The 114271-nt window shown below is 72.5% G+C and carries 102 protein-coding genes, 1 tRNA gene and 1 pseudogene (3 of these 104 only partly in view); 48 read left to right on the top strand and 56 right to left on the bottom strand.

Annotated features, from left to right (window positions below; all coding sequences use genetic code 11):
* Positions 1–382: the 3' portion of a cellulose binding domain-containing protein gene (locus ACGH52_RS14400; protein ID WP_399939562.1), read on the top strand. Its footprint begins 1094 nt before the window's first position; 382 of the gene's 1476 nt are visible here — the last part of the coding sequence; its start codon lies beyond the left edge, outside the window; the stop codon is at positions 380–382.
* Between the two features lie 114 nt (positions 383–496).
* On the opposite strand, the gene ACGH52_RS14395 is transcribed toward ACGH52_RS14400, so the two are convergent.
* The 4 genes from ACGH52_RS14395 to ACGH52_RS14380 form a co-directional block, all read right to left on the bottom strand.
* Positions 497–1936: a GH1 family beta-glucosidase gene (locus ACGH52_RS14395; RefSeq protein WP_076974465.1), complete on the bottom strand. Its 1440-nt coding sequence runs from the start codon at positions 1934–1936 to the stop codon at positions 497–499.
* Between the two features lie 114 nt (positions 1937–2050).
* The gene (locus tag ACGH52_RS14390) at positions 2051–2962 is read right to left on the bottom strand and encodes a carbohydrate ABC transporter permease (RefSeq protein ID WP_059300535.1); all 912 of its coding nucleotides are present in this window, start codon (positions 2960–2962) and stop codon (positions 2051–2053) included.
* A 12-nt stretch (positions 2963–2974) separates the two neighbouring features.
* Positions 2975–3988, bottom strand: a complete 1014-nt coding sequence (locus ACGH52_RS14385) for a carbohydrate ABC transporter permease (protein ID WP_121700924.1) — start codon at positions 3986–3988, stop codon at positions 2975–2977.
* A 5-nt stretch (positions 3989–3993) separates the two neighbouring features.
* Positions 3994–5319, bottom strand: a complete 1326-nt coding sequence (locus tag ACGH52_RS14380) for an ABC transporter substrate-binding protein (protein WP_059300533.1) — start codon at positions 5317–5319, stop codon at positions 3994–3996.
* Positions 5320–5683: 364 nt separating this feature from the next.
* Between ACGH52_RS14380 and ACGH52_RS14375 the strand changes: the two genes are divergently transcribed.
* Complete coding sequence (locus ACGH52_RS14375; protein WP_059300532.1) at positions 5684–6739, top strand: LacI family DNA-binding transcriptional regulator; 1056 nt, start codon at positions 5684–5686, stop codon at positions 6737–6739.
* Positions 6740–6860: 121 nt separating this feature from the next.
* Here the strand turns inward: ACGH52_RS14375 and ACGH52_RS14370 are convergent.
* The 4 genes from ACGH52_RS14370 to ACGH52_RS14355 all read right to left on the bottom strand — a co-directional run bounded on the left by ACGH52_RS14370 (position 6861) and on the right by ACGH52_RS14355 (position 9771).
* Positions 6861–6933, bottom strand: a tRNA-His gene (locus ACGH52_RS14370).
* 123 nt (positions 6934–7056) lie between these two features.
* Positions 7057–7659 (bottom strand): oligoribonuclease, encoded by a 603-nt coding sequence (gene orn, locus ACGH52_RS14365; RefSeq protein ID WP_059300531.1) that lies wholly within the window; start codon positions 7657–7659, stop codon positions 7057–7059.
* A gap of 256 nt (positions 7660–7915) precedes the next feature.
* Positions 7916–9106 (bottom strand): helix-turn-helix domain-containing protein, encoded by a 1191-nt coding sequence (locus tag ACGH52_RS14360; protein ID WP_059300530.1) that lies wholly within the window; start codon positions 9104–9106, stop codon positions 7916–7918.
* A gap of 386 nt (positions 9107–9492) precedes the next feature.
* A complete protein-coding gene (locus ACGH52_RS14355; RefSeq protein WP_193777645.1) occupies positions 9493–9771 on the bottom strand; it encodes a hypothetical protein in 279 nt (92 codons plus the stop codon).
* A gap of 293 nt (positions 9772–10064) precedes the next feature.
* On the opposite strand from ACGH52_RS14355, the gene ACGH52_RS14350 reads away from it, so the two are divergent.
* Positions 10065–10592, top strand: coding sequence for a universal stress protein (locus ACGH52_RS14350; RefSeq protein ID WP_059300528.1), 528 nt, complete (start codon positions 10065–10067; stop codon positions 10590–10592).
* A 36-nt stretch (positions 10593–10628) separates the two neighbouring features.
* Here ACGH52_RS14350 and glmS read toward each other — a convergent pair whose 3' ends face one another.
* The 3 genes from glmS to ACGH52_RS14335 form a co-directional block, all read right to left on the bottom strand.
* Positions 10629–12446, bottom strand: a complete 1818-nt coding sequence (glmS, locus tag ACGH52_RS14345) for a glutamine--fructose-6-phosphate transaminase (isomerizing) (protein ID WP_076974461.1) — start codon at positions 12444–12446, stop codon at positions 10629–10631.
* Between the two features lie 51 nt (positions 12447–12497).
* Positions 12498–12755 (bottom strand): hypothetical protein, encoded by a 258-nt coding sequence (locus ACGH52_RS14340; protein ID WP_121702382.1) that lies wholly within the window; start codon positions 12753–12755, stop codon positions 12498–12500.
* An 87-nt stretch (positions 12756–12842) separates the two neighbouring features.
* On the bottom strand, positions 12843–13724 hold the full coding sequence (locus ACGH52_RS14335) for a DUF4429 domain-containing protein (protein ID WP_399939554.1): 882 nt from the start codon (positions 13722–13724) through the stop codon (positions 12843–12845).
* A gap of 114 nt (positions 13725–13838) precedes the next feature.
* Here ACGH52_RS14335 and ACGH52_RS14330 point away from each other — a divergent pair, with 114 nt between their 5' ends.
* Positions 13839–15446, top strand: coding sequence for a beta-N-acetylhexosaminidase (locus tag ACGH52_RS14330; RefSeq protein WP_059300525.1), 1608 nt, complete (start codon positions 13839–13841; stop codon positions 15444–15446).
* A gap of 67 nt (positions 15447–15513) precedes the next feature.
* Here ACGH52_RS14330 and desD read toward each other — a convergent pair whose 3' ends face one another.
* The 10 genes from desD to ACGH52_RS14280 form a co-directional block, all read right to left on the bottom strand.
* Complete coding sequence (gene desD, locus ACGH52_RS14325) at positions 15514–17283, bottom strand: desferrioxamine E synthetase DesD (RefSeq protein ID WP_399939551.1); 1770 nt, start codon at positions 17281–17283, stop codon at positions 15514–15516.
* Positions 17280–17810 (bottom strand): GNAT family N-acetyltransferase, encoded by a 531-nt coding sequence (locus ACGH52_RS14320; protein ID WP_059300523.1) that lies wholly within the window; start codon positions 17808–17810, stop codon positions 17280–17282. Before ACGH52_RS14320 ends, desD begins: the two co-directional genes overlap by 4 nt.
* Positions 17807–19087: a lysine N(6)-hydroxylase/L-ornithine N(5)-oxygenase family protein gene (locus tag ACGH52_RS14315; protein WP_059300522.1), complete on the bottom strand. Its 1281-nt coding sequence runs from the start codon at positions 19085–19087 to the stop codon at positions 17807–17809. Before ACGH52_RS14315 ends, ACGH52_RS14320 begins: the two co-directional genes overlap by 4 nt.
* Entirely contained in the window at positions 19071–20513 is a 1443-nt protein-coding gene (gene desA, locus ACGH52_RS14310) for a lysine decarboxylase DesA (RefSeq protein WP_121702378.1), read from the bottom strand. Before desA ends, ACGH52_RS14315 begins: the two co-directional genes overlap by 17 nt.
* A 144-nt stretch (positions 20514–20657) precedes the next feature.
* A complete protein-coding gene (locus tag ACGH52_RS14305; protein ID WP_121702377.1) occupies positions 20658–21518 on the bottom strand; it encodes a siderophore-interacting protein in 861 nt (286 codons plus the stop codon).
* A gap of 26 nt (positions 21519–21544) precedes the next feature.
* Positions 21545–22585, bottom strand: a complete 1041-nt coding sequence (gene desE / locus ACGH52_RS14300) for a siderophore-binding protein DesE (RefSeq protein ID WP_121702376.1) — start codon at positions 22583–22585, stop codon at positions 21545–21547.
* Between the two features lie 129 nt (positions 22586–22714).
* Positions 22715–23875, bottom strand: a complete 1161-nt coding sequence (locus tag ACGH52_RS14295; protein WP_076974675.1) for an acyl-CoA dehydrogenase family protein — start codon at positions 23873–23875, stop codon at positions 22715–22717.
* Between the two features lie 5 nt (positions 23876–23880).
* Complete coding sequence (locus ACGH52_RS14290) at positions 23881–24828, bottom strand: hydroxymethylglutaryl-CoA lyase (protein ID WP_121702375.1); 948 nt, start codon at positions 24826–24828, stop codon at positions 23881–23883.
* Positions 24825–26774, bottom strand: coding sequence for an acetyl-CoA carboxylase biotin carboxylase subunit (locus ACGH52_RS14285; protein ID WP_399946757.1), 1950 nt, complete (start codon positions 26772–26774; stop codon positions 24825–24827). The genes ACGH52_RS14290 and ACGH52_RS14285 overlap by 4 nt, the downstream gene beginning before the upstream one ends.
* Before the next feature lie 38 nt (positions 26775–26812).
* Positions 26813–28429, bottom strand: a complete 1617-nt coding sequence (locus tag ACGH52_RS14280; protein WP_121702373.1) for a carboxyl transferase domain-containing protein — start codon at positions 28427–28429, stop codon at positions 26813–26815.
* Positions 28430–28534: 105 nt separating this feature from the next.
* Between ACGH52_RS14280 and ACGH52_RS14275 the strand changes: the two genes are divergently transcribed.
* The 4 genes from ACGH52_RS14275 to ACGH52_RS14260 all read left to right on the top strand — a co-directional run bounded on the left by ACGH52_RS14275 (position 28535) and on the right by ACGH52_RS14260 (position 32292).
* Positions 28535–29134, top strand: coding sequence for a TetR/AcrR family transcriptional regulator (locus ACGH52_RS14275; RefSeq protein WP_076974453.1), 600 nt, complete (start codon positions 28535–28537; stop codon positions 29132–29134).
* A gap of 128 nt (positions 29135–29262) precedes the next feature.
* Complete coding sequence (locus ACGH52_RS14270; RefSeq protein ID WP_059300515.1) at positions 29263–30420, top strand: acyl-CoA dehydrogenase family protein; 1158 nt, start codon at positions 29263–29265, stop codon at positions 30418–30420.
* Between the two features lie 10 nt (positions 30421–30430).
* Positions 30431–31303, top strand: a complete 873-nt coding sequence (locus ACGH52_RS14265; protein WP_399939543.1) for an acyl-CoA thioesterase — start codon at positions 30431–30433, stop codon at positions 31301–31303.
* Between the two features lie 5 nt (positions 31304–31308).
* The gene (locus ACGH52_RS14260) at positions 31309–32292 is read left to right on the top strand and encodes a cation diffusion facilitator family transporter (RefSeq protein WP_399939540.1); all 984 of its coding nucleotides are present in this window, start codon (positions 31309–31311) and stop codon (positions 32290–32292) included.
* A gap of 52 nt (positions 32293–32344) precedes the next feature.
* Here the strand turns inward: ACGH52_RS14260 and ACGH52_RS14255 are convergent, their stop codons facing one another.
* Complete coding sequence (locus ACGH52_RS14255) at positions 32345–33133, bottom strand: phosphatase (RefSeq protein ID WP_059300512.1); 789 nt, start codon at positions 33131–33133, stop codon at positions 32345–32347.
* Between the two features lie 209 nt (positions 33134–33342).
* Here ACGH52_RS14255 and speB point away from each other — a divergent pair, with 209 nt between their 5' ends.
* From speB to ACGH52_RS14235, 4 genes are read left to right on the top strand one after another with little or no spacing between them, the layout of a single operon-like run.
* Positions 33343–34311 carry an agmatinase gene (gene speB / locus ACGH52_RS14250; RefSeq protein WP_121702806.1) on the top strand — a complete coding sequence of 323 codons (969 nt, stop codon included), beginning with the start codon at positions 33343–33345 and terminating at the stop codon, positions 34309–34311.
* A complete protein-coding gene (locus ACGH52_RS14245) occupies positions 34308–35999 on the top strand; it encodes a thiamine pyrophosphate-binding protein (protein WP_399939536.1) in 1692 nt (563 codons plus the stop codon). The genes speB and ACGH52_RS14245 overlap by 4 nt, the downstream gene beginning before the upstream one ends.
* A 59-nt stretch (positions 36000–36058) precedes the next feature.
* The gene (locus ACGH52_RS14240) at positions 36059–36478 is read left to right on the top strand and encodes a hypothetical protein (RefSeq protein ID WP_121702808.1); all 420 of its coding nucleotides are present in this window, start codon (positions 36059–36061) and stop codon (positions 36476–36478) included.
* The gene (locus tag ACGH52_RS14235) at positions 36475–38706 is read left to right on the top strand and encodes a tetratricopeptide repeat protein (protein WP_399939533.1); all 2232 of its coding nucleotides are present in this window, start codon (positions 36475–36477) and stop codon (positions 38704–38706) included. The genes ACGH52_RS14240 and ACGH52_RS14235 overlap by 4 nt, the downstream gene beginning before the upstream one ends.
* Before the next feature lie 4 nt (positions 38707–38710).
* Here ACGH52_RS14235 and ACGH52_RS14230 read toward each other — a convergent pair whose 3' ends face one another.
* The 4 genes from ACGH52_RS14230 to ACGH52_RS14215 all read right to left on the bottom strand — a co-directional run bounded on the left by ACGH52_RS14230 (position 38711) and on the right by ACGH52_RS14215 (position 42072).
* Positions 38711–39523 carry an endonuclease I family protein gene (locus tag ACGH52_RS14230; RefSeq protein WP_399939530.1) on the bottom strand — a complete coding sequence of 271 codons (813 nt, stop codon included), beginning with the start codon at positions 39521–39523 and terminating at the stop codon, positions 38711–38713.
* Between the two features lie 313 nt (positions 39524–39836).
* Positions 39837–40724: a helix-turn-helix transcriptional regulator gene (locus ACGH52_RS14225; RefSeq protein WP_399939527.1), complete on the bottom strand. Its 888-nt coding sequence runs from the start codon at positions 40722–40724 to the stop codon at positions 39837–39839.
* Between the two features lie 26 nt (positions 40725–40750).
* Entirely contained in the window at positions 40751–41557 is an 807-nt protein-coding gene (locus tag ACGH52_RS14220) for an SDR family oxidoreductase (protein ID WP_121702811.1), read from the bottom strand.
* A gap of 140 nt (positions 41558–41697) precedes the next feature.
* Positions 41698–42072, bottom strand: coding sequence for a hypothetical protein (locus ACGH52_RS14215; protein WP_121702812.1), 375 nt, complete (start codon positions 42070–42072; stop codon positions 41698–41700).
* 90 nt (positions 42073–42162) lie between these two features.
* On the opposite strand from ACGH52_RS14215, the gene ACGH52_RS14210 reads away from it, so the two are divergent.
* The 4 genes from ACGH52_RS14210 (at position 42163) to ACGH52_RS14195 (ending at position 48996) form a co-directional block, all read left to right on the top strand.
* Positions 42163–43179, top strand: a complete 1017-nt coding sequence (locus tag ACGH52_RS14210; RefSeq protein WP_399939524.1) for an esterase-like activity of phytase family protein — start codon at positions 42163–42165, stop codon at positions 43177–43179.
* A 100-nt stretch (positions 43180–43279) separates the two neighbouring features.
* On the top strand, positions 43280–47020 hold the full coding sequence (locus tag ACGH52_RS14205) for an ABC transporter ATP-binding protein (RefSeq protein WP_121702814.1): 3741 nt from the start codon (positions 43280–43282) through the stop codon (positions 47018–47020).
* Positions 47021–47115: 95 nt separating this feature from the next.
* The gene (locus ACGH52_RS14200) at positions 47116–47508 is read left to right on the top strand and encodes a hypothetical protein (RefSeq protein WP_121702815.1); all 393 of its coding nucleotides are present in this window, start codon (positions 47116–47118) and stop codon (positions 47506–47508) included.
* A gap of 63 nt (positions 47509–47571) precedes the next feature.
* Positions 47572–48996 (top strand): S28 family serine protease, encoded by a 1425-nt coding sequence (locus ACGH52_RS14195; RefSeq protein ID WP_399939520.1) that lies wholly within the window; start codon positions 47572–47574, stop codon positions 48994–48996.
* 37 nt (positions 48997–49033) lie between these two features.
* Here ACGH52_RS14195 and ACGH52_RS14190 read toward each other — a convergent pair whose 3' ends face one another.
* The 3 genes from ACGH52_RS14190 to ACGH52_RS14180 all read right to left on the bottom strand — a co-directional run bounded on the left by ACGH52_RS14190 (position 49034) and on the right by ACGH52_RS14180 (position 52758).
* On the bottom strand, positions 49034–49651 hold the full coding sequence (locus ACGH52_RS14190; RefSeq protein ID WP_121702817.1) for a hypothetical protein: 618 nt from the start codon (positions 49649–49651) through the stop codon (positions 49034–49036).
* Between the two features lie 155 nt (positions 49652–49806).
* The gene (locus ACGH52_RS14185; RefSeq protein WP_399939515.1) at positions 49807–51654 is read right to left on the bottom strand and encodes a glycoside hydrolase family 3 protein; all 1848 of its coding nucleotides are present in this window, start codon (positions 51652–51654) and stop codon (positions 49807–49809) included.
* Positions 51655–51831: 177 nt separating this feature from the next.
* Positions 51832–52758 (bottom strand): LysR family transcriptional regulator, encoded by a 927-nt coding sequence (locus ACGH52_RS14180; RefSeq protein ID WP_399939513.1) that lies wholly within the window; start codon positions 52756–52758, stop codon positions 51832–51834.
* A gap of 109 nt (positions 52759–52867) precedes the next feature.
* On the opposite strand from ACGH52_RS14180, the gene ACGH52_RS14175 reads away from it, so the two are divergent.
* Both ACGH52_RS14175 and ACGH52_RS14170 read left to right on the top strand, forming a co-directional pair.
* Entirely contained in the window at positions 52868–53806 is a 939-nt protein-coding gene (locus ACGH52_RS14175) for an EamA family transporter (RefSeq protein ID WP_399939510.1), read from the top strand.
* The gene (locus ACGH52_RS14170; protein ID WP_076974435.1) at positions 53803–54450 is read left to right on the top strand and encodes a GNAT family N-acetyltransferase; all 648 of its coding nucleotides are present in this window, start codon (positions 53803–53805) and stop codon (positions 54448–54450) included. Before ACGH52_RS14175 ends, ACGH52_RS14170 begins: the two co-directional genes overlap by 4 nt.
* Here ACGH52_RS14170 and ACGH52_RS14165 read toward each other — a convergent pair.
* Together ACGH52_RS14165 and ACGH52_RS14160 are read right to left on the bottom strand one after the other, a co-directional pair.
* The gene (locus ACGH52_RS14165; RefSeq protein WP_399939507.1) at positions 54434–55234 is read right to left on the bottom strand and encodes a sugar phosphate isomerase/epimerase family protein; all 801 of its coding nucleotides are present in this window, start codon (positions 55232–55234) and stop codon (positions 54434–54436) included. The genes ACGH52_RS14170 and ACGH52_RS14165 overlap by 17 nt on opposite strands.
* A gap of 170 nt (positions 55235–55404) precedes the next feature.
* Entirely contained in the window at positions 55405–56451 is a 1047-nt protein-coding gene (locus tag ACGH52_RS14160) for a LacI family DNA-binding transcriptional regulator (protein ID WP_059300494.1), read from the bottom strand.
* Positions 56452–56667: 216 nt separating this feature from the next.
* Here ACGH52_RS14160 and ACGH52_RS14155 point away from each other — a divergent pair, with 216 nt between their 5' ends.
* The 5 genes from ACGH52_RS14155 (at position 56668) to ACGH52_RS14135 (ending at position 61602) form a co-directional block, all read left to right on the top strand.
* Positions 56668–57819 (top strand): Gfo/Idh/MocA family protein, encoded by a 1152-nt coding sequence (locus ACGH52_RS14155; protein ID WP_399939503.1) that lies wholly within the window; start codon positions 56668–56670, stop codon positions 57817–57819.
* On the top strand, positions 57816–58985 hold the full coding sequence (locus ACGH52_RS14150) for a dihydrodipicolinate synthase family protein (RefSeq protein ID WP_399939500.1): 1170 nt from the start codon (positions 57816–57818) through the stop codon (positions 58983–58985). Before ACGH52_RS14155 ends, ACGH52_RS14150 begins: the two co-directional genes overlap by 4 nt.
* Positions 58982–59836, top strand: a complete 855-nt coding sequence (locus ACGH52_RS14145) for a sugar phosphate isomerase/epimerase family protein (RefSeq protein WP_399939497.1) — start codon at positions 58982–58984, stop codon at positions 59834–59836. Before ACGH52_RS14150 ends, ACGH52_RS14145 begins: the two co-directional genes overlap by 4 nt.
* Positions 59837–60088: 252 nt before the next feature.
* On the top strand, positions 60089–61072 hold the full coding sequence (locus tag ACGH52_RS14140; RefSeq protein ID WP_361463346.1) for a helix-turn-helix domain-containing protein: 984 nt from the start codon (positions 60089–60091) through the stop codon (positions 61070–61072).
* Between the two features lie 158 nt (positions 61073–61230).
* Positions 61231–61602: a hypothetical protein gene (locus ACGH52_RS14135; protein ID WP_059300489.1), complete on the top strand. Its 372-nt coding sequence runs from the start codon at positions 61231–61233 to the stop codon at positions 61600–61602.
* 67 nt (positions 61603–61669) lie between these two features.
* On the opposite strand, the gene rbsD is transcribed toward ACGH52_RS14135, so the two are convergent.
* The 5 genes from rbsD to ACGH52_RS14110 are packed head-to-tail and all read right to left on the bottom strand — an operon-like array spanning position 61670 to position 67639.
* A complete protein-coding gene (gene rbsD / locus ACGH52_RS14130) occupies positions 61670–62059 on the bottom strand; it encodes a D-ribose pyranase (protein ID WP_121701395.1) in 390 nt (129 codons plus the stop codon).
* Positions 62056–63063, bottom strand: coding sequence for a ribokinase (locus tag ACGH52_RS14125; RefSeq protein ID WP_121701394.1), 1008 nt, complete (start codon positions 63061–63063; stop codon positions 62056–62058). The genes rbsD and ACGH52_RS14125 overlap by 4 nt, the downstream gene beginning before the upstream one ends.
* Positions 63064–63112: 49 nt before the next feature.
* On the bottom strand, positions 63113–65065 hold the full coding sequence (locus tag ACGH52_RS14120; protein WP_210975363.1) for a substrate-binding domain-containing protein: 1953 nt from the start codon (positions 65063–65065) through the stop codon (positions 63113–63115).
* Complete coding sequence (locus ACGH52_RS14115; protein ID WP_210975364.1) at positions 65055–66599, bottom strand: sugar ABC transporter ATP-binding protein; 1545 nt, start codon at positions 66597–66599, stop codon at positions 65055–65057. The genes ACGH52_RS14120 and ACGH52_RS14115 overlap by 11 nt, the downstream gene beginning before the upstream one ends.
* A complete protein-coding gene (locus ACGH52_RS14110; protein WP_210975365.1) occupies positions 66596–67639 on the bottom strand; it encodes a LacI family DNA-binding transcriptional regulator in 1044 nt (347 codons plus the stop codon). Before ACGH52_RS14110 ends, ACGH52_RS14115 begins: the two co-directional genes overlap by 4 nt.
* Positions 67640–67912: 273 nt before the next feature.
* On the opposite strand from ACGH52_RS14110, the gene ACGH52_RS14105 reads away from it, so the two are divergent.
* The gene (locus ACGH52_RS14105) at positions 67913–68263 is read left to right on the top strand and encodes a hypothetical protein (protein ID WP_399939490.1); all 351 of its coding nucleotides are present in this window, start codon (positions 67913–67915) and stop codon (positions 68261–68263) included.
* 37 nt (positions 68264–68300) lie between these two features.
* On the opposite strand, the gene ACGH52_RS14100 is transcribed toward ACGH52_RS14105, so the two are convergent.
* On the bottom strand, positions 68301–68786 hold the full coding sequence (locus ACGH52_RS14100; RefSeq protein ID WP_076974424.1) for a carboxymuconolactone decarboxylase family protein: 486 nt from the start codon (positions 68784–68786) through the stop codon (positions 68301–68303).
* A gap of 130 nt (positions 68787–68916) precedes the next feature.
* Between ACGH52_RS14100 and ACGH52_RS14095 the strand changes: the two genes are divergently transcribed.
* Positions 68917–69864, top strand: coding sequence for an RNA polymerase sigma-70 factor (locus tag ACGH52_RS14095; RefSeq protein WP_210975366.1), 948 nt, complete (start codon positions 68917–68919; stop codon positions 69862–69864).
* Between the two features lie 10 nt (positions 69865–69874).
* On the opposite strand, the gene ACGH52_RS14090 is transcribed toward ACGH52_RS14095, so the two are convergent.
* Together ACGH52_RS14090 and ACGH52_RS14085 are read right to left on the bottom strand one after the other, a co-directional pair.
* Positions 69875–70669, bottom strand: coding sequence for a metalloregulator ArsR/SmtB family transcription factor (locus tag ACGH52_RS14090; RefSeq protein ID WP_210975367.1), 795 nt, complete (start codon positions 70667–70669; stop codon positions 69875–69877).
* Between the two features lie 41 nt (positions 70670–70710).
* A complete protein-coding gene (locus ACGH52_RS14085; RefSeq protein WP_399939485.1) occupies positions 70711–71139 on the bottom strand; it encodes an ATP-binding protein in 429 nt (142 codons plus the stop codon).
* A gap of 206 nt (positions 71140–71345) precedes the next feature.
* Between ACGH52_RS14085 and ACGH52_RS14080 the strand changes: the two genes are divergently transcribed.
* Entirely contained in the window at positions 71346–72182 is an 837-nt protein-coding gene (locus ACGH52_RS14080; RefSeq protein WP_210975371.1) for a helix-turn-helix transcriptional regulator, read from the top strand.
* A 7-nt stretch (positions 72183–72189) separates the two neighbouring features.
* The gene (locus ACGH52_RS14075) at positions 72190–72396 is read left to right on the top strand and encodes a DUF397 domain-containing protein (RefSeq protein ID WP_121703108.1); all 207 of its coding nucleotides are present in this window, start codon (positions 72190–72192) and stop codon (positions 72394–72396) included.
* Here ACGH52_RS14075 and ACGH52_RS14070 read toward each other — a convergent pair.
* Entirely contained in the window at positions 72353–72904 is a 552-nt protein-coding gene (locus ACGH52_RS14070; protein WP_210975372.1) for a hypothetical protein, read from the bottom strand. The genes ACGH52_RS14075 and ACGH52_RS14070 overlap by 44 nt on opposite strands.
* A 59-nt stretch (positions 72905–72963) precedes the next feature.
* On the opposite strand from ACGH52_RS14070, the gene ACGH52_RS14065 reads away from it, so the two are divergent.
* Both ACGH52_RS14065 and ACGH52_RS14060 read left to right on the top strand, forming a co-directional pair.
* Complete coding sequence (locus ACGH52_RS14065; protein WP_399939480.1) at positions 72964–75225, top strand: ATP-dependent RecD-like DNA helicase; 2262 nt, start codon at positions 72964–72966, stop codon at positions 75223–75225.
* A 237-nt stretch (positions 75226–75462) separates the two neighbouring features.
* Complete coding sequence (locus ACGH52_RS14060; RefSeq protein WP_059300474.1) at positions 75463–76761, top strand: citrate synthase; 1299 nt, start codon at positions 75463–75465, stop codon at positions 76759–76761.
* Between the two features lie 653 nt (positions 76762–77414).
* Here the strand turns inward: ACGH52_RS14060 and ACGH52_RS14055 are convergent.
* Entirely contained in the window at positions 77415–78461 is a 1047-nt protein-coding gene (locus tag ACGH52_RS14055) for a LysR family transcriptional regulator (protein WP_399939477.1), read from the bottom strand.
* A gap of 137 nt (positions 78462–78598) precedes the next feature.
* Here ACGH52_RS14055 and ACGH52_RS14050 point away from each other — a divergent pair, with 137 nt between their 5' ends.
* Positions 78599–79438 (top strand): NAD(P)H-binding protein, encoded by an 840-nt coding sequence (locus ACGH52_RS14050; protein ID WP_121703111.1) that lies wholly within the window; start codon positions 78599–78601, stop codon positions 79436–79438.
* The gene (locus tag ACGH52_RS14045; RefSeq protein ID WP_076974413.1) at positions 79435–80034 is read left to right on the top strand and encodes a DUF1772 domain-containing protein; all 600 of its coding nucleotides are present in this window, start codon (positions 79435–79437) and stop codon (positions 80032–80034) included. Before ACGH52_RS14050 ends, ACGH52_RS14045 begins: the two co-directional genes overlap by 4 nt.
* A gap of 12 nt (positions 80035–80046) precedes the next feature.
* Here ACGH52_RS14045 and ACGH52_RS14040 read toward each other — a convergent pair whose 3' ends face one another.
* The 4 genes from ACGH52_RS14040 to ACGH52_RS14025 all read right to left on the bottom strand — a co-directional run bounded on the left by ACGH52_RS14040 (position 80047) and on the right by ACGH52_RS14025 (position 83514).
* Positions 80047–82308 (bottom strand): heavy metal translocating P-type ATPase, encoded by a 2262-nt coding sequence (locus ACGH52_RS14040; protein WP_399939473.1) that lies wholly within the window; start codon positions 82306–82308, stop codon positions 80047–80049.
* Positions 82309–82342: 34 nt separating this feature from the next.
* Positions 82343–82585 carry a heavy-metal-associated domain-containing protein gene (locus ACGH52_RS14035; RefSeq protein ID WP_059300470.1) on the bottom strand — a complete coding sequence of 81 codons (243 nt, stop codon included), beginning with the start codon at positions 82583–82585 and terminating at the stop codon, positions 82343–82345.
* A 105-nt stretch (positions 82586–82690) separates the two neighbouring features.
* Complete coding sequence (locus tag ACGH52_RS14030) at positions 82691–83263, bottom strand: GNAT family N-acetyltransferase (RefSeq protein WP_399939470.1); 573 nt, start codon at positions 83261–83263, stop codon at positions 82691–82693.
* 59 nt (positions 83264–83322) lie between these two features.
* Positions 83323–83514 (bottom strand): AlpA family transcriptional regulator, encoded by a 192-nt coding sequence (locus ACGH52_RS14025; protein ID WP_052838066.1) that lies wholly within the window; start codon positions 83512–83514, stop codon positions 83323–83325.
* Positions 83515–84103: 589 nt separating this feature from the next.
* Between ACGH52_RS14025 and ACGH52_RS14020 the strand changes: the two are divergent.
* Both ACGH52_RS14020 and mmsA read left to right on the top strand, forming a co-directional pair.
* A pseudogene (locus ACGH52_RS14020) lies at positions 84104–84307 on the top strand (hypothetical protein); the annotation flags it as partial.
* A 14-nt stretch (positions 84308–84321) separates the two neighbouring features.
* A complete protein-coding gene (gene mmsA, locus ACGH52_RS14015; protein WP_059300469.1) occupies positions 84322–85824 on the top strand; it encodes a CoA-acylating methylmalonate-semialdehyde dehydrogenase in 1503 nt (500 codons plus the stop codon).
* A 55-nt stretch (positions 85825–85879) separates the two neighbouring features.
* Here mmsA and ACGH52_RS14010 read toward each other — a convergent pair whose 3' ends face one another.
* Positions 85880–86731, bottom strand: a complete 852-nt coding sequence (locus ACGH52_RS14010; RefSeq protein WP_399939466.1) for a hypothetical protein — start codon at positions 86729–86731, stop codon at positions 85880–85882.
* A gap of 344 nt (positions 86732–87075) precedes the next feature.
* On the opposite strand from ACGH52_RS14010, the gene ACGH52_RS14005 reads away from it, so the two are divergent.
* The 5 genes from ACGH52_RS14005 (at position 87076) to ACGH52_RS13985 (ending at position 96002) form a co-directional block, all read left to right on the top strand.
* Positions 87076–88497, top strand: coding sequence for an APC family permease (locus ACGH52_RS14005; RefSeq protein WP_399939463.1), 1422 nt, complete (start codon positions 87076–87078; stop codon positions 88495–88497).
* Positions 88498–88665: 168 nt separating this feature from the next.
* On the top strand, positions 88666–91317 hold the full coding sequence (locus ACGH52_RS14000) for a CocE/NonD family hydrolase (protein ID WP_399939460.1): 2652 nt from the start codon (positions 88666–88668) through the stop codon (positions 91315–91317).
* Between the two features lie 17 nt (positions 91318–91334).
* Positions 91335–92213 carry an ABC transporter permease gene (locus ACGH52_RS13995; protein ID WP_399946754.1) on the top strand — a complete coding sequence of 293 codons (879 nt, stop codon included), beginning with the start codon at positions 91335–91337 and terminating at the stop codon, positions 92211–92213.
* A gap of 147 nt (positions 92214–92360) precedes the next feature.
* Positions 92361–93926 (top strand): von Willebrand factor type A domain-containing protein, encoded by a 1566-nt coding sequence (locus tag ACGH52_RS13990; protein WP_399939457.1) that lies wholly within the window; start codon positions 92361–92363, stop codon positions 93924–93926.
* Positions 93927–94070: 144 nt separating this feature from the next.
* Positions 94071–96002 carry an AMP-dependent synthetase/ligase gene (locus ACGH52_RS13985; protein WP_399939454.1) on the top strand — a complete coding sequence of 644 codons (1932 nt, stop codon included), beginning with the start codon at positions 94071–94073 and terminating at the stop codon, positions 96000–96002.
* A 91-nt stretch (positions 96003–96093) separates the two neighbouring features.
* Here the strand turns inward: ACGH52_RS13985 and rdlB are convergent, their stop codons facing one another.
* Positions 96094–96486 carry a rodlin RdlB gene (gene rdlB / locus ACGH52_RS13980; protein ID WP_059300462.1) on the bottom strand — a complete coding sequence of 131 codons (393 nt, stop codon included), beginning with the start codon at positions 96484–96486 and terminating at the stop codon, positions 96094–96096.
* 262 nt (positions 96487–96748) lie between these two features.
* Here rdlB and rdlA point away from each other — a divergent pair, with 262 nt between their 5' ends.
* The 3 genes from rdlA to chpA all read left to right on the top strand — a co-directional run bounded on the left by rdlA (position 96749) and on the right by chpA (position 98600).
* The gene (gene rdlA / locus ACGH52_RS13975) at positions 96749–97144 is read left to right on the top strand and encodes a rodlin RdlA (RefSeq protein WP_059300461.1); all 396 of its coding nucleotides are present in this window, start codon (positions 96749–96751) and stop codon (positions 97142–97144) included.
* A gap of 287 nt (positions 97145–97431) precedes the next feature.
* Positions 97432–97659, top strand: a complete 228-nt coding sequence (gene chpD / locus ACGH52_RS13970) for a chaplin ChpD (protein ID WP_059300460.1) — start codon at positions 97432–97434, stop codon at positions 97657–97659.
* Between the two features lie 152 nt (positions 97660–97811).
* Entirely contained in the window at positions 97812–98600 is a 789-nt protein-coding gene (gene chpA, locus ACGH52_RS13965; protein WP_308293492.1) for an LAXTG-anchored chaplin ChpA, read from the top strand.
* Between the two features lie 83 nt (positions 98601–98683).
* On the opposite strand, the gene ACGH52_RS13960 is transcribed toward chpA, so the two are convergent.
* Complete coding sequence (locus ACGH52_RS13960; protein WP_210975379.1) at positions 98684–99994, bottom strand: ATP-grasp domain-containing protein; 1311 nt, start codon at positions 99992–99994, stop codon at positions 98684–98686.
* Positions 99995–100138: 144 nt separating this feature from the next.
* Here ACGH52_RS13960 and ACGH52_RS13955 point away from each other — a divergent pair, with 144 nt between their 5' ends.
* Positions 100139–101326: a glycoside hydrolase family 26 protein gene (locus ACGH52_RS13955; protein WP_399939449.1), complete on the top strand. Its 1188-nt coding sequence runs from the start codon at positions 100139–100141 to the stop codon at positions 101324–101326.
* A 37-nt stretch (positions 101327–101363) separates the two neighbouring features.
* On the opposite strand, the gene ACGH52_RS13950 is transcribed toward ACGH52_RS13955, so the two are convergent.
* From ACGH52_RS13950 to ACGH52_RS13915, 8 genes are read right to left on the bottom strand one after another with little or no spacing between them, the layout of a single operon-like run.
* Positions 101364–102506 (bottom strand): GNAT family N-acetyltransferase, encoded by a 1143-nt coding sequence (locus ACGH52_RS13950; protein ID WP_121701081.1) that lies wholly within the window; start codon positions 102504–102506, stop codon positions 101364–101366.
* Complete coding sequence (locus ACGH52_RS13945) at positions 102503–103219, bottom strand: lipopolysaccharide biosynthesis protein (protein WP_399939446.1); 717 nt, start codon at positions 103217–103219, stop codon at positions 102503–102505. Before ACGH52_RS13945 ends, ACGH52_RS13950 begins: the two co-directional genes overlap by 4 nt.
* Complete coding sequence (locus ACGH52_RS13940) at positions 103216–104382, bottom strand: glycosyltransferase (RefSeq protein WP_059300613.1); 1167 nt, start codon at positions 104380–104382, stop codon at positions 103216–103218. Before ACGH52_RS13940 ends, ACGH52_RS13945 begins: the two co-directional genes overlap by 4 nt.
* A 10-nt stretch (positions 104383–104392) precedes the next feature.
* Positions 104393–105082, bottom strand: coding sequence for a polysaccharide deacetylase family protein (locus ACGH52_RS13935; protein ID WP_399939443.1), 690 nt, complete (start codon positions 105080–105082; stop codon positions 104393–104395).
* 31 nt (positions 105083–105113) lie between these two features.
* The gene (gene murJ / locus ACGH52_RS13930; RefSeq protein WP_399939440.1) at positions 105114–106910 is read right to left on the bottom strand and encodes a murein biosynthesis integral membrane protein MurJ; all 1797 of its coding nucleotides are present in this window, start codon (positions 106908–106910) and stop codon (positions 105114–105116) included.
* Entirely contained in the window at positions 106907–108226 is a 1320-nt protein-coding gene (locus ACGH52_RS13925; RefSeq protein WP_399939437.1) for an O-antigen ligase family protein, read from the bottom strand. Before ACGH52_RS13925 ends, murJ begins: the two co-directional genes overlap by 4 nt.
* Positions 108227–108231: 5 nt before the next feature.
* Positions 108232–109677, bottom strand: a complete 1446-nt coding sequence (locus ACGH52_RS13920) for a sugar transferase (protein ID WP_399939435.1) — start codon at positions 109675–109677, stop codon at positions 108232–108234.
* Positions 109674–110942, bottom strand: coding sequence for a glycosyltransferase (locus ACGH52_RS13915; protein ID WP_399939432.1), 1269 nt, complete (start codon positions 110940–110942; stop codon positions 109674–109676). The genes ACGH52_RS13920 and ACGH52_RS13915 overlap by 4 nt, the downstream gene beginning before the upstream one ends.
* A gap of 276 nt (positions 110943–111218) precedes the next feature.
* Between ACGH52_RS13915 and chpG the strand changes: the two genes are divergently transcribed.
* Positions 111219–111458 (top strand): chaplin ChpG, encoded by a 240-nt coding sequence (chpG, locus tag ACGH52_RS13910; protein WP_007449696.1) that lies wholly within the window; start codon positions 111219–111221, stop codon positions 111456–111458.
* A 275-nt stretch (positions 111459–111733) separates the two neighbouring features.
* Positions 111734–112483 (top strand): hypothetical protein, encoded by a 750-nt coding sequence (locus tag ACGH52_RS13905; RefSeq protein ID WP_399939429.1) that lies wholly within the window; start codon positions 111734–111736, stop codon positions 112481–112483.
* Positions 112484–112667: 184 nt separating this feature from the next.
* Complete coding sequence (locus ACGH52_RS13900; protein WP_059302413.1) at positions 112668–112970, top strand: hypothetical protein; 303 nt, start codon at positions 112668–112670, stop codon at positions 112968–112970.
* A gap of 97 nt (positions 112971–113067) precedes the next feature.
* Positions 113068–113583: a hypothetical protein gene (locus ACGH52_RS13895; RefSeq protein WP_121702010.1), complete on the top strand. Its 516-nt coding sequence runs from the start codon at positions 113068–113070 to the stop codon at positions 113581–113583.
* Between the two features lie 118 nt (positions 113584–113701).
* On the top strand, positions 113702–114271 hold the 5' portion of the coding sequence (locus ACGH52_RS13890; protein WP_399939424.1) for a tyrosinase family oxidase copper chaperone. The gene runs 6 nt beyond the window's last position; 570 of the gene's 576 nt are visible here — the first part of the coding sequence; its start codon is at positions 113702–113704; the stop codon falls past the right edge of the window.
* Positions 114261–114271 carry the 5' end (the start) of a tyrosinase family protein gene (locus ACGH52_RS13885; protein WP_210975388.1) on the top strand. Its footprint extends 856 nt past the window's final position, so the window shows 11 of its 867 coding nt (coding positions 1–11); it begins with the start codon at positions 114261–114263; the stop codon falls past the right edge of the window. Before ACGH52_RS13890 ends, ACGH52_RS13885 begins: the two co-directional genes overlap by 17 nt.

Here is a 114271-nt window from a genome sequence, read left to right as displayed (position 1 = left end):
CATCGGCGCCGTCAACATCATGGCGATGGACTACGGCCCCGCGTACAGCGGCGACATGGGCACCTACGCCGAGCAGGCCGCCACCGCCACCCAGGCCCAGGTCAAGGGCGTCCTCGGCCTGTCCGACGCGGACGCCTGGAAGACGGTCGCCGTCACCCCGATGATCGGCGTCAACGACGTCGTCAGTGAGGTCTTCCAGGTCGACGACGCCACCCAGCTGGTGGAGTTCGCCCGGTCCAAGGGCCTGGGCGCCCTGTCCATGTGGTCCGCGACCCGCGACAAGGCCTGCCCCGGCGGCCCGAAGCCCTCGGCCGACGCCACCTGCAGTTCAGTGGACCAGGAGCCGAACGCCTTCGCCAAGGCGTTCGCGGCCTACGAGTAGGCCGGGCTCCTCCCCGTAGGGCCGGGCCCCACACCGGCCCTACGAGCGGGGCGCGGCATCCCCCCGTAGGATGCCGCGCCCCGCTTCCGTCCCCCGTTTCGCTCCCCGGAGGGGCTACTCGACCGCGTCCAGCGGCGGCAGCGTCCCCGTGCGGGCCGCCCGGCCGTACCACAGGGCGCTCGACTTCGGGGTGCGCTGCTGGGAGGCGTAGTCGACGTACACCGCGCCGAAGCGCTTCTCGTAGCCGTACGCCCACTCGAAGTTGTCCAGCAGGGACCACAGGTAGTAGCCCCGGACGTCGGCGCCGTCGGCGATGGCCTGCCGGACCGCGGTGAGGTGGCCGTTCAGGTAGGCGACCCGGTCGGGGTCGTGCACCGAGCCGTCCGCGCCGGGCTTGTCGTCGTAGGCCGCGCCGTTCTCGCTGATGTACAGCGGCATGCCGGGAGCCTCCCGGCTGTACCGCATGATCAGCTCGTGCAGGCCGGACGGGTCGACGGTCCAGCCCATCTCCGTGCGCTCGCCCGGCGGCTGGTGGAACGCCACGTCGTCCGCGGCGGGCCACGGCGAGTGGTCGCTGGCGCCGTGGCCGTCGGCGCGCGGCGCACGCGAGTCGGCGTCGGCCGCCGACACCACCGTGGGCGTGTAGTAGTTGAGGCAGATCGCGTCGATCGGCTGGCGGATCTGGCCCAGGTCGCCGTCCTGGACGTAGGACCAGTCCGTCACCGGCGCGGTGGCCTCCAGGAGCGAGGCCGGGTAGGCGCCGTGCAGGATCGGGCCGTGGAAGATCCCGCCGGACAGGTCGTCGATCTTCCGGGCCGCCGCCAGGTCCGCCGGGGTCTGCGACAGCGGCCGTACGACGGACGTGTTGAGGCTGATCGCCACCGAGTTGCGGGCCGGCATCACCGAGCGCAGCGCGACCGTGCTGAGCCCGTGCGCCAGGTTCAGGTGGTGCGCGGCGCGCAGCGAGGCCGCCGGGTCGGTGCGGCCGGGGGCGTGCACACCGGAGGCGTAGCCCAGGAAGGCGGCGCACCACGGCTCGTTCAGCGTGATCCACTGCTCCACCCGGTCGCCGAGCGCCTCGCCGACGATCTGCGCGTACTCGGCGAACCGGTACGCCGTGTCCCGCTCGGGCCAGCCGCCCGCGTCCTCCAGCTCCTGCGGCAGGTCCCAGTGGTAGAGGGTGACGGCCGGCTTGATCCCGGCGGCCAGCAGCTCGTCCACCAGGCGGCGGTAGAAGTCCAGGCCGCGCTGGACGGCGGGGCCGCGGCCGGTCGGCTGCACCCGGGTCCAGGACACCGAGAAGCGGTAGCCGCCGAGGCCCAGGTCCTTCATCAGCGCCACGTCGTCGCGGTAGCGGTGGTAGTGGTCGACAGCCACGTCCCCGGTGTCCCCGCCGGCCGTCTTCCCGGGCGTGTGGCTGAAGGTGTCCCAGATCGAGGGGGTACGGCCGTCCTCCCGCACCGCGCCCTCGATCTGGTACGCCGAGGTGGCGGCGCCCCAGAGGAAGGAGGGGGGGAAGGTCACCGGGGTCACCGGTGTTGCGGACTCAGGCATGGAAGCGCTCCCATTGCGGGTCGTGGCGGGTCGGTTCGTGGACGACCGACACGTGGAGGTACGAGGGGGGAAGGCGGGGCCGGGACGGCGCTGGCCCGGCCCCCGGGACGGAGGTCATCCCTTGACGGCGCCCTGCATGATGCCGCCCACGATCTGCTTGCCGAAGATCGCGAACACCAGGAGCAGCGGCAGCGTGCCGAGCAGCGCGCCGGCCATGATCAGGGACTGGTCCGGGGTGTAGCCGCGGCCCAGGCCGGCGAGGGCGACCTGCACGGTCGGACTGCCGTTCTGCGTCAGCACCAGGAACGGCCACAGGAAGTCGTTCCAGGACTGCACGAACATCAGCATGCCGAGCACGGCCATCGCGGGCCGCGCCGCCGGGAACACCACGTGCCAGATCACGCGCCAGCTGCTGGCACCGTCCACGCGCGCGGCCTCGATGATCTCGTCGGGCAGCGCCTGGAGCAGGTACTGCCGCATGAAGAAGACGCCGAACGCGTTCACCAGGGACGGCAGGATCACCGCCTGGAGCTGGTCGGACCAGTCCAGCTTCGCGACCATCATGTACAGCGGGATGATGCTCAGCTGCGGCGGCACCATCATCGTGCCGATGACGATCAGCATCAGCGCGTTGCGGCCGCGGAAGCGCAGCTTGGCGAAGGCGAACCCGGCGATCGTCGACAGGAAGACGATGGTGAACGCCGAGATCCCGGCCACGATGGTGGTGTTCAGGAACGCCTCGCCGAGGTTGGCGTCGTTCCAGGCGATCTCGAGCTTGTCGAACAGGTTGCCGCCGAACCAGAACGGCGGCGGCGTCTGGGCGAGCCGCTGGTTGTCGCGCGAGGCGGCGATCGCCGTCCACACCAGGGGGAAGAGCGAGCCGATGGTGAACAGGGCGAGGATGATGTAGGCGATCGGCCCGGCGTGCAGCGTGCCGCCCGCCCGTGCCGCCTTGGGACGTCGTCGGCCCCGCCGGGACGGCTCGGGTGCCGCGTCGGCCGGGGGTTTCGTCATGGTCGTCGTCACGGCCGGTTCTCCTTAACTACTGGCGCGCAGCCGGCGCGAGATGACGGCGTTGAGAATCCCGATCACGATGAGGATCAGGAACATCGCCCAGGCGATCGCGGAGGCGCGGCCCAGGTGCTGGTTGACCCAGCCCTGCTCGTACAGGTACAGGCCGAGCGTCTGGAACTGGTGCTGGGAGCCGCCCGAGGCTCCCTTGTTGGCGTCGAACAGCAGCGGCTCGCCGAAGACCTGCGAGGCGCCGATGGTCGACACGACGACCGTGAACAGGATCGTCGGACGCAGCGAGGGGAGCGTGACGTGGATGAACTGCCGCCAGCGGCTGGCGCCGTCCAGCGCAGCCGACTCGTACAGGTCCTGCGGGATCGCCTGCATCGCGGCCAGGTAGATCAGCGCGTTGTAGCCGGTCCAGCGCCAGATGACGATCGTGGACACGGCGAACTTGGACGCCCACGAGCCGTTCTGCCAGTCGATCTTGTCCAGGCCCACCAGGTCGAGGACCCAGTTGATCATGCCGTAGTCACGGCCGAAGAGCAGGACGAAGACCAGCGAGGCCGCGGCGATCGACGTCGCGTACGGGGCCAGCATGACGACCCGGTAGAAGGTCGAGGCACGCAGCTTGTAGTTGAGGATGTGCGCCAGGCCCATCGCCATCAGCAGCTGCGGCACCGTGGAGATGATGCCGATCCACAGCGTGTTCTTCGCGGCGTTCCAGAAGAACTCGTCGTCGAAGATGCGGGTGTAGTTGTCCAGCCCCGTCCACTTCATGTCGGTGGGCGCGGTCAGCTCCACCGTGTGCAGCGAGGCCCAGCCGGTGTAGATCAGCGGGAACAGGCCGAAGGCGAGGAAGAGCAGGAAGAACGGCGAGACGAACGCGTAGGGGCTCCAGCGCATGTCCCGCTGCCAGCGGCGGGAGAGTTTCGCCCGCCTCTTGCGGTCCGCCTCGGCGGACGCCCTGGTGCCGGGCGGGCGGCCCGGGGCCGCGCCCCCCTTGACGGGGGACGCGGCGGTGTCGTGCCGGGTGGTCATTCCGGTCACTTCTCCAGGTTGTTGTCGATGGTCTTCACGGCGTTGTCCCAGGCTTCCTTGGCGGACTTGCCCTGGGTGACGAGGATGACGCCGTTGTCCGTCAGACCCTGCTGGACGATCTGGTCCTTCGGGCCGATCACCTGGGTCGGGATCTGCTCGGCGGCCTTGGCGAACAGCTCGCCGATCGGCGCGTCACCGGTCATGTCGTTCTTGCCGCCGGTCACCTGGGGGAGCTTGTACGCGGCGGGCGCGCTCGGGAAGCTGCCCATCTTGGAGAAGAGCTTGGCCTGCTGCTCGGGCGCGGTCAGCCAGGTCACCAGCTTCTGCGCCTCCTTCACGTGCTTGCCGCCCTTGGGCACACCCAGGAAGGTGCCGCCCCAGTTGCCGGCCTTCGGGGCCTGGGCGACGTCCCACTTGCCGGCGGAGTCCGGCTGGGACTTGGCCTTGATGGTGCCGAGCATCCACGGCGGGCAGGCGACGGTGGCGAACAGGCTGTTGGAGATGGTCTGGTCCCAGGCCGGCTGGAACTGCGTCTGCGACTGGACCAGCCCCTTCTCGGCCGCCTCGGCGGTCAGGTCGAAGGCGTCCTTGACGGCCGGGTTGGTCTTGTAGATGACCTTGCCGGAGGCGTCGTAGAACTTCTCGTCCTCACTGCTGAGGACGGCGTTGATCAGGCCGCCGGGGGAGTCCATGAAGTAGGTGTCCTTGCCGGCACCCTTCTTGTACTTCTCGCCGGCCTCGATGAACTTGTTCCAGTCCCCGGCCCACAGCTTGGAGACCTCTTCGCGGTCGGTCGGCAGGCCGGCCTTCTCGAACAGGTCCTTGCGGTAGCAGATGGCCATCGGACCGATGTCGGTGCCCAGGCCGATCGTGGCGCCGTCCTTGGTGGTGGCCTGCTGCCACTTCCAGTCGAGCCAATTGCTCTTCTGGACGCCCGCGGCCTTGGACATGTCCTCGAACTTGTCCGCCTGGGTGGCGACTACCTCGGCGATGTTGCCGACCTCTATCGCCTGCACGTCCTGGAGGCCGCTGTTGGTGGTGAGGTGGTTGACCAGAGCGGGGTAGTAGTTCTCGTTCCGCTCGGTGACGTTCTCCTCGATGTTGATGTCCGGGTTGAGCTTCTCGTACTCGTCGTAGAGACCGGCTTCCTTGAAGCCCATCGTCCCGAACAGACCGAGGGTGATGGTGGTCTTGCCGCTGCTGTCGCCCGACGACGAGCTGTCCTCGTCGTTCCCGTCGTCGGCACAGCCGGCCAGCAGCCCGGCGCCCAGCGACGCGATGGCCGCCATGACCACCACCCTGCGGGCCGATCCTCTGCGTGCTGCTCGCATTGCGTCCTCCTGTTGCCCTGACGTGCCGACCCCCCGGCCAACTACATGGTTGGACCCGCTGCTTCATGTGTTTCGTTCGTCGCTGCGGCTCGGGCGGGGAACGTGCGGGATGTGTATGTGCCAGGTAGTGTGGGAGCGCTCCCACAAGTGATGTGTTGAAGAGTCGTCGGTCCGGGCGGGGGTGTCAAGGGAGCGGACGCGACGAAATGCGTTCAGTTATCGGCCTGTTAACTGGACGTTGCGAGCGGCGCGGAGACGCCCCCGCGCGACGGGGGAGGGACCGGAGTCGGTCATTACACCCGACCGGCCTGTTAAATTCCAGGCCAGCCGCAGAGTGCGGGGGTGACGACGGGAGGCGGAGCCGATGGCAAGCCACGGAGTGCGTGGTCGGAGCGGTGGCCGGCCCACCCTCGAAGAGGTCGCGGCCCGCGCGGGCGTCGGCCGCGGCACGGTCTCCCGCGTGATCAACGGCTCCCCGCGGGTCAGCGACGCGACCCGGGCGGCCGTCGAGGCGGCGGTCGCGGAGCTGGGTTACGTCCCGAACACGGCGGCCCGTGCGCTGGCGGCCAACCGCACGGACGCGATCGCCCTGGTGGTGCCGGAACCGGAGACCCGGTTCTTCGCGGAGCCCTACTTCTCGGACATGCTGAAGGGCGTCGGCGCCGAGCTGTCCGACACCGAGATGCAGCTGCTGCTGATATTCGCGGGCAGCGACCGGGAGCGGGAGCGGCTCGCCCAGTACCTCGCGGCGCACCGGGTGGACGGCGTCCTGCTGGTGTCGGTGCACGCCGACGACCCGCTGCCCGACCTGCTGACCCAGCTGGAGATCCCCGCGGTGATCAGCGGCCCGCGCTCGGCCGCGGAACCGCTGGCGTCGGTGGACTCGGACAACTACGGCGGCGCCCGGTCGGCCGTCGAGCACCTGCTCTCCCGCGGCCGCGGCCGCATCGCCCACATCACCGGTCACCTCGCCGTCTACGGCGCCCAGCGACGCGTCGACGGCTACCGCGACGCCCTGCGGGGGGCGGGCCACGAGGTGGACGAGGGGCTGATCGAACCGGGCGACTTCACCGAGGAGGGCGGACGCCGCGCGATGGCTCAGCTGCTGCGCCGCCACCCCGACGTGGACGCGGTCTTCGCCGCCTCGGACGTCACCGCGGCGGGCGCGAGCCAGGTCCTGCGCGAGGCGGGCCGGAGCATCCCGGACGACGTGGCGCTGGTCGGCTACGACGACTCGGCCATCGCCCGCCACATGGAGCCGCCGCTGACCAGCGTGCGCCAGCCCATAGAGGAGATGGGCCGCGCGATGATCGACCTGCTGCTGACCGAGATCGCCGACCGCCGCCCGGCCGTCTCACGGGGACTGGAACGGCACCAGGTGGTGCTGGCGACGGAGCTGGTGGAGCGCAGGTCTTCCTGACGCCGTACGGGGGCCGCGCGCCGGGGTGTGCGGCCCCCGTACGGCGCCCCGTGCGCGTGTGGTGAGTGCTCTCACGCAATCAGCCGGTGGCTCTCGCGAGAGCCACCGGCTGATTACTCAGGGTGAGTGACGGGACTTGAACCCGCGGCATCCTGGACCACAACCAGGTGCTCTACCAGCTGAGCTACACCCACCAAGGCCGGTGCTCGAAATCCCGCGTGGCGGGGTTTCCCGACCGGCTGAGAAAAAGTGTACAGGGTCCGAAGGGGTGCTCGCGCCCGGCTTTCCGGAGGCCGCCGCCCGGCGGACCCGCGCCCCTAACCGGCGGACACGACGTGCTTCGCGGCGATCGCCCTGGCCGTGTCGGAGTCGGGGCCGGGCTGCGGGACGAAGACCGCCTCCCGGTAGTAGCGCAGTTCGGCGATGGACTCGCGGATGTCGGCGAGCGCCCGGTGGTTGCCGTTCTTCTCGGGGCTGTTGAAGTACGCCCGCGGGTACCAGCGGCGGGCCAGCTCCTTGATCGAGGAGACGTCGACGATCCGGTAGTGGAGGTAGCCCTCCAGCGTCGCCATGTCCCGCAGCAGGAAGCCGCGGTCGGTGCCGACGGAGTTGCCGCACAGCGGGGCCTTGCCGGGCTCCTTCACGTGCTCCCGCACGTACGCCAGGACCTGGGCCTCGGCGTCCGCCAGGGTCGTGCCGCCGTCCAGCTCGGCGAGGAGTCCGGACGCGGTGTGCATCTCACGCACCACCTCCGGCATCGTCTCCAGGGCCCGGTCCGGCGGGCGGATGACGATGTCGACGCCCTCGCCGAGGATGTTCAGCTCGGAGTCGGTGACGAGGGCGGCAACCTCGATGAGCGCGTCGTCGGACAGCGAGAGGCCGGTCATCTCGCAGTCGATCCACACCATGCGATCGTTCATGCGGCCACTGTACGGGGGGCGCCTGTTCATGTGGTCCCCGGCGTCCGTGCCGGGCCTGCTGGGGGCTGCCGCCCCCAGGCCCCCGCTTCGGCCCTGAACGGGCCTCGTCCTCAAACGCCGGACGGGCTGAGTTGCCCCTGCCCGGCGTCGGACGTGAACGCCGGACGGGCTGAGTTGCCCCTGCCCGGCGTCGGACGTGAACGCCGGACGGGCTGGGAGCTCCCGTCCGGCGTTTCGGGTGTTGCGGCACCTCACCTCACGGCGCGCTGCGCTGGCCCGGGACTCCGGCCGCGCCCGCCGGCATGGGGGTGGCGGTGCGGCGGGTCTGGAACGGGACCGCGTTCTCCGGGGGGAGGGCAGCCGGTGGGTCGGACGGGGGCAGGGGCCGGGAGGCGCCCGCGGTGTCCGGGTCGGGCTGGCGCTCGCTCTGGGGGCGGCGGGCCCGGTAGGCCGCCCGGTAGGCGGCCGGGGACGAGCCCAGCTGGCGGCGGAAGTGGCCGCGCAGGGCGACCGGCGAGCGGAAGCCGCAGCGGCCCGCGACCTCGTCCACCGAGTAGTCCGACGTCTCCAGCAGGCGCTGCGCCTGGAGGACCCGCTGGGTGATCAGCCACTGGAGCGGGGCGCTGCCGGTCAGCGAGCGGAACCGGCGGTCGAAGGTGCGGCGGCTCATGTAGGCGCGCGCGGCCAGCGTCTCCACGTCGAACTGCTCGTGGAGGTGCTCCAGTGCCCAGGCGACGACCTCGGCGAGCGGGTCGGCGCCGATCTCCTCCGGTAAAGACCGGTCGAGGTAGCGCTCCTGGCCGCCGCTGCGGCGCGGGGGGACCACCAGCCGGCGGGCCAGCGCGCCGGCCGCCTCGTTGCCGTGGTCCGTGCGCACGATGTGCAGGCACAGGTCGATCCCGGCCGCGGTGCCCGCGGACGTCAGCACGTCGCCGTCGTCCACGAACAGTTCGCGCGGATCGACGTGCACCGACGGATAGCGCTTGGCCAGCGTCGGCGCGTACATCCAGTGTGTGGTGGCGGGGCGGCCGTCCAGCAGGCCGGCCGCCGCGAGGACGAAGGCGCCCGTGCACAGTCCGACTATGCGTGCCCCCTCCTCGTGCGCCCGGCGCAGCGCGTCGAGCGCCTCCTCCGGCGGTGGCGAGGTGATCGAACGCCAGGCGGGTACGACGACCGTGCCCGCGCGCGAGATCGCCTCCAGCCCCTGCGGCGCGGTGAGTTCCAGGCCCCCCGTGGTCCGCAGCGGGCCCTCCTCACCGGCGCACACCAGCAACCGGTAGCGCGGCACGCCGGCGTCCTGGCGGTCGATCCCGAACACCGACAGCGGTATGGAACTCTCGAAGATGGGGCCGCCGCTGAACAGCAGCACCGCGACGATCTCCTTGCGGCGTCGCCCGGAAAGCTTCCGGGCCGCGGCTTCCGGCGCGGCAGCGGAGTCGTGGCTCATACTGCTAAGCCCCCCTCGGTGGTCGCGGCGCCCTTCACCCTTCGGGTCTGTCGCTCCAACACGTTTCCCCTCGGTCCTGCACGAGTCCCCCGCCGTAGACGGTCAAGATCGAATCTACTGTGTCCCGCCGCGCCGAGGTGGCTGGTTCGGCACTTGGGACATTGTCGACATGGCAACTTGGCGTGAAGCAGTCGATCACGAAGCGTTGCACTCCGGGGAGCCCCTGGGAAGTGCGCCTTGTGTCAGTGGCCAATCCACGTAGGGTGCGGAGGGGTCCCGAGACCCTTTCCGTGCAGGTGGAACGGGGGTTTGGGGGTGGTGAGGGGTGCAGATGCGCCACCTGCGGAAGTTGGCTGAAAAGAAGCGGAACGGTGCGCGGAAACCGGTCAGTCGACCGGTGTGTTTTCCCCCGCGTGGCGCCCGCCCCTGCGGACCCGCGGCCGGGCCGCGACGCGCTCGGAACGCCGCAGCAGCAGACGGCAGACGCCGGTCACGGCGGCCAGGCCGAAGGCCGTGCCGACGGCACCCGCGAACGAGGCCCCGTACCAGAGGAGCGCGACGGGGACGAGAAAGCAACTGAACGCCGCCCAGCGGACGAGATCGGTGACGCCGTCCCGGCCGGAGGGGCCGGACGTCGGTTCGGCGCGGCGGTGCGGTCCTGGCACGGGTGCTCCCTGGGATGGCGGCATGGAGATCAACGCCCGCGCGGCCCGTCGGTCACGACCGGTCACGGACAGTTGAATCCTGAGCAAACCGCCTGTACAGAGCAGCAACCATTGCGTTACGGGCACCCTCTCGGGCATGCTCCGGTGAATCCTGCGGGGGACCCTCCGCGGGATCTGGGCGAAGGAGGCGTGCCGCCGTACCCTTGGGGGTATGGGGTTGGGAAGACCATTCCCGGACACAGCTCCGCCGCACACTGTTGTCCCCCATAGAGGATAAAAACGCCGAGACAGCCATGGCCGGTCACGAATTCTTCGAACCCGCGGACCGCAAGCGGCCCGTCGCCGAACCTACGGCGGCCGAGCCCCTGGCGGCCGACGAGCCACGCCAGTCGTGCGATCCAGCCTTCAAGCACGGCGTCGTCGTCGGCTTCGACGGCTCCACCTCCAGCGAGCGCGCCCTCGCCTACGCCATCGGCATGGCCTCCAGGCTGGCCTCCGGCCTGGTCATCGTGCATGTCGCCAACCGGCTGCCCACCACGGTGTGGGCCGGCTGCGAACCCCCGGTCTTCGTCGACGTGCCCGACCACCGCACCGAGGTGCTCGGTCTGGAGCTGGCGTGCGCGGACTACCTCGCCGACGTGCCCTGGATCCTCGTCGAGCGCGGCGGCGACATCTGCCACGAACTCGAAGAGGTGGGGCGGGAGTACGAGGCGGACGCCATCGTCGTCGGCTCCAGCCACGGCCTGGTCGGCCGGATCTTCGGCTCCGTCGCCGGCCGGCTCGCCAAGCGGGCGAAGCGGCCCGTGGTGGTCATCCCCTGACAACCCCCCGACGGGCCGCGGACGCGGACGGCCCGGCTACTCCACCGTCACCGACTTGGCGAGGTTGCGGGGCTTGTCGATGTCCCGGCCCAGCGCCAGGGCCGTGTGGTACGCGAGGAGCTGGAGCGGGATGCCCATGAGGATCGGGTCCAGCTCGTCCTCGTTCTTCGGGACGACGATGGTGTGGTCGGCCTTCTCCTGCTCCTGGTGGGCGACGGCGAGGATCTGGCCGCTGCGGGCCTTGATCTCCTCCATGGCCGCGCGGTTCTTCTCCAGCAGGTCGTCGTCCGGCACGATCGCGACCGTCGGCAGGGCCGGCTCGATCAGGGCGAGCGGGCCGTGCTTCAGCTCGGAGGCCGGGTACGCCTCGGCGTGGATGTAGGAGACCTCCTTGAGCTTGAGGGAGGCCTCGCGGGCGACCGGGTAGCCCCGGACGCGGCCGATGAAGAGCATCGAGCGGGCGTCGGCGTACTGCGCGGCCAGCTTCTTGACGTCCTCCTCCTGCTTCAGCATCTCCTCGATCTGCGCCGGCAGCTTGCGCAGGCCCTCGATGATCCGCTTGCCGTCGCGCACCGACAGGTCGCGGGTGCGGCCCAGGTGCAGGGCGAGCAGCGCGAAGGCGACGCAGGTGTTGGTGAAGCACTTGGTGGAGACGACGCACACCTCGGGCCCGGCGTGCACGTACATGCCGCCGTCGGCCTCGCGGGCGATCGCCGAACCGACCACGTTGACGACGCCGAGGACCCGGGCGCCCTTGCGCTTCAGCTCCTGCACGGCGGCCAGCACGTCGTAGGTCTCACCGGACTGGGAGACGGCGATGTACAGGGTGTCGGGGTCGACGACCGCGTTGCGGTAGCGGAACTCGGAGGCGGGCTCGGCGTCCGCGGGGATGCGTGCCAGCTCCTCGATCATCTGGGCGCCGATCTGGCCCGCGTGGTACGAGGTGCCGCAGCCGAGGATCTTCACGCGGCGCACGGCGCGCGCGTCGCGGGCGTCCAGGTTGAGGCCGCCGAGGTGCACGGTGGAGAAGCGGTCGTCGATCCGGCCGCGCAGCACGCGGTCCACGGCCTCGGCCTGCTCGTGGATCTCCTTGTGCATGTAGGTGTCGTGGCCACCCATGTCGTAGGAGGCGGCCTCCCACTCCACGGTGGTGGGCTCGGACGTGGTGCGGGTGCCCTCGGTGGTGTACGTGCGGAAGTCGTCGGCCTTGAGGGTGGCCATCTCGCCGTCGTCGAGGGTGACTATCTGGCGGGTGTGGGCGACCAGCGCGGCGATGTCGGAGGCGACGAACATCTCCTTCTCGCCGATGCCGAGCACGACCGGCGAGCCGTTGCGGGCCACGACGATGCGCTCGGGGAAGTCGGCGTGCATCACGGCGATGCCGTACGTGCCCTCGATGACCCGCAGGGTCTCGCGGACCTTGTCCTCCAGCTTCTCGGCCTCGGAGCGGGCGATGAGGTGGACGAGGACCTCGGTGTCGGTCTCGGAGAGGAACTCGACGCCGTCCGCCTCCAGCTTGCGGCGCAGGTCGGCGGCGTTGTCGATGATGCCGTTGTGGACGACGGCGACCTTGTTGTCGGCCGACATGTGCGGGTGGGCGTTCACGTCGGAGGGGGCGCCGTGGGTGGCCCAGCGGGTGTGGGCGATGCCGGTGGTGCCCTTGAAGCGCGCCGGGACCTTGGCCTCCAGGTCGCGCACCCGGCCCTTGGCCTTGACCATCCTGAGGCCGGCCGCCTTCGGGGAGGTCACCACGATGCCCGCCGAGTCGTACCCGCGGTACTCCAGGCGCTGGAGGCCTTCGAGGAGCAGGGGCGCGACGTCACGCTTGCCGATGTATCCGACGATTCCGCACATGTATCCGTAAACCTCGTGTCTCTCTTCGGCCTCTCGGCCGTAGCCGGCTTCTCAGCCGTAGACGATGCGGCGCAGCTGACGGAGCGACAGCTCCGGGGGTGCGACCGCCCGGTATTTCAGTTCCGCCTCGATCCGCTCGAAGATCGCCGCGTTCACCAGGCCCTGGGCCTGGAGCTCGCGGTGGCGGCGACGGACGTACTCCTCGGTCGTCTCGTCGAAATAGGCGAGCACGTCCTGGACCACGCGCAGTGCCTCGCCCCGGCTCAGGGGGGTGGACCGCGTCAGATGATCAACGAGTTCGTCGTGCACCCGGTAGATCCTGGGGTAAGAGAGACGCTTGCGCAAGAATCCTGCCCGATATCGGGCAGGCGTGCGGAAAACTGTGCGGTGCCTTGACTACATGCGCTTCAGTACCGCCTGCTTCGCCAGGGTGAACTCCCCGTCCGTCAGTACCCCGGAGCGGTGCAGCTCGCCCAGCTCCCGCAGTCTGCGCAGCAGCGCGTCGTGGTCGTCCTCGGCGGCCGGTGCGGGTGCGGGGGGCTCGTCGGCCGCGCGGGCGTCCGCCAGGGCCGCGCGGGCGGCCGGGTGCGGGAGGCGGGCCTGTACGGCCGCGGCCACCAGGGCCATCAGCGGGTCCTTCTTGAAGCCCCACAGCTCCACGGCGTTGGGGTCGTACTTCGGCGGCACCTTGCTCGGCGCCGCCCGCACGGTGAAGCGGAGGTGGCCGTTCTCCAGACCGACCGTCGGCTGCCACTCCACGGCGGTGATGTCGGCGAGCGGGAGGGTGCGCGGCCCGGCGGCCGACTTGGCGTCCTCCGCCTGCCACTTCCACTCCAGCCGCACCCGCTCGCCGTCGAAGCTCGCGACCGCGTCCCCGGCCGACACCGACAGCGGCACCGAGGGGCCCGGCAGCAGATAGGCGTCCACCGGGCCGGACGGGACCTGGTCGAGGAGCAGCGCGTTGCGCACCTCGTCCACGAAGTACTCGGCCACCCCGTACCGGTCGGACTCCACCAGGAGCTGGTACGGGTCGTGCGGCTCCGTCAGCCGGCCGCCCGTCGCGTGCAGCAGGGGGTCGGCGCCGTCCCGCAGCCGCAGCCTGAGCCGCCCCGACTTCTTCCCCTGCTCGAACGATATGCCCGCCAACGCCGCCAGCGGCACGAGCAGTTCACCCAGTTCCCTGCGGAGCAGACTGACGTTCTTGTCCCGGCCGGGTGTCAGCCGCAGGGCGTCGCCGTCGAAGACCCACGTTCCGTCCTTCTGGATGATTTCCGCCATGCGGGGATTGTTTCATCGCCGCCGCGGGCGGTGATGGTGCGGGAGAGTGGTCCGCACCCGTCCCCAACCCCCGTCCTCGGACCCCTGATTGCACGCCTCGCGAAGGGAGCGCACGTGAGACCTCATCGACGGCACCACAGAACGACTCCCCGCATCACCCGGCTGCTGGGAGCGCTGCTGCTGGTGGCGGCGGTCGGCGCCATGACCACCGGCGCCGCCCCGGACCGGAAGACGGCCGCGGAACCGACCCCCCTGGACCGGGTGATCCCGGCCCCCGCCTCGGTCGACCCCGGCGGCGCCCCGTACCGCATCACCCGCGGCACCCACATCCGCGTCGACGACTCGCGCGAGGCCCGCCGCGTCGGCGACTACCTCGCGGACCTCCTGCGGCCCGCCACCGGATACCGGCTCCCCGTCACCTCCCACGGCCACGGCGGCATCCGGCTGCGCCTGGCCGAGGGCCCGTACGGCGACGAGGGCTACCGCCTCGACAGCGGACGCTCCGGCGTCACCATCACCGCCCGCGAGGCCGCCGGGCTCTTCCACGGCGTCCAGACCCTGCGTCAGCTGCTGCCCGCCGCCGTCGAGAAGGACACCGCGCAGCCCGGCCCCTGGCTGGTCGCGGGCGGCACCATCGAGGACACCCCGCGCTACGCCTGGCGCAGCGCCATGCTCGACGTCTCCCGGCACTTCTTCAGCGTCGACGAGGTCAAGCGCTACATCGACCGCGTCGCCCTCTACAAGTACAACAAGCTCCACCTGCACCTCAGCGACGACCAGGGCTGGCGCCTCGCCATCGACTCCTGGCCGCGCCTGGCGACCTACGGCGGCTCCACCGAGGTCGGCGGCGGACCCGGCGGTTACTACACCAAGGCGGACTACAAGGAGATCGTCCGCTACGCGGCCTCCCGGCACCTGGAGGTCGTGCCCGAGATCGACATGCCCGGTCACACCAACGCCGCCCTCGCCTCATACGCCGAGCTGAACTGCGACGGCGTGGCACCCCCGCTCTACACCGGCACCAAGGTCGGCTTCAGCACGCTGTGCGTGGACAAGGACGTCACCTACGACTTCGTGGACGACGTCCTCGGCGAACTCGCCGCGCTCACCCCCGGCCGCTACCTGCACATCGGCGGCGACGAGGCGCACTCCACGCCGAAGGCCGACTTCGTGACGTTCATGAAGCGGGTGCAGCCGATCGTCGCCAAGTACGGCAAGACGGTCGTCGGCTGGCACCAGCTGGCCGGCGCCGAACCGGTCGAGGGGGCGCTCGTCCAGTACTGGGGCCTGGACCGCACCAGCGACGCGGAGAAGGCCGAGGTCGCCGAGGCCGCCAGGAACGGCACCGGGCTGATCCTCTCCCCGGCCGACCGGACGTACCTGGACATGAAGTACACCAAGGACACCCCGCTCGGCCTGTCCTGGGCGGGCTACGTCGAGGTGCAGCGCTCCTACGACTGGGACCCGGCCGCCTATCTGCCGGGCGCCCCGGCCGAGGCGGTCCGCGGGGTCGAGGCCCCGCTGTGGACGGAGACCCTGTCCGACCCGGACCAGCTGGACTTCATGGCCTTCCCGAGGCTGCCGGGCGTCGCCGAGCTGGGCTGGTCCCCGGCGTCGACGCACGACTGGGACACCTACAAGGTGCGGCTCGCCGAGCAGGCGCCGCGCTGGGAGGCGATGGGGATCGACTACTACCGCTCGCCGCAGGTGCCCTGGACCTGACCCGGACGGCACGACGGGCACCCCGGAGGACCGTCTCCGGGGTGCCCGCCCGTCCGTGGGCCGGTGGCTACCGGCCCGCCAGGGGGTTCCTCAGATTCCCGACGAGCTGGAGCGCGCCGGACGGGTCGGCCAGGTCCACCATCTGCCGGTTGTCGCGCAGCTGGAGCCGGTTGAGGCAGGACAGCGCGAACTCGGGCGCGAACATGTCGTACCGCTCGAACTTGTCGGCCAGCTCCGGCACCGACTCCTGGTACTCCCGGGTGACCTCCGCGACCGTCCGCCAGAAGGCGTCCTCCTCCAGGTACCCCTCACTCGCGAGGTTCGCGGAGAGGAAGCGGAAGAAGCAGTCGAAGACGTCCGTGAAGATGGACAGGAGCTTCTTGTCGTCCGGCACGTCCACCGCGATGCGGGAGACCTCCGGCGGCAGTACGGCGTCGGGGTCCATCACCGCGATCTCCTCGGCGATGTCCTTGTAGACCGCCCGCCGCACCACCCCGTCCTCCAGCACCAGGATCACGTTCTCGCCGTGCGGCATGTACACCAGGTCGTAGGCGTAGAAGCTGTGCAGCAGCGGGACGTAGTAGGCGCGCAGGTAGTGCCGCAGCCACTCGGTGGGCGTGAGCCCGGACCGCTCGATCAGCGCGCCCGCGAAGGAGGCGCCCTCGTGGTCCACGTGGACCAGGGAGGCCATGGTGGCGAGCGTCTCGCCCTCCCGGAGGGACGGCACCGGGCTCTCCCGCCACAGTGCCGCCAGCATCTTGCGGTAGGGCGAGTAGCGGTCGGTGGCCTGCTCGTACTCCAGGTGCCGGTAGCCCACGGCCGCCCGCTCCCGGATGATGCTCAGCCCCGTCGCCTTCAGCACCGGGTCGCCCTCGATCAGCCGGGCGAGCCAGTCGTTGATGGCCGGGGTGGCCTCCATGTACGCCGCCGACAGACCGCGCATGAAGCCCATGTTGAGGACGGACAGGGCCGTCTTCACGTAGTGCTTCTCGGGGTGCGAGGCGTTGAAGAAGGTGCGGATCGACTGCTGGGCCAGGTACTCGTCGTCGCCCTCGCCGAGGCACACCAGGAGCCCGCGGGCGACCTCGGCGGCGAAGGTGACGGTGAGCTTGTTCCACCACTGCCAGGGGTGGACCGGGATGAGCAGGTAGTCGGCCGGGTCCAGGCCGCGCTCGCGCAGCACGCCGTGGAAGCGGTCGACGGTGGCCGCGCCCAGCTCGTCGCGGACGAAGGACTCGTACTCGATGCCCACGCCCGCCGTGAACGCCGCCCGCGAGCGGTGCGCGGCCAGCCACACCAGCCGGACCGGGCTCGCGGTCTCGGGGGCGTACGACAGGTACTCGTGGATGCCGAAGCCGAGGCGCCCGTTGTTGGCGACGAAGCAGGGGTGGCCCTCGGTCATGCCGGTCTCGACGGCCTGGAAGTCGCTGCGCGCCAGCTCGGCGGAGGTGAGCTGCGGCTTGGTCAGCTTGTAGCAGGTCCCGGAGAGGGTGGAGGAGATCTCCTCCAGGTAGACCGGGAGGATCTCGTCGCTCAGGCCCAGGGTCTGCTTCAGCTCGATGAAGAAGTCCAGCGCGGCGATCGGCAGTTCGGCGCCCTCGCGGTGGCGGGTGATCGAGTCGGCGTCCACCTGCCAGTGGTCCAGGGCGCGGACGGTGGCGGTGAAGCGGTACGCGGTCTGGCCGTCGTCGCTGCGGACGACGTACTCGTCACCGTCCCGTTCCGGTGTGATCAGCCGCTCGTGCGCGAACTCGGCGAGGCCCTTGCGGACCAGCAGGCGGTTGGCCGTCTCCCAGCGTTCGGGGGTCAGGTGGGCCACGGCGTCGGCGAGGCTCATGCGGACACCGCCGTCGCGGCGAAGAACTGCTCCCGGGTGCAGAAGCTCAGCAGCGCCTTCTTCTCCGGCTTCTGGATCTCGCGCTCCGCCACGAAGCCGACGGCCTCGTTCAGGGCGTGGACGGCCTTGTTGTGGACGTCTGGTTCGACGACCACCCGCCGGGTGGCCGGGTCCTCGAAGAGGTGCGCCATGACGGCGGTGATCACGGAGCGGGTGAAGCCGTGCACCGGCCTGTCCGTCGGCGGCGTGAGGAAGTGCATGCCGACGTCCCCGGGCTGCGGCTCGTACAGGCCCACCAGTTCGCGGTGGGCGGGGTCGTACTTCTCCATCAGAAAGGCGGGCTCGCCGTCCCGCAGGCCCAGCAGGGCGTGGTGGTGCTCGTCGGCGGCCATCTCCATGTACGCGCGCTCGACGTCCTCCAGTTTCGCGTCCTGCATCATCCAGAAGGCGGCCTTGGGGTGGGTGACCCAGGTGTGCAGGAGCTCGGCGTCCTTCAGCGGGTCGAGGGGGCGGAACGTGAAGGTCATACGGAGAACTCCTGAAACGCGATGGTCTTCTCGACCGGGTAGTACTCGCGGCCGAGCAGCTCCCGGACGATGCAGCTGTTGCGGTAGGCGCCCATGCCCAGGTCGGGGCTGGTGACGCTGTGTGCGTGGACTCCCGCGTTCTGCAGGAACACGCCGCCTCCCGTGACGTCGACCGCGTAGTTGCGGCCTATGTCGAAGTTGCCCCGGGAGTCGTAGCGCAGCCGGTCACGGACGGGCTTGAGGAACTCCGGCTCGGCGTACCGGTAGCCGGTGGCGAGGACCAGGCCCTCGGTCTCGATCTCGAAGTCCTTGCCCTGCTCCTCCTGGCGGAAGCCGAGCGTGTAGGTGCCGTCCGCGTAACGGGCCTCGGTCAGCGCCGAGTTGGTGAGCAGGCGGGTGGGGACCGGACCGGCGAGCTTCTTCTGGTAGAGCAGGTCGAAGATCTCGTTGATCAGGTCGCCGTCGATGCCCTTGAAGAGGCCCTTCTGCTCGGCCGTGAGGCGGTAGCGGGTGTCCTCGGGCAGCGCGTGGTAGTAGTCCACGTACTCCGGGGAGGTCATCTCCAGCGTCAGCTTGGTGTATTCGAGGGGGAAGAAGCGCGGGGAGCGGGTCACCCAGTTCAGCCGGTAGCCGTGGACGTCGATCTCGCCCAGCAGGTCCAGGTAGATCTCGGCGGCGGACTGGCCGCTGCCGACCAGCGTGATCGACTTCTTCTTCACCAGCTCCGCCCGGTGCCGCACGTACCGGGAGTTGTGGAGGAAGTCGCCCGCCAGGCCCCGGCAGGCGTCCGGGATGTGCGGCGGGGTGCCGGTGCCGAGGACGAGGCGGCGGGCGCGGTAGGTGTCGCCGGAGGTGGTGGCGACGGTGTACAGCTCCTCGCGCTCGTCGTAGGTGACCTCGGTGACCGTGGTCGAGAAGCGGACGCTGCGCAACTGGTGCGCGGCCCAGCGGCAGTAGTCGTCGTACTCGACGCGCAGGGGGTAGAAGTTCTCCCGGATGTAGAACGAGTACAGCCGGCCCTTCTCCTTCAGGTAGTTGAGGAAGGAGTACGGCGAGGTCGGGTCGGCGAGCGTGACCAGGTCCGACATGAACGGGGTCTGGAGGTGGGCGCCGTCCAGGAACATGCCGGCGTGCCACTCGAAGTCCGGCTTGGACTCCAGGAAGACGCCGTTCAGCTCGGCGATGGGCTCGGTGAGGCAGGCGAGGCCGAGGTTGAAGGGGCCGAGGCCGATGCCCACGAAGTCGTACGGGGCGCTGGCTTCAGGAAGCGCGGTCAAGGGAGTCTCCCAGGTACTGCTCGGCGTGGCCGGCGATCAGGTCGAGGACGGCGGCGATGTCGGCCGTGGTCGTCTCGGGGTTGAGCAGGGTGAACTTCAGGTAGTGGCGACCGGCCACCTTGGTGCCCGCGACCACGGCGTCGCCGGAGGCGAACAGGGCCTTGCGGGCGTACAGGTTGGCGCGGTCGATCTCGGCGGGGTCGGTGACGGCCGCCGGGATGTGGCGGAAGACCAGGGTGGAGAGCGACGGCTCGACGACCACGTCGAAGCGCGGGTCGGCGGCGAGCAGTTTCCAGCCCTCGGCGGCCAGGTCGCAGACCTCGTCGAAGAGCTGCCCGATGCCGTCGGCGCCCATCACGCGCAGCGTCATCCACAGCTTGAGCGCGTCGAAGCGGCGGGTGGTCTGCAGGGACTTGTCCACCTGGTTGGGGATACGTTCCTGCACCATGCGGCGCGGGTTGAGGTACTCCGCGTGGTAGGTGGCGTGGCGCAGCGTGGCCGCGTCCCGGACCAGCACCGCGGAGGAACTCACGGGCTGGAAGAAGGACTTGTGGTAGTCCACGGTGACCGAGTCGGCGCGCTCGATGCCGTCGATGCGGTGCCGGTACTTCAGGGAGGCGAGCAGTCCGCAGCCGTAGGCCGCGTCGACGTGCATCCACACGCCGTACTGCTCGCACAGCCCGGCGATCTCCGGCAGCGGGTCGATCGAGCCGAAGTCGGTGGTGCCGCCGGTGGCGACGACGGCCATGGGGACCAGGCCGTCCTGCGCACAGCGCTCCAGCTCACGGGCGAGGGCGACGGTCTGCATGCGCTTGTCGTGGTCGACGGGGATCGACACGACGGCGTCGGGGCCGAGGCCGAGCAGTTTCGCGGACTTCTTCACGCTGAAGTGGCTGACCTCGGAGGCGAAGATGCGCAGGTCGGCGAGGGACTCGGCCTTCGCCTCCTCGCGGGCGAGCAGCAGCGCCTGGAGGTTGGACTGGGTGCCGCCGGAGGTGAACACGCCGTCGGCCGCCGGGCCGAGGCCGATGCGGGCGCAGGTCCAGTCGATCAGCTTGCGCTCGATGAGCGTGCCGCCCGCGGACTGGTCCCAGGTGTCCAGGGAGGAGTTGACGGCGGACAGGACCGCCTCGCCGAGCACCGCCGGTATGACGACCGGGCAGTTGAGGTGGGCGAGGTAGCGGGGGTGGTGGAAGTAGACGGCGTCGCGCAGGTAGACGTCCTCCAGCTCGTCGAGGACCGCGGCCGTGTCGTGCAGCGGCTTGTCGAGGTCGATCCCGTCGATACGGGGGGAGAGGGCGTCGACCGTGACACCGGTGAACGGGCGGTCGGTGGTGGCGATTCTGGCGGCCACCCGCTCGACTCCTTCGGTCACGGAGCGGCGGTACTGCTCCGCGGTGGCGTCGTTGAGCAGGTGCGAGCGCATGTGGGGGTCCTCCGGTGGGGACGGTCCGAGAGGGGCGGAGAGGGCGGAACCCTCGCTTCGACTTAGGTTAGCCTAACCTAAGTTGATTCGATCAAACGCGTGCCTTTGGGTGACTGCCGTCACGGTGGCCCCAGGGGTCGGACGTCAGCCCTGCTCGCGGAGTTGTTCCTCCGTCAGGCCGCGGCGCCAGTAGCCGACGAAGGTGACGCGTCGGCGGTCGATGCCGCGCTCGCCCACGAAGTGCCGCCGCAGCTCCTTGACGCACCCGGACTCGCCCGCGATCCAGACGTAGGGGTGCGCGGCGGGCGGGAGTTGTGCGTCGCGGAGGGTGGCGAGGGCCGCCCCGGGGCCGCCGCCGGCGTCCCTGACCAGCCAGGTGACCTCGGCGTCCGCGGCCGTCCGGAGGTCCTGCACATCGTCGGCGTGCGGCACCTCCAGCCAGACCCGGGCGCGGGTGCCGGCCGGCAGTGCCTCCACGATCGCGCAGGCGGCCGGTACGGCGGTCTCGTCGCCCCAGATCACCACCAGGTCGGTGTCCTCGGGCGGCCGGAAGCGGATCGCCCGGTTGTCGGCGACCGCCGGGCCGAGCAGCAGCACCCGGTCGCCGGGGGTGGCGCCGGCGGCCCAGCGGGCGGCGGGACCGGCGTCGATCCCCGCCCCCGGTTCGACGCCGTGCAGGACGAAGTCGACGTCGACCTCGGCGGTGTGCCCGTCGGCGTCCCGGCGCAGTGCCCGCAGCGTGTACGAGCGCATCACCGCCCGCACGTCGTCCGGCAGTTCCCGCCAGCCCTGCCACCAGCCGTCGCCCAGCTCCACCGGCACGGCGGGCTCCGTCTGCCCCGGGTGCGGCAGGAACAGCGACAGCGACTGGTCGAGGCCGTCGGAGTGGAAGGCGCGCAGGTCGGGCCCGGCGAAGGTGACCCGGGCCAGGGACGGGCCGAGCCGCCTCGTCCGTACGACTTGGAGGGAGAAGAAACGGAACGGGGCGGCTACGGCCGTCGTCATGGGGGGCTCCGGAGAAGGGGGGAGGGTCAGCCGACCTTCTTGGCGTTCTCGATCGCCTCGGCCAGGTTGTCCAGCAGGGGGGTGCACTTGTCGTAGGACAGGATCGGCTCGGGGGAGCGGGCGATGACCTGGCCGGCCTTGACCGCGGGGAGCTGCTTCCAGGTGCCCTCGGTGATGTCGGCGGGCTGGATGGTCGAGGCGCGGTCGTCCATGATGATGACGTCGGCCGGGTACTTGTCGACGTTCTCCCAGCTCAGGGACTCGAACCAGCCGCCGGTCGCCTTCTTGGCCGCCTCGGAGGGCTCGACGAAGTTCACGCCGAGGGCCTTGAAGTACTCCAGGTCCACCGAGAGGTTGGTGCCGGAGACGTAGAACAGGTCGGGGCTCGCGGAGCCGGCCAGCACCCGGATCTCGGGCCTGGCCTTGGCGGCGGCGCGCAGCCGGGCGGCGGCCTTGTCGAAGGCGGCCTTGGCGTCGGTGACCTTCTTGGCCTTCATGTCCGCGCCGAGCGACTCGGCCAGCTCCCACATGCGCTGGAGCGGCTGGGTGAGCTGGCGGTCGAAGACGGAGACGGCCACGCTCGGGGCGAGCTTGGCGATCTTGTCCTTCGACTCCTCCGGGACGGACCACAGGGTGCCCGCGGTGTCGAAGGTCGTGGTGATGAGCACCTCGGGGGCGAGGGAGGCGTACTTCTCGACGTTGAGCTTGCCCCACTCGTTGCCGAGGACGGTGACCTTGTCCACGTCCAGGTCGCCGGCCTGCACGTCGGGCTTGCCGTCCTTGGTGGTGGTCGGGCCGAAGACGCCCTTGACCTGGACGCCGTAGTCGAAGAGGGCGGCGGCGACGCCGGTGAAGGCGACGATGTTCGTCGGCACCTTGTCCAGCTTCACGGTCGTGCCGCGGTCGTCCTTGAAGGACCAGGGGCCGGACTTGGCGGCGCCCTCGCTCGTCCCGCCGCTGTCCTTGTCGCCGTCGCCGCAGGCCGCGAGCACGGCGCCGAGGCCGAGGGCGCCGCCTGCGGCGAGGATTCCGCGGCGGGTCGGGTGGGTAGCGCTGGCGTTGGACATGGTGGTGGCTGCCTTCGAACGGTGCGGAGCGTCGTGCCCTGCGGGACAATTCGAAGGTAGGTTAGCCTAACCTCAGATCTTGTCCAGGGGCGGGGCCCGCGCACGGCCCCGCCCCCGGCCGCCCGAGCCTCAGCTCACCAGCCCCAACTCCCGTGCGATCAGCATCCGCTGGACCTCGCTGGTGCCCTCGCCGATCTCCAGGATCTTCGCGTCCCGCCACATGCGGGCCACCGGGTACTCGTTCATGAAGCCGTAGCCGCCGTGGATCTGGGTGGCGTCCCGGGCGTTGTCCACCGCGACCGTCGACGAGTACAGCTTCGCCAGCGCCGCCTCCTTCTTGAACGGCTCCCCCGCCACCAGCCGCGAGGCCGCGTCCCGCCAGGCGAGCCGGGCCGTGTGGGCCTTCATCTCCATGTCGGCGATCTTGAACTGGATGGCCTGGTTGGCGCCGATGGGCTTGCCGAAGGCGTGACGTTCCTTCGCGTAGGCGACCGACTCGTCCACACAGCCCTGCGCGAGCCCCGTGCCCAGCGCGGCGATGGCGATGCGGCCCTCGTCCAGGATGCGCAGGAACTGCGCGTAGCCGCGCCCCAGTTCGCCCAGCAGGTTCGCCGCCGGGACCCGGACGTCGGCGAAGGACAGCTCACGGGTGTCCGAGGCGTTCCAGCCGACCTTCGAGTACGGGGCGGCCACCGTGAAGCCCGGGGTGCCCGACGGGACGATGATCGACGAGATCAGCGGGCGGCCGTCCGGCTTGCGGCCGGTGACCGCCGTGACCGTCACCAGGCCCGTGATGTCCGTGCCGGAGTTGGTGATGAAGCACTTGGTGCCGTTGATCACCCACTCGTTCGTGGCCTCGTCCAGGCGGGCCGTCGTACGGGTCGCGCCCGCGTCGCTGCCGCCGTCCGGCTCGGTGAGGCCGAAGGCGCCCAGGATCTCGCCCGAGCACAGGCGGGGCAGCCACTGGCGCTTCTGCTCCTCGGTGCCGAAGAGATGGAGCGGCATCGCGCCCAGCGAGACACCCGCCTCCAGCGTGATCGCCACCGACGAGTCGACCCGGGCCAGCTCCTCCAGGGCCACGCCGAGGGCGAAGTAGTCGCCGCCCATGCCGCCGTACTCCTCAGGGAACGGCAGCCCGAACAGGCCCATGCGGCCCATCTCGCGGACGATCTCGTACGGGAACTCGTGCCGCTCGTAGAAGTCGCCGATCTTCGGCGCCACCACGTCGTGCGCGAACGCCTCGACCGTGCGGCGCAGTTCTTCCAGTTCGGGGGAGAGCTTGTGGTCCATGGTGTTCACGACTCCTGGTGGGAGAGGGCTCGAACGGTGCGGGACGGGCTCGGTCGGCCCAGGTGCGCGGCCATCCAGACGCTTGTGGCGACCAGACGGCCGAGGTCGACTCCGGTGTCGATGCCGAGGCCCCGCAGCATCCACACGAGGTCTTCGGTGGCGAGGTTGCCGGTGGCGGACTTCGCGTACGGGCAGCCGCCGAGACCGCCGGCGGAGGCGTCGACCGTGGTGACGCCCTGCTGGAGCGCGGCCAGCGTGTTGGCCAGGGCCTGGCCGTAGGTGTCGTGGAAGTGCACGCCCAGCGCGGAGACCGGCACGCCCGCCCCGGCCAGCGCGGTGAGCAGCGCCGTCACATGGCCCGGGGTGGCCACCCCGATGGTGTCGCCCAGGCTCAGCTCGTCGCAGCCCAGGTCCAGCAGGGCCCGGCAGACCCGCACCACCTGGGGGACCGGGACCGGACCCTCCCACGGGTCGCCGAAGCACATGGAGAGATAGCCGCGGACGTGCACGCCGCTCGCCTTCGCCCGGGACACCACCGGTTCGAACATGGCCAGCGCCTCGTCCACCGTGCGGTTGAGGTTGGCCTTGGCGAAGGACTCCGTGGCGCTGGCGAAGACCGCGACGCGGCGCGCGCCGAGCGCCAGGGCCCGGTCCAGGCCCCTCTCGTTCGGCACCAGCACCGGCAGCTCGACGGGCAGGTCCGCGACCGCCGGGAACAGCTCCTCCGCGTCCGCCAGCTGGGGGACCCACTTGGGGTGGACGAAGCTCGTCGCCTCGATGGTGGTCAGACCCGTGCCGGCCAGGCGCCGGACGAACTCCGCCTTGACGGCCGTGGGCACGGTCGCCTTCTCGTTCTGCAGTCCGTCGCGCGCGCCGACCTCGTGGATGCGGACGCGGGCGGGCAGCCCTTCGGCCGGTACGGCCATCGGGAGGCCCAGTTCGGGGGCGTTCATGCCGTCTCCTCCTCCGCCGCTTCGTCGACGGGCGCGATGACCGCGAGCACCTGGTCCATGGCGACGGTCGTGCCCGGCGCCACGTCCAGCTCGGCGACGGTGCCCGCGTGCGGGGCGGAGACGACGTGCTCCATCTTCATCGCCTCCACCACCAGCAGGCTCTGCCCGGCGCTCACCTCGTCGCCGACGGCGACCTTCACCACCGTCACCGTGCCCGGCATCGGCGCGGTCAGCGAGTCGGCGCCCGCGTGGGCGGCCCGGTCGAGGGAGGCGGCGACCGGGTCGTGGTCGCGCACCTGCCAGGCGTCGCCGTCGCGGCCCAGCCAGTCGGCGGCGCGGTGGAAGGTGTGCCGGACGCCGTCCAGGGTGACGGCGACCCGGTCCTCGGTGACGGTGTGGGAGCCGCGCGGGGTGTGCGTGACGGGTTCGAGTCCCGTCGCGCGCAGGGGGAAGGCGACCGGCTTGGGTTCGCCGCCGGTACGCCAGCCGTTCGGCACCGAGAACGGGTCCGTCCAGCCGTCGCCGCGCGGGCGCAGCGCCTCCAGCCGCACGGCCGCCGCCGCCTCGTACACCTCCTCCGGTACGCCGGTGGCGACCAGGCCGTCGACCTCGCGCTCCACCAGCCCCGTGTCCAGCTCGCCCGCCACCACCGCCGGGTGCGCCAGCAGCCGCCGCAGGAACCCGGCGTTGGTCTGCACGCCCAGGGTGACCGTCCCGGCGAGCGCCGCCCGGAGCCTGCGCAGCGCGGTCTCCCGGTCGGGGCCGTAGGCGATCACCTTGGACAGCATCGGGTCGTACAGGCTGCCCACCTCGGTGCCTTCGCTGAGCCCGGAGTCGGTGCGTACGCCGTCGCCCTCGGGCTCGCGCAGCCGCAGCACCGTGCCGCCGGACGGGAGGAAGCCCCGCGCAGGGTCCTCCGCGCACAGGCGGGCCTCGATCGCGTGGCCGGTCAGCCGTACGTCCTGCTGGGCGAACCCGAGCCGCTCACCGGCCGCCACCCGCAGCTGGCACTCCACCAGGTCCAGGCCGGTCACCAGCTCGGTCACCGGGTGCTCGACCTGGAGCCGGGTGTTCATCTCCATGAAGTAGTACTGGGAGGGGTCGCTGCCGGGGACGATGAACTCCACCGTGCCCGCGCCCCGGTAGCCGCAGGAGCGGGCCGCCTGCACGGCCGCCTCGCCCATCGCGGCGCGGGTCGCCTCGTCCAGCAGGACGCTCGGCGCCTCCTCGATCACCTTCTGGTGGCGGCGCTGGAGCGAGCACTCGCGCTCGCCCAGGTGCACCACGTTCCCGTGGCCGTCGGCCAGCACCTGGATCTCGATGTGCCGGGGCCGGTCGATCCACCGCTCCACCAGCAGCGTGTCGTCGCCGAAGGAGGCGCGGGCCTCGCGGCGCGCGGCGGCGATCTCGTCGGCCAGCACGGCCGCGTCCCGCACCAGCCGCATGCCCTTGCCGCCACCGCCCGCCGACGGCTTGAGCAGCACCGGGGTGCCGATCTCGCGGGCGGCGTCGGCCAGTTGCGCGTCGGTGAGCCCGCTGCCGCTGGAGCCGGGGACGACCGGCACCCCGGCCGCCCGCACCGTCTCCTTGGCGCGGATCTTGTCGCCCATCAGGGCGATGGCGTCGGCGGACGGCCCGATGAAGACCAGCCCCGCCTCCTCGCAGGCCCGCGCGAAGGCGGCGTTCTCCGCGAGGAAGCCGTATCCCGGGTGCACGGCCTGCGCCCCCGTCCGTGCCGCCGCCTCCAGCAGCCGCTCGGCGGACAGATAGCTCTCCGTCGCCGGGGCCGGGCCGATCCGTACCGCGTCGTCGGCCTCGCGCACGTGCCGCGCGTCCGCGTCGGCGTCGGAGAAGACCGCCACCGAGCGCACGCCCATCGCGCGCAGGGTCCGGATGACGCGGACGGCGATCTCACCCCGGTTGGCGACGAGCACGGTGTCGAACATGCGTGGCGTTCCGTTCGTGTTCTGCATGGGTCCCCTCCTCACATCCGGAAGACGCCGAACCGGGGCTCGCCCAGTGGCGCGTTGGCACACGCGGTCAGGGCCAGGCCCAGCACCTGCCGGGTGTCGGCGGGCTCGATCACGCCGTCGTCCCACAGGCGGGCGGTCGCGTAGTAGGCGTTGCCCTGGCGCTCGTACTGGGCGCGGACCGGCGCCTTGAAGGACTCCTCCTCCTCGGACGGCCACTCCTCCCCGCGCGCCTCCAGCTGGTCCCGCTTGACGGTGGCCAGCACGGAGGCGGCCTGCTCGCCGCCCATCACGGAGATCTTGGCGTTGGGCCACATCCACAGGAAGCGCGGCGAATACGCCCGCCCGCACATCGAGTAGTTCCCCGCGCCGTACGAACCGCCGACGACCACCGTCAGCTTCGGCACGCGGGTGCACGCCACCGCCGTCACCATCTTGGCGCCGTGCTTGGCGATGCCCCCGGCCTCGTAGTCCCGGCCCACCATGAACCCGGAGATGTTCTGGAGGAACACCAGCGGGATGCCGCGCTGGTCGCACAGCTCGATGAAGTGGGCGCCCTTCTGGGCCGACTCGGAGAACAGGATGCCGTTGTTGGCGACGATCCCCACCGGGTGGCCGTGGATGCGGGCGAAGCCGGTGACCAGGGTCTGCCCGTACTCGGACTTGAACTCGGCGAACCGGGAGCCGTCCACCACGCGCGCGATGACCTCGCGGACGTCGTAAGGGGTGCGGGAGTCGACCGGCACCGCGCCGTACAGCCCCTGCGGGTCCACCTTCGGCTCCACCGCGGGCTCCACGCCCCAGGGGAGGGTGCCGCGCTCCGGCAGGGTGGCGACGATCTGCCGCACGATGCGCAGGGCGTGCGGGTCGTCCTCCGCGAGGTGGTCGGTCACGCCCGACACCCGCGCGTGGACCTCGCCGCCGCCCAGCTCCTCCGCCGTGACCACCTCGCCGGTGGCCGCCTTCACCAGCGGTGGGCCGCCCAGGAAGATCGTGCCCTGATTGCGGACGATCACCGCCTCGTCGCTCATCGCCGGGACGTACGCGCCGCCCGCCGTGCAGGAGCCGAGGACGGCCGCGATCTGCGGGATGCCCGCGCCGGACATCCGGGCCTGGTTGTAGAAGATCCGCCCGAAGTGCTCGCGGTCGGGGAAGACCTCGTCCTGCATCGGCAGGAAGGCGCCCCCCGAGTCGACGAGGTACAGGCACGGCAGCCGGTTCTCCAGCGCCACCTCCTGCGCCCGCAGGTGCTTCTTCACGGTCATCGGGTAGTACGTGCCGCCCTTGACGGTGGCGTCGTTGGCGACGATCACGCACTCCCGGCCGCTGACCCGGCCGATGCCGGCGATGACGCCCGCTGCTGGGGCCGCTCCGTCGTAGAGCCCGTCGGCGGCGAGCGGCGCCAGCTCCAGGAACGGCGAGCCCGGGTCGAGCAGTGTGTCCACGCGGTCGCGCGGCAGCAGCTTGCCCCGCGCGGTGTGCCGGGCCCGCGCCCGCTCGCCGCCGCCCAGCCGGGCCGCCGCGAGCTTGGCGCGCAGTTCCTGAACGAGGACGGCGTGCGCCTCCTCGTTGGCCCGAAAGGCCTCCGACGCGGGATCAGCCGCCGTCGTCAGCTCCGGTGCCTCGTGCATCCTGCGGTCCCCTCACCCGATGGTCGATCGGTCGATCGGTTAATGAGCGTTAACGCATTTCCCTCAGGTTAACGACCGCTAACCGCTCTGTCTAGAATTGATCCCATGGCCACCAGAACCGACGCCCCCACCCGCCGCGAACAGATCCTCAAGGAGGCCGCCCGGCTCTTCGCCGAGCGCGGCTTCCACGGGGTGGGCGTCGACGAGATAGGTGCCGCGGTCGGGATCAGCGGCCCCGGCCTGTACCGGCACTTCCCCGGCAAGGACGCGATGCTCGCCGAGCTGCTGGTGGGGATCAGCGACTCGCTGCTGACCGGGGCGAAGCGGCGGCTGGCGGAGGCGGACGGGGCGGCCGGCTCCGAGGCGGTCCTCGACTCGCTCATCGAGGGGCACATCGACTTCGCGCTCGACGACCGCCCGCTCATCACCCTGCACGACCGCGAGCTGGACCGCCTCCGGGACGCCGACCGCAAGATGGTGCGGCAGTTGCAGCGGCAGTACGTCGAGCTGTGGGTCGGGGTGCTCCGGGAGGTCTACCCGGCCCTCGACGAGCCCGCCGCCCGCTCCGCCGTCCACTCCGTCTTCGGCCTGCTGAACTCCACCCCGCACCTGGGCCGCCCCGGCTCCCTCCCCGGCCGCGCGGTGACGGCGTCCCTGCTGCACCGGATGGCGCGGGGGGCGTTCGCGGCGGTGGGGCAGGGGTAGCGGGCGCCCCTCGGGCGGCGGGGGAGTGACGAGGGTTACCCGCGTCCCGGTCTGGACGCTCCTCCCTACTCACCGGTACCGTTGACTCTGAGCAAGCGCTTAGATATTCGTACCCTGGAGGTGGCGCGGTGCGCCGTACGGTGTTCAACGAGGACCACGAGGCGTTCCGGGAGACCCTCCGCGCCTTCATCGAGGCCGAGGTCGTCCCCGTCTACGACGACTGGTTCGCCGCGGGCCAGGCGCCGCGCGAGTTCTACTACAAGCTCGGCGAGCTGGGCATCTTCGGCATCAACGTGCCCGAGGAGTTCGGCGGCGCCGGCATGGACAGCCACAAGTTCGAGGCCGTCCTCTACGAGGAGACCGCCCGCGCGGGCGTCCAGTTCGGCGGCTCCGGCGTGCACGTGCTGCTCGCCCTGCCCTACATCAACATGCTGGCCACCGACGAGCAGAAGAAGCGCTACCTGCCGAAGTTCGTCACCGGCGAGGAGATGTGGGCCATCGCGATGACGGAGCCCGGCACCGGCTCCGACCTCGCGGGCATGAAGTCCACCGCCAAGCTCTCCGAGGACGGCACGCACTACGTCCTCAACGGCGCCAAGACCTTCATCACCGGCGGCGTGCACGCCGACAAGGTGATCGTCTGCGCCCGCACCGCCGCCCCCACGGCCGAGGACCGCCGCCACGGCATCTCCCTGTTCGCCGTGGACACCAAGTCCGAGGGCTACTCGGTGGGCCGCAAGCTGGACAAGCTGGGCCTGCGCACCTCCGACACCGCCGAGCTGGCCTTCGTCGACGTCAAGGTCCCCGTCGAGGACCTGCTCGGCGAGGAGAACAAGGGCTTCTCCTACCTCGGCCACAACCTGGCCTCCGAGCGCTGGGGCATCGCCTACGGCGCCTACGCGCAGGCCAAGGCCGCCGTCCGCTTCGCCACGCAGTACGTCCAGGAGCGCACCGTCTTCGGCAAGCCGGTCGCGCACTTCCAGAACACCAAGTTCGAGCTGGCCGCCTGCCAGGCCGAGGTGGACGCCGCCGAGGCCGTCGCCGACCGCGCCACCGAGGCCCTGGACGCCGGGGAGCTGACCCCCGCCGAGGCCGCGTCCGCCAAGCTGTTCTGCACCGAGGTCGCCCACCGCGTCATCGACCGCTGCCTCCAGCTGCACGGCGGCTACGGCTACATGAACGAGTACCCGATCGCCCGCCTGTACGCGGACAACCGCGTCAACCGCATCTACGGCGGCACCAGCGAGGTCATGAAGATGATCATCGCGAAGAACATGGGCCTGTGACCCCCGGAGCATGAGCGAAGCACTCCAGTCCCTCCTCGATCTGCTCGACCTGGAGCGGATCGAGGAGGACATCTACCGCGGCCGCTCCCGGTCCGCCGTCGTCCCCCGGGTCTTCGGCGGTCAGGTGGCGGCCCAGGCCATGGTCGCCGCGGGCCGCACGGTCCCGGCGGACCGGCACGCGCACTCCCTGCACGCGTACTTCCTGCGCCCGGGCGACCCCGGCGCCCCCATCGTCTACAACGTCGACCGCCTGCGCGACGGCCGCTCCTTCACCACCCGTCGCGTCGTCGCCGTCCAGCACGGCAAGCCGATCTTCACCCTGTCGGCGTCCTTCCAGACGTACGAGGAGGGCCTCGACCACCAGGCCCCGATGCCGCCCGCGCCGGACCCGGCGACCCTCCCCACGGGCGAGGAACGGCTGCGGAGCTACCCGCACCTGCCCGCCGAGACCGTGGAACGGTTCCTGGAGGCGCGGGCCGCCGTCGACCTGCGCTACGTCGACGACCCGCCCTTCGGCGACTACGGCACCCCGCGTGAGGCGCACTCCCAGGTGTGGTTCCGCACCAACGGCAAACTCGCGGACGACCCCCTGCTGCACGTCGTCCTCGCCACCTACGTCTCCGACATGACCCTGCTCGACTCGGTCCTGCTCGCGCACGGCCGCGGCGGCTGGGCCGTCGGCGACGTCGTCGGGGCCTCGCTGGACCACGCCATGTGGTTCCACCGGCCCTTCCGCGCCGACGAATGGCTGCTGTACGACCAGCAGTCCCCGTCCGCGTCCGGCGGCCGGGACCTCGGCCAGGCCCGCATCCACACCCAGGACGGCCGGCTCGCCATATCGGTCGTCCAGGAAGGCGTGGTCCGCGTCCCTCGGGAACACTGAGGGGCATGGCGGACACAGGGGACACGGCGGACGCGAAGAACGGCGGCGGCGACAGCACCTTCACGGTGCTCGTCGCCGCCTTCGCCAATCTGGGCATCGCCGTCGCCAAAGCGGTGGCCGGCGTGATCAGCGGCTCCAGCGCCATGCTGTCCGAGGCCGCCCACTCGGTCGCCGACACCGTCACCGAGGTGCTCCTGCTGACCTCGCTCAAACGCAGCGTCCGCCCCGCCGACGAGGACCACCCCCTCGGCCACGGCCCCGAGCGCTACATCTGGGCGCTGCTCGCCGCCGTCGCCACCTTCGTCGGCGGCGCCGTCTTCTCCCTCTACGACGGCATCCACACCCTCACCCACGGCGAGGACCTCGGCGACCCGCTGGTGTCGTACCTCGTCCTGGCCGTGGCCTTCGTCCTGGAGGGCTACTCGCTGCGCACCGGCCTGCGGCAGGTCCGCGGCGAGGCCGCCCACCACCGGGTGTCCTTCGGCCGCTATCTGCGCCGCACCCCCGACACCGCCGTGAAGGCCGTCGTCATGGAGGACTCCGCCGCGCTGGCCGGCCTGCTGCTGGCCGCGGGCGGGCTGCTCGGCGGGCAGCTCACCGGCTCCGGCGTCTGGGACGGCGCCGCCTCGCTGTGCATCGGCGCGCTGCTGCTGTACGTCGCCTGGGTGCTGGGCCGCTCCAACGCCGAGTTCCTGGTCGGCCGCCCGTTGCCGCGCGCCGTCCGGGACCGGATCAGGGCGGAGCTGGTGGCCGTCGAGCACATCGAGGCCCTACTGGAACTGACCACCCTCGTGCAGGGGCCGCGGGAGGCGCTGGTCGCCGCCAAGGTCGACTTCCGGGACCTGTCGACGGCGGCGCAGATCGAGTGGGCCTGCGAGCGGGCCGAGCAGCGGCTGCGGGAGGAGTTCCCGATGGTGCGCCGGGTCTACCTGGACCCGACGCCGGGCTTCGCGCAGCGCCGCTCGGAGGGGCTGAACCCGTGGCCGTAGGAGCCCGGGCCGCAGGAGCCGGGCCACAGGAGCCGGGCCGCAGGGGCGCGGGCTACTTCAGCCCGGCCTCCGTCAGCAGGTACGCCGTCATCGGGTCGTAGTAGCGCGGGCTGACCACGTGGTCGTCCAGCGGCACCGCCACCTGGAGGGTGCCCTCGGACTCGGCGAGGAAGAGGGCCGGGTCGTTGCAGTCCGCGTAGCCGACGGAGTCCACGCCGTGCTGGGCGGCGTAACCGGCCCAGCCGTGGTCGGCGACCACCAGGTCGGGCAGCGGACGGCCCTCGCGCTCCAGACCGGTCAGGATCGCCTTCATCGGCTCGCCCGAGTGCGTGTGCCACAGCGAGGCGCCGTGCTCGAGGACCGAGACGTCCGCGAACTGCTGGACGTACCCCTCCTCCGTGGTCAGCCCCTCCGGGATCACGACGATCTCGCAGCCCGCGGCCCGCAGCGCGGCGGCCGTGGCGCGGTGCACGTCGAGCAGCCCGCCGGGGTGACCGGTCGCGAACAGCACCCGCTGCCCGCCGTCGGCCGCCTTGCGCAGCCGCCCTGCCATCCGCTCCAGCGCGGAAACGGTCAGCTCCGGGTCGATGGTGTCCTGGCCGTACCGGTGCTCGGGGTCGTCGTTGACGCCGACCCGCTCCGCCATCACCGCGAGCACGTCCTGCTCGTCGGTCCAGCGGTCGCCCAGCTCCAGACCGAGCCAGTAGCCCCGGTCGCCGTTCGCCAGTTTCCGGTAGTGGGAGAGGTTGTTCTCGCGGGGCGTGGCGACGTCGCCCGCGATACGCGTCCTGACGAGGTGCTCGGCGAGTTCGGCGCGGCTGGGTGTCCCGGGTATCGGCATGGCTCCATTGTGAGGCAGCCCCGGCCCGGACAGCAGCCGGTCCCGCCGGGATAGCCGATTCCACCAGTCCCCGGGGCGCGTATGGACGGAATGTACATGTCGCGGCCGCAATTGGGCCATCTAGTCTGCGACGACCGGCTGCCCCGCTCACCAGTACAGTCGGACGGCAGCAGTACATACGCGACGAAGCGTAAGAAGGAAGGCAGTGCATGAGCAGCAACGAGACGCCCCGCGGTCCCGTCGACTCCTCCCGGATCCCGCGGTACGCCGGGCCCGCGACCTTCGCCCGGCTCCCGCGCCTGGACGAGGTCGGCGCCGCCGACGTCGCCGTCGTGGGTGTGCCGTTCGACTCGGGCGTCTCCTACCGGCCCGGCGCGCGCTTCGGCGGCAACGCCATCCGCGAGGCCTCCCGCCTGCTGCGCCCCTACAACCCGGCACAGGACGCCTCCCCCTTCGCCCTCGCCCAGGTCGCGGACGGCGGCGACATCGCCGTGAACCCGTTCAACATCCACGAGGCCGTCGAGACGATCGAGGCCGCCGCCGACGACCTCCTGGGCACCGGCGCCCGCCTGATGACCCTGGGCGGCGACCACACCATCGCGCTCCCGCTGCTGCGCTCGGTCGCCAAGAAGCACGGCCCCGTCGCCCTGCTGCACTTCGACGCCCACCTGGACACCTGGGACACCTACTTCGGCGCCGAGTACACGCACGGCACCCCCTTCCGGCGCGCGGTGGAGGAGGGCGTCCTCGACACCTCCGCGCTCTCCCACGTCGGCACCCGCGGCCCCCTGTACGGCAAGAAGGACCTCACCGACGACGAGAAGATGGGCTTCGGCATCGTGACGTCGGCGGACGTCTACCGCCGCGGCGCCGACGAGGTCGCCGACCAGCTGCGGCAGCGCATCGGGGACCGCCCGCTGTACATCTCCATCGACATCGACTGCCTCGACCCCGCCCACGCCCCCGGCACCGGCACCCCCGAGGCCGGCGGCATGACCTCCCGCGAGCTGCTGGAGATCCTGCGCGGCCTGGCCTCCTGCAACCTGGTGTCGGCCGACGTCGTCGAGGTCGCCCCCGCCTACGACCACGCCGAGATCACGTCGGTGGCCGCGTCCCACACCGCCTACGAACTGACCACGATCATGTCCCGCCAGATCGCCGAGGCCCGTTCGCAGTGACCCACGACCACGACCTGGTACTCCGTCCGACCGCCGCCCAGACCCAGGCCGCGCTGAACCCGCCCCCGGGGCGCACCGGCGGGGACCTGGTCGTGGAGTCCCTGGCCGGGCTCGGCGCGACCACCGTCTTCGGCCTGCCCGGCCAGCACGCTCTCGGCGTGTTCGACGCCCTGCGCCGCTCCGACCTGCGCTACATCGGCCTGCGGGTGGAGAACAACGCCGGTTTCGCGGCGGACGCCTACGGGCGGATCACCGGCGAGGCGGCCCCGCTGCTGCTGTCGACCGGCCCCGGCGCGCTCACCTCCCTGGCCGCGCTCCAGGAGGCGCGGGCGGCCTCCGCGCCCGTCCTGGCGATCAGCAGCCAGGTCCCCGCGGCGGGCCTCGGCGGCGGCCGCCACGGCTACCTGCACGAACTCCCCGACCAGGCCGCCTCCTTCCGGGGCGTGGTCAAGTCCGTGCACACCGCCCGCACCCAGTCCCAGATCCCGTCCGCGATCGCGGAGGCCTGGACCTCGGCGCTGACCGTCCCGCACGGCCCGGTCTGGGTGGAGATCCCGCAGGACGTCCTGCTGGCCGAGACCTCGATCCCGGTCGTGTCCGGCGGCGACACCTTCCCCGAGGAACTGCCCCCGCGCCCCGAACTCACGGCCGTGGCCGCCGACCTGCTCACCCGCGCCGAGCGCCCGGCGATCATCGCGGGCGGGGGAGTGGTCCGCGCGGACGCCGCCAAGAAGCTGCGGCAGCTGGCGGAGCGGCTCCAGGCCCCCGTCGTCACCACCTTCGGCGGCAAGGGCGCGTTCCCCTGGACGCACCCCCTCTCCCTCCAGTCCTGGCTGGAGGACCGCCACACGACGGACTTCCTTCAGGACGCGGACGTCCTCCTCGTGATCGGCTCGGGCCTCGGCGAACTCTCCTCGAACTACCACACGTTCACCCCCCGCGGCCGGGTGATCCAGATCGAGGCCGACCTCGGCAAACTGGAGTCCAACCACCCCGCCCTCGGCATCCACGCCGACGCCCGCCTCGCCCTCCAGGCCCTGTTGGAGACGGCGGGGGAGCGCACCGACCCGGCCGCCCCGGAGCGGGTGCGCGAGGTACTGGACCGGGTCCGCGCACGCATCGCCGCCCAGGGGCTCACCCTGGAGCAGGACGTCCTGGCCGCCGTACGCAGGGCACTCCCGCCCCGCGCCCCCTCCTTCTGGGACATGACCATCCTGGCCTACTGGGCCTGGTCCGCCTTCGACGCGAAGGCCCCGGGCACCATGCACTCCGCCCAGGGCTCCGGCGGCCTCGGCTACGCCTTCCCGGCGGCCCTGGGCGCGGCCGCCGCCGACCCCACCCACCCGGTGCTGGCCGTCTCAGGCGACGGCGGCGCCCTGTACTCGATCGCCGAGCTGGCCACCGCCCGCCAGTACGGCCTGAACGTCACCTGGCTCATCGTCGACGACGGCGGCTACGGCATCCTGCGCGCGTACATGACCGACGCCTTCGGCAGCCCGACGGCCGAGGCGACGGACCTGCCGGGACCCGACTTCGCCGCCCTGGCCGAGTCGTTCGGGGTGCCGGGCGTACGCAGCAGCCCCGAAACCCTGGAACGGGACCTCGCGAAGGCACTGACGACTCCGGGCCCCTCGGTCGTCGTACTCCCCGCCGTCCTGCGGATGTTCGCGCCGACGCACGCGACGTGAAACCTTGTGCCACCGGCGGCCCGGGGCCCTAGGATCGGGAGCCGGCCGTAGGGGGGACCGTGGATCCGGAGATCGCCGCACTCGCAGGGACGGCGGGCACGACCGTCGTCACGCTGATGGTCACGAACGCCTGGGAATCGGCGAGGGACGGCGTGGTCGCCCTGTGGCGCCGCTTCCAGCCCGCCAGGGCCGAGAGCGTCGGTGAGGAGCTGGAGGCGGGCCGCGAGGAGCTGCTCCTCGCCCGTGCGGCCGGTGACGACGAAGCCGAGGCCGGGCTGATGGCCGAATGGCAGGGACGCGTACGGCGCCTGCTGCTCGCCCGCCCCGACGTCGCCGACGAACTGCGCGCCCTGCTGGACGAGTTGGCGCCCTCGATGTCGGCGGAACCGGACGCGCGCCACGTCCACCTGCGGGCCCGCGCGTCGGGCAGCGCCCGCATCTACCAGGCCGGGCGCGACCAGCACATCACCGAACGATGAGCGTTCCCAGGCCGATGGAGGGTCGCGCGTCGGGCAGCGCCCGGATCTACCAGACCGGTGGCGACCAGTACATCGAGGAACACGTCCACCACTACGCCCCGGGCTCTGCCCCGCTGTTCGGACACCCGTGGACGGGCCCGGCCGAACCGCGGGAGGCCGCTCCCGACTCCGTCCGCATGCCCCTGGTCGGTCGCGCACCCCGTGTCCTGCGGGACCGCACCGACCTCATGGACCGGCTGCGGGCCGCCGTGGCCGGACCCGGTGGCGACATCCAGGTCCTGCACGGAATGGGCGGCTGCGGCAAGACGGCCGTCGCCCAGGCCGTGTTCACCGAGGCCGTACGGGACCACGGTCGCGTCGGCCTGTGGGTCAACGCCTCCGAACGCGTGTCCCTGCGCGCGGGCATGCTCGCCGTCGCCGGTGACCGCGGTGCCACCGCCGGCGAACTGGCCGCCGCGGCCGGCGGCCGGCGCGCCGCGGCCGACCTGGTCTGGCACTACCTGGACCACTCGGCACAGCCCTGGCTGCTGGTCCTCGACAACGCCGACGACCCCGCCGTCCTGGAGGAGGGCTCCTGGCTGCGTCCGAGTCCCTCGGGGACGGTGCTGGTGACCACCCGGCACGCGACCTCCTCGCTGTGGCGCGCCCCGGCGACGAGCAGTCACCGGCTCGGGGTGCTGCCCCTGGAGGACGCGACTCTGGTCCTGCGCGATCTGGCTCCGGACGCGGGCACGCGCGAGTCCGCGCGGAAGGTCGCCCGGCGCCTGGGCTGTCTGCCGCTGGCGCTGACCCTGGCCGGGTCCCATCTGGCCCACCAGCTGCTGGAGTCGTGGACCATGGACGAGTACGACCGGAGACTGACCGAGGAGTCCACGGCCCTGGTCGACCGGGGGGCGTCGGCGACCGGCGGCGGTCAGTCCCGCCACCTCGTGGGGCGCACGTGGCAGCTGTCGCTGGACGGCCTGGCGGAGGGCGGCCTGCCGGAGGCCACGGCCCTGCTGCGGCTGCTGTCCTGCTGGGCGGCGGACCCCGTGCCGCTGTCCCTGCTCATGCCGGCGGCACAGGGCGGGGTCGGCCTCGAACACCTCGATCCGCCGCTGGCCGCGTCCCGGGTCGAACCGGCCCTGCGCGCGCTCCTCGACCACTCGCTGATCGAGCTGGTGGAGACGGACGGGCACCGCTGTGTGAAGGCCCACGGGGTCCTGCTGGACAGTGTCGCCGGGAGCGTGCCCGTCGCGGAGCGCGAACTCCTGGCGGCTGCCGCGGGCCGACTGCTGCGGGCCGCACTGCCGCAGGAGGGCGCCGGGACACCACGGGCCCGCTCCCAGGTGCGGCTCCTGGCACCGCACGCGACCGGTCTGCTGCACCGCTCCCACCGCCACGGCCTGGTGACGGCGGAATCCGTGCGGCTGTCGGTCCGTCTCGCGCGGCTGGTGTACGAGGCGGGGGACTGGACCGCCGCGCTGGCCCTGGCCTCCACCGCCGCGAAGACGGCCGCGGAGCACCTGGGCGACGAGCACCGGGCCGTCATCGAAGCCCGGACGGGCCAGGGCACCGTCCTGTTCCGACTCGGCCGGTACGCCGAAGCCGCCGACCTGCTGCGGCCGGTCCACCAGGAGGCGCTGCGCACGATCGGCCCGTACGACGAGCGCACCCTGGACGCGGCCTACGAACTGCAACGGGTGCTGCACCGCCTGGGCGACCTGGCACAGGCGCGTACGCTGCTGGACACCGTCCTGGACGGCCGCCGCCAGGTGCTCGGCGAGGACCATGTCGCCACCCTCAAGACCCGCTGCGAGCTGCTGGAACTCCGCCTCGCGCAGGACGAGTCCGAGGGCTACACGACGGCGGCCGGGGATCTGGCGGCGGAGTGCGAACGCCGTCTCGGCCCCGAGCACCTGGTGACCGTGTGGGCGCGCGACGCGCTGGCGCGCGGGCTCCTGCGCTCCGGCCGGGGCGCCGAGGCCGAACAGCTCTTCCGCCGGGTGCTGGCCGGACAACGGGCGGGGTACGGGGACGACCATCCCCTGGTCTACGGGGTGCTCATCCAGCTCAGCCGCGCCCAGTACGCGCAGGGCAAGCGGGAACAGGCCGTCGAGAGCGCGCGCGAGGTGGCCGAGGGGCGGGCCGTGGTCCTGGGCGAGGACCACCCCGAGACCGTCGCGGCCCGCGCCTGGTACACCGAGGTCCGCACGGCGCCGCCCGCGACGGACGGCCCCGTGGACTGACCGCCTACCAGATCGACTCCACCCACTCCGGGTGGTCGATGAACGGGTTGCGGTTGTGCTGGTAGTCGTCGTAGACGACCTGGTTGCGGTGCTCCTCGAAGGCGTCCGGCGGGTCCTCGTCGTTCCAGGCCTTCAGTACGGAGAGCTTGCCGATGTACGGGTTGCTGCCGTTGTCGACCTGGCCGTTGACCTCCAGGTCGGCGAAGCCGTCGCCGCCCTCGTAGCGGACCGCCATGTAGAAGATCATGCGGGCCACGTCGCCCTTGACCGCGTCGCGGGGCTCGAAGGAGTCGGAGTCGGTGAGGCTGCCGCCGCCCTCGCTGACGGCGCTGCCGCCGTTGTCGAAGTCCTTGTTGCCGCGGACGCTGTTGACCCCGACGTCCGAGGGGCGCAAGTGATGGATGTCCGTGCCGGGGCCGGTCGATGTGCCGAAGTCGCCGTGGGACTTGGCCCACACGTGCTCGCGGTTCCAGTCGCCGGTGTCGCCGCCGTTGAGCGACTTGCTGCGGGAGAGGCCCGAGTAGAGCAGGATCACGTTGCCGCTGTCGGCCGGGTCCTCGTCGGTGGCCTTCAGGGCGTCCCAGACCGCCGAGTACGACAGCTTCGTCTGGTCGCTGATGATCGTGTGGAGGGACGACTTGAGGCTCGTGCCCGTCTTGCCGATCGCGTCCTTGTAGTACGTCGCGTCGTAGTCCGTGTTCGTCGTCGTGGTCGCCGTGGCCGGGCTCGCCGTGAGGGAGGGGGCGGCGAGTCCGGCGAGGACGGCGGCCGCGGCGAGGACCGCGGCCTTCCGGCGCCGGGTGCGTATCGCGAGCATGTGGGGTGTCCGATCTACGCGTGTGGAACGGAGTTGTAGGACGAGCGTGACATGGACATGTTGGAGGCGGGGTGGACGGAGCGTGTCGATTGCGTGACGGTCGCCGTGTCGCGGATCAGTTCACGTCCGCGGGGTCCAGCCGGTGGACGGCCGACGTGCGCTCTGCGAGGTGCCGCCGTACGTCGCGGACGGCCCGCAGACCGAGCGCCGCCCCCGCCGCCATCAGGGCGAGGATCGCGAGCGGGGCGGGGCGCGACCAGCGATGGGCACGGGCTGTGTTCGGCCTGGGGATGAGCTGTGAGTCCCGCCGGGGTCAGCCGGGAGTGGCCGCCCACGGGCCGAGGTGCTGGGTGGCCGCCCACGATGCCAGGAGCGTCAGATTGTCGGCGGTCGGTGTGCCCGCGGGCGCGGTGTAGACGTTGAGGTACAGGCCGGGTTCGGCGGGCAGTTCCAGCGTCTCGACGTCCAGGTCGAACCGGCCGACGACCGGATGGCGCACCCGCTTGCGGCCGGGCCGGTGCAGCCGCACGTCCTGAGAGGCCCACCGCCGCCGGAACAGCTCACTGCGCGTCGACAGTTCGCCGATCAGGGCGATCAGCTCGTCGTCGTGCGGATGGCGACCGGCTTCCATGCGCAGCTTCGCGGCCACGCCACCGGTGATGTCGTCGTAGTCGACGAAGAAGTCCCTGGCCGCCTCGGGGTTCAGGTAGACGAACCGCGCCGTGTTCGCGGGCCGCCGCGGGTCGGCCAGTACCGGTGAGTACAGCGCGCGAGCGAGTTGGTTCGTGGCGAGCACGTCATAACGGCCGTTGCCGATCCAGGCCGGCGCGTCGGAGATCGCGTCGAGCACCTGGCGCAGCGTCGAGCGCACCGTCGCGGCAGGCTCGGACCGACGTGGGCCGCCGGGCGCCGCGGTCCGGCGAGCGAGGTGGTACAGGTGGTCGCGCTCGGCCTCGTCGAGTCGCAACGCCGAGGCCAGCGCGTCGAGCACGCCGTCGGAGGCACCGGCGAGGCCGCCGCGCTCCATGCGCACGTAGTAGTCGACCGACACCCCCGCCAGCAGCGCCACCTCCTCGCGGCGCAGACCCTTGACCCGACGGTTGCCGCCGTAAGCGGGCAGGCCCGCCTGCTCGGGTGTGATGCGGGCGCGCCGCGAGCCGAGGAACTCCCGGATCTCGGTGCGCGGATCCCTCGTGGTCATCCCCCCACCGTAAGCGCGACCCGGAGTCACGGGGTACCCGACGCGGTCGTCGCGATGCCGCCGTCCACCGGGATGACGGTGCCGTTGAGGTAGGACCCGGCCCGGCCGGCGAGAAACACGGCGACCCCCGCCATGTCGTCGTCGCGGCCGAGGCGGCGCAGCGGGGTCGCCGCCGCGAGCGTGTCGCCGACGGCGTCGAGCGTGGCCGCCATCATCCGCGACGGGAACACTCCCGGTGCCACCGCGTTCACCGCGACGTGCTGGGGGCCCAGCTCCCTGGCAAGCACTCTGGTGAGCTGGTGGAGTGCCGCCTTGCTACTGGCGTACGAGTAGTTGGGCGACTGGGCGACGTGGATGGCGGCGATACTGCCGATGTTGATGATCCGCGCGGGATCATCGGCGGTGCCCGCCCTGCGCAGTGCCGGGAGCAGCGCCTGCACCAGCCAGAACGGCGACTTGAGGTTGAGGTCGAGCACCGCGTCCCAGGCCTCGTCCGGAAACGTCGCCAGCGGCTCGCGCCACATCGCCCCCGCGTTGTTGACCAGGATGTCCAGGCGTTCCGAGTCGGCCACGACGAGATCGGCGAGGCGCCGGCACTCGTCGTGCGTGGACAGGTCGGCGGGGACGGCTCGGACGTCGCCGAACGCGGACAGCAGTTGCTGTGCCTCCGCGCACGCGTCCGCACTGCGTGAGCTGATGACGACGCGCGCGCCCGCCTGCAGAAGGCCGCGCGCGATCATCATCCCGATGCCCTTGGTGCCGCCCGTGACAAGGGCGTACTTCCCACTCAGATCGAAGAGTTCCGTGTGGGTGGTGCGTTGGCTGTCCGCCATTGGTCTGCGTACCTCGCGTGTCCGGTGGAGTGTTGTCGGGCCTTTCGGCTCGACTCGACGAGGCTGACAGGCGGTCCGGACGTCTGGGAGATCCTGATGATCCGGGTACTGGGAGGCCCCCCTTCCCTGGGGTGCGCAGGTCAGTCGAGCAGTCTGGGCAGGGTCCCCTTGAGCGTCGTGAGCTGGGCGCGGTAGCCCGCGTTGAACTCGGCCAGCTCGCGCAAGCCCAGGTTGTGGCCCAGGTCGCCCTCCTTCAACGGCACCATGGCGGGCATCGCGCCGAAGACCTCGGCCATCGCCTTCGCGTGCCGGCCCTTCTGGACGGCCGTCACCAGGTCTTCGAAGAGGTCCAGCTTCAGGGCCTGGATCCTCTGCCGCGGACTGTCCTTGTCCTTGAACTCGTCCCGCACGGTCGGCCTGGGGCTGCCGCCCGGGTCCGCGATGAACTTGAGCACCCGCAGCGTCGCGTACAACCGCCCGGCCAGCCTCTGGCCGCTTTCCCTCTGTTCTGGCATGGAGCATTACTTGCCATCCCGACGCCCCCGCATCCCAGCTTTCGAAAAGCGGTCAACTTCCGTCCATCCCCCCGCCCTAGGGTGACCGGCATGCGCCCGAGAACCCTCCGTACCGCACTCGCCGCCCTCACCGCGAGCCTCGCCGCGGCCGGCTGCCTGACCGCCGCCGCACCGGCCACCGCGCAGGAGCGGCCCCCGAGGAACGCCTGCTCGCCCGCCGTCTCCCTCACCGGCTTCACCGACACCCTCGACAAGACGACCTACGACGGCACCTACGTCGGCAACCTCTCCGCCCTCGCGTCGTCCGGCCGGCGCGGCTCCCCGGCCGACCTCTCCGCCCTCTCCGCCCTCTCCGACCGGTCGGAGCTGTTCCGGCTGGACCCGCGGACCCTTCAGCCGCGCGGTGTGGTCACGCTCGCCGACGAGAACGGAGCCGCGCTGGACTCCGAGGGCCTGGTCGCCGACCGGGACGGCACCTACCTCGTCTCCTCCGAGACCGAGCCGTCCGTCCGCCGCTACTCCCGCACCGGCGAGCTGCTCGGCCGCCTGCCCGTGCCGGACGACCTGCGTACCGCCCCCGCGGGACGGGCCAGGCCCAACGGCAGCTTCGAGGGGCTCACGCTCCTCCCCGGCGGCAGGACCCTGCTCGCCTCGATGGAGTACCCGCTCGACGGCGACCCCGGCGACCTGGTCCGGTTCCAGACCTGGCAGCGGACCCGGCACGGCGACTTCCGGCCGGGCGCCCAGTACACCTACCGGACCGACCCCGGCCTCGGCGTCTCCGAGATCACCGCGACCCCCGACGGGCGCCTCCTCGTGCTGGAGCGCGGCTTCACCTCCGGCGTCGGCAACACCGTCCGCCTCCAGCTGGCCGACCGGCCCGGCCGCGCCCCCGCACTGCGCAAGCGGCTCCTCGCCGACCTCGCCGACTGCCCCTCCCTGGGCGCCACGGCCGAGCAGCCCCAGCCCAACCCGCTGCTCGACAACTTCGAGGGAATGACCGTGACCGGCCGCTCCGGGGGCCGCCTGGAGGTCCTGGTCGTCAGCGACGACAACCAGAACGCCGTACAGACCACCCGCTTCCTCAGGCTCCGCGTGCGCGCCTGAACACCCGGCCGATTGTTGCGGCGGGATGAAATCCCCGCTCGCCCGTGTTGGTGCCTTCCGGTAGATCAGGTGAGCAGGACGACCGACCGGAGGGCACGGCGTGGACGCGCAACGGGGCTGGGTACGACGACTGGCGGGGTACGCCTGGCGCAACCCCAAGGACGTCGTCCTCGCCCTCGGGGCCTCGCTGGGCGGCATGGCCGTCATGGCCTTCGTGCCCCTGATCACCAAGGTGATCATCGACGACGTGATCGGCGACAAGACCCGGGACATGGCCGTCTGGGCCGGTCTCCTGATCGGCGCCGCGCTCGTCGTCTACGTCCTGACCTACATCCGCCGCTACTACGGCGGGCGGCTCGCCCTCGACGTCCAGCACGACCTGCGCACCGACATGTACGGGACGATCACCCGGCTCGACGGCAGACGCCAGGACGAGCTGTCCACGGGCCAGGTGGTCGGACGGGCGACCAGCGACCTCCAGCTGATCCAGGGCCTGCTCTTCATGCTCCCGATGACCATCGGGAACGTCCTGCTCTTCCTGATCTCCCTGGTGATCATGGCGTGGCTGTCCCTGCCGCTGACCCTGGTCGCGCTGGCCGTCGCGCCCGCCCTGTGGTTCATCGCCCGCCGCAGCCGCACCCGGCTGCACCCCGCCACCTGGTACGCGCAGGCGCAGGCCGCCGCCGTCGCCGGGGTGGTCGACGGCTCGGTGAGCGGCGTACGCGTGGTGAAGGGCTTCGGGCAGGAGGAGCAGGAGACCGGGAAGCTCCGGGAGGTCGGACGCAGGCTCTTCGCCGGGCGGCTGCGCACCATCAGGCTGAACGCCACCTACACCCCGGCCCTCCAGTCCGTTCCCGCGCTCGGGCAGGTCGCCATGCTCGCCCTCGGCGGCTGGCTGGCGGTGCGCGGGCACATCACCCTCGGCACCTTCGTCGCCTTCTCCACCTACCTCGCCCAGCTGGTCGGCCCGGTCCGCATGCTCGCCGTGGTGCTCACCGTCGCCCAGCAGGCCCGCGCCGGCACCGAGCGCGTCCTGGAGCTGATCGACACCGAGCCGGCCATCGAGGACGGCACCAGGACCCTGCCGGCGGACGCGCCCGCCACCGTCGAGTTCGACGACGTCGCCTTCGGCTACGACACGGGCGACGGGGAGCCCCGGCCCGTCCTGGACGGGCTCTCCTTCGAGATCCGCGCCGGTGAGACCCTCGCCGTCGTCGGCTCCTCCGGCTCCGGCAAGTCCACCGTCTCGCTGCTCCTGCCGCGCTTCTACGACGTGACGCGCGGCGCCGTCCTCGTCGGCGGCCACGACGTGCGCGAGCTGACCCTCGACTCGCTGCGGGCCGCCGTCGGCCTGGTGCCCGAGGACTCCTTCCTCTTCTCCGACACCGTCCGCGCCAACATCGCCTACGGCCGCCCGGACGCCACCGACGAGGAGATCGAGACCGCCGCGCGGGCCGCACAGGCGCACGGGTTCATCACCGAGCTGCCCGACGGCTACGACACCACCGTCGGCGAGCACGGGCTGACCCTCTCCGGCGGCCAGCGCCAGCGCGTCGCGCTCGCCCGGGCGATCCTCACCGACCCGCGGCTGCTGGTCCTGGACGACGCCACCTCCGCCGTGGACGCCCGCGTGGAGCACGAGATCCACGAGGCGCTCAAGCAGGTCATGCGGGGCCGCACCACGCTCCTGATCGCCCACCGCCGCTCCACCCTCGGCCTCGCCGACCGCATCGCCGTCCTCGACCGGGGCCGCCTGGCCGACCTCGGCACCCACGAGGAACTCCAGGAGCGCTCCGCCCTCTACCGGCGCCTGCTCACCGACCCCGACGAGCTGGGCGGCGTCTCGCCCGGCCACACCCGCCCGGCCGAGAAGGCCGAGGACACCTCGGACACCTCCGTCCGCGACGAGCTGGACGCCGAGTTCGACGCCGAGCGCGGCGTCACGCCCCGGCTGTGGAGCGGCGACCGGGCGCCCAAGGACACCGCCCTCGCCGGCACCCCGGCCACCCCCGAACTGCTCGCCCAGGTCGACGCGCTGCCCCCGGCGAACGGCACCCCGGACATCGACGAGGCACAGGCGGTCCGCCCCGAGTCGTCGTACGGCCTGCGGCGCCTGCTGCACGGCTTCCGCACCCCCCTGCTGATCAGCCTCGCCCTGGTGGCCGTGGACGCGGGCATGGGCCTGCTGCTGCCGGTGCTGATCCGCAACGGCATCGACGACGGCGTCACCCAGGTGGCCCTCGGCGCGGTGTGGGCGTCCTCGCTGCTCGGACTGCTCGCCGTACTCGCCCAGTGGGCGGCGCAGACCGGCGAGATCCGCATGACCGGGCGGACCGGCGAGCGGATCCTGTACTCGCTCCGCCTGAAGATCTTCGCCCAGCTCCAGCGGCTCGGCCTCGACTACTACGAGCGCGAGCTGACCGGCCGGATCATGACGCGGATGACGACGGACGTGGACGCGCTGTCGACGTTCCTGCAGACCGGACTCGTCACCGCCTTCGTCTCGGTCGTCACCTTCTTCGGCATCATGGTCGCCCTGCTGGTGATCGACGTGGAACTCGCGCTGCTCGTCTTCGCGACGCTGCCGCCGCTGATCATCGCCACGTACTACTTCCGCAGGGCCAGCGTGAAGGCGTACGAACTGGCCCGCGAGCGGGTGTCCACGGTCAACGCCGACCTCCAGGAGTCGGTGGCGGGCCTCAGGATCGTGCAGGCCTTCCGGCGCGAGCACGACGGCGGGCGGCGGTTCGCCGAGCGCAGCGACAGCTACCGGCAGGCCCGCATCCGCGGACAGTGGCTGATCTCGATCTACTTCCCGTTCGTGCAGCTGCTGTCCTCGGCCGCCGCGGCGGCCGTACTGATCGTGGGCGGCGGCCGGATCGACGACGCCACCCTGACGACCGGCGCGCTGGTGGCGTACCTGCTCTACATCGACCTGTTCTTCGCGCCGGTCCAGCAGCTCTCCCAGGTCTTCGACGGCTACCAGCAGGCGTCCGTCTCGCTGGGCCGCATCCAGGAACTGCTGCGCGAGCCGACCTCGACCCGGGCCTCCGAGAAGCCGCTCGACGTGGCGTCCCTGCGCGGCGAGATCGCCTTCGAGGACGTGCACTTCAAGTACGGGGACGACGAAGCCGCCCTCACCGGCATCGACCTGCGCATCCCCGCCGGGCAGACCGTCGCCTTCGTCGGCGAGACCGGCGCGGGCAAGTCGACGCTGGTGAAGCTGGTGGCCCGGTTCTACGACCCGACCGGCGGCCGGGTCACCGTCGACGGGCAGGACCTGCGCGCCCTCGACCTCACCTCCTACCGGCACCGCCTCGGCGTCGTCCCGCAGGAGGCGTACCTCTTCCCCGGCACCGTCCGGGACGCCATCGCCTACGGCCGTCCGGACGCCACCGACGCCGAGGTGGAGGCGGCGGCGCGGGCGGTCGGCGCGCACGAGATGATCGCCACCCTCACCGGCGGCTACCTGCACGAGGTCGCCGAGCGGGGCCGCAACCTCTCCGCCGGGCAGCGGCAGCTGATCGCGCTGGCCCGCGCCGAACTGGTCGACCCCGACGTGCTGCTCCTCGACGAGGCCACGGCGGCCCTGGACCTCGCCACCGAGGCACAGGTCAACCAGGCCACCGACCGCGTCGCGGGACGCCGTACGACGCTCGTCGTGGCGCACCGGCTGACCACGGCCGCCCGCGCGGACCGGGTCGTCGTCATGGACGGCGGGCGGGTCGCCGAGGACGGCACGCACGACGAACTGCTCGCCCTCGACGGGCGGTACGCGCGACTGTGGCGGACCTTCGTCGGCGCGTCCGAACCCGAGGAGCCGGTCGGCGCGCTCCACTGACGCGTCCACGCAACCGTGCGACACCTGTCCTGCGTCCGTACATCCGTACGTACGTCTGTGCGTCGTCAGTGATCGCCCTACGGAGGGGGACCGCAGTGGGCCGGGCCGGTGCCGCAACCCGCCGTCGGCTGGCGCTCGGCACGGCCGTGCTGAGCGTCACCGCGCTGCTCGCCGTCGCGATGCCGCAGGAGGCACAGGCCGCCACCGGGTGCGCCGGCCGCAAGGTGCGCACCCTGTCCTTCTCCACCGGGTCCGTCCTCGTGTACAAACGCGGCGGCTACGTCTGCGCCGTCACCGTCCCCGAGAAGACCGGAAAGAAGCAGCAGATGTCCGTCGGCGTGCGGGCCCGCGGCGGCCGCGCGGTCGTGGACTCGGGCCGCTTCGCCTACCGGGCCGGACCGGTGACCGTGCACGCCGGGAAGCGCTGCGTGTGGGTGACCGGCAAGGTGTCCAGGTCTTCGGTCAGCTCCGGCTGGATCCTCTGCTGACTCTGGTGTCGCGGGAGTTGCTCCGATAGCTTCCGGCGGACATCGGTTTCACAGGGAGGGTGCATGCGCAAGGCGCTCAGATGGCTGCTGGCGCTCGTGGTGCTCATAGGCACCGTCAGCACGGCGGGGGCGGCCACCGCCGCCGAGCCGAAGGCCGTCGACATCAAGGACCGGCTGCTGTCCATACCGGGCATGAGCCTGATCGAGGAGAAGCCGTACACCGGCTACCGCTTCTTCGTCCTCAACTACACCCAGCCGGTGGACCACCGGCACCCGTCCAAGGGCACGTTCCAGCAGCGGATCACCGTGCTGCACAAGGACGTGAACCGGCCGACGGTCTTCTACACCGGCGGCTACAACGTCTCCACGAACCCGAGCCGGCGCGAGCCGACCCAGATCGTGGACGGCAACCAGGTCTCCATGGAGTACCGCTACTTCACGCCGTCCCGGCCCGCCCCGGCCGACTGGTCCAAGCTGGACATCTGGCAGGCCGCCAGCGACCAGCACCGCATCTTCAAGGCCCTGAAGCCGGTCTACTCGGAGAACTGGATCTCCACCGGCGGCTCCAAGGGCGGCATGACCGCCACCTACTACGAGCGCTTCTACCCGCGTGACATGGACGGCGTCGTCGCCTACGTCGCCCCCAACGACGTGGTGAACAAGGAGGACTCGGCCTACGACCGCTTCTTCGCCCGGGTCGGCACCGAGGAGTGCCGCGACAAGCTGAACGGCGTGCAGCGCGAGGCGCTGGTGCGCCGGGCGCCGCTGGAGAAGAAGTACGCGGCGTACGCGGCCGAGAACGGCTACACCTTCGACACCATCGGCAGCCTCGACCGCGCCTACGAGGCCGTCGTCCTCGACTACGTGTGGGGCTTCTGGCAGTACAGCACCCTCGCCGACTGCGCGGACATCCCGGCCGACGCCGAGAACGCCACCGACGAGGCGATCTGGGACTCCGTCGACACGATCTCCGGCTTCTCCGCCTACACGGACCAGGGCCTGGAGACGTACACGCCGTACTACTACCAGGCGGGCACCCAGCTGGGCGCGCCGACGATCCAGTTCCCGCACATCGAGAGGAAGTACATCCGCTACGGCTACCAGCCGCCGCGCAACTTCGTGCCCCGCTCGATCCCGATGAAGTTCGAGCCGTGGGCGATGCGGGACGTCGACACCTGGGTGAAGCACAACGCCCGGCACATGCTGTTCGTGTACGGCCAGAACGACCCGTGGGGTGCCGAGCCCTTCCGCCTCGGCCACGGCGCCCGTGACTCCTACGTCATGACCGCGCCCGGCATGAACCACGGTGCGAACGTGGCCGGTCTGGTGTCCGACCAGAAGGCGCTGGCCACGGCCCGCATCCAGGACTGGGCGGACGTCGCCTCCGCCAAGGTCCAGGAGGACCCGTCGGCGGCCAGGCCGCTGGCGGCGTTCGACGCCAAGCTGGACAAGCGGGACGTCGAGCGCGAGCCGGCGCTGCGCCCGTAGGTCCTGCTCCTTCGGCACGGTGACCGTGCCCGGCCGCTCACCGCGGCCGGGCACAGCCCACCGGGCGCTCGCCGCCGAGCCGGACGTACAGAGCGGTCGAGGCGGGGCAGTCCGCCCGGCCGGCGACCGCCTCGACCACCTCGAACCGCGGTCCGCGCTCGCCTTCGCCCCCGCCGTCGCACACGGCCTCGCGGACCTTGCCGCCGCCGATCTCGCGGACGCAGTCGCCGACGATCGTGCGCGGGCCGCCCCCGCCGCCCGGATCGCCGGGATGCGGCGGCCGCAGCCTGCGCATGCAGGCGTACCCCCGGGGCACGGTCCCGTCGCCGTCCTCGTCGGCGGACGGCCGCCGCTCGCTGATGTGCAGGACGAAGTCGGTGGTGGCGGGACACGGCGGACCGTGGCTCGCGCGCCCGTCCTCCCGGGCCACCACGCGGGCCGCCGCCCGCTCGCCGGCGCAGGGCACCTCGGTGGGGGCGGCGGTGCCGGACGAACTGCACTCGCCGACCGCCAGGAACACCGCCCCGTACCCGGACGGCCGCACCCGGGCCGCCGAGGAATCCGCCACCTCACCCTGCCCCGACGGGTTCTGGCACCCCGTCAGGAAGACGACACACAGCAGGGCGTGCACCCATGCGGCCCCTCGCTCACGCATCGCCGCCCCCCCCCGGATTCCCCGGTCCAGCGTGGCCCGCCGCAGCGGGCGCACGCCAGACGCGCGGGAGGCTTCGGACCCGGCCGCCGGGCGCGCCCCCGGCGCGTGTCGCGGACCGCGCTACGACCGGCCGCGACCGGACCGCGACACCGGGACTACGACCGGTAGGCCAGCCCGTGCCCGAGCGGGAGGAGCACCGTCTCCGGATCGTCCGCCCGCACCACCGGCACCGGCAGCTTCCCGCGCGGCCGCACCCGCCCGGCGATCACCCGGGCCGCCGCCCGCACCTCCACGTCCGTCCAGGAGTAGGCGGCGAGGACGGCGGGGACGCCGGGCAGCTGGGCGACGTCGTACGGATTGCGGACGGCGACCGCGACGACCGGCTTCCCGGTCTCCAGCAGCCGGGTGACCAGGGTGCGCTGGCTGCTGCCCGCGGTCACGTTGTACGTGGCGACCACCACCGCGTCGGCGTCCCCGGCCGCCGCGACGGCGCGGTCGATCACGGCGGCCGAGGGCGCGGTGCCGGTGGACAGGGCGGTGGCCGTGAAGCCCAGCTCCGTCAGCGCGCCCGCGAGGACGCCGGTGGGCGGCCCGGTCGTCCCCGACGGCGAGGCGGGGTCGGCGCCCACGACCAGCAGCCTGCGGTGCTCCCGGGGCGAGAGGGGCAGCAGCCGTCCCTCGTTGACCAGCAGCGTGGTGCTCCGCTCGGCGATCCGGTCGGCCGCGGCCAGGTGCGCCCGGGTGCCGACGGTCCGGTCGACGTCCCGGCGGCTGGTGTACGCGTCCCGGAACAGCCCCAGCTTGGCCTTCAGCCGCAGCACGCGCAGGATCGATTCGTCGAGCCGCGCCTCGGTCAGCTCGCCCTCCCGTACGGCCGTCAGGACGGCGTTCCAGGCCAGCGGCAGGTCCGGCGGGTTGAGCAACTGGTCGACACCGGCCTTCAGCGCCAGCACCGGCACCCGCGCGTCGCCGTACTTCGTCCGTACGCCCTGCATGCCGAGGGAGTCGGTGACCACGACGCCGTCGTAGCCCAGCTCCTCGCGCAGGATGCCGGTGAGGATGGGGCGGGAGAGGGTGGCCGGGTCGCCGGAGTCGTCGAGCGCCGGGACCACCAGGTGGGCGGTCATGATCGCGTCGATGCCCGCCTCGATCGCGGCGCGGAAGGGCGGCGCGTCCAGCTCCTCCCACTGCTCGCGGCTGTGGGTGATGACCGGGAGGCCGGTGTGGCTGTCGGTGGCGGTGTCGCCGTGCCCGGGGAAGTGCTTGGCGCACGCGGCGACCCCGGACCGCTGGAAGCCCGTCACCTCGGCGGCCACCAGCCCCGCCACGGCCTTCGGGTCGGCGCCGAAGGACCGTACGCCGATCACGGGGTTGGCCGGGTTGACGTTCACGTCGGCGTCGGGGGCGTAGTCCTGGCGGATGCCCATGGCGCGCAGCTCGGCGCCCGCGATCCGGCCGAGGGTGCGGGCGTCGGACCGCGACCCGTTCGCCCCGACGGCCATCGCGCCCGGGAAGAGGGTCGCGGGCTCGCCCACGCGAGCCACTATCCCGTACTCCTGGTCGGTGGAGATGAGCACCGGCAGGCCGCGCGGCTGCTCCAGGGAGGCCTTCTGGATGCCGTTGGACAGGTCGGCGATCTGGTGCGGGTCGCGGGTGTTGTGCGCCCAGGCGAAGTAGATGATGCCGCCGACCCGGTACTCGGCGATCAGCTCGGCCGCGGTGCGGACGCCGATCTCCTTCAGGTTGGCGTCGATGTCGGCCTGGTCGGGGTCGGTGGCGGAGTGGCCGTAGACCCGCATGACGAAGAGCTGGCCGACCTTCTCCTCCAGCGTCATCCGGGAGATCAGGCCGCGGAGCTTGTCGTCGTCGGGCCCGCGGACGTCGGCGTACGCCGTGCCGCCCCCGGCCGCGAGGGCCGCGGTGACGACCGCCGTGGCGGTGAGGACGGTACGTCTGGAGGGCTGTGCGGTGCTTCCCGTGCCGTCCGTGCTGCTGTGGTGCACGTGCGCTCCTTCCGGAGGGCTGGTGAAGGAAACTGCCAAGGAGTCACCAATATCCGGGAAGTTTCTGCCAGTCAAGGGACCGCACAGGAGTCACCCGAAGCGACACGGGACCCCTGCGGGTCCGCCGCCGACGCCGGACGCCGTGCGCCGGACGGAGCCGCGCGGAGCAGGCGCCTGCTAAGCGCCTGGCCGGTTGGTGCGGGCCGCGACGTCCGGCCAGTGCGCCCGGAGGGCGCGGACCGTCTCCGCGATGGCTGGGCGGCGGGCCGCGCCCGTGCGCCACAGGGCGTACAGGCGGCGTACCGGCATCGGGTCGAGCGGGACCTCCACCACCCCCGCGGGGAGGGGGCCGCGCCCCAGCCGGGGGATGAGGGCGACGCCGAGACCGGCCGCGACCAGCGCGACCAGGGTCGGGTTCTCGTCGGCCTGGTGGACGATGTCCGGCTCGTGCCCGGCGCCCCGCAGCGTGCGCATCAGCCAGTCGTGGCAGACCCGCCCGGGCGGCTGGCAGATCCACCGCTGCCCGCCCAGCTCGTCCCGCCGCACGGCCGCCCGGCCCGCGAAACGGTGGCCCTCGGGCACCAGCAGGTCGCACAGGTCCTCCCCGATCGGCGCCTGCTCGACCCCGGCCGGTGCCGGCAGCGGGGCGATGTCCCAGTCGTGCGCCACCACCAGATCGACGGCCCCCTTGGCCACCAGGTCCACGGACAGGTGCGGGTCGACCTCGGTGAGCCGCGCGTCCAGCGCCGGATGGCGTACCGCCAGGTCGGCCAGCACGGACGGCAGCAGCCCGCGCGCCGCCGACGCGAACGCCGCGATGGTCAGCCGCCCCGACGGCACCCCGCGCCGCTCCTCCAGCCGGGTCTCCGCCCGCTCCACGAGGGCCAGCAACTCACGCGCCACGTCGACCAGATGCCAGGCCTCGTCGGTGAGCCGGACCCCGCGCCCCTCGCGCTCCAGGAGCACCGTCCTGGTCTCCCGCTCCAGCTTGGTGATCTGCTGCGACACGGCGGACGGCGTGAAGCCGAGCGCGGCGGCGGCCGCCCCGACGGTCCCGTGCACGGACACGGCGTGCAGGGCGCGCAGACGCTGGAGGTCGAGCATGACGGCTCCCGGGAACGAGGCGGCGAGTGGAAACAGTTAGCAACGCTTCATCCAACCATGCAGCAATCATCGCTGGTGCTACACAGTCCTTCCGGTCGATCCTCGACGCATGCGACCTTCCCACCTCTTCCTCGCCGTGCTCGTCGCCGCCGTCTGGGGCGTGAACTTCACGGTCATCGAGATCGGCCTGGACCACTTCCCGCCGCTCTTCTTCTCCGCCCTGCGCTTCCTGGCGGCCGCGCTGCCCGCCGTCTTCCTGGTGGGCCGCCCGAAGGTGGCCTGGAAGTGGATCGTGGCGGTGGGCCTGGTGCTGGGCGTGGCCAAGTTCGGCCTGGTCTTCGTGGGCATGGACGCGGGCATGCCGGCCGGTCTGTCGTCCCTGGTGCTCCAGATCCAGGCGGTGTTCACCGCGGTGTTCGCCGCCGCGCTCCTCGCCGAACGCCCCTCCCGCGTCCAGGCCCTCGGCATGCTGGTCGCGCTGGCCGGCATCGGTGTGGCGGCGCTGGACGAGGGCACCTCGGGGCCGCTGGGCGCGTTCCTGATGGTCGTCGGCGCGGCGGCGGCCTGGGGCGTGTCCAACGTCCTGACCCGCAAGGCGTCCCCGCCCGACGCGCTGAACTTCATGGTGTGGGTCTCCACCGTCCCCGTGCTCCCCCTGCTGGCCCTCTCGCTGCTCACCGAGGGCCCCGCCGAGGATCTCGCGGCCCTGCGCGCCCTGGACTGGCAGGGGGCGGGCACGATCCTCTTCGTCGCCTGGGTCTCGACCGTCTTCGGCTTCGGCGCCTGGGGCTGGCTGCTGCGCCGTCACCCCGCCTCGACGGTCGCGCCGTTCTCCCTCCTGGTCCCGGTCTTCGGCATGTCCTCGGCGGCCGTCTTCCTGGGCGAGTCGGTGACGCCCCTGCGCTGGTGCGCGGCGGCCCTGCTGGTGGGCGGGGTGGCGCTGACGACGCTCACACCGGCCCGCGGGCGCATGCCGCAGGTGACCGTCCGCACCGCCCCGGAATTCGCTGGACGGCCCCCCGCGCCCGTTGAAGAATCCCTCCGGTGACATTCACACTGAAGGCCCCGGTCCTCGAAGGCACACTGGTACGACTGGAGCCGCTGGGCCATCGGCACGCGGCCGACCTGGCGGTGGCGGCGGGGGAGGACCGCGGCAGCTACGCGTACACGTGGGTCCCGGAGACCGAAGAGGTCGGCGCCTACATCGACGCGCAACTGGCCAGAGCGGCCACCGGACGGCTGGCGCCCTACGCGCAGGTCTCCACCGCCACCGGCCGCGCGGTCGGCACGACCTCCTACTGGGAACCCCGCTCCTGGCTCACCGACGACGCGCTGGACGCCGTCGAGGTCGGCTTCACCTGGCTGGCCCGCTCCGCGCAGGGCACGGGTGTGAACGCCGAGGCCAAGCTGCTGCTGTTCCGCCACGCCTTCGAGGTCTGGGGCGTGTCCCGCGTCGACCTCAAGACCGACGCCCGCAACCGGCGCTCCCGCGCCGCGATCGAGAAGGCCGGCGCCCGCTTCGAGGGCGTCCTGCGCAACTGGTCCCGCTCCTCGGCACCGGGCGAGGAGGGCCGGCTGCGCGACTCCGCGATCTACTCGATCACGTCGGCGGAGTGGCCGATGTGCCGGGAGCGGCTGGAGGCACGGGTGCGCTCGGCGTCGGCGCCGTCCGCGCTCACGCCGCGTCCGTGAGCAGCCGGGCCAGGTGCTCGCGGCCCGGCCCCAGCAGCTCGGGCAGCGGCGCCGCCGACTCGTACCACCGCTTCTCGTACTCCCAGCACAGCCAGCCGTCCCAGCCGTGCCGGGACAGCACGTCCACCACCTCGGTGAGCGGCAGCACCCCGGCGCCCAGCGGCAGCGGGGTGGTGTCCTCGGCGGAGGCGATGTCCTTGACCTGGACGTAGCCCAGGTGCGGCGAGAGCGCCGCGTAGGTGTCGGAGGGCTGCTCCCCGCCCAGCCAGGTGTGCATCACGTCCCACAGGGCGCCCACCTGCCGGTGCCCGACCAGCCCGAGGACGCGCATCGCGTCGGCGCCCGTGCGGTGCGAGTCGTGGGTCTCCAGGAGGATGCGTACGCCCAGCTCGGCGGCGTACTCGGCGGCCGTGCCCAGCCGCCGCGCGGCCACCGCGTCGGCCTCCTCGGCACTCTGCTCGGTACCCCCGCCGGGGAAGACCCGGACATACGGGGCGCCCAGGTCGCGGGCCAGGTCCAGCAGGCCGCGCACCTCGGCGATCACGGCCTCGTCGGCACCGGGCGCGGCGACCCGCGCGTACCCCGCGAGCCCCAGCGGCTCGACCCCGGCCGCCTTGAACTCGGCGGCCACCGCGGCCCGTTCGTCCGGACCCAGGCCCGGGTGGACCGGTTCCTCCGGATGGGCGCGCAACTCGACACCGTGATAGCCGTGCGCGGTAGCGAGCCCCAGCACATCGGCCAGGGGCAGTCCGGGAACACCGAGAGTGGAGAACGCCAGCTTCATGCCCACGGAGCGTACCCGCGATCACGCGTTTTACCTGTCGACGCGGGCAGCGCCTCTTAGCCCGTCCGGCGTTTGAGGACGAGGCCGTCCAGGCCGAAGCGGGGTCTGGGGGCGCAGCCCCCAGGGCGGCCCACCCCGACGCGGGCCCACCGTGTCACCAACGGTCCGTCTCAAGACCGCGGCCGTCCGGAGGACCCCCGCACCATCAACTCCCCCCGCACCACCGCGATCCCACCCGCCGGCGCCTCCTCCCGCCCCATCGCGACCCGCCCCGCCCGCGCCCCCGCCTCCGCCAGCGGCAACCGCACCGTCGTCAGCGCGGGCACCGCGTCGATGCTGAACGGCAGGTCGTCGAAGCCCGCCACCGACACGTCGTCCGGAATCCGCAGCCCCGAGTCGCGCAGCGCCGCGCACGCGCCCAGCGCGACGGTGTCGTTCGCGGCGACGACCGCGGTCAGCGTCGGGTCCCTGCGCAGCAGCTCCTGCGTGGCCTCGTACCCGGCCTGCCGGTCGTAGCGGCCGTGGACCGTCCAGCGGGGGTCCTCCTCGATGCCGTGCGCGGCGAGCGCGGTGCGGTGGCCCTCCAGCCGGTGCCGGGTCGTGGTCCGTTCCTCCGGGCCCGCGATGTAGCCGAGCCGCCGGTGCCCGAGCCCGATGAGGTGCTCGGTCAGTTCCCGGCCGCCCCCGCGGTTGTCGAAGGTGAGGGCGATCGCCCCGGTGTCCGGTGCCGGGGGCCGCCCGCACAGCACCACCCGCGTCCCGGCCTCCGTGAGCTTGCGCAACTTCGCCGCTACGGCCGCCTGGTGGGCCTCGTCCTCCATCGCGCCACCGGTCAGCACCACGGCCGCCGCGCGCTGGCGCTGGAGCAGCGTGAGGTAGGTCAGCTCGCGCTCCGGGGTGCCGCCGGTGTTGCAGACCACGGCGAGTCTCTCGCCGCCCGCTCTGCCGCCCGGTCCGCCGATCTCGGACTGGACGGCACCGGCCATGATGCCGAAGAAGGGGTCGGCGATGTCGTTGACGAGGATGCCCACCAGGTCGGACGTGGCCGCCGCCAGCGCGCTCGCGGGGCCGTTGAGGACGTAGTCCAGCTCGTCGACGGCCTTGAGCACCCGTTCCCGGGTGGAGGCGGCCACCGGGTAGTTGCCGTTCAGTACGCGCGACACCGTCGCGGGGGAGACCTGGGCGCGGGCCGCCACGTCCGCCAGTGTCACCGTCATGTCCTCGTCCTCCGCCTCGCGCGTGTGTCGAACGCCGTCCCGGGTGACCTTACGGCCACCGCCCGCCGTCGTTCGTCCCCTCGAACAACTCGCCCCGATCGCGGTCTTGTCCAGACCACCGTTCACAGGCTAGCTTCGTTCTACATAGAAAGCGCTTGCTGTGCGGCTCGTACGACGTGCTGTACGGCTCGGTACGGCTCGTACGAAGGGAATGACGTGACACGCAAGACGGTGCGTATCGCCATGAACGGTGTGACCGGGCGCATGGGCTACCGCCAGCACCTCGTCCGCTCCATCCTGGCGCTGCGCGAACAGGGCGGCCTCAACCTCGGCGACGGCACCGTGCTGTGGCCGGAGCCGGTCCTGGTCGGCCGCCGCGAGCACGCCCTGAAGGCGCTGGCGGAGCGGCACGGGCTCGCGGACGTCTCCACGGACCTCGACGCGGTCCTCGCCGACGACACCATCGACATCTACTTCGACGCCCAGGTGACCTCGGCCCGCGAGGAGGCGATCAGGAAGGCGATCGCCGCGGGCAAGCACGTCTACACCGAGAAGCCGACGGCCACCGGCCTCGACGGCGCGCTGGAACTGGCCCGCCTCGCGAGCGCCGCCGGCATCAAGCACGGCGTCGTCCAGGACAAGCTCTTCCTCCCCGGCCTGCTCAAGCTGAAGCGCCTCATCGACGGCGGCTTCTTCGGCCGGATCCTGTCCGTGCGCGGCGAGTTCGGCTACTGGGTCTTCGAGGGCGACTGGCAGGAGGCGCAGCGCCCGTCCTGGAACTACCGCAGCGAGGACGGCGGCGGCATCGTCGTCGACATGTTCCCGCACTGGGAGTACGTGCTGCACGAGCTGTTCGGCCGCGTGAGGTCCGTCCAGGCGCTCACCGCCACCCACATCCCCGAGCGCTGGGACGAGAAGGGCAAGCCCTACGACGCCACCGCCGACGACGCCGCCTACGGCGTCTTCGAGCTGGAGGGCGGCGCGATCGCCCAGATCAACTCCTCCTGGGCGGTCCGCGTCCACCGCGACGAACTGGTCGAGTTCCAGGTCGACGGCACCGAGGGCTCCGCCGTCGCGGGCCTGCGGGGCTGCCGCGTCCAGCACCGCTCGGCCACCCCCAAGCCGGTGTGGAACCCGGACATCCCCGCCACCGAGGCCTTCCGCGACCAGTGGCAGGAGGTCCCCGACAACGGCGAGTTCGACAACGGCTTCAAGGCCCAGTGGGAGCTGTTCCTCAAGCACGTCTACGCCGACGCCCCCTACCACTGGGACCTGCTGGCCGGCGCCCGCGGCGTCCAGCTCGCCGAGCTGGGCCTGAGGTCATCCGCCGAGGGCCGCCGCCTCGACGTACCGGAGATCGCCCTGTGACCCTCCACCTCCCCGACGCGCACGGCGCCCTGCACGCCTACGAACCGCGCACCGAGCCCCAGCCCGCTCTCCGGGCGAGCCCAGGAAGCGCTTTCACCTCCCGTACGGTCTTCTCGGCCGCGCACGTCGTTGCCGACCCGTACGCCGACACCGCCCCCGACGGGCCGGCCGCCGTCGACTGGGACGCCACCCTCGCCTTCCGCCGCCACCTGTGGTCCCACGGGCTCGGCGTCGCCGAGGCGATGGACACCGCCCAGCGCGGCATGGGCCTGGACTGGGCCACGGCCGCCGAGCTGATCCGCCGCTCCGCCGCCGAGGCGAGGGCGACCGGCGGCCGCATCGCCTGCGGCGTCGGCACCGACCAGCTGACCGCGACCACCGGCACCACCCTCGCCGAGGTCCGAGCGGCCTACGAGGAACAGCTCGCCGTCGTCGAGGAGTCGGGCGCCCAGGCCATCCTCATGGCCTCCCGCGCCCTCGCCGCCACCGCCGAGGGCCCGGACGACTACCTGGAGGTCTACGGCCACCTCCTGCGCCAGTGTGCCGAACCGGTGATCCTGCACTGGCTGGGCCCGATGTTCGACCCGGCCCTGGAGGGTTACTGGGGCTCCTCGGACCTGGACACGGCGACCGACACCTTCCTCCAGGTCATCGCCGCCCACCCCGACAAGGTCGACGGCATCAAGGTCTCCCTCCTGGACGCCCAGCGCGAGATCGACCTGCGCCGCCGCCTCCCGCAGGGCGTGCGCTGCTACACCGGCGACGACTTCAACTACCCGGAGCTGATCGCGGGCGACGACCGGGGCTTCAGCCACGCCCTGCTCGGCATCTTCGACCCGCTGGGCCCACTGGCGGCGGAAGCGGTCCGTGTCCTGGACACCGGGAACGTCGACGGCTTTCGGGAACTTCTCGACCCCACGGTCGAGTTGTCCCGTCATCTCTTCCAGGCCCCCACCCGCTACTACAAGACGGGCGTGGTCCTCCTGGCCTGGCTGTCCGGCCACCAGAGCCACTTCACGATGGTCGGCGGCCTCCAGTCGGCCCGCTCCCTGCCGCACCTGGCGCGCGCCTACCAACTCGCCGACCGGATCGGCCTGTTCCCGGACCCGAAGCTGGCCGAGGAGCGCATGCGGAACCTGCTGAGCCTGTACGGAGTGACCCGATGAGCGACCCCGGCCTGACGCGCTTCAGCATCAACCAGATGACGGTCAAGCAGCTCTCCCTGCCCGAACTGACCGCCGCCTGCCGCGAACTGGGCATCGGCAACGTCGGCCTGTGGCGCGAACCCGTCCAGTCCTACGGCGTCGAGGCGGCCGCCAAGCTGGTCCGCGACGCGGGCCTGACCGTCACCACCCTGTGCCGCGGCGGCTTCCTCACGGCCGTCGACCCCGGCGAACGCGCCCGGGCGCTGGCCGACAACCGGCGCGCCGTCGACGAGGCCGCCACCCTCGGCACCGACACCCTCGTCCTGGTCTCCGGCGGCCTCCCGGCCGGCGACAAGGACCTGCGCGCCGCCCGCGAACGCATCGCGGACGCGCTGGCCGAGCTGGGCCCCTACGCCGAACGGCACGGCGTACGCCTGGCCATCGAGCCGCTGCACCCCATGTTCGCCTCGGACCGGTGCGTGGTCTCCACCCTCGCCCAGGCCCTGGACCTCGCCGAACGCTTCCCGGCCCGGCAGGTCGGCGTCACCGTCGACACGTACCACATCTGGTGGGACGACCGGGCGCCCGAGCAGATCGCCCGGGCCGGCGCGGGCGGCCGCATCCACACCTTCCAGCTCGCCGACTGGACGACCCCGCTGCCCGAGGGCGTCCTCAACGGCCGCGGTCAGATCGGGGACGGCGCGATCGACATGCGGGAGTGGAAGGGCTACGTCGAGGCGGCCGGGTACACCGGCCCCATCGAGGTCGAGCTGTTCAACGAGGGGCTGTGGGCACGGGACGGGCGTGAGGTGCTCGCCGAGACGGCGGCCCGGTTCGCCGAGCACGCGGGGGACGGGACGCCCGGAAAATAATTCCGCCGACCCGTGCAACCCTTCCGACCTTCGGCGGGTCGTACGTGGCATCAGAACTCCCGTGGGGGTACCTGGGGGGGAATTCCCGGGGTTCTGAAGGGGAGGGGACTCCGAGGGGGTCCGGTCGTAGGCCGGGCCCCCTCGAAGATGTTCCCCAGCAGAACGCCTGTACTGGCCGAGTTCATTCTTGTCGGGAAACATCCCGTGCCCCGAGGATTTCTCCCTGATTGTCTCGGGGACACGGGGGAGTCCATGTTGCGCATCCACTTCACAGGCGCGGACCTGGAGAACGTACGGGTGGCTCGCCGCCCCGACCCGCTGTGGGAGGTGGTGTGCAGTCTGTGCCGCCTCCAGTCCCGGGAGGGCACCGTCGTGTTCGGCCCGTGGCGGCGGTCGGTCGAGCGGCTGCTTCGCCGGGGCGGGGAGGCCCGTACGGCCGTGACGGTGTTGCGGAGCCTGGTGCCGCGTGCCGCCTACTTCCCGGACTTCCTCACCCCGTCCGTCGAGGAGGAGCCCGGTGACCTGGACGTCCTCGTCGACCGGGTGCTCGCGACACCGCGCCACCGGCTGCGCCACGAGGTGGCCCTGTTGTCCGCGAGCGGAGGGCGGCCCTGGGCGGGCCGGGAGCTGGTTCGAGGCGATGTTCCGGCGCTGACCGTGCTGGGTGGCAGCCTGCGCACCTACCACCGGGAGCTCATCGCCCCACTGTGGAACAGTATCGGCGCGGCGACGGAGGCGGACGTGGCCATGCGCGGTCGGGCTCTGCTCCACGGCGGGACCCGGGCGCTGCTGAAGAGCCTGCGGCCGATGGCGGTGTGGGAGCCACCCGTGCTCACGGTCGACTATCCCGTGGAACGCGATCTGCACCTGCACGGTCGCGGCCTGCTGCTGGTCCCGTCGTACTTCTGCTGGCAGCGGCCCATTTCCCTCGCCGACGATCGGTTGCGGCCGGTGCTCATCTACCCGGTCGACAAGGCTTCCGCCCTGACCGCCGCGTCCCCGGCCGCGTTGTCCCGTCTGTTGGGCACCACCCGGGCCGCGCTGCTGTACAAGGCCGCCGTGCGCGTCTGCGTCACGACCTCCGAGCTCGCCGAAGCCACGGGGATGTCCCTGCCGACCACGAGCCAGCAACTCGCCGTACTGCGGGAAGGCGGACTCATCACGAGCCGTCGCGACGGCAAGCACGTCCTGCACACGGCGACGCCACTGGGGCGTCGCCTGCTGAACGGCGGCTGATACCCGAAGCGCCGGGCAAGCCCCTCGGACCGCTCACGAGCCGCACGGTTTGGCCTGAGCCAAAACCACGCGCGCCCGACGACACGGGGCCCGCATGCTGCTGGTGAAAGGGCACCACCGCACGCAGAGTTCGACGACCACACCAGGGGGAACCCAGCATGAAGCAGATCAAGCGTGCCGCCGTCGCGGCGCTCGCCACCACCGCCCTCGCCGGGGCGGGGCTGATGGCGGCGACCGGACCGGCAGCCGCCGAGACCACCGCCGCGAGCTACGGCAAGACCTACCTGACGTTCGACTACAGCTCGTGGTCCCACTGGAGTCCCGACGCGCTCGACTCCACCCACGCCGGCACGTTGAACAAGGGCAGGAACTACGTCTACTGCTGGACCTACGGCGCCACGTACACGGACAAGGGGCGCACGAGCAGGGCCTGGTTCCTGACCGATGACGACAGCGGCAACCGCAACGTCTACGTGACCAAGGTCTACCTCGCGCGCAGCGACGTCAGCGTCCCCGTGCCCCGCTGCTGAGGGACGCCCGCCCGCACGACTCCCGCCAGGCCACCGTCGAGCCCGGCCTGGCGGGCCTGCGTAGTCCTCAGAAGAACACCCCGCAGCGCAGCAGCACGTTCGCGTACGGGCGGGCCTCGCCCGTACGGACCACCAGGCGGGCCCCCGCCGACAGCTCCTTGAGCCGCTCGTGCGGGACGAGATCGAGCGCGGGGAAGAGCCCGTCGAGCAGCGCCGCGCACTCCGCGTTCGCCTCCCGGACCTCCGTCGCCGCCGTCGCGCCCTCGACGACCAGCTCGGCCAGCAGACCGTCGAGCACCTCCGCGAAGGACGGCACCCCGGCCCGGAAGGCCAGGTCGACGACGCGCGGCCCGTCCGGCACGGGCATGCCCGCGTCGCACACCAGGACGCCGTCCCCGTGCCCGAGTTCGGCGAGGGCGCCGGAGAGGTGGCGGTTGAGTATGCCTGCGCGCTTCACGCGGACCCACCCCGCATCGTCGTGTCACGGGGGCTGCGTGATGCCCGGCCGGGGGTCCGGGGGTTGTCCCCCGGGTCAGCACAGCACAGCGCCCCGGCCTCCAGCGCCTCGGCCTCGGCCGCCGTCGGGTACGACTCCTGCGCGCCCGCCTTCGTGACCGCCGCCGCGCCCACCCGGGCCGCGTACGCCGCCGCCTCGGCGAGCGACTCACCGGTGCCGAGCCGCCAGGCCAGCGCCGCCGTGAACGCGTCGCCCGCGCCCGTGGTGTCCACCGCCGCCACCTTCACGGACGGCACCCGGACCACGCCCTGGGCGGCCGACGCGACCAGCGCGCCCTCGGCGCCCAGGGTCACGACCACCGAGCGCGGGCCCTTGGCCAGCAGGACGCGGGCCCAGTCCTCGGGGCGCTCGCCGACCAGCGCGTCCCCGAGGATCACCTTCGCCTCGTGCTCGTTGACGATCAGCGGATCACAGGCGGCCAGCACCTCCTGCGGCAGGGGGCGCGGCGGTGACGGGTTCAGCACGAAGCGGCTGTCCGGCGCGAGCGAGCGGACCACCTCCACGACCGTCTCCAGCGGGATCTCCAACTGCGTGGAGACCACCCGGGAGGCGTGGAAGAGGCTCGCGGCGGCGCGGACGTCGCCCGGTGCCAGCCGGCCGTTGGCGCCCGGCGAGACCACGATGCTGTTGTCCCCGGACGGGTCGACGGTGATCAGCGCGACGCCGGTCGGGGCGCCGCCCACCAGCACACCGACCGTGTCGACGCCGGCCGCCCGCTGGGAGTCCAGCAGCAGTCGGCCGTAGTCGTCGTCGCCGACCCGGGCCAGCAGGGCCGTACGGGCACCGAGCCGGGCGGCGGCGACGGCCTGGTTGCCGCCCTTGCCGCCCGGGTGGACGGCCAGGTCGGAGCCGAGCACCGTCTCGCCCGCCGCCGGCCGCCGCTCGACACCGATCACCAGGTCGGCGTTGGCCGATCCGACGACCAGCAGGTCGTAGTCGTACATCAGTCGTTCTCCGATTCGAGTGATTCCCACTGGTCCCCGCGGGCCGGTCTCAGCCCTCGAAGCCGGCCACGTTCTCCTTGGTGACGACCTTCACGGGCACCTTCACCGTCTGCTCCACCTTCTTGTCCTCGGCCGCCCGCAGCGCGTTCTGTACGGCGATCCTGCCCAGTTCCTTCGGCTGCTGCGCCACGGAGGCGTACAACGTGCCGTCCTGGACCGCCTTCAGCCCGTCCGGGGTGCCGTCGAAGCCGACGACCTGGACCGACTTGCCGGCCTTGGAACCCAGCGCCTTGATCGCGCCCAGCGCCATCTCGTCGTTCTCCGCGAAGACGCCGTCGACGTCCGGGTGCGCCTGGAGCAGGTTGGTCATCACGTCCAGGCCCTTGGTGCGGTCGAAGTCCGCGGGCTGCTTGGCGACGACCTTGATGCCCGGGTACTGCTTCAGCCCGGCCGCGAAGCCCGCCCCGCGCTCCCGGCTGGCGGAGGTGCCGGCCTGGCCCTGGAGGATGACGATGGTGCCCTTGCCGCCGAGCTTCTCGGCGAGCGCCTTGGCGCCCAGCTCACCGCCCTCGACGTTGTCCGAGGCGACCAGCGCGGAGGTGTCCGCCTTGTTGACGCCGCGGTCCACGGCGATGACGGGGATGTCGTCCTTGTTCGCCGAGCGCACCGAGGGACCGGCCGCGTCGGAGTCCACCGGGTTGACGATGACCGCGGACAGGCTGCCGCTGACGAAGTTCTGCAACTGGTTGGCCTGCTGGGAGGCGTCGTTCTGGGCGTCTGTGACCGTCAGGTCCACGCCCAGCTTCTTCGCCTCCTCCTCGGCGCCGTTCCTGATCTGCACGAAGAACGGGTTGTTCAGCGTGGACAGCGACAGCCCCATCTTCTGGTCCTTGCCGCCGGAGGAACCGTTGTGCAGCAGCGAGGTGGCGCCGACGACGGCGACGGCCACGACCGCCGCGATCACGTACGTGAGTGCCTGCTTGCCCCGGTTGCCGCCGCCGGACGCCCCGGCCGCCTCAGTCACCGCGCCCGCCTTGCGGCGCAGCGTGTCGAAGAGCACCGCCAGCGCGATGACGACACCGATGACGACCTGCTGCCAGAACGCGGAGACGGACAGCAGGTTGAGGCCGTTGCGCAGCACCGCGAGGATCAGCGCGCCGATGAGCGTGCCCGAGGCCTTGCCGGTGCCGCCCGCCAGCGAGGCACCGCCGATGACGACGGCGGCGATGGCGTCCAGCTCGTAGCCCTGCGCGGCCTGCGGCTGCGCGGAGGAGAGCCGGGAGGCGAGCACGATGCCCGCGGCGGCGGCGAACAGACCGGAGAAGGCGTAGATGGCGAGCTTCTGCCGCTTCACCCGCAGCCCGGACAGCCGCGCGGCCTCCTCGTTGCCGCCGATGGCGTACATGGAGCGGCCGATGTAGGTCCGCCCGAGGACGAACGCGGTGATCAGGCCCATCACGATCATCACGAGCACCGGCACCGGCAGCCAGCCGCCGAGCGTGTCACCCAGGTGCGAGACCGAGTCCGGGAAGGCGATCGGCGAGCCCTGCGAGATGACCAGCGACAGACCGCGGCCCACCGACAGCATGGCGAGCGTCGCGATGAACGGCGGCAGCTTCCCGTACGAGATGAGGAAACCGTTCACCAGACCGCACGCGATGCCCGTCAGGACGGACAGCAGCACCGCGAGCACCACCGGCATCCCCGCCTCGGTGGCGCTCCAGGCCAGCACGGTGGCCGACAGCGCGGCGACCGAGCCGACCGACAGGTCGATGCCCGCCGAGACGATGACGAAGGTGACGCCGAACGCGAGGATCGCGGTGACGGCGGCCTGGACACCGACGTTGAGGAGGTTGTCGGCGGTCAGGAAGTCCCCGGACAGCGCCGACATGGCGATGACGAGGACGATCAGCGCGGTCAGCGCGCCGTTGTCGAGGAGCAGGCGGCGCAGACCGCCCGTGGCGCCCTGCGCGCCCGGCTTCTTGAGCGTGTCAGTGGCCACCGGTGGCCTCCGTTCCGTCGCTGTGGGGGGAGTTGCTGGTGTGGGTGCTGACGGCGAGCGCCATCACGGCGTCCTGGGTGGCCTGTTCGGCGGAGAGCTCCCCCGCGACGCGCCCCTGCGCCATGACGACCACGCGGTCGCTCATGCCGAGCACCTCCGGCAGATCGCTGGAGATCATGAGCACGGCGGCACCGGCGGCCGTCAGTTCGTTGATGAGCTGGTAGATCTCGACCTTGGCGCCGACGTCGATGCCGCGCGTCGGCTCGTCGAGGATCAGCACCTTGGTGTTCGCCAGCAGCCACTTGCCGATGACGACCTTCTGCTGGTTGCCGCCGGACAGCGTGCGCACGTGCTGGCCGAGCCCGGCCATCCGCACGCCGAGCTGCCCGGCGATGCGCTCGGCCGCCGCGTGCTGCCCCTTGAGGTCGACGAGCCCGGCGCGGGCGCTGGAGCGCAGGGTGACGAGTCCGAGGTTCTCCTCGACGGACGCGTCGAGGACGAGACCCTGCCCCTTGCGGTCCTCGGGGACGAGCCCGATCCCGGCGGCCATGGCGGCGTTCACGTCGTGTCGCCGCAGCGGCGCGCCCGCGACCCGCACGGTTCCGGCGTCGTACGGATCGGCGCCGAACACCGCCCGCACCACCTCCGTCCGCCCGGCCCCGACCAGCCCCGCGATGCCGACGACCTCACCGGCCCGCACCTCGAAGCCGACGTCGTGGAAGACACCGTCCCGGGTGAGCCCCTCCACCTTGAGCAGCGCCTCACCGGCGTCAGTGCGCTCGCGAGGGTACTGCTGCTCGATCGACCGCCCGACCATGAGCCGGACCAGCTCGTCCTCCGGGGTGGAGGCGGGCACCTGCCCGACGCTCCGGCCGTCCCGGATGACGGTGACCCGGTCGCCGAGCGCGGCGATCTCCTCCAGGTGGTGGGTGATGAAGACGATGCCGACGCCGTCCTCGCGCAGCCGCCGCACGATGGCGAACAGCTTCTCCACCTCGTCGGAGGTGAGCACGGCGGTCGGCTCGTCCATGATGAGCACCCGCGCGTCCAGGCTGAGCGCCTTGGCGATCTCGACCATCTGGAGCCGGGCGATGCCCAGATCCCGCACCCGCGCCCGCGGGGAGACCTTGACCCCGACCCGCTCCAGCAGCACCTCGGCGTCGGCGTCCATCCTCTTCCGGTCGATCATGCCGAACCGGCGGGGCTGGCGCCCCAGGAAGATGTTCTCGGCGACCGTCAGGTCGGGGACGAGGTTGAACTCCTGGTAGATGGTGGCGATCCCGAGGCGCTCGGAGTCCTGCGCACCGTGGATGCGCACCTCCTCGCCACCGGCCAGGATCCGCCCGGCGTCGGGCGTGTAGGCGCCGGAGAGCATCTTGATGAGGGTGCTCTTGCCCGCGCCGTTCTCACCGAGGAGCACGTGCACCTCGCCCCGGCGCAGGTCGAAGTCGACGCTGTCGAGCGCGACCACGCCGGGGAAGGTCTTGCGGATGCCCTCGATGCGCAGCAACTCGTCCGGACTGCGGCTGCTCACGGCGTACTCCTTCGTACGGGGGACGGGGACGGGGGGTGTGGTGCGGGGGGCGGCTCACCGCACGAGCGGCGGACGACGAGTCGGGCCGGAAGGGTCACGGACTCACCGGCCCGCCCCGCGATCCGCTCGACGAGCGCGCGTACGGCGGCCCGTCCCAGCTCGCGGGTGGGCTGGGCGATGGCGGTGACCGGCGGACCGGTGTGCACGAACCAGGGGATGTCGTCGAAGGCGGCGAGCCCGATGTCCTCGGGGACGCGCAGCCCGCGCGCGCGTACGGCGTCCAGTGCGCCGAGCGCCATCAGGTTGTCGGCGGCGAAGACGACCTCGGGCGGCTCGGGCAGGTCGAGGAAGCCCTCGGTGACCCGGCGCCCGCTGCCGGCCTGGAAGTCGCCCTGGCCGATGTAGGCGTCCGGGAGGGGAAGCCCGTACGCGGCGAGCGCCTCGCGGAAGGCGTCGACGCGCTCGCGTCCGGTGGTCGTGGCGGCCGGCCCGGCGATGATCGCGAGGCGCCGGTGCCCGAGCCCGTGCAGATGCGCGACGAGGTCCCGTACGGCCGCCCGCCCGTCCGACCTGACGACGGGCACGTCCACGCCGGGGATCCAGCGGTCGACGAAGACCATCGGCGTCCCGGCCCGCGCGGCGTCCAGCATCCGCGGGGAGCCCCCGTCGGTGGGGGAGACGAGCAGCCCGTCGATCCGCCGGTCCAGCAGCGTGGTGACGTGGTGGTCCTGGAGGTCGGGCCGCTCGTCGGCGTTGCCGATGATGACGCTGTAGCCGAGCGCGCGGGCCTCCTCCTCGACGGAACGGGCCAGCTCGGTGAAGTACGGGTTCATGACGTCGCTGATGACCAGGCCGAGGGTGCGGGTCTGGTCGGTGCGCAACGACCTGGCGAGGGCGTTCGGGCGGTAGCCCAGCGCCTCGACGGCGGCCAGGACGCGGGCGCGTGCGGCGGCGCTGACCGACGGGTGGCCGTTGAGCGCCCGCGAGACCGTCGCGACGGACACACCCGCCTCGGCGGCGACGTCCTTGATGCTCGCCATCGTCGTTCCACCTCCTCGTGGAATCGATTACACGGAGGATTGGAATCGATTACACGGGCCCAAATCAAGGGGTGGATTCCGGCCGAGACCCAATCGTGACCGGGCCCGTCCGGTGCGGTGGACCGTCGCCCGGCACCCGGTCCACGGCCCCGAACGGTCCGGCCGAGTACCGTCCGGGCCGGTCGGACGGTAGGAACGGGAGGACGGCGGCGGCCGCCTCGCCGCGTGCGGGGGCGCGCGCCGCCGCCCTTCCACGACCCCGGGAGCAGACGCATGGCCCACCCCTCCGACGGACCGGCCGGGACGGACACCTTCCCGGCGCTGTGCGGACACACGCACCTCTTCCCGGGGGCGCGCTGCCGCGTCCAAGGGCTCCCGGACCCGGGCGCGTTCGTCGCCGGACCCCGGCCGCTCGACGTGGACCTGCGGTTCTCCGACGGCGTGATGGTGGCGGCGCGGCTGCGCACGGAGCGGGGGGAGGGGCCGCCCCTGGTGCTGTCCGTCCCCGCCCACACCACGGCCGCCGGGACCCGGATCGACGCGCGGGCGTGGCGGGTGCGGGACCTGGTCGTGCGGGAGGGCGCCGACGTGGAGCTGGTCGTCGGCGCCCTCCCGCGGTCCTGAGCCGGGCCGTTCGTGCGGCTGGTGCCGCTCGTGCCGCTCAGTCCATGGCGGCCGCGAACATCCCCGCCTCGTACGAGCCGCCCTGCTGGTGGGTGATCACGGCGAGCCGGTTGGCCGCGTTGATCATGGCGACCATGCAGACCAGCGCGGCGACCTCGTTGTCGTCGTAGTGCTTGCGCACTTGGGCCCACGTCTCGTCGGACACGCCCTGGTGGGCGTCGGCGAGCCGGGTGCCCTCCTCGGCGAGGGCCAGGGCGGCCCGCTCGGCCTCGGTGAACACGGTCGACTCGCGCCAGGCGGCGACCAGGTGGAGCCGTACCGCGCTCTCGCCCGCGGCGGCGGCCTCCTTGGTGTGCATGTCGATGCAGTGCCCGCAGCCGTTGATCTGGCTGGCCCGCAACGCCAGCAGCTCCTGCGTGGAGTGCGGCACGGTCGACTGCTGGAGGATCGTCGCGGTGCCCGCGAACCGCTTGGCGAACCGGCTGCCGACCTCGTTCTCGAACAGGTTGAATCGGGGGTCCATGGTCTCGTCCTCGCTCTCGGTGCCTCACTGACGCACACAAGACGCCGCCGCCCCGCACCCTGTGACAGGACGCGGACGTGACCTGGGCCACCACGGACGGGTGTCACAGAACCGGGGCGAGCGGTGTCCCGTGCGCGAGACACCGCCGGAACCGAACGAACGGGAGAAGCTGGTGACCAGCGAGAACAGCGGCCGGGAAGAGGACGGGGCCACGGAGGCGTTCGTCGCCCACCGCAACCTGCTCTTCACCGTGGCCTACGAGATGCTCGGCTCGGCCGCCGACGCCGAGGACGTGCTCCAGGAGACCTGGCTGAAGTGGGCGGGGGTCGACCTCGACACGGTGCGCGACCGGCGCGCGTACCTGGTCCGCATCACCACCCGCCAGGCCCTGAACCGGCTGCGCACCCTCGGCCGCCGCAAGGAGTCCTACGTCGGTTCCTGGCTGCCCGAGCCGCTGCTCACCACGCCCGACGTGGCCGAGGACGTCGAGCTGGCCGACAGCGTGTCGATGGCGATGATGCTGGTCCTGGAGACGCTGACGCCGACCGAGCGGGCGGTGTTCGTGCTGCGCGAGGTGTTCGCACTCGACTACGACGAGATCGCCGACGCCGTCGACAAGACCCCGGCCGCCGTCCGCCAGACCGCGCACCGGGCCCGCGCGCACGTCGCGGCACGCAGACCGCGCGGAGCCGTCTCGCGCGCCGAGACCCGGGACGCGCTCGCCGCGTTCCAGCGGGCCGTCCAGACCGGTGACCTCCAGGGCCTGCTCGACATCCTCGCTCCCGACGTCGTCCTGCTCGGCGACGGCGGCGGCATCAAGCAAGCGGTGCTGCGGCCGATCGTCGGCGCCGACAAGGTGGCCCGCCTCATGCTGGGCGGCCTGGTCAAGCTGCCCGTCGCGATGACGATGGACCCGGCTCAGGTCAACGGGCACCCGGCCCTGGTCATCCGGCTCGACGGCGAGCTGGACACCGTGGTGGCGGTGCGCTTCGAGGCCGGCCGCATCACGGGGCTGTACGCGGTGCGCAATCCGGAGAAGCTGTCGCGGATGGGCGAGGAGACGGTCCTGAGCCGCTGAGCCGGGCGGCTCAGTGCGGTTCCGGGAGCGCCTCTCCGGTCTCCAGCAGCGTCTTGAGGCTGGACAGGAGGGCGGGCCAGCCGTGCTGGATCATCTCGCGGGCGGTGCTGCCGGGCTCGAACCCGTCATGGACGACGGTCAGCTTCACCGAGCCGCCGCCGAGGTCCTCGATGTCGAAGGCGACCTTCGACCGCCGCTCGGCGGAGAGCCGGGCAAGGGTCGCGTCGTCGATCCCGTTGGCCTCGGCCCACTCCGGCGTGAAGGTGTGCCAGGTGTACGCCAGCCGCCGGAAGGGGTCGGACTCGAGCACGACCTGCTCGGGGTCGGCGGTCTCGGCCTTCCGCTCCCGCCAGACCACGGGCGACCCGGCCCGCCAGTCGGTGTCGAACTCCACGCCCCAGTAGCGACGGGTGAAGGCCGGATCGGTCAGGCCCTGCCACAGCTTCTCGGGCGTGGTCCTGATGTGGGTCGTGTAGACGAAGGCGTTGCTGTCCATGGCGGTCTCCTCCAGCGCGTGCTTGAGGTCGGCGAGTGCGTGCACGCGCTCGCGGTCGTAGCGGCTGATCCAGCGTTCGGCGATGGCGTTGATCGGTTCGGCGTTGAGGTAGTGCAGCTTCTCCCGGCCCCGCCGCACGGTGGTGACCAGACGGGCCGCCTCCAGCACCGCCAGGTGCTTGCTGACCGACTGCCGGGCCATGTCCAGCCCGGCGCACAGCTCGCGCAGGCTCTGCCCGTTGCGCGCGTTCAGACTGTCCAGCAGCCGTCGCCGACTGCCGTCCGCCAACGCCTTGAAGACCTCGTCCATCTCCGCCCCTCTGACATGCAGCCCATTGGCTACCTATTACGTTAGGCAGCCGTACAGCTGCCTGTCAATTGCAACTCGCACCACACGTACTTGCCCCTGTTGCCGTGTCTGGACCGCGGGTGCCACCCCCAGACGTCCGCGCAAGCCCGCACGAGCGCGAGGCCCCGCCCTTCCTCCAGCTCCGTCACCCTCTCGAACCGCGCGGGCGGCTCGGGCGGTTCGGGGTCCGCGTCCCACGCCCCGATCCGCAGAGTGCCGGGCGGTGACCAGCGGATGCGGAGGGCGGCGGGGCCCTTGGTGTGCCGTACGGCGTTGGAGACCAGCTCCGTGGCCAGCAGTTCGGCGACGTCGACTAGACGGATCAGCCCGTGCATGGTGAGGACCAGACGGAGGGTGCGGCGACTGATGGTGACGGCGCGGAGGTCGTTGGGGATGTAGAGGGAGTACTCCCAGGGTTCGTTTTCAGGCATGAGGGGTTCCCTTGTGTGGGGGGAGTTGAGAGCGGGCCGGTGTCATCGCCGGAGCCGTCGTGGCAGGACGGAACGGTGCGCTTCCGGTTTCGCACGGTGTGCGTCGCGTCACTGACGGTAGATCTAAATTTAGGGACGCGGCAAGTCGATCGCGTAATCTGACACCGAACGAGTCGCACCAACGGACGTGTGAAGAGGGCCAGTCGATGGTGAAGAGGCGCGAACCGACGGCACGTCAGGTGCGACTGGCAACCGAACTGCGCAGGCTCCGTGAGGCAGCGGGGTTCAACTCCCGCCAGGCGGCGGAGCTGCTCGGTGTAGCGCCCGCCCAGATCACTCACATCGAGTCCGCACTCGCGGGCGTGAGCGAGCAGCGAGTTCGCCGACTGGCCTCCCACTACGCCTGTACGGACGAGGAGTTCGTCGAGGCGCTCGTCGCCATGGCCACTGAGCGGTCAACCGGCTGGTGGGAGGAGTACCGAGGTCTGCTTCCCACGCCCTTCCTGGACCTGTCCGAGCTGGAGCACCACGCCCGGTTCCTCCGCCACGTGGCGATCCTGTACGTACCGGGGCTGCTACAGACGGAGGACTATTCGCGCGCCGTCTTCTCCGCCAGGCTGCCGGCTTTGACCGCCGAGGAGTTGGAGGTGCGCATCCAGCACCGCAAGGCGCGTCAGGCATTCGCCATCCCATACGAAGCGGTGATCCATGAAGCCGCGCTCCGGATCAGGGTCGGCGACCGTGACAACTCAAGGGCGCAACTGGCCCGGCTCGCAGCGCTCTCGGAGGCGGATCACATCACCGTGCGCGTCATCCCCTTCGACCTGGACAACTTCGCCAGAGCTTCCAGCACTATGACGTACGTGAGTGGTCCATTGCCCAAGCTGGACACCGTCGTGCGAGATGCGCCGCACGGTTCGGTCTTCATTGACTCCGAGGCGCAACTCGACGCTTATCGAATGCGTTTCCGTATGGTGGAGGAAGTAGCACTTGGGCCCGACAAGTCGCGCGATTTCATCCATCAGCTGACGAAGGAGCTGTGAGGTACCCATGAGCACTCATGGCCACTGGCGGAAGTCTTCATACTCCGGCGAGGGCGATGGCAACGAGTGCGTCGAGATAGCCACCTCGACCACCCACGTCGCCGTCCGCGACAGCAAGGCCCCCGCCCGAGCCACCCTCAGCTTCCCCTGTGCCGCGTTCACCCACTTCCTCACGGCGATGGCGGAGCCGGAGGGAAACCTGCCTCCCCGCTGACCCAGCACACCTCCCCAGGGCTCCCGTCGCCCACGTCGAACAGGCAGCACGCGGCGCCGACGGCGGCGGCGAGACCGGTGAACGTCCTTCTGATGCTCGCCGACCGCTCGAACAGGCGGCTCAAGCCGGTCGTCGGCGCCCAGAACTCCAGTGCCGTGTACCGGGGATCCAGGAAGGACGCGAACCGGACCGTCAGGTAGACGTACCCGATCTGAACCCGCCCGTTCTCCTCGGGCGGCAGTCCGTACGACTCCCCGTACGCCCGCACCGCGTCGTCCACAGGGAACATGAGGGACGTGTCCAGGTCGAGCGTCTCGCTGTCGGCGCAGTCCACCGGCTCGCTGCCGAACCCGGACGTGAACGGGAGGACGATCCGCTCGCCCCCGGGCAGCGTGACGTCGAGCGGCGGTACGGCACCGGACGGGGGTGCCAACTCGGCGACGGCGGCCAGCGCCCCGGCGACGTTCCGAGGAGGCAGGTAGATGTCGTAGCCGTAAGTGAGCCCCATGTTTGCCTGATCCTGCCGCACCGCGCACCGCTGTCACACCCCACCGGTACCGTCGCACCATGCCCAACCAGCCCCCCGCGGCCCCCGGTGAGCGGCGGCTCGCCACCCTCGAAGGCGTCCTGGAGAGGATCACGTACGCCAACGAGGAGAACGGCTACACCGTCGCCCGCGTCGACACCGGCAGAGGCGCCGGCGATCTGCTGACCGTCGTCGGTGCGCTGCTCGGTGCGCAGGTGGGGGAGTCGCTGCGGATGGAGGGGCGCTGGGGGTCGCACCCCCAGTACGGCAAGCAGTTCCACGTGGAGAACTACACGACGCTGCTGCCCGCCACCGTCCAGGGCATCCGGCGTTATCTCGGGTCCGGGCTGGTCAAGGGGATCGGGCCGGTCTTCGCGGACCGGATCACGCAGCACTTCGGGCTGGACACCCTCACCATCATCGAGGAGGAGCCCAAGCGGCTGATCGAGGTGCCCGGCCTCGGCCCCAAGCGGACGAAGAAGATCGCCGACGCCTGGGAGGAGCAGAAGGCGATCAAGGAGGTCATGCTCTTCCTCCAGACCGTCGAGGTGTCCACCTCCATCGCCGTGCGGATCTACAAGAAGTACGGCGACGCCTCGATCTCCGTCGTGAAGAACCAGCCCTACCGGCTCGCCGCCGACGTCTGGGGCATCGGCTTCCTCACCGCCGACAAGATCGCCCAGTCCGTCGGGATCCCGCACGACAGCCCGGAGCGGGTGAAGGCCGGGCTGCAGTACGCGCTCTCGCAGGCCACCGACCAGGGGCACTGCTACCTCCCCGAGGAGAAGCTGATCGCCGACGCGGTGAAGCTGCTCCAGGTGGACACCGGGCTCGTCATCGAGTGCCTGGGCGAGCTGGCCGCCGAGCCGGAGGACCCGGACGGCGACCCCGGTGTGGTGCGGGAGAAGGTCCCCGGCTCCGAGGGTGGCGATCCCGTCACCGCCGTGTACCTCGTGCCCTTCCACCGTGCCGAGCTGGCCCTGGCCGGGCAGCTCCGCCGTCTCCTCCACACGGACGAGGACCGGATGCCCGGCTTCCAGGACGTGGACTGGGACAAGGCGCTGGCATGGCTGAAGCAGCGCACGGGTGCCGATCTCGCGCCCGAGCAGGAGGCCGCCGTCAGGCTCGCGCTCAGCGAGAAGGTCGCCGTGCTCACCGGCGGGCCCGGCTGCGGCAAGTCCTTCACCGTGCGGTCGATCGTGGAGCTGGCGCGGGCCAAGAAGGCGAAGGTCGTGCTCGCCGCGCCCACCGGCCGGGCCGCCAAGCGGCTCGCTGAGCTGACCGGCGCCGAGGCGTCCACCGTGCACCGGCTGCTGGAGCTGAAGCCCGGCGGCGACGCGGCCTACGACCGGGAGCGGCCGCTCGACGCCGACCTGGTGGTGGTGGACGAGGCGTCGATGCTCGATCTGCTCCTCGCCAACAAGCTGGCGAAAGCCGTGCCGCCCGGCGCCCACCTGCTGCTCGTCGGGGACGTCGACCAGCTGCCGAGCGTGGGTGCGGGGGAGGTGCTGCGGGACCTGCTGGCGCCCGGCAGCCCGGTCCCCGCCGTGCGCCTCACCCGCGTCTTCCGGCAGGCCCAGCAGTCCGGCGTGGTCACCAACGCGCACCGGATCAACGCCGGACAGCACCCGGTCACCGACGGCATGAAGGACTTCTTCCTCTTCGTCGAGGACGACACCGAGGAGGCGGGGCGGCTCACCGTCGACGTCGCCGCGCGGCGCATCCCCGCGAAGTTCGGGCTCGATCCGCGCCGGGACGTGCAGGTGCTGGCGCCCATGCACCGGGGACCCGCCGGCGCCGGGACGCTGAACGGACTGCTCCAGCAGGCCGTCACCCCGGGACGCCCGGACGTACCGGAGAAGCGGTTCGGCGGACGTGTCTTCCGGGTCGGCGACAAGGTCACCCAGATCCGCAACAATTACGAGAAGGGCGAGAACGGCGTCTTCAACGGCACCGTGGGCGTCGTCACCTCGCTCGACCCGGTGGACCAGCGCCTCACGGTGCTGACCGACGAGGACGAGGAGGTGCCGTACGACTTCGACGAGCTGGACGAGCTGGCCCACGCGTACGCGGTCACCATCCACCGGTCCCAGGGGAGCGAGTATCCGGCCGTCGTGATCCCCGTGACGACCGGTGCCTGGATGATGCTCCAGCGGAACCTGCTGTACACGGCGGTCACCCGGGCGAAGAAGCTGGTCGTCCTCGTCGGCTCGCGCAAGGCGATCGGGCAGGCGGTGCGCACGGTGTCGGCCGGACGGCGGTGCACGGCGCTCGACTTCCGGCTGGCCGGGCCCCGGCCGTGAAACCTTGCGGTAAACCTGTCCACCCCTGTGAAAAAAATGATCGATCAAACGAGTCGGAAAGGTCACACAGCACTTCCGGATGGGCCCCGGAGGGGGCAGGATGAGCAAGTTGACGGCACTGAGTGCCGCCGATAGGCCCGATGGTCGACCCCGAGTGCACTCTCCTGAGCCAAGTGGGGGATGGTAGAGACAGTCAGGGCACCTCGAAGATGAGGCACTACGTCGGTGAGGGAAGACGTGAGCGAGCACACCAACAACTCGGTAGTACTGCGGTACGGCGACGGCGAGTACACCTACCCGGTGATCGACAGCACCGTCGGTGACAAGGGCTTCGACATCGGGAAGCTCCGCGCCCAGACCGGTCTGGTGACGCTGGACAGCGGATACGGCAACACCGCCGCCTACAAATCCGCCATTACCTATCTGGACGGCGAAGCCGGCATCCTCCGGTACCGCGGCTACCCGATCGAGCAGCTGGCCGAGCGCTCCTCCTTCGTGGAGGTGGCCTACCTGCTGATCAACGGTGAGCTGCCGACCGTCGACGAGCTGTCCGCGTTCAAGGACGAGATCACGCAGCACACCCTGCTGCACGAGGACGTCAAGAACTTCTACAAGGGCTTCCCGCGCGACGCCCACCCGATGGCCATGCTGTCGTCGGTGGTCTCGGCGCTGTCCACCTTCTACCAGGACAGCCACAACCCGTTCGACGAGCGGCAGCGCAACCTCTCCACGATCCGGCTGCTCGCGAAGCTTCCGACGATCGCGGCCTACGCGTACAAGAAGTCGATCGGCCACCCGTTCGTCTACCCGCGCAACGACCTCGGCTACGTCGAGAACTTCCTGCGCATGACGTTCTCGGTGCCGGCGCAGGAGTACGAGCTGGACCCGACGGTCGTCGCGGCGCTCGACAAGCTGCTGATCCTGCACGCGGACCACGAGCAGAACTGCTCGACCTCCACCGTCCGCCTGGTGGGCTCCTCGCAGGCGAACATGTTCGCCTCGATCTCCGCCGGCATCAACGCCCTGTGGGGCCCGCTGCACGGCGGCGCCAACCAGTCGGTGCTGGAGATGCTGGAAGGCATCCGCGACGCGGGCGGCGACGTCGACTCCTTCATCCGCAAGGTGAAGAACAAGGAGGACGGCGTCCGCCTGATGGGCTTCGGCCACCGGGTCTACAAGAACTTCGACCCGCGCGCCAAGATCATCAAGGCCGCCGCGCACGACGTGCTCTCCGCCCTCGGCAAGTCCGACGAGCTGCTGGACATCGCCCTGAAGCTGGAGGAGCACGCGCTCTCCGACGACTACTTCGTCTCGCGCAGCCTCTACCCGAACGTCGACTTCTACACCGGCCTGATCTACCGGGCCATGGGCTTCCCGACCGAGATGTTCACGGTCCTGTTCGCCCTCGGCCGGCTGCCGGGCTGGATCGCCCAGTGGCACGAGATGATCAAGGAGCCGGGTTCCCGCATCGGCCGCCCGCGCCAGATCTACACGGGCGTCGTCGAGCGCGACTTCATCCCCGTCGAGGAGCGCTGAGCCGCACGGCACCCCCGCAGCGCGCCTGGTGAGTCCCGTACCGCCCCGAGTGGTACGGGACTTTTCCGTGCCGTGGCGCAACGCCTGAACGGACCCGGACAGCAGAAGGCGCCCTGGCGCCGGTCCCCCCACGGGCCGACGATCCAGGGCGCCTTCCCATGTCCCGGTGCGGATTCCCCCCACGGGATCCGGCCGGGCGTCTGTGAGGACAGCGCCTGAATTCGCTGTGTCGTGCTGGTGGTGCTGGTGGTGCTGGTGGTGCTGGTCGTGCTTGCGGTGCGCGGTCTGCCGGGACAGCGCACACCCGGGAGGGCCGCTCAAAGCTTCCCGGTGTACGTGTCCCGGCAACGCAGCTCTGGGAAAGTCCCCCAAGACATCCCCAGATGCCAGGTGGCGCCCCCCAAGACGCTGCCTGACATCGCCAACTTAGACCTTCGAACCCCTTCGATGGTTACGTTCGCATCACTGTGATCTGCGTCTCTTGCATATGTCCGTTAGGTGCGCAAGAGCCCCGTACGTCGCGCGGGACTCAAGCGTAAGGAAGATGCGCGAGCCTTGTGAAGAGCTTATGTGAGGTGCGTGCTGGACTCCAGAGGCACAGCCCCTCGACCTGCGTGAAATGCGGACCACCGCCACGGTACGGCGGCTCGGCCTCAGTTGGCCCCCGCGGCCCGCGTCAGCGGATCGGGATGCGCCGCCGCGTAGTCGCGGGCCGCTTCGGAGAAGGCGCGGATGCGGTGGTTGTCCGCCGAGGAGAGCCAGATCAGGCGCCACTCGTACGCCGGGGCGCCCTCGACCGGGACGAAGGCGACGTCGGGGCGGGCGTCGTACACGCTCGCGTGCGACGGGACGGGGAAGACCCCGTGGCCCGCGCCGACCAGCGCCCACATCTCCTGGACACTGCTGAATTCCGTGTTCCGCCCGGCTCCCCGGCCCCCGGGCGTTCCGCCGGGGGCGGACGGCGGCTGTGCCCGTCCCGCGGGGAACAACCGCTCCGCGCCCCGGGGAGCGGCCCATCGGGGCGTCTGCCCCGGGACGGAGCCCTCGGCCGCCTCCCCGGGAGCGGAAGTCCGCTCCGCCTGTTCCGAGGACGCCCGCGGCCGCAGCATCTCGTACCGCGCCAGCTCCGACACGTCCACCGCCTCCCGTCGCGCCAGCGGATGCCGGGCCGAGACGGCGAGCACGGGCGCCTCCCGGAACAGCACCGGGCCCGCGCTGTGGCCGGGTGCGAGCGCCGACACCGGTGCCGCGAAGTTGTCGATGAGCAGGACGTCGATCAGGTCGTCGCGCAGGGGCGCCGTCCCGTCCGTGAAACGGCTCTCGCGCAGCCGCACCTCGCATCCCGGATGCCGGGTCCGCAGCAGCTCCGCCGCGCGCAACACGAACTCCGCCGTCACGGTTCCCAGGAACCCGACCCGCAACACGCCGTCCAGTCCCCGGCCCGAGGCCACCGCTCGGGCGAAGGCGTCCAGGATCTCCTGGTGCGCGGGCCTCAGATCCTCGAAGAGACGCCGCCCGATCGCGGTGAAGGCCACCCGTCTGCTGGTCCGCTCGAAGAGGCTCGCGCCGACCGACCGTTCCAGTTTGCGGATCGTCTTGCTGACCATGGCCACCGAGACGTGCAGTCGCTCGGCGCTGCGTCCGAAGTGCAACTCCTCGCCGACCGTCAGGAAGATCTCGATCTCACGCCGCTCCACCACGCCCCCCATTGATAACCCAGAGGTCAACGATCCTTGCAGGAATGGCAGTTGATGGCCACACGCGGGAGGCCGAGGCTGGGAACACACCGCAGCGGGCGGACACCGCAGCGCCAGCCACGAAAGCCGAGGCCATCACCATGACATCACCCGCACTCACCCTGGTCCTGGGCGGAACCGGAAAGACCGGACGCCGTGTCGTACGCCGGCTGACCGATCGCGGCCACAAGGTCCGGATCGGCTCACGGAACGGCGGAATCCCCTTCGACTGGAACGACGCCACGACCTGGCAGCCGGCCCTGGCCGGCGTGGACGCCGTCTACGTGTCCTACCAGCCGGACCTCGCCGTGCCCGGCGCTCCCGAGGCGATCGGCGCCTTCGCCGAACTCGCGGTACGGGCCGGAGCACGCCGTCTGGTGCTGCTCTCCGGGCGCGGCGAGCCGGAGGCCGAGGCATGCGAGAAGGCGCTGGCGGCCCAGGACGCGGAGTGGACGGTCCTGCGTGCCTCCTTCTTCGCGCAGAACTTCAGCGAGGGCGACTTCCTCGGTCCGATTCTCGACGGGGCGCTCGCGCTGCCGGTCGGGGACGTCGAGGAGCCGTTCGTCGATGCCGACGACATCGCGGAGGTCGCCGCCACCGTCCTCGCCGAAGGCGGACACACCGGCCGCACCTACGACCTGACCGGCCCCCGGCTGCTCACCTTCGCGCAGGCCACCACCGCGATAGGAGCGGCGACCGGCCGTGAGATCGGCTACGTCACGGTCCCCGTGGAGGGCTACGCCGCCGAACTCGCCGCGCACGGCGTCCCCGCCGACGTCATCGGCCTGCTGACGTACCTGTTCACGGAAGTCCTCGACGGCCGCAACGCCCACCTCGGCGACGGCGTCCGCCAGGTCCTCGGCCGGCCGGCCCGCGACTTCACCGAGCACGTCGCCGAGGCCGCGGCCACCGGCGTCTGGACCCCCGGGACCCCCTCGTGAGAGCCACCCAGACCGGCACCCTGCTCGCCTCCGTCCTCGCCTCCGGCCTGATGGCGGGACTCTTCGCGGCCTTCGCCTACGCCGTGATGCCGGGACTGCGCGGCACCTCCGACCACACGTTCACGGCGACGATGCAGGGCATCAACAAGTCGATCGTCAACCCCGTGTTCATGCTTCCGTTCGTGGGGTCGGTCCCACTGATCGCCCTGGCGGTGTTCCTCGCCTGGCGCGGTCACGGCCGGCCGGCGTTGCCCTGGCTCGTCGCCGCGCTCGTGCTCTACCTGGTCGCGTTCGCGGTGACCGTCACGGTGAACGTGCCGCTCAACGACCGGTTGGCGCGGGCCGGCGACCCGGACTCCATCGGCGATCCGGCCGCCGTCCGTGAACGGTTCGAGGCGGCCTGGGTCACCTGGAACATCGTGCGCGCGCTGCTGCACACGGCGGCCTTCGCCTGCCTGGCCTGGGCCCTGGTCCTGTACGGCGCGGACCGGTCCGCCGACGACCGGGCGGCGGCGTCCACCTCCCGCGAGACCGGCGCCCCGTTCCCGACAGGCGTCCCGCCCTACGCGCACGACGGCCGCGGGCCCGGCCACTGACGCGCCCGGGCCTCAGCGAAAGGTGCGCAGCCGGAGGCTGTTGGTGACCACGAAGACCGAGGAGAAGGCCATCGCCGCTCCCGCGATCATCGGGTTCAGCATCCCGGCGGCGGCCAGCGGCAGCGCGGCCACGTTGTAGCCGAAGGCCCACACGAGGTTGCCCTTGATCGTGGCCAGGGTGCGCCGGGACAGCCGGATCGCGTCCGCCGCCACCCGCAGGTCGCCGCGCACCAGCGTCAGGTCGCCCGCCTCGATCGCCGCGTCCGTCCCCGTGCCCATCGCCAGGCCCAGATCGGCGACGGCGAGCGCGGCGGCGTCGTTGACGCCGTCCCCCACCATGGCGACCGTACGGCCCTCGGCCCGCAGCCGCTCCACCACCGCGACCTTGTCCTCGGGCAGCACCTCGGCGATCACCTCGTCGATGCCGACGGCCGCCGCGACCGACTCGGCCACCCGGCGGTTGTCGCCGGTCAGCAGGACCGGGGTCAGGCCGAGGCGGCGCAGCCCGGCCACCGCCTCCGCGCTGGTCTCCTTGACCGCGTCCGCCACGGCCACCATCCCGCGCGCCCGGCCGTCCCAGCCGACGACGACGGCCGTACGGCCCTTCCTCTCGGCCTCGTCGGCGGCCCGGGCGACCTCGGGTGGCAGCGTGTCGTAGAGGCGCCCCACGGCCACCTCGCGGCCCTCCACGCGGGCGCGTACACCGCGCCCGGGGACGTTCTCGAAGTCCTCGACGCCCGGCAGCGCGCCGAGCCGTTCCTGGGCCCCGGCCGCGACCGCGCGGGCCACCGGGTGCTCGGAGGCGTGCTCGACGGCGCCCGCGAGCCGCAGCAGCTCCTCCTCGTCGGTGCCCTCGGCGGCGTACACCTCGTGCAGGGTCATGCGGCCGGTGGTGACCGTGCCGGTCTTGTCCAGGACGACCGTGTCGACGCGCCGCGTGGACTCCAGCACCTCCGGGCCCTTGATGAGGATGCCGAGCTGGGCGCCGCGCCCGGTGCCGACCAGCAGCGCGGTCGGCGTGGCGAGGCCCAGGGCGCACGGGCAGGCGATGATCAGGACGGCGACGGCCGCGGTGAACGCGGCGACCGTGTCACCGCTCGCGCCGAGCCAGCCGCCGAAGGTGGCGACCGCGATCAGCAGGACCACGGGCACGAAGACGCCGGAGATCCGGTCGGCCAGCCGCTGCACCTCGGCCTTGCCGCTCTGCGCGTCCTCCACCAGCTTCGCCATCCGCGCCAGCTGCGTGTCCGCGCCGACCCGGGTCGCCTCGACCACCAGCCGGCCCCCGGCGTTCACCGTGGCGCCGGTGACGGAGTCGCCGACGGCGACGTCCACCGGCACGGACTCGCCGGTCAGCAGGGAGGCGTCCACCGCCGAGGCGCCCTCGGTCACCGTGCCGTCGGTGGCGATCTTCTCGCCGGGCCGTACGACGAACCGGTCGCCCACGGCCAGCCGGGCCACCGGTATCCGCACCTCGCGCCCGTCCCGCAGTACGGCCACGTCCTTGGCGCCCAGCTCCATCAGCGCCCGCAGCGCGGCCCCGGCGCGGCGCTTGGAGCGGGCCTCCAGCCAGCGGCCGAGGAGCAGGAAGGCGGTGACTCCGGCGGCGGCCTCCAGGTAGATCGCGGAGGCGCCGTCCGTGCGGGAGACGGTGAGGTCGAAGCCGTGCCGCATGCCCGGCATGCCCGCGTCGCCGAAGAACAGCGCCCACAGAGACCAGCCGAACGCCGCCAGCGTGCCGAGCGAGACCAGCGTGTCCATGGTGGCCGCGCCGTGCCGCAGGCCCGTCCAGGCGGCGCGGTGGAAGGGCAGGCCGCCCCACACCACGACGGGGGCGGCCAGGGTGAGCGAGAGCCACTGCCAGTTGTCGAACTGGAGCGCCGGGACCATCGCGAGCAGGACGACGGGGACGGCGAGGAGGACCGAGACGACCAGGCGCTGACGAAGGGCCGACAGCTCCGGATCGCCGCCGCCGTCCCCGGGAGCCGCCTCGTCCGAGGGCTCCGGGGGCGGCGCGGGCTCCTCGGCGGTGTACCCGGTCTTCACGACGGTGGCGATCAGCTCGGCGACCGGGGTGGTCGCCGGGTGGCTGACCCGGGCCTTCTCCGTCGCGTAGTTCACCGTGGCGGTGACGCCGTCCATGCGGTTGAGCTTCTTCTCGACGCGGGCCGCGCAGGAGGCGCAGGTCATCCCGCCGATGAGCAGCTCGACCTCGGCGAGGCCGGGATCGGCGCCCGTCGTGGCGGTGCGGGTGTCCGCGGTGCTGCTGGTCATGGTCCGGACTCCAGAACGGTGGGGGCGCCGGGGCTCAGACCCGGCCGACGAGCTCGAAGCCCGCCTCGTCCACGGCGGCGCGCACGGCCGCGTCGTCGAGGGGGGCCTCGGAGACGACGGTGACCTCACCGGTGGCGGCGACGGCCTGCACGGAGCCGACGCCCGCGATCTCGGAGATCTCGCCGGAGACGGCGCCCTCGCAGTGGCCGCAGCTCATTCCGCTCACCTTGTAGACGGTGGTGACGGAGCCCTGGGTGGTGTCGGTCTGGGCGGTCATGTCGTTACTCCTCGTCGGGGGACGTGCGTGGGCGGGTGCCCGTGGTCCGGCCCGGACCACTCACTCCACCTTACCCCTAGGGGGTATAAAGGCGAGATTCACCCGTCACCCTCGTCCCCCTGCGCCGCGCCCGTGCGCGGCCCACTCGTGGTCGAGGACCGCCATCAGCACGTCGTCCACCCACACGCCGTCCCGCAGGGCGGCCTCCCGCCGCACGCCCTCCACCACGAAACCGGCCTTCTCGTACACCCGCCGCGCCCGCGGGTTGTCGGCGTAGACCTCCAACTGGACGCGGTGCAGGCCGACCTGCTCGAAGGCGTGCCCGACGATGAGCCGCGTCGCCTCGCTGCCCAGTCCGCGGCCGCGGCCCCGGGGCCCCACGAGGGTGCGGAAGGTGCAGCTGCGGGCCGACGGGTCCCACTCGTACAGGACGACCTCGCCGACGAGTTCGCCGGTGGCCCGGTCGGTGACGGCCAGGTCGAGCCGGTCGGGAGCGGCGGTGCGCACGCCGTACCAGGAGCGCAGTGTGTCGAGGGTGAGTTCGGTGGTCGGCTCGAAGGTGAAGCGGACGACCTCGGGGTCGTTGACGATCTCCCACATCGTGTCGGCGTCCTCGGGGGTGAACGGCCGCAGGACGGTCTTGTCGCCGGTGAGGACGGGTTTCAGGGAGAAGTCCATGCACGGCACTGTGCCCCACGCGGCGGTGGGGCACAGAACGGTTTTCCGGCGGGGCGGCGCTACTTGTTCCGGTTGCGGGGGCGGGAGGCCACCCAGGTCCGGACCGTGTCGGCGTACCAGTACGGCTTTCCGCCCTCCACGTGGTCGGGCGGGGGCAGCAGCCCGTGCTTGCGGTACGACCGCACGGTGTCCGGCTGGACGTGGATGTGGGCCGCGATGTCCTTGTAGGACCAGAGCCTTCGGTCGGTCACTCGTTGCACCTCCCTGCGCGCGCCGCGGCGGCGGCCGGGGACGGCCGCCGGGGGGAGCCGGGCGCTGCGCTGGCGATCACCAAGCCTGTTCCGGGTGAACGACACGGAGTGCGGGGCGGACAGGGGTCGTTCCCGGGTGTGACACAAGCCCCGCGTGCGCGTGACATGTGTGACCCGGTGGGTGCTTTTGTGACACGAGTGCCACATAGGCGTACGCCGTCGTTCAGGCGCGGCGCGTTGACTGTGGCGGCCGGCCGCGTTCCGCCGTACGCCCGTGGGTGCCCCCGGACCGTCATCGGACCACCACTCGGAGCGCCACTCGGGCCGCCACCCGGCTCAAGTCGTCCGAATGTCCGGACAAAACATTGACAGGCCGCACGCACGGGGCTAGAAACCGGGGTGAACGCAAGGGCGCGGGCAAGAAGGGAACGCGATGGCGCACGACCCGATGGCACACGGCCCGGTCGCCGGTTCCCCCACCGAACGCCTCCGGCGCGGGAAGGCGGCCTCGCCCTGGCAGGAGCGAGGCACGAGCGCCAACTCCCCGCTCGCACCGGCTCCGCGCCGGAGGTCCCCGCGTCGCGTCCCGGCGCGGACCGCCCACACTGCCCCACGTGTCTACGCGGACACCCGAACCGCAGACACAGTGTCGGGCGCGCCTGCGGCCGCGGGCTGCTGGGATGGAGTCACGGCCGCGACCGCGACCCGACCGTCGCAGGTCCCGGCCCGTGAGCAGCACGAGCAGCGCGAGCTGCACCAACGGCACGTCTGGACCCGTCGCCGCCATCTGTGAAGGAGTTCTCGGTCATGACGAACATCGTCAACCACTGGATCGGCGGCAAGACCGCCGAAGGCGCCTCGGGCACGTACGGGCCGGTGACGAACCCGGCGACCGGCGAGGTCACCACCAAGGTCGCCTTCGCCTCCGTCGACGAGGTGGACGCCGCGGTCGCCGCCGCCAAGGAGGCGTACCTGACCTGGGGGCAGTCGTCCCTGGCGCAGCGGACCTCGATCCTCTTCAGGTTCCGGGCGCTGCTGGACGCGCACCGCGACGAGATCGCCGAGCTGATCACCGCCGAGCACGGCAAGGTGCACTCCGACGCGCTCGGCGAGGTCGCGCGCGGCCTGGAGATCGTCGACCTGGCCTGCGGCATCACCGTCCAGCTCAAGGGCGAGCTGTCGACGCAGGTCGCCACCCGCGTCGACGTGTCCTCGATCCGGCAGCCGCTCGGCGTGGTGGCGGGCATCACGCCGTTCAACTTCCCGGCGATGGTGCCGCTGTGGATGTTCCCGATCGCCATCGCCTGCGGCAACACCTTCGTCCTCAAGCCGAGCGAGAAGGACCCGTCGGCCGCCGTGAAGGTCGCCGAGCTGCTCTCCGAGGCCGGTCTGCCGGACGGCGTCTTCAACGTCGTGCACGGCGACAAGGTGGCCGTCGACCGCCTCCTGGAGCACCCGGACGTCAAGGCGGTGTCCTTCGTCGGGTCGACCCCCATCGCCCGGTACATCCACACCACCGCCTCCGCGAACGGCAAGCGCGTCCAGGCCCTCGGCGGCGCCAAGAACCACATGCTGGTGCTGCCGGACGCCGACCTCGACGCGGCGGCGGACGCGGCCGTGAGCGCCGCCTACGGCTCGGCCGGGGAGCGCTGCATGGCGATCTCCGCGGTCGTCGCGGTCGGTGCCGTCGGCGACGAACTGGTGGAGAAGATCCGCGAGCGCGCCGAGAAGATCAAGATCGGCCCCGGCACCGACCCGTCCTCCGAGATGGGCCCGCTGATCACCAAGGCGCACCGCGACAAGGTCGCCTCCTACGTCGCGGGCGCCGCGGCCGAGGGCTGCGAGGTCGTCCTGGACGGCACCGGCTACACGGTGGACGGCCACGAGGACGGCCACTGGATCGGCATCTCCCTGCTCGACCGGGTGCCGACCACCGCGAAGGCCTACCAGGACGAGATCTTCGGCCCCGTCCTGTGCGTGCTGCGCGCCGAGACTTACGAGGAGGGCGTGGCTCTCATCAACGCCTCGCCGTTCGGCAACGGCACCGCGATCTTCACCCGGGACGGCGGCGCGGCCCGCCGCTTCCAGCTGGAGATCGAGGCCGGCATGGTCGGCGTGAACGTCCCGATCCCGGTCCCCGTCGGCTACCACTCCTTCGGCGGCTGGAAGGACTCGCTCTTCGGCGACCACCACATCTACGGCAACGACGGCACGCACTTCTACACCCGCGGCAAGGTCGTCACCACCCGCTGGCCCGACCCGTCCGACGCCCCGGCGGGCGTGGACCTGGGCTTCCCGCGCAACCACTGAGACACAAGGTGCCTCGGTCCCGCTCCCGGCGGGACGGAGGCACCTTCGCGTCTTCTCAGCCCTGTTGCAGGCCGGCGTCCTTCACCTCCTGCGTGAGGTCACCGACCTCGCCGGCGGGCGGGGCGACGATGTCCTTCGTGGCGCCCCACCTGTCGAAGTCCATGGTGACCGTCATGGCGCCGAAGTCCTGCTTCAGGCGCACCGGCAGGTCCTTGGCGCCCACCCAGATCTCCATGGTGATCGAGCCTGCGCCGGCGGCGGAGTTGAACATGCTGTCGTCGCCCTTGAAGACTTCCTTGAACTTGCCGAGGTCCTGCTCGTCGAGCACCGCGCGGTAGTGGGTCGTCGGCTTGCCGTTGACGGTCTCCTTGCCGAGATCGTCGACGTCACTGGCGTACTTCAGGCCCTTCATGGAGTCCGCCGGGCTTCCCTCGCCGCCGCCACCGGCCATCGTGGCGGCGCCCGACTCGCCGAACACGGCCGACCCGTCGATCTTCATCCACTCCTTGCCCGCGAGGGGGCCGGCGGGCTGCGGGTCGATGTCGTAGTAGTAGGCGCCGTCCACGAAGAGGGTGCGCACGGTCGGCGAGTCCGTGAGCTCCTGCATCTGCACCGCCTCGGCGTCCATCTCCACGTCGAGCGCGTAGCCGTCGCCCCAGGAGTACGTGCCGTCCATGGCGATCGGCTCGCCGGTGCCCAGGTCGGTCGTCGTCCTGACCTCGGCGGAGCCCAGCTCCTCGGTCCGGTCGGTGGCCCGCGTGAGGGCCGCCATGATCGTGTCCGCCTTGTCCACGGCCTTGTCGGCCGTCTCGGCCGCCGTCTTCGCGCCCTCCGAGCCGCACGCGGTGGCCGCCACCATCGCGGCCGCCGTGAGCCCCACCCAGGCAGCGGTGTACTTGAGCTTCATGAGTCCCCACCCATTGCTGCGTTCCTGTGATTCAACTGTGCGACGGACTCTACCGGGCACCACCGACACCGTCCGGATACCGGACGACGGCACGTTTTTTTGCCCCGCCCCCTACGGTTCCCGCACGGCTCAATCTCCCGTCGCGTCAAGGGCCGTGTTGCTGTTTCCGGATGCATGAACGGTCTTGATCAACGGTTTCCGTAGGTAAACACCCATTGACGCAGCGGTTTTCGTCGGGATTCCATCTGGCGTCGGGAGCGAATCAGAACGACGTACGACCCAGCCTCCGGAGGCGATAGCGCTCCCTCGCGAACCACGCCGCACGAGTCGATCGGAACCGCTCCATGACCGACACGCTCCGTCCCGTCGAGACCGCCGCCGCGCCCCCGGACGTTCCGGCACCTCCGGAGTCGAGGTCGCTGAAGCGTTCCATCGGGGTCGTCGGCGGCACACTCCTGACGCTGTCGTGCGTGACCCCCGCCTCCACGCTGTTCGTGGTCGTCCCCGACCTCTTCGGCTCGCTCGGCACCGCCACCGCGCTCACCATCGCCATCGGCTCCCTGCTCTGCGTCGCCGTGGCGTTCTGCTACTCGGAGCTGGGCACCCTGGTCCCCAGCGCGGGCGGCGAGTACGCCATGGTGTCGACGATGGCCGGGCGCCTGGCGGGCTGGCTGGTCTTCGTGCTGTCCCTGCTGGTCGTCATGATCGTGCCCCCGGTGATCGCGATGGGCACCGCCGACTACCTCGAACCGGTCCTGCACCTCGACCCGTCCCTGGCGGGTGCCGGCGTCATGCTGCTCGCCACCCTCGCCGGGCTGCTCGACCTGCGCGCCAACGCCTGGATCACCGGCGTCTTCCTGGTCCTGGAGGTCATCGCCGCGGCCGTCGTCGCGGTGCTGGGCTTCGCCCACGCCGAACGCGGCCCCGGCAGCCTGGTGTCGATGGAGGTGGGCGGCGCGAACGGCGGAGCCGACCCCGTGACGGCCATGCTGGTCGTCTCCGGGCTCGCCATCGCCCTCTTCATCACCCAGGGCTTCTCCACCGCCGTCTACCTCTCCGAGGAACTGGAGAACCCGCGCCGCAACGTCGCCCGCACGGTGCTGGCCACCCTCGCCATCTCCACGGTGATCATCCTGGTCCCGGTCGTCGCCATCACCTTCGGCGCGTCCGACCTGGCGGAGCTGACCGGCGGAGACATCGGTGCCATGGTCACCGCCTGGTCCAACTCCGCCGTCGGCACCTTCGTGAGCCTGTGCGTGGCGCTCGCCATCATCAACGCGGGCATCGTCATGGTCATCCAGAACTCGCGCGTGCTGTTCGCCTCCGCCCGCGACAAGGCCTGGCCCGCCCCGGTCAACGGACTCTTCGCCAGGCTCGGCCGGTTCGGCTCCCCGTGGGTCGCCACCCTCGCCGTCGGCGTGCCGGGCGCCGCGCTGTGCTACGTCAACCTCGGCACCCTGTACGGCGTCACCGGCGTCTCCGTGACCGCGATGTACCTGCTGGTCGCGGTCGCCGCCCTGCTGTCCCGGCGCGGGGCACACCGGCACGCGCACGCGTGGCGCATGCCGCTGTGGCCGGTGGTGCCGGCGGTGCTGATCGTGGTCCTCGCCTACGTCCTGACCCGGCAGGAGACGAGCCACCTGCTGCTGACCGGCTCCATCGCCGCCGTCGCCACCCTGTACTGGGCCCTGTACCTGCGCCCGCGCCGCGACACCCGCTGGCTGGTGACGGTCCCGCAGGACGTACGGGAGCCCGCAGGACCGTGACGGCAGCCGGGCAGCCGGACAGCCCGGCGGACCCTGACCGGACCGCCGGGCCCCGCCCGGCCTACCGCGCCCGTGGTACGCGCGAGCGGCCCCGTACTTCCGTGGGAGGGCCGCCGGTTCAGCCCCCGGGCGGCCTCCGTTGTCGGCGGCGGCCCGTACCGTTGAGCCATGGATCTTCGACTGCCCCGCGTGCGAGGGCTGCTACGGGGGCCGCGGCGGATGCTCGCCGCCGCGGCCGCCGTCGTCGTGCTCGCCGGCGCCGGGACGTGGACGGCCGTCGCCGGTGACGACCCGGCCCCGGTGCGGCGCGCCGACCGGGTCATGGCGGTGGGCGACGGCGTGCGCCTGGACACCTCGTACTTCACGGCGGGCCCCGGCGGCCGACGCCCGGCGGTCCTGCTCGCGCACGGCTTCGGCGGCAGCAAGGACGACGTACGGGAGCAGGCCGAGGACCTGGCGCGGGACGGGTACGCGGTCCTGACCTGGTCGGCGCGCGGCTTCGGGAAGTCCACGGGGAAGATCGGGCTGAACGCGCCGGACGGCGAGGTCGCCGACGTGTCCCGCCTGATCGACTGGCTCGCGCAGCAGCCGCAGACCGAGCTGGACAAGGACGGCGATCCCCGCGTGGGCATCGCGGGCGGTTCCTACGGCGGCGCGGTCGCGTTGCTCGCGGCGGGGCACGACGCCCGGGTGGACGCCGTCGCCCCGGCGATCACGTACTGGAACCTGGCGGACGCGCTGTTCCCGAACGGCGTCTTCAAGAAGCTGTGGGCCGGCATCTTCGTCAACTCCGGCGGCGGCTGCGGCCGGTTCGAGGCGGACCTGTGCCGCATGTACCAGCGGGTCGCCGAGTCCGGCACCCCCGACGCCGAGGCCGTGAAGCTCCTCCAGGAGCGCAGCCCGCAGGCGGTCGGCGAGCGCATCAAGGTGCCCACCCTGCTGACGCAGGGCCAGACCGACTCCCTCTTCCCGCTCGGCCAGGCCGACGCCGCGGCGAAGGCGATCCGGGCGAACGGCGCGCCCGTCGACGTCGACTGGATCGCGGGCGGCCACGACGGCGGCGACCTGGAGACCGACCGCGTCCAGGCACGCGTCGACGACTGGTTCGACCGGTACCTCAAGGACGACGCGAGCGCCGACACCGGCCCGGCCTTCCGCGTCACCCGCACCGGAGGCGTCGACTCCACCGACGGCCAGGCCCAGTTGCGCGGCGCGAGCGCCGACCGCTACCCGGGCCTGGTGAACGGAGAGCGCTCCGTGCCCCTGCGCGGCCGCGAGCAGAGCGTCGACAACCCGGCCGGGGCCAACCCGCCCGCCGTCTCCGCCCTCCCCGGCATCGGCGGCGCCGGAGGGCTCTCCCAGCTCTCCTCGCTCGGCGTCGGGATCTCCCTGGACTTCCCCGGCCAGTACGCCGCGTTCGAGTCCTCCCCGGTCGGCGACGACCTGCGGATCACCGGCTCGCCGACGGCCACCGTCCACGTCCGCTCCACCGCCGAGGACGCCGTCCTGTTCGCCAAGGTGTACGACGTCGGCCCCGGCGACACCTCACCCGTGCTCCCCTCCCAGCTGGTCACGCCCGTCCGCGTCGAGGACGCCAAGGCCGGCAAGGACGTGACGGTCACCCTCCCGGCGATCGACCACGAGGTGGAGAAGGGCCACCGACTGCGCCTGGTCCTCGCCTCCACCGACCTCGGCTACGCCTCCCCGGCCGCCCCGGCGACGTACACCGTCTCCCTCGAGGGCGACCTGAAGGTGCCGACCGCCCCCGGCGTGACGACCGCCGCCGCCCCGCTGCCCGCCTGGGTGTGGTGGCTGCCCCTCGCCGGTGCCGCCGTCGCCCTGGCCCTGCTGTGGACGGCCCGCCGCCGCACCGCCGCGCCCGCCCCCGACCCGGCGCTCGCCGACGTACCCCTGCAGATCACCGGCCTGAGCAAGCGCTACGCCGGGTCCGCCGAGCGGTACGCGGTAAAGGAGCTGTCGTTCCGCGTGGAGAAGGGGCAGGTGCTCGGCCTGCTCGGACCCAACGGCGCGGGCAAGACCACCACCCTGCGGATGCTGATGGGCCTGATCAAGCCGGACGACGGCGAGATCCGGGTCTTCGGCCACGCCATCCGGCCCGGCGCCCCGGTGCTGTCCCGGGTCGGCGCCTTCGTCGAGGGCGCGGGCTTCCTGCCGCACCTCTCCGGCCGGGAGAACCTGGAGCTGTACTGGCGGGCGACGGGCCGCCCGCCCGAGGACGCCCACCTGGACGAGGCCCTCCAGATCGCCGGTCTCGGCGACGCGCTCGCCCGCGCGGTGCGCACCTACTCCCAGGGCATGCGCCAGCGCCTGGCCATCGCCCAGGCCATGCTCGGCCTGCCCGACCTCCTCATCCTGGACGAACCGACCAACGGCCTGGACCCGCCGCAGATCCGCGAGATGCGCGAGGTGATGATCCGCTACGCGGCGGCCGGGCGCACGGTCATCGTCTCCAGCCACCTGCTGGCCGAGGTCGAGCAGTCCTGCACGCACCTCGTGGTCATGGACCGGGGCCGGCTGGTCCAGGCGGGCCCGGTCGCCGAGATCATCGGCTCCGGCGACACCCTCCTGGTCGGCACCGCCCTGCCCGTGGACGAACCGCTCGTGGACAAGGTCGCCGCCCTGCCCGGCGTGGCCTCCGTCGTGCACACCGACGACGGGCTCCTGGTCCGCCTCGACCCCGGCGGCACCGCACCCGGCCTGGTCGCCGAACTGGTCCGGCTCGAAGTGCCCGTGGCGTCGGTCGGCCCGCACCGCCGCCTGGAGGACGCCTTCCTCACCCTGATCGGAGGTTCCGCGTGAGCACGCCCACCAAGCCGGTGACGACCGGTCCCGCGCCCGGACCGGCGTCGGCGTCCGACTCCGCCCACGGCTACCGGGCGGGCCGCACCCTGCCCCTGCGGGTGGAGCTGGTGCGCCAGCTCAAGCGGCGCCGCACCCTGGTCATGGGCGCGATCCTCGCCGTCCTGCCGTTCGTCCTCGTCGTCGCCTTCGCGATCGGCGGCGAGCCGGAGGGCCCCGGCGACCGCATCACCCTGATGGACACCGCCACCGCCTCCGGCGCCAACTTCGCCGCGGTCAACCTGTTCGTCTCGGCGGGCTTCCTGCTGGTCGTCCCGGTCGCCCTGTTCTGCGGGGACACGGTGGCCTCCGAGGCGAGCTGGTCCTCCCTGCGCTACCTGCTCGCCGCGCCGGTGCCGCGCGCCCGGCTGCTCGCGTCCAAGCTCGCCGTCGGCCTCGGGCTGAGCCTGGCCGCGATGGTGCTGCTGCCCCTGGTGGCGCTGGCCGTGGGCACGGTCGCCTACGGCTGGGGACCGCTGGCCATCCCCACGGGCGGCTCGCTCGCCCCGGGCACGGCCGCGCAGCGCCTGGTGGTGGTCGTGGCGTACATCTTCGTGTCCCAACTGGTCACCGCCGCGCTCGCGTTCTGGCTGTCGACCAGGACCGACGCCCCGCTCGGCGCGGTCGGCGGCGCCGTCGGCCTCACCATCGTCGGCAACGTCCTGGACGCCGTGACGGCGCTGGGCCACTGGCGCGACTTCCTGCCCGCGCACTGGCAGTTCGCCTGGGCGGACGCCGTCCAGCCGAACCCTCAGTGGTCGGGCATGATCCAGGGCGCGGCGGTCTCGGTCACGTACGCGCTGGTGCTGGTCGCCCTGGCCTTCCGGGGTTTCGCCCGCAAGGACATCGTGTCGTAGGTCAAGGGAGGATCACCTGCCGGTCTCGGCGTCCCGCCCCCGTGCCCGCTTCGAGACGCAGCCGTAACACCCCGTGCCGCACGTTTCGCCCCGCCGCCCCGTCACAGTCACGTACACCGGCACCGACGAAGCACAGGGGGACGGACGATGAACCGGTACGGGACCGAAGGGCGGCGGGGGCGGCGCGGCACGACCGCGCTGCTCGCGCTGACGCTGGCGGGCGGGCTGCTGCTCACCGGCTGCGGCGGAGGGGACGACGCGTCGAGCGGGGCGAAGGACACCACGACCGACTCCCGGGGCGGTTATGTCCCCGTGCCCGCCCCCGACCGCCCGCGCGGCGAGGGCGAGAGGGGCGAGGGGGAGAAGGACGGCGACTCCCGCGAGATCGCGCCCGAAACCGACCACCTCTCCACCTTCGCCCTCGACGTCGACACCGCCTCCTACGGCTACGCCCGCCGCACCCTGGCCGAGGGCCGGCTGCCCGACCCGGCCACGGTCCGCCCCGAGGAGTTCGTCAACAGCTTCCGCCAGGACTACGACCGCCCCGACGGCGACGGCTTCTCGGTGACCGTGGACGGCGCCCGCACCGGCGACGAGGACTGGTCGCTGGTCCGCGTCGGCCTGGCTACCCGCTCCGCCGAGCGGCAGGGCGAACGCCCGCCCGCCGCCCTGACGTTCGTCATCGACGTCTCCGGCTCCATGGGCGAACCCGGCCGCCTCGACCTCGCCCAGGAGGCCCTCGGCACCATGACCGACCGGCTCCGCGACGACGACTCGGTGGCCATCGTCACCTTCAGCGACGAGGCCGAGACCGTGCTGCCCATGACCCGGCTCGGCGACGACCGCGACCGCGTCCACGACGCGATCGACGAGCTGGAGCCGATGGAGTCCACCAACCTCGGCGCGGGTGTGGAGACCGGCTACGAGACCGCCGTCGAGGGCCGCCGCGAGGGCGCCACCAACCGCGTCGTGCTCGTCTCCGACGCCCTCGCCAACACCGGCGACACCGACGCGGACTCCATCCTCGAACGCGTCGCCACCGAGCGCCGCGAGCACGGCATCACCCTCTTCGGCGTCGGCGTCGGCAGCGACTACGGCGACGCCCTGATGGAACGCCTCGCCGACCGGGGCGACGGCCACACCACGTACGTGTCGAACACGGAGGACGCCCGCGAGGTGTTCTGCGAGCAGCTCCCGCGCCACATCGAGCTGACCGCGCGCGACGCCAAGGCCCAGGTCGCCTTCGACCCGGAGACCGTCGCCGAGTTCCGTCTCGTCGGCTACGACAACCGCCAGGTCGCCGACGAGGACTTCCGCGACGACCGCGTCGACGGCGGCGAGGTCGGCCCCGGCCACACGGTCACCGCCCTCTACGCCGTCCGCACCAGGCCCGGCGCCGACGGCCACCTCGCCACGGCCACCGTCCGCTGGCTCGACCCCGACAGCCGCGCCCCGCACGAGGAGTCCGGCGACGTGGAGAGCGACGCCCTCGACGACTCCGTCTGGGAGGCGGACCGCGGGCTGCGGGTCACGGCGACCGCGGCCTACTTCGCCGACGCGCTCCGCTCCCCGGAAGGCGACGGCGGCTCCCTGCCCGGGGCGCCCGGGCTCACCGAACTGACCGAGCGGGCCGACGGCCTGGCGGACCGCACGGAGGACGCGGACGTGCGCGAACTGGCCGAGGCGATCGAGGAGGCGGACCGGCTGGCCTGAGCCGGTTGCCGCCCGGCGGCCGTACTCCGCCGGGCGGCGTGGCCCATTGACGTTTCCTTACGCGTGAGTAAGTTTACTCTGAAGTAAGTTAGTGGCCGAGCACACGCGACAGCGCATCAGTCCGATCCGCGACCGGGAGCCGTCATGGGCGTACGCAGGGACCTGAAACGGGCGAGAAGGCGCGGTGACCTGGTGTCCCGCGCGAGGACCGAGACCGTCCGGGACGCGCACGGCACCGTCCGCGAGGCCCGCACCGCCGCCCTCGCACCCCGCCCCACCGAGGGCAGCACCGCCGACATCCCGTTCACCAACGCGGCCGAGGCCCCCGACGCGGTGGTCCTGCGCCGCGAGGTGGACGGGGTCTGGCGGCCCGTCACCGCCGCCGGGTTCGCCCGCGAGGTCACCGCCGTCGCCAAGGGCCTGATCGCCGCCGGTCTGGAACCCGGCGGCCGGGTCGCCGTCATGTCCCGCACCCGCTACGAGTGGACGGTCCTGGACTTCGCGATCTGGGCGGCCGGCGGACAGACCGTCCCCGTGTACGCCACCTCCTCGGCCGATCAGGTCGAGTGGATCGTCCGTGACTCCGGCGCCCGGTACGCCGTCACCGAGACCGCCGCGAACACCGCGACCGTCCTGACCGGGACGGCCGAACACCCCGAGCGCCCCCAGGTCTGGGAACTGGACGCCGGTGCCCTCGCCGACCTCAGCGCCCTCGGCCGGGGCGTGAGCGACGACGAGGTCACCAAGCGCCGCACCGCCCTCACCCCGGACACGGTCGCCACCGTCTGCTACACCTCCGGCACCACCGGCCGCCCCAAGGGCTGCGTCCTCACCCACGCCAATCTGCACGCCGAGGCCGCCAACACGGTCGAGCTGCTGCACCCGATCTTCAAGGAGGTCACCGGCCAGCGGGCCTCGACCCTCCTCTTCCTGCCGCTCGCCCACATCCTGGGCCGCACCATCCAGATCTCCTGCCTGCTGGCCCGCATCGAGATCGGCCACTTCCCGAGCATCAAGCCCGACGAACTGCGCCCCGCGCTCAAGTCGTTCCGGCCGACCTTCCTGGTCGGTGTCCCGTACCTCTTCGAGAAGATCCACGACACCGGCCGGGCCACCGCCGAGAAGATCGGCCGCGGCGCCTCCTTCGAACGCGCCCACCGCCTCGCCGTCCGCTTCGGCGCCGCGCACCTGGAACGCTTCCTGGGCCGCGGCAAGGGCCCCACCCCGGGCCAGTGGGCGGGCTGGGCCCTGTACGACCTGCTGGTCTACCGCCGGGTCCGCAAGGAACTGGGCGGCCGGATGCGCTACGCCATCAGCGGCGGCTCCCCGCTGGAGAGCGACCTCAACCTGTTCTTCTACGCCGCCGGAATCATGGTCTACGAGGGCTACGGCCTGACCGAGACCACCGCCGCGGCCACCATCGTGCCGCCGCTCGGCCCCCGCCCCGGCACGGTCGGCCCACCGGTCCCCGGCACCGCCGTGCGCATCGCGGACGACGGCGAGGTACTGGTCAAGGGCGGTATCGTCTTCGGCTCCTACCGCGGCAACCCGGAGGCCACCGAGGCCGCCCTCACCGACGGCTGGTTCGCCACCGGCGACCTCGGCTCCCTCGACGACGACGGCTACCTCACCATCACCGGCCGCAAGAAGGACCTCCTGGTCACCTCCGGCGGCAAGAACGTCTCCCCGGCCGTCCTGGAGGACCGCCTGCGCAGCCGCCCACCCGTCGCCCAGTGCCTGGTCGTCGGCGACAACCGGCCCTACGTCGCCGCGCTGATCACCCTGGACCCGGAGGCCGTCGCCCACTGGCTCGCGGTGCGGAAGCTGCCCGCCGACACGCCGATCTCCGAGCTGGTGCGCGACGAGAGGATGCGCGCCGACGTCCAGAAGGCCGTCGACCACGCCAACGCGGCCGTCTCCCGGGCCGAGTCGATCCGCGCCTTCCGGCTGGTCGAGGGCGAGTTCACCGAGGAGAACGGGCTGCTGACCCCGTCCCTGAAGGTGAAGCGGCACGCGGCCGTCGCGGCGTACGCGGACGAGATAGAGGCGTTGTACGCGACGACGCCGGGACGCTGATCCGCACCCGGGCGCCCCGGGCACGCGAAAGGGGCGGGCCACCGATGTGCTCGGCGACCCGCCCCCGGCGCGCTGTCAGCGCCCGCTGCCGTCAGTCCTCACCGTTGGAGGACAGGATCGAGACGTCCTCCAGCAGGTGGGCCAGCGCACCGTCGCGCTTGGCCTGCGTGGAGTTCTCGGCACACTGCTGGTTCAGGTCGTCGCCCAGGACGTTGAGGTCCTGGATCGGCACGAGACCGATGACGCTGACCGGGATGTCGCTGACCGCGATGCACGGCTTGTTGAACGAGCCCTGGATGAGCGCCATCTGCGGGCTCATGTTGCCCGTGGTCATCGAGTTGCCGAAGTACTGCGAGGCGCCGTTGCCGTTGGCCGAGACGGGCCCGCTGTCGTCACCGATCGCCATCGCCTGCGGTGCCGCGGCAGCGGAGGCGCCCATGACGGAGGCGGCGATCGCCGCGTAGGCAACTACCTTCTTGATCACTGGCAAGTCCTTTCTGAGGAAACCCCGTCCACCGGAGCGCTCTGGTCAACTCCGTGAGTCCGGTCGGGTTTCTCCCGTTCACTCCGACGGCGGACAGCGGGAAATGTGTACGGGTCCGCGTTTCCCCCCGGGATTCCGGCGGTTTCCGCGGCGCTTTTGACATCCCGTGCGGGCCAACCGGGTGAACGCCCGCAACCAATCACCGCGCACCGGGTTGATGAGGCCGTAGGACAGTGCGTCGCTACGACGAAAGGAACGCGAAGTGCTCAAGAAGGCAATGGTCGCCGCGGCGGCTGCCGCTTCTGTGATCGGCATGTCCGCCGCTGCCGCGCCCCAGGCCCTGGCCATCGGGGACGACAACGGGCCGGCCGTGGCCAACGGCAACGGCGCCTCCTCGGCGTTCGGCAACTCGGCCACCAAGGGCGACATGAGCCCCCAGCTGTCGCTGGTCGAGGGCACGCTGAACAAGCCGTGCCTCGGTGTCGAGGACGTCAACGTCGCCGTCATCAACCTCGTCCCGATCCAGGACATCAACGTCCTGGCGGACGACCTGAACCAGCAGTGCGCGGACAACTCCACGCAGGCCAAGCGGGACGGCGCCGTGTCGCACGTCCTCGAGGACCTGTCGGTGCTGTCGGCGAACGGCGAGGGCCGCTGAGTCCAGCCCCATCCGGTACGGGCGGCCCGCTGACTTCCGCGTGGGCCGCCCGGCCGTGAACGGGACGGGATTTCGCCGGGGAGCGGAACGACGTCGTCGCTCTCCTGGGGGAACGGCCGGACCGATTAGTGAAGCATCCGAGTGAATTTCGGGGTGTCCCACGTTCGGTAGTTTCTCCGGCCGTCAATTCCTCGTTTGCAGGCTGCAGGTCATGGTGCGAGCCGTCAATGCTGTGCTCGCGCGGTTTCGGCCGTCATTCAGGCATGACCGCAGAGAAGGGAAAGTTCATGAAGAAGAGCGCTGCTGTCGTCGCAGGCGCGATCATGGCCCTCGGCATGGCCGCCCCGGCCTTCGCCGACGCCGGTGCCGAGGGTGCCGCCGTAGGCTCCCCGGGCGTCCTGTCCGGCAACGTCGTCCAGGTTCCCGTGCACGTTCCCGTCAACGTGTGCGGCAACAGCATCAACGTCGTTGGTCTGCTGAACCCGGCGTTCGGCAACAAGTGCGAGAACGACTGACCTCGTTCCGCACCGACCGGCTGCGTCAGGGCCGGCCTTGGCCAACTCGTTTGGTTCGGGGCCGGCCTTTTCCCCTTTCTGCGGCCCGTCCTCCCGGATCGTTCTCCGGCCACATCTCATCTCTCATCTCTCCAAGCAGGAAGACAACCAGAGTGCGACAGACCCTGAGCAGGGGGATGGTCGCGGCTGCCGCCGCGACGGGCATCCTTTCCCTGTGCGGCAGCCCCGCCCTTGCCGACTCGCATGCGGACGGGGCCGCCACGAACTCGCCGGGCGCCGTGTCCGGCAACGCCCTCCAGGTCCCCGTCGACGTGCCCGTGAACGCCTGCGGCAACACCGTCGACGTGATCGCGGCGCTGAACCCGGCCTTCGGCAACGAGTGCGAGAACACCTCGGACGAGAAGACCGACGGCCACGGCGACGGCGGCGGGTACGGCGAGGACACCTCGACGTCGAGCACGTCCTCGTCGTCGTCCTCGTCGTCCGGCTCCCACGCGGACGGCGCGACCGTGGGCTCGCCCGGCGTCGGATCCGGCAACAACACGCAGGTCCCGGTCGACGTGCCGGTCAACCTCTGCGGCAACACCGTCGACGTGATCGCGGCGCTGAACCCGGTCTTCGGCAACGAGTGCGAGAACGCCGCCGAGGAGCCCCCCGGCTACGGCGAGGAGGAGCCGCCGCCTCCGACCACGCCGCCCGGCTACGGCGAGGAGGAGCCCCCGCCGCCCACCGAGGAGAAGCCGCCGCCGCCCTCCGCCGAGGAGGAGCCCCCGCCGCCGTCCGAGGAGGAGCACACCCCGCCGGCTCCCCAGACGGAGCAGCCGCCCGTCCTGGCCGAGACCGGCAGCGAGGGCACGCTGGGCGCCGCGGCCGCCGGTGCCGTGCTGATCGCGGGCGGAGCGATCCTGTACCGCCGGGGCCGCGCCCTCACCGGCCGCTGACCCTCCCGCTCACCACGGCGCCCCCGGCGGCCCCCAACGGGCCACCGGGGGCGCCGCTGTGACTGCTCCCGGGGGACGGAGGCTCAGTGGCTGCCTGCCCGGTCCTCGTCCGGGCGGTCGGGGGCGCCGGTGCGGGGCGTGGCGGGGGCGGACGCCTGGCGTACGACGCGGGCGCGGGCCGGGAGCGCGGGGTCCGGGCGGGCGTCGCGGGCCCGGTGCGCGCGGTCCCGCAGCCGGGCGCCCACATGACGGCTCCACAGCGCCCACAGCGCCCGGCCGGGCGCCCGGTCGTCCGGGGCGTGCCAGGCCAGCTCGCGACCCCCGTGTGCCTCGCGGGCCGGACGCAGGGCGCTCAGCGGCGCGTAGTTCTCCACCACGAACACCCGCCCCGGCCGCGGCGCCCCCTGCGGCAGCGGGCGGTGGGTCAGATCCAGGTGCAGGGCCCGTACGACGTCGAGTCCGGCGGTGTCGGTGAACAGCCGGAACTGGGCGCCCGGGCGCGGGTTGAAGTCGAGCAGGTGGTAGCGGCCCGTCGTACCGCAGCGCCGGAAGTCCAGGTCGAAGACGCCCCGGTAGCCCAGCTCCGCGGTGACCCGCTCGGCGAGCGCCTGCACCCTCGGGTTCGGCGTCCAGCGGCCCACCGCCGTCAGACCGGCGCCGCGCGGCCTGGCCCGTGTCTTGCGGCCCGGACCGCCCGCGCGGACCGCGCCCGAGCGGTCGGCGTACCCGTGGAAGAACCAGTCCCGGTCGGCACCCGGCGGCAGGAAGGCCTGGAGCAGCAGTCGGCTGCCCGCCTCCTCGGCGCGCCGGTACAGCTCCCCGGCCTCCCGCGCCGAGCGCACCAGCACCGTGCTGCGCAGCCCGCCGCCCGGGGGCACCAGCCAGGGCCGGCTCCACTTGGCCACCACCGGCAGGCCCAGCCGCCACGCCGCGCGCGCCGCCTCCGCCGCGCCGTCCGGGACCAGGGTCTCGGGGTGCGGGACGTCCAGGGCGCCGCACACACCGGCCAGTTCCGCCTTGTCGGCCACGCGCGCGGGCAGCTCGCCCGGCTGGTCGGGCAGCAGGTACGCGGGCGCCAGTTCCGCCCGCGCCCGGCCCACCGCCACGGCGCACGCGTCGTCCATCGGAATCAGCACCGCGGGCCGCGCGAGCCGTGCGGCGACGCGGCGCAGGACCGCCGCGATCTCGGCGGGCGACGCGCCGGGCGGCGGCGGGGTGTGCAGCCCGCTCAGGTAACGGGAGGCGCGGACCGGGCTCTGCGCGCAGTCGGCGACCACGTGCACGTCCACCCCCGCACGGCCGAGCGACCGCACGGCGCCCAGCGTTCCGTGGTGAAAGGGATTCCGGTCGGTCCGCAGCACAACGGCGGGGACACGGGTGTCGAACAGCGACACGGGAGACTTCCTTCGGATCGGGGGGTGGTTCACCGGAGCGGGCGATCAACGCACTCGAACGCCGTAGTGGCGGTGGCGTGATGGCATTTCATATGACTGAGTGTCAGTAACGAGGAGCAGAACGTAAGACCAAAGGAGGCCGGCATGGCCGCACGGCAGTCACGGACCCGGTCCGGACGGCGTCCGGCGCACGCCGCGGCGGCGGTGATCGCGGCGGCGGCGTGCCTCGCCGCGGGCCCCGGTGTCGCCGCGGGCGAACCGGCCGCGCCCGAACCCACCCCCGCCTTCGGCGCGTACCTCGACTACGGCCCCCGCGGCGTGGCCCGGATGGCCGCGCTGAGCCACTGGCTGGGCGGCGCCGAGCTGCGCGTCGGCCACACCTACCTGCCCGGCGACCGCTGGAGCAACATCGAGGGCGCCCCCGGCTTCCTCGACGTGTGGGCCGACTGGCGCACCCGGCAGGCCGACCGGATGCTCGTCCTCAACGTGCCCATGATGGAGCGCAACGAGGAGCACGTCGGCGACGACGAGGTGCGCGAACTGCTGCGCCAGGGCGCCGCCGGACGCTTCGACCACCACTTCCGCGCCCTCGCCGAACGCCTGGTCGCCCTCAAGGTCCCGGACACGGTCCTGGTGCTGGGCTGGGAGATGAACGGCACCACCTACACGCACCGCTGCGGACCGGACCCCGAGGCCTGGAAGACGTACTGGAACCGGATCGTCACCACCATGCGCGCGGTGCCCGGCCAGAAGTTCCGGTTCGACTTCACGCCGAGCCGCGGCCGGGACGCCGTGCCGTGGACGCGCTGCTATCCCGGCGACGCCACCGTCGACATCATCGGCATGGACTCCTACGACCAACCGCGCGGCATGTCGTTCGACGAACAGGTGAAGGAACCCTACGGGCTCCAGGCGCACGTGGACTTCGCCAAGGCGCACGGCAAGCCCGTCTCCTACCCGGAGTGGGGGCTGTTCCGCAACGGCGACAACGCCGCGTACATGCGGGGCATGCTCGCCTGGATGGACGAGCACAAGCCCGTGTACAACACGGTCACCGACTACTGCCCGCACGGCGTGTGGCAGTGCGACGACAACCCCCGGTCCACGGCCGTCTACCGGTCCGTGCTCTTCGGCCGCACCGACGGGCCCGAGCCGACGACCCCCACACCCGCCGAACCCACCACGCCCACCGCGCCGCCGGTGCCCCCGGCGCCGCCCACGACACCCGAGGCCCCGGCCGACTGCTCGCCGCTGGAGCTGGGCGACTGGGTCGAGTACTGGCTCGGCGGGAAGCTGTGCATGCGTCTCGACTGGTACGCGCGCGCCAAGTAGCGGCGCGCGCAGGGTGCCGCGGTGGCGGCGGACCCGGTCAGGTGCCGCCACCGGCGCGCCCCTTCCGCTCCGCCCGCCGCCGCAGCAGCTCCTTGCCCCGCCGTCGTGCGGCGGCGTCGGCCAGGGCCGCCGCCAGCAGCGGGGCCGTGCGGCGGCGGGCCAGCAGCAGCCGCTGGTTGGGCACCGGCTCCGGGCGCCAGTGGTGCTTGTACGGCTCGTCGCCCCGCAGCAGGCTCAGCGTGGCGCGCCCCGGGGCACGGGCGTACTCGGCACACGCGGCCAGCAGCATCACCGCCACGTCCGCCTTCCGCTCCCGCAGCCCGGGATGCGCGCCGTACAGATAGCCGCCGGCCAGCCGCCGCGACAGCAGCGTCACGTCCACGGCCACCACCTCGTCGGCCATACGGAACTCGGTGACCCGCGCGTCCCCGGTCCGCACCATCGGCCCCACCGCCCGCACCAGGTGCTCGCGGAAGCGGGGCCGCAGGTGCTCGCCGGTCACCTTCCGCCCCCGCCACTGCAACCGGTGCAGGTCGAGGAGCCGGCGCAGCGCCGCGTCCGCCTCGTCGGGCAGCACGGGCCGGGCCTTGACGCCGAGCGCGTCCAGGCGGCGCAGCTGGGCGCGGACCCGCTGTCTGGCCTTGGCCGAGGGCAGCCGGGCGACCAGGTCGTCCATGGGGAGGGCGGGCAGTTCCAGGCAGAGCGAGTCCGCGAGCCGGTGCCGGGGGCCGGGCCAGCGTGCGTAGACGCGTTCGGCGGCGGCGCCCGGCCGGACCTCGCGCAGGTCGACCAGTGCGGAGCGGGCCGCCGCGGCCAGGCCCGCGGTGAGCGCGGTCTCCGCCTCCGGGCCCCGCTCGTCGTCCAGCAGGACGTCCGCGTAGTCCGAGATCGCCCCGCCCAGCGGCACCAGCGCCGGTACCGGACGCCGTACGAGCGTCAGCGGCGCGGCGGCGACCAGTTCGCCGCCCTCGCGGGCCAGCACCAGCCGCAGCCGCCCGGCGGAGCCGTAGGACCGCCACCAGGAGAGCAGCCAGGCGTGGCTCTGGAACGGGGTCGCGGCGGCGCACCGGTCGTACAGCCGCCGCCACTGCGGGGCCAGCTCGGCGAAGGCGCCCTCGTCGGTGACCAGTTCGACGGTGTGGCCGGGCGGGAGCGGGAGCGGCGGCCTCGGATACGTCACAGCTGTCCGCGGCCGTCGGCCGCCGACGCCGGTCCGGGTACCGCCGCCGCGCGGCCGGGCCCCCGGGCGCCGCGGCGCGGCCGGACCAGCAGGGCCAGGCCGCCGAGCAGTCCGCCCGCGCTCGCGCCCACCAGGCCCGTCACCGCGGTGGACGCCGAGGACGGCTCGGTGGGTTCGGTGGCCCGGGCGAACTGGCGCAGCTCCACGTGGGTGTCGTCGGCGGAGGCCGCCGCGTGCCGGGTCAGGGCGCGGGTGACGGCGTTGGCCATGTCGGCAGCCTCCTCCGGGTCGGCGGAGGTGGCCGTCACCGAGACCATCGGCGCGTCCGGCGAGGTCGCGGTGCGCACGCTCCGCTCCAGGGTCGCCACCGGCACGTGGGCCCACATCTGCGCGTCCCCGAGCACCGCGAGCTGCGTGGCGACCCGGCCGTAGGCCTGCGCGAAGCCCAGCGCGGACGCCGGGTCGGACGCGTCGGCGGGGACGGCGACGACGTAACCGGTCGCCGTGTACTGCGGGGTGGTGACCAGGCCGTACCCGGCGCCGAGCAGCCCGCCGGCGAGGACGCCGGCCGCGAGCGGGGACCAGGGCGGCAGGGAGCGCAGGCGGCGCGGCAGGTGGCGCAGGGCGGCCCGGACACGGTGCCGCCGTGCGGGCGGTGCGGGCTCGTCGTCCGTCGCGGGCGCGGCCGGGGACTGGGTGAGGGGCTCGGTCATGCGGAACTGACTCCCTGGGGTGCCGGGGGCGGGGGCAGCGGTTGCGTGAGGGTGGTCGCGTAGACGTCCATCAGCCGGGCGGCGCTGCGGGTGACGCAGTAGTGGCGGGCCGCTTCGGGCGCGGTGCGCGTGCCGGGGACCGGGCCGTGCGACGCGCGGGTCTCGGCGAGGGCGCGCGCGAACTCCCCGGCGCCGCCGACCACCCGCCGTGCCGCGGGCGCGGACGCGGGGGGCAGGTCCTCGATCGCCGGGCAGGAGGCGTACAGCACCGGCAGCCCGGACGCGAGCCCCTCCACGGCGGCCAGGCCGAAGGCCTCCTCCGGCGACGGCGAGGCCAGGACGTCCATCGCGGCGGCCAGCGCGGGCAGGTCGGGACCCGGGGAGCCGTCGGGGAGGTAGGGGCGCTCGCCGGTGAGCAGGACGCGGTCGGCGACCCCGGCCTCGTGGGCGGTGCGGCGCAGCAGGTGCTCCTGGGGGCCGCCGCCGACCAGCAGCAGCCAGCAGTCCGCCGGGAGCAGGGCCAGGGCGCGGACCAGGACGTCGAAGCGTTTGGCCGCCGTCAGCCGACCGACGCCGCCCACTACGTACGCGCCCTCGGGCAGGCCGAGGCGGCGCCGGGTGCGCAGCCGCCGGACCGGGTCGAAGCGGAAGCGGGCCAGGTCGATGCCGTTGGGGACGACCTCGATGCGGGGCGCGGGCACGCCCCAGCGCCGCAACCGGTCGGCGACGGTGGGGGAGACGGCGACCGTGGCGCTGCCCAGGCGCTCCCCGGCCAGGTACAGGGCGCGGACGCCCGGGGTGAGCGGGCGGCCCTCCATCTGGGAGTCGCCGAGGGAGTGTTCGGTGGCGACCACCGCGCGTACCCCGGCCATGCGGGCGGCGAGGCGGCCGTAGAGGCAGGCCCGGTAGAGGTGGGTGTGCACGAGGTCGTAGCCGCCGGTGCGGATCAGACGGGCCAGGCGGGGCAGCGCGGCCAGGTCGCGGTTGCCGGTCATGCCGAGGTGGACGACGTGCACGCCGTCGGCCAGCAGCCCGTCGGCGACCGGGCCGGGGTTGGTGAGCGTCACGACGTCGCAGTCGACGGGCAGGTGACGCAGGAGCAGCCGCAGCTGCTGCTCGGCGCCGCCGACGCCGAGACCGGTGATGATGTGCAGGGCCTTCACGTCGGTCACCTCACACTCCCGCCGGGGCCCGGCGGCGCAGGCGGTGCAGCCGGGTCTTCAGCAGCAGCCGTACGGGTGTGTCCCGCTGGCCCACGTGCACGCGGGGCAGGGCGTACGGGCCGGACAGCGGGCCGGGGTCGATGGCGCAGGCGTAGGTGTAACCGGCGGCGCGCACGGCGTCGGCGGCGCGGGCGTCGACCGTGCCGTACGGATAGCAGAAGCCGGTGACCGGGGTGCCGGTCAACTCGGCCAGCAGCGCCCGGCTTCCGGCGGTCTCGGCGGTCAGGGTGGTGTCGTCCGCCGTGGTCAGGTCGACGTGGGTGAGGCCGTGCGAGCCGATCTCGACGCCCTCGGCGGCGGCGCGGCGGATGCCGTCGGCGGTCAGCAGCGGCTTGCGCGGGCCCAGCGGGTCCCAGGCGTTGTCGTCGCCGAGCCGTCCGGGCAGCACGAACAGGGTCGCCCCGCAGCCCCAGCGGCGCAGGCACGGCAGCGCGTGCTCGACGAAGTCGGCGTACCCGTCGTCGAAGGTCAGCCCCACCAGGTCCCGGCCGCCGCCCCGGGCGCGGGCGGCCAGCAGTTCGGCGACCGGCACGCCGCGCAGCCCGCGCCGCCGCAGCCAGCCCAGCTGCGCGTCCAGCCGGTCGGGCGTGACCGTGATGCGGTACGGGTCGTCCGAGCAGTCGCCGACGGAGTGGTACATGGCGATCCAGGGGACGGTGCCGGGGCGGGCGTCAACGGTCGTCGTGGGCGCGGAAGCGGGAACGGAAGCGGAAACGGAAGCGGAAACGTTCATGAGGGAGCCTTCGGGTGACGGGGTGGAGGAAACGGACGGGCCGCAGGCCCCGGACGCCCAGGGCCAGGCAGAGGACGACGAAGACACCGCCGACGGTGGCGGCGCCGACGGCCAGCGGGAGGGCGGTCCGCGACACGGCGGCACCGGCGTCGGCGACCCGGTCCGCGGCCGGCGCGCCCGCGCCGGCCGCCACGACCGCCGCCAGCAGCGGGCGGCCCAGGTCGCCCAGGACCCGCCGGACCCGCACCGGCACGCTGCGCGGACCCATCCCGGCGAGCAGCAGGGCGGCGGTGACGGTGATGCCGGCGGCGTTGGCGGCGGCGATGCCGGTCACGCCCCACGGGCCGACCGCGCGGGCGCCGACGACGGCGGTGGCGACGACGCCGACGGCCATCGCGCCGAACGGGTACCAGGAGGCGCGGCCCGCCGAGAAGTAGGACCGGGCGAGCGCGCCCACCACGGTCTGGCCGAGCAGCCCGAGCGCGTACACCCGCATGACGTCCGCGGTCGCCGCCGTGTCGGCCGCGGTGAAGGCGCCGCGCTGGAAGAGCAGGTGGATGATCTGCGGCGCGCAGGCGACGACGGTGGCCGCGCCGACGAGCACCAGGCAGGCCGCCAGCGCCACGTCCCGCTCGACCCGGTCGCGGGCCCGCTCCGTGTCGCCGTCGGCCAGCGCGCGGGCCACCACCGGGAAGGTGACCGTGCACAGCATCAGCGACAGCGTCATCGGGATCTGGGCGACCTTCTGCGCGTAGTTCAGGTGCGAGATGGCCCCGGCGGGGAGCCCGGAGGCCAGGAAACGCTCGATGAGGACCTGGGACTGACGGCACAGGGCGAACAGCAGGACGGTGCCGAACAGGGCGAGGGCGAGCGGGCGGGCGCCGTGTGCGGTGCCCGGAGGGTCCGGCAGACGTTCTCCGGCCGGGGCGGCCGGTGTGTCCTCACCGCTGCCGCGCCGCCGCAACTGATGCAGGAGGGACGGCAGTTGCGCCGCCACCATCAGCGCCCCGCCCACCGCGACCCCGACCGCCGCCGAGCGCACCCCCCAGCGCCCGCCGAGCACGAACATCGCCGTGATGATGCCGGTGTTGTAGGCGACGTAGATCGCCGCCGGTGCCGGGAACCGGCGGTGCGCCCGCAGCACCGCGCTGCAGTACCCGGCGAGCCCGAAGCTGACGACGCAGGTGGCGGTGAGCCGCGTGCAGTCCACGGCGAGGGCGTGGTCGGCCAGCCCCGGTGCCAGGGCCCGCACCAGCACCGGCGCGGCGGCGGCGACCAGCGCACCGGCCGCGGCGAAGGCCAGGGCCAGCCGGGGGAGCGTCGAGGCGACCAGCGCGCGGACCGGGTCGCCGGGGGCGCCCTGCGCGCGGCGGGCCAGGGCCAGGCTGAACATCGGGACCAGCGCGAAGGCCAGCCCGTCCTCGATGAGCAGCGTCGCCGCGAACTCCGGCACCGTCCACGCCACCAGGAAGGCGTCCGTCTCGCTCCCGGCCCCGAAGAGCCGGGCCAGCGCCTGGTCCCGGGCCAGTCCGAGCACCGACCCGGCCACCGAGAGCACGGCCGTGACGAGGGCGGCGCGGGCGAGGAAACGCCCCGAGGAGCCGCCCTCGGCGACGGGCGCGGCCTTCGCGTGCCGGGTCTCCGCCGCCCGGGGGCCCGCGTCGTGGGCGTCGGCCGGGCCCGCGTCGTGGGACGCGCCCGCTTCGTCCGCCGGGTGCGGCGAGGTCGTCGTCACCGCTGCGGCACCTCCCGCGCGGCGCTGCCCAGCGCCCACCAGGCCGCCAGCCCGAGGCACACCGCGGTGAGCACGGTCGAGGGCCCGCCGATGTCGGCGTACGCGAAGTCGGTCAGCTGCCACACCAGCAGCCCGCAGGCGACGAACGCGCAGTCCGGCACCGAGCCCTCGTCCCGACGGGCGCCGCGCAGCGCGCGCAGGCCCAGCACGAGCAGCGCCAGCCAGCTCCCGGCCAGCGCCAGCAGCCCGAGCAGCCCCTGCTCGGCCAGCACCAGCAGGTACATGTTGTGCGGGGACAGGAGCGGCTGCCTGCGGTACCCGGTACCCGCGCCGTCGGTCTCGCTGCCCGAGGACAGCGCCAACGAGGCGTGCGCGTCGCGGTGTTCGGGAAAGCCCTTCAGCCCCACGCCGGTCAGCGGGCGCTCCCGCCACATCCCGGCCGCCGCCGCCCACATGGTGTAGCGGTCGGTCACCGACTGGTCGGGGGCGTCGGTGACCCGCGTGATGCTGCCGACCCGCTCCTGGAGCATCGCCGTACCGACTCCGAAGCCGCCCACCAGCACCACCGCCGCCGCGACCACGGCCGCCCCCACCGCCAGCGCCCTGCGCACCCCCGCGAGCAGCAGCTGCACGGCGCACGTCACCGCCGTCGCGATCCACGCCCCGCGGCTGAACGACAGGGCGAGCGGCAGCAGCAGGGCGAGCGCGCACCCGGCGGCGAGCAGCCGCCGCCGCACCGGCGTCCGGCCCCCCAGGGCCAGCCCCATCGCGCAGACCAGCCCCAGGGAGACCACGGTCGCCATCCCCATCACGTCCTGCGGCCCGAAGGTGCCCACCGCCCGGATCCGCTCGCCCTGGTAGGAGGCTCCGGTCCCGGTGACGTACTGGTGCACCCCGACCGCCCCCTGCCACAGGGCGAGCCCCACCATCGACCAGGTGAGCAGCCGTACGTCGGCCCGGTCGCGGACCAGCAGCAGTACGGCGGCCGGGACGAGGACGAAGACCTGGAGGTACCGGCCGAGGCCCGCCGGCCCGGCCCCGGGCGACACGGCACCCACCGCGGCGACGGCCAGGCCGAGCACGGGCAGGCCGAACACCACGGCCGCCGTACGGGACAGGGGGCGCCGCCGGTCCCGCACCAGCCGCAGCGCGCAGTACAGCACCGCCAGTGCGGAGACCGCGTCGGCCGGGTGCGCGCCGCCCCCGCCGCCCGGGGCGAGGGGCAGCGCGAGCAGCGCGACGACGGCGACCACGGCCAGCACCGGCGGCAGCCGCCGTGCGCGCGCCGTCGGCCCGAGGGGCAGGGCGTGGGCCACCGGGGTCAGCTCCCCGTGGGGCGCACGAGCGCGGCGGCCGTGCGCAGCAGGATGCACACGTCCTGCCACAACGACCAGTCGTCGATGTAGGCGTTGTCGAAGCGGGCCCGGTCCTCGATGGACGTGTCACCGCGCAGCCCGTTGATCTGGGCCAGGCCCGTGATCCCGGTCGGCATCCGGTGGCGGGCCGCGTAACCGGGGTAGGTCTGGCTGAACCGGGCCACGAAGTACGGGCGTTCGGGACGCGGGCCGACCAGGCTCATGTCGCCCCGGAAGACGTTCCACAGCTGGAGCAGCTCGTCCAGCGAGGTGCGCCGCAGGAAGCGGCAGAACCACGGCATCCGGCGTTCGTCCGCCACGCTCCACCGGGTCGCCGACTCGTGCTCGTCCGCCGGTCGGTGGGTGCGGAACTTCAGCAGCGTGAACGGCCTGCCGCCCTCCCCGACGCGCTCCTGCCGGAACAGCACGCCGGGACCGCCCACCACCCGCAGCACCGTCGCACAGGCCAGCAGCAGGGGGCTCAGCAGCAGCAACAGCGCCCCGGACACCGTCACGTCGAGGACCCGCTTGCCCGCGCCGCCCGGCCGCCGCGGCGCCGCCGGTTCCAGTCGCCGGCAGGGGAAGGCGGCGATCCGGTCCCCGGCCGCGTGCGAGGGGGCGTGGCCGGGAGCCTCGGCGTCCAGCTCCCACACCGCGCAGCCCGACTCGGCCAGCGTCCGCAGCAGCGCCGCCTGCCGGGGCCGTACGGAGGGGCCCACGGCCAGGACGTCCCGCACGCCGTTCTGCACGACCGCCCGCCGCACCTCCTCGTCCGTGGACAGTACGGGCAGGCCCGCGGTGCCGCCCGGCTCGTCGGTGACGATCCCGACGGGACGCACTCCGCAGCGCGGGTGGCGCAGCAGCGCCGCGGCCACCCGCTGGGCGGGCGCGGCGGGGCCGACGACGAGGGCGGCGCGGGGATGGTTCAGCAGCGCCGTACGACGTCCGCGGTGCACGGCGGCCCGGCCGGCGCAGGCCGTCACCGCGTGCAGCAGGAAACCGGCGCACAGGGTGTGCGCGGAGAGCGCGTGCGGCGGGGCGTACGCCGCGACGAGCGCCGCGAGCAGCAGCCACCCGACGGCGATCCGGCCGCACAAGGCGGGCAGGTCGTCCAGCGCGCCGGACGTCCGCCGGGCCGGGCGCGTCCGGGGGCGCAGCAGCAGCGAGGCGCCCACCAGCAGGGCCGCGAGCAGCGGTTGGTGCGGGGTGCCGGTGAGGACCAGCGAGCCCGTCAGGGCCGCCGCGCCGTCCGCGGCCCACAGCGGCAGCGGGGAGTCCGGCCGTGCGGCGGGGCGCCGGGCGGGCAGCCGCGGGCCCATGGTGCCGTCGCGCCGCGACAGCACCGAGACGGGGGAGGAGCCGAGGTCGCGCGCCTGGCCGGCGGGGGAGGGGACGGTGCTTTCCGCGGTCACGGGTGGGTGGACTCCCTGCACTCGATGGGCACGACGGCCGACCGCCCCACGGCCGCGGGCCGGTCGCCGATGTCGCCGACGCGGTCGCCGACGCCGGCGCCGGTGTGCGCCGCGATCGTGGGGCGTACGCCGTCCAGGAGATCGCCGTACAGGGCCGCGACCGCCGCGGTCGTGTGCCGTACGTCGTGCGCGGATCGGACGTGCGCACGCCCCCGGCGGCCGAGCGAGGCGCGCAGCGGCGCGTCGAGCAGCAGCGCGGCGGCGGCGTCGGCCAGCGCCGCGGGGTCCCCGGGCGGCACCAGGCAGTGCGGTACGAGCGCGGGCGGCAGGGCCTCGCGGGCACCGTCCACGTCGGTCACCACCACGGGCCGTCCGCAGGCCATCGCCTCCAGCGGGGCCAGCGCCATGCCCTCCCAGCGCGACGGCAGTACGACGAGGTCGGCGGCCCGGTACCAGGCGGCGGCGTCGGCGACGGCCCCCGCGAACAGCACGGACGCCGGGGCCCGCGCGGCCAGCCGGGCCCGGTCCGGGCCGTCGCCGACGAGGACCAGCCGGGCGCCGGGCACCCGCGCGAGGACCGACTCCCAGGCGTTCAGCAGGACGTCCTGCCCCTTCTGCGGGCACAGCCGCCCCACGCAGACCACCAGCGGGGCGTCCGGCGCGACACCGTGCCGCAGCCGCGGGCCGGCCGGGTCATGGCGGGCGTACTCGGGCGCGTCGGCGGGGAAGCGGGCGAGGTCGACGCCGTTCGGGATCACCGCCCAGGGACCGCGCAGCCCGGACCGCGCCCCCCGCAGCCGTTCCGCCTCGCTCACGCACACCGTCCGCGCGGTCCACCGCGCCGACCACCGCTCCCAGCCCAGCGCGAGGCGCGCGGCGGCCCCGCCGACCGCCTCGAACGACCAGGCGTGCGGCTGGAACACGGTCGGCACCCGGCCCCGTACGGCGAGCCGCCCGGCCAGACCGGCCTTCGCGCTGTGCGCGTGCACCAGGTCGGGCCGTACGTCCTCGACCACGCGGACCAGCCGCCGTACCTCCGGCACCAGCGCCGGGCCCGGCGAGCGGGTCGCCGGCCAGTGCCGCACGTCGGCGCCCAGCGAACGCAGCCGGTCGGCGAGGTCCCCGTCGGGGCAGGCGACCGCGACGCGCAGTCCGGCGGCGAGCTGAGCCCGCGTCAGGTCCGTCACCACCCGGGCGACCCCGCCGTCCACCGGTTGGGTGAGGTGCAGAACCCGTGGCGGTAAGCCGGTCGGTGGCAGGTGCATGCGCGTTTCCTCGCTCACGGAGATTGCTCGGGACGGGCGGGAACGCGCCCGGCCGCGGGCGCCGGCCGCTGCGCGGCATACGGGTGCGTCGAATGGTGTGGGACTCTAGCTGCTATCCGTACTAATACGGCGAAACCGGGTAAGTGTGTTGGATTTGTGAATCCCGGTCTTTCGCGAGATCACCCCTTTGGCGGCACAACTCGCGCCCGTGCCACGCGTTGACACTGCGCCGGGCAGCCGCCCGGATGTGTGTACAACCCCAAGGAGCACTTCTCCATGTCGCGTATCGCGAAGGGCCTGGCCCTGACCTCCGTCGCCGCCGCCGCGGTGGCGGGCACCGCCGGTGTCGCCGCCGCCGACAGCGGCGCGCAGGCCGCCGCCGCCCACTCCCCGGGCGTCCTGTCCGGCAACGTGGTGCAGGTCCCGGTCCACATCCCGGTCAATGTCTGCGGTAACACCATCGACGTCATCGGCCTGCTGAACCCGGCGTTCGGCAACGAGTGCGAGAACGACTGACGTCGGCTCACCACTTGCCGCACCGGCCGTCCGTATCGCGGTTCCTCCGCGAGCGGGCGGCCGGTTCGCGTTGCCGCACGGACGGCGGTGTGCTGCCCCGAATGGGGGGACCGGGCGGCGACACGGCGCACGGACCTTGACAGGGCGTCTCACCAGGTAAGACGCGGCCCGCGAGAAGGGCGGGCGGGCGCACGGGGTCCGTGCCTGCGTTGCAGAGCGCCGAGGGCGATTCCACGGTGGGCACAACATCCGACGCACCACCGAAAGGAACCCTCATGCGTCTGCCCGCACGGCGAATCGCCACCTCCGCTCTCTGCGCCGGCCTGCTGATCGGCCTCTCCGGTCCGGCGGTGATGGCGGCCGACGGCGACTCGGTCCGGGAACGCACCCACGCGGCGTCCCACGCCCCCCTCCCCGACGCGGAGGAACTGCAGAGCCAGGTCGGCAGCCTGGCCGGTCTGGGCGGAGTGCTCACGCCGGTCACCGACCTGCTCGGCGCCGTCCTCAAGGCCGACAACGGCCAGCTCTCCGCCACCGACGCGGACAAGCTCTCCGCCGCCGTCAAGGACGCCCTCGCCAAGGCCGACGCCGCGGACGCGGACACCGACGACGCGGCGACCACCCCCGGCACGAGCACCCCGGCCCAGCCGCCGGCCGTCACCGCGCCGGAGGCCGGGACCGACACCCCGGTCACGCTGCCCGCGCCCGTCACGGCCCAGAGCGACGACGGCACCGCGGCCGCCGCCGACCTGTCCGCGGCCGCGGAGGCCGAGCTGCAGAAGCGGATCGACGCCCTGGTGAAGGCCTCCACCTCCGGTACCGCCGAACAGGTGAGCCCGGCCGTCAAGGACCTGATGACCGGCATCGTCAACGTCGTCGCCGCCACGATGGTCGGCAACGGGCTGCCCGCCGCGGACCTGGCCGGCCTGCCCGGCGTACCGACCGCGCCGGAGGCCACCACGCCGGAGGCTGCCACCCCGGAGGCCGCCACGCCGGAGGTCGCCGCACCGGCGGACCCCTCCTGACGCCGAGCCACCCACCCCGCGTGTCCCGGGCCGTCGCCCCTCCCTGCCGGAGTGCGACGGCCCTTCGCGTGTCCGGAGATCTCATATGTCTTCCGGACGGCGGAGTTTCCGGCTCCGGCGCAGGTCGTTAGGGAGGTCGTCAGCAATACCTCCGGTGACACGGGTCGCCGAAGAAAGGAACACCATGAAGTCCCTCAAGGCCGCCGCCGTCGTCGCCGGTTCCCTGGTCGCCGCCGGTTCCGCCGCGCCCGCGTTCGCCTACGACGCCTCCGACGCCGCCGCGCTCACGCCCACCAGCCTCAACGGCGCCGTGAACGCGCTGACCGCGGAGCCCATCGACATCATGCCGATCAAGCACCAGTCGGAAGGGCGGTCCGACGCGCTGGACACCGAGAACAAGGACTCCGTGCTGCACACCGTGAAGGGCGCGACCACCAAGCTGAACTCCACGAACGGCCTGCTGGGCGGCCTTCCGCTGGGCGGCTGAGCCACCCCGCTCCCCGCCGTACCTCCGCCTTCCGGAGCCGTCTCTCCCGCCTTCCCGAAGCCGTACCCCCGCCTTCTCGAAAGGGACCGTGCCTGTCATGAAGCCGACCACCAGACGAACCCTGGCCGCCGTGGTCACCGGTGTGGCCGCCGCCGTGGGCGTTGCCGCCACCCCCGCCGCCGCGGCCCGCGCGGTTCCCGTTCCGGTGCCGCTGGGCGGCGCGGAGACGGCCCTCGGCATGGAACTGCCCGAGGTGGCGGGCGAGCTGCCCGTGCCGACGGCGGGCGCGCCGGAGGGCCCGCGGTACGTCGAGGGCCGGCTGCTGCCGGAGCGGACGCTGCCCCAGCTGCCGGTGCGGGGCGGGCTGCCCGGCGTCGACCTGCGCCAGCCGCTGCCGCACGTCCTCGGCGACGACTTCGACCACGCCGGTGTCGACGCCCCCGCCACCGAGGTGCGCACCCTGGCGCCGGGACTGTCCCTGGACGCCCCGCTCACCGCGCCGAACCCCGAGGCGCTCGGCCTGCCGGCCCCCAAGCTTCCCGAGGCAGGCGTGCTCACCCCGGTGGTCCAGACGGTTCCGGTGGCCAACCTGGGCGTCGGACCGGGTCTGTAGCCCCCGGCGCCCCCGCTCGGCCGAGCGGGCGTGCTCCGACTGGCCCTGCGCGCGGTGACCGCGGGGCCCGTCGTTCGGTTAGCGGTGCGGACCAACGGAACCGGACGAGGAGTGAGCCATGGTCGGCAACGCGGGCGCGACAGGCAACGGCACGCAGCCGGAGCGGGAGTACGTGGCGGAGGACGCGGCGAGAGGCGGGCCGTCGTCCGGCACCCGGCGGCAGGTGATGCGGGGGCTGCTCGCCCCGGCGCTCGCCGTCGGCCTGGCGCCCCTGATCGCCGCCTCGCGACCCTCCGGGGCCGCGGCGTCCGCCACGGCGCCCGGACCGCGATCCGCCCACCCCGGGCCGCACGCCGCCGAGTCCGCCAAGTCCGCCGAGTCCGTCGAGGGCGCCGAGCCCGCCGCCTTCGACGAGACCTACCGCGGTCGGCGCATCCGGGGCATCCGCTCCGCCGCGGGCCGGGCCGTGGGCGCAGGCACCTGGCAGGTCACCGTGGACGGCCGCCCGCTGCACCTGATGCGCCGGGCCGACGGCAGCTGGCTGAGCATGGTCGACCACTACCGGTCCTACCCCACCCCGCTCGCCGCGGCCCGCGGCGCCGTCGACGAACTCGGCCCCGGCGAGCACCTGCGCGACACCCCGTCCGCAGGCCACGACCAGCACTCCGGGGAGCGGCATGGCGTACAC

The organism is Streptomyces sp. BBFR25 (genome assembly GCF_044590125.1).
Lineage (GTDB): Bacteria > Actinomycetota > Actinomycetes > Streptomycetales > Streptomycetaceae > Streptomyces > Streptomyces canus_D.
This window is presented reverse-complemented; position numbering and strand designations above follow the sequence as displayed.

What these genes read in the sequence shown, in the direction of transcription:
- ACGH52_RS14075 (WP_121703108.1), top strand. Translation starts at nt 72,190, where the DNA reads ATGAGCACTCATGGCCACTGGCGGAAGTCTTCATACTCCGGCGAGGGC.
- ACGH52_RS14140 (WP_361463346.1), top strand. Translation starts at nt 60,089, where the DNA reads ATGTTGCGCATCCACTTCACAGGCGCGGACCTGGAGAACGTACGGGTG.
- ACGH52_RS14280 (WP_121702373.1), bottom strand. Translation starts at nt 28,429, where the DNA reads ATGCACGAGGCACCGGAGCTGACGACGGCGGCTGATCCCGCGTCGGAG.
- ACGH52_RS14050 (WP_121703111.1), top strand. Translation starts at nt 78,599, where the DNA reads ATGACATCACCCGCACTCACCCTGGTCCTGGGCGGAACCGGAAAGACC.
- ACGH52_RS14080 (WP_210975371.1), top strand. Translation starts at nt 71,346, where the DNA reads ATGGTGAAGAGGCGCGAACCGACGGCACGTCAGGTGCGACTGGCAACC.
- ACGH52_RS14035 (WP_059300470.1), bottom strand. Translation starts at nt 82,585, where the DNA reads ATGACCGCCCAGACCGACACCACCCAGGGCTCCGTCACCACCGTCTAC.
- ACGH52_RS13895 (WP_121702010.1), top strand. Translation starts at nt 113,068, where the DNA reads ATGAAGCCGACCACCAGACGAACCCTGGCCGCCGTGGTCACCGGTGTG.
- ACGH52_RS14335 (WP_399939554.1), bottom strand. Translation starts at nt 13,724, where the DNA reads ATGGCGGAAATCATCCAGAAGGACGGAACGTGGGTCTTCGACGGCGAC.
- ACGH52_RS14065 (WP_399939480.1), top strand. Translation starts at nt 72,964, where the DNA reads ATGCCCAACCAGCCCCCCGCGGCCCCCGGTGAGCGGCGGCTCGCCACC.
- ACGH52_RS14255 (WP_059300512.1), bottom strand. Translation starts at nt 33,133, where the DNA reads ATGCCGATACCCGGGACACCCAGCCGCGCCGAACTCGCCGAGCACCTC.
- ACGH52_RS14360 (WP_059300530.1), bottom strand. Translation starts at nt 9,106, where the DNA reads ATGAGCCACGACTCCGCTGCCGCGCCGGAAGCCGCGGCCCGGAAGCTT.
- ACGH52_RS14175 (WP_399939510.1), top strand. Translation starts at nt 52,868, where the DNA reads ATGCGACCTTCCCACCTCTTCCTCGCCGTGCTCGTCGCCGCCGTCTGG.
- ACGH52_RS14265 (WP_399939543.1), top strand. Translation starts at nt 30,431, where the DNA reads ATGAGCGAAGCACTCCAGTCCCTCCTCGATCTGCTCGACCTGGAGCGG.
- ACGH52_RS14085 (WP_399939485.1), bottom strand. Translation starts at nt 71,139, where the DNA reads ATGCCTGAAAACGAACCCTGGGAGTACTCCCTCTACATCCCCAACGAC.
- ACGH52_RS14385 (WP_121700924.1), bottom strand. Translation starts at nt 3,988, where the DNA reads ATGACCACCCGGCACGACACCGCCGCGTCCCCCGTCAAGGGGGGCGCG.
- ACGH52_RS14110 (WP_210975365.1), bottom strand. Translation starts at nt 67,639, where the DNA reads ATGGCGAGCATCAAGGACGTCGCCGCCGAGGCGGGTGTGTCCGTCGCG.
- ACGH52_RS14305 (WP_121702377.1), bottom strand. Translation starts at nt 21,518, where the DNA reads ATGACGACGGCCGTAGCCGCCCCGTTCCGTTTCTTCTCCCTCCAAGTC.
- ACGH52_RS14030 (WP_399939470.1), bottom strand. Translation starts at nt 83,263, where the DNA reads ATGGACTTCTCCCTGAAACCCGTCCTCACCGGCGACAAGACCGTCCTG.
- ACGH52_RS14005 (WP_399939463.1), top strand. Translation starts at nt 87,076, where the DNA reads ATGACCGACACGCTCCGTCCCGTCGAGACCGCCGCCGCGCCCCCGGAC.
- ACGH52_RS14010 (WP_399939466.1), bottom strand. Translation starts at nt 86,731, where the DNA reads ATGAAGCTCAAGTACACCGCTGCCTGGGTGGGGCTCACGGCGGCCGCG.
- ACGH52_RS14105 (WP_399939490.1), top strand. Translation starts at nt 67,913, where the DNA reads ATGGCCCACCCCTCCGACGGACCGGCCGGGACGGACACCTTCCCGGCG.
- ACGH52_RS14230 (WP_399939530.1), bottom strand. Translation starts at nt 39,523, where the DNA reads ATGCTCGCGATACGCACCCGGCGCCGGAAGGCCGCGGTCCTCGCCGCG.
- ACGH52_RS14320 (WP_059300523.1), bottom strand. Translation starts at nt 17,810, where the DNA reads ATGACCTTCACGTTCCGCCCCCTCGACCCGCTGAAGGACGCCGAGCTC.
- ACGH52_RS14350 (WP_059300528.1), top strand. Translation starts at nt 10,065, where the DNA reads ATGGCCGGTCACGAATTCTTCGAACCCGCGGACCGCAAGCGGCCCGTC.
- ACGH52_RS14285 (WP_399946757.1), bottom strand. Translation starts at nt 26,774, where the DNA reads ATGTTCGACACCGTGCTCGTCGCCAACCGGGGTGAGATCGCCGTCCGC.
- ACGH52_RS13990 (WP_399939457.1), top strand. Translation starts at nt 92,361, where the DNA reads ATGAACCGGTACGGGACCGAAGGGCGGCGGGGGCGGCGCGGCACGACC.
- ACGH52_RS14235 (WP_399939533.1), top strand. Translation starts at nt 36,475, where the DNA reads ATGAGCGTTCCCAGGCCGATGGAGGGTCGCGCGTCGGGCAGCGCCCGG.
- ACGH52_RS14100 (WP_076974424.1), bottom strand. Translation starts at nt 68,786, where the DNA reads ATGGACCCCCGATTCAACCTGTTCGAGAACGAGGTCGGCAGCCGGTTC.
- ACGH52_RS14165 (WP_399939507.1), bottom strand. Translation starts at nt 55,234, where the DNA reads ATGAAGCTGGCGTTCTCCACTCTCGGTGTTCCCGGACTGCCCCTGGCC.
- ACGH52_RS14290 (WP_121702375.1), bottom strand. Translation starts at nt 24,828, where the DNA reads ATGAACGCCCCCGAACTGGGCCTCCCGATGGCCGTACCGGCCGAAGGG.
- ACGH52_RS14260 (WP_399939540.1), top strand. Translation starts at nt 31,309, where the DNA reads ATGGCGGACACAGGGGACACGGCGGACGCGAAGAACGGCGGCGGCGAC.
- orn (WP_059300531.1), bottom strand. Translation starts at nt 7,659, where the DNA reads ATGAACGATCGCATGGTGTGGATCGACTGCGAGATGACCGGCCTCTCG.
- ACGH52_RS13985 (WP_399939454.1), top strand. Translation starts at nt 94,071, where the DNA reads ATGGGCGTACGCAGGGACCTGAAACGGGCGAGAAGGCGCGGTGACCTG.
- ACGH52_RS14135 (WP_059300489.1), top strand. Translation starts at nt 61,231, where the DNA reads ATGAAGCAGATCAAGCGTGCCGCCGTCGCGGCGCTCGCCACCACCGCC.
- ACGH52_RS14070 (WP_210975372.1), bottom strand. Translation starts at nt 72,904, where the DNA reads ATGGGGCTCACTTACGGCTACGACATCTACCTGCCTCCTCGGAACGTC.
- chpG (WP_007449696.1), top strand. Translation starts at nt 111,219, where the DNA reads ATGTCGCGTATCGCGAAGGGCCTGGCCCTGACCTCCGTCGCCGCCGCC.
- ACGH52_RS13955 (WP_399939449.1), top strand. Translation starts at nt 100,139, where the DNA reads ATGGCCGCACGGCAGTCACGGACCCGGTCCGGACGGCGTCCGGCGCAC.
- ACGH52_RS13915 (WP_399939432.1), bottom strand. Translation starts at nt 110,942, where the DNA reads ATGCACCTGCCACCGACCGGCTTACCGCCACGGGTTCTGCACCTCACC.
- desE (WP_121702376.1), bottom strand. Translation starts at nt 22,585, where the DNA reads ATGTCCAACGCCAGCGCTACCCACCCGACCCGCCGCGGAATCCTCGCC.
- ACGH52_RS14375 (WP_059300532.1), top strand. Translation starts at nt 5,684, where the DNA reads ATGGCAAGCCACGGAGTGCGTGGTCGGAGCGGTGGCCGGCCCACCCTC.
- ACGH52_RS13900 (WP_059302413.1), top strand. Translation starts at nt 112,668, where the DNA reads ATGAAGTCCCTCAAGGCCGCCGCCGTCGTCGCCGGTTCCCTGGTCGCC.
- ACGH52_RS14190 (WP_121702817.1), bottom strand. Translation starts at nt 49,651, where the DNA reads ATGCGTGAGCGAGGGGCCGCATGGGTGCACGCCCTGCTGTGTGTCGTC.
- ACGH52_RS14160 (WP_059300494.1), bottom strand. Translation starts at nt 56,451, where the DNA reads ATGACGGTGACACTGGCGGACGTGGCGGCCCGCGCCCAGGTCTCCCCC.
- ACGH52_RS14220 (WP_121702811.1), bottom strand. Translation starts at nt 41,557, where the DNA reads ATGGCGGACAGCCAACGCACCACCCACACGGAACTCTTCGATCTGAGT.
- ACGH52_RS14395 (WP_076974465.1), bottom strand. Translation starts at nt 1,936, where the DNA reads ATGCCTGAGTCCGCAACACCGGTGACCCCGGTGACCTTCCCCCCCTCC.
- speB (WP_121702806.1), top strand. Translation starts at nt 33,343, where the DNA reads ATGAGCAGCAACGAGACGCCCCGCGGTCCCGTCGACTCCTCCCGGATC.
- ACGH52_RS14215 (WP_121702812.1), bottom strand. Translation starts at nt 42,072, where the DNA reads ATGCCAGAACAGAGGGAAAGCGGCCAGAGGCTGGCCGGGCGGTTGTAC.
- chpD (WP_059300460.1), top strand. Translation starts at nt 97,432, where the DNA reads ATGAAGAAGAGCGCTGCTGTCGTCGCAGGCGCGATCATGGCCCTCGGC.
- ACGH52_RS14000 (WP_399939460.1), top strand. Translation starts at nt 88,666, where the DNA reads ATGGATCTTCGACTGCCCCGCGTGCGAGGGCTGCTACGGGGGCCGCGG.
- ACGH52_RS14090 (WP_210975367.1), bottom strand. Translation starts at nt 70,669, where the DNA reads ATGGACGAGGTCTTCAAGGCGTTGGCGGACGGCAGTCGGCGACGGCTG.
- ACGH52_RS14225 (WP_399939527.1), bottom strand. Translation starts at nt 40,724, where the DNA reads ATGACCACGAGGGATCCGCGCACCGAGATCCGGGAGTTCCTCGGCTCG.
- ACGH52_RS14040 (WP_399939473.1), bottom strand. Translation starts at nt 82,308, where the DNA reads ATGACCAGCAGCACCGCGGACACCCGCACCGCCACGACGGGCGCCGAT.
- desA (WP_121702378.1), bottom strand. Translation starts at nt 20,513, where the DNA reads ATGCGCTCGCACCTGCTCAACGACGCCACCGCGGAGCAGTACCGCCGC.
- ACGH52_RS14145 (WP_399939497.1), top strand. Translation starts at nt 58,982, where the DNA reads ATGAGCGACCCCGGCCTGACGCGCTTCAGCATCAACCAGATGACGGTC.
- ACGH52_RS14195 (WP_399939520.1), top strand. Translation starts at nt 47,572, where the DNA reads ATGCGCAAGGCGCTCAGATGGCTGCTGGCGCTCGTGGTGCTCATAGGC.
- ACGH52_RS13945 (WP_399939446.1), bottom strand. Translation starts at nt 103,219, where the DNA reads ATGACCGAGCCCCTCACCCAGTCCCCGGCCGCGCCCGCGACGGACGAC.
- ACGH52_RS13935 (WP_399939443.1), bottom strand. Translation starts at nt 105,082, where the DNA reads ATGTACCACTCCGTCGGCGACTGCTCGGACGACCCGTACCGCATCACG.
- desD (WP_399939551.1), bottom strand. Translation starts at nt 17,283, where the DNA reads ATGAGCCTCGCCGACGCCGTGGCCCACCTGACCCCCGAACGCTGGGAG.
- mmsA (WP_059300469.1), top strand. Translation starts at nt 84,322, where the DNA reads ATGACGAACATCGTCAACCACTGGATCGGCGGCAAGACCGCCGAAGGC.
- ACGH52_RS13905 (WP_399939429.1), top strand. Translation starts at nt 111,734, where the DNA reads ATGCGTCTGCCCGCACGGCGAATCGCCACCTCCGCTCTCTGCGCCGGC.
- ACGH52_RS14125 (WP_121701394.1), bottom strand. Translation starts at nt 63,063, where the DNA reads ATGTACGACTACGACCTGCTGGTCGTCGGATCGGCCAACGCCGACCTG.
- glmS (WP_076974461.1), bottom strand. Translation starts at nt 12,446, where the DNA reads ATGTGCGGAATCGTCGGATACATCGGCAAGCGTGACGTCGCGCCCCTG.
- ACGH52_RS14275 (WP_076974453.1), top strand. Translation starts at nt 28,535, where the DNA reads ATGGCCACCAGAACCGACGCCCCCACCCGCCGCGAACAGATCCTCAAG.
- ACGH52_RS14180 (WP_399939513.1), bottom strand. Translation starts at nt 52,758, where the DNA reads ATGCTCGACCTCCAGCGTCTGCGCGCCCTGCACGCCGTGTCCGTGCAC.
- ACGH52_RS14295 (WP_076974675.1), bottom strand. Translation starts at nt 23,875, where the DNA reads ATGGACCACAAGCTCTCCCCCGAACTGGAAGAACTGCGCCGCACGGTC.
- ACGH52_RS14380 (WP_059300533.1), bottom strand. Translation starts at nt 5,319, where the DNA reads ATGCGAGCAGCACGCAGAGGATCGGCCCGCAGGGTGGTGGTCATGGCG.
- ACGH52_RS14210 (WP_399939524.1), top strand. Translation starts at nt 42,163, where the DNA reads ATGCGCCCGAGAACCCTCCGTACCGCACTCGCCGCCCTCACCGCGAGC.